The 112,696-nt window shown below is 70.7% G+C and carries 83 protein-coding genes, 1 other RNA gene and 1 pseudogene; 29 read left to right on the forward strand and 56 right to left on the reverse strand.

Annotated elements, in window-relative coordinates; translation table 11 throughout:
- The first annotated feature begins 562 nt into the window (after window positions 1-562).
- Window positions 563-1,372 carry a transposase family protein gene (locus BMZ82_RS24880; protein WP_093779470.1) on the forward strand — a complete coding sequence of 270 codons (810 nt, stop codon included), beginning with the start codon at window positions 563-565 and terminating at the stop codon, window positions 1,370-1,372.
- Window positions 1,373-2,350: 978 nt separating this feature from the next.
- On the opposite strand, the pseudogene BMZ82_RS24885 reads toward BMZ82_RS24880, so the two are convergent.
- Together BMZ82_RS24885 and BMZ82_RS24895 are read right to left on the reverse strand one after the other, a co-directional pair.
- Window positions 2,351-3,727, reverse strand: a pseudogene (locus BMZ82_RS24885) (IS1380 family transposase).
- A gap of 265 nt (window positions 3,728-3,992) precedes the next feature.
- Complete coding sequence (locus tag BMZ82_RS24895; RefSeq protein ID WP_093779474.1) at window positions 3,993-5,162, reverse strand: steroid 3-ketoacyl-CoA thiolase; 1,170 nt, start codon at window positions 5,160-5,162, stop codon at window positions 3,993-3,995.
- Between the two features lie 209 nt (window positions 5,163-5,371).
- On the opposite strand from BMZ82_RS24895, the gene BMZ82_RS24900 reads away from it, so the two are divergent.
- A complete protein-coding gene (locus BMZ82_RS24900) occupies window positions 5,372-6,616 on the forward strand; it encodes a cytochrome P450 (RefSeq protein WP_093779476.1) in 1,245 nt (414 codons plus the stop codon).
- A gap of 81 nt (window positions 6,617-6,697) precedes the next feature.
- Here BMZ82_RS24900 and BMZ82_RS24905 read toward each other — a convergent pair whose 3' ends face one another.
- From BMZ82_RS24905 to BMZ82_RS24935, 7 genes are all read right to left on the reverse strand, one after another.
- Window positions 6,698-7,420, reverse strand: coding sequence for a YoaK family protein (locus BMZ82_RS24905; RefSeq protein ID WP_093779478.1), 723 nt, complete (start codon window positions 7,418-7,420; stop codon window positions 6,698-6,700).
- Between the two features lie 154 nt (window positions 7,421-7,574).
- Window positions 7,575-7,997: an aggregation-promoting factor C-terminal-like domain-containing protein gene (locus BMZ82_RS24910; protein ID WP_093779480.1), complete on the reverse strand. Its 423-nt coding sequence runs from the start codon at window positions 7,995-7,997 to the stop codon at window positions 7,575-7,577.
- Between the two features lie 339 nt (window positions 7,998-8,336).
- Entirely contained in the window at window positions 8,337-9,182 is an 846-nt protein-coding gene (locus BMZ82_RS24915) for an ECF transporter S component (protein ID WP_093779482.1), read from the reverse strand.
- Complete coding sequence (locus BMZ82_RS24920; RefSeq protein ID WP_093779484.1) at window positions 9,179-10,849, reverse strand: ABC transporter ATP-binding protein; 1,671 nt, start codon at window positions 10,847-10,849, stop codon at window positions 9,179-9,181. Before BMZ82_RS24920 ends, BMZ82_RS24915 begins: the two co-directional genes overlap by 4 nt.
- The gene (locus tag BMZ82_RS24925) at window positions 10,846-11,928 is read right to left on the reverse strand and encodes an energy-coupling factor transporter transmembrane component T (RefSeq protein ID WP_093779486.1); all 1,083 of its coding nucleotides are present in this window, start codon (window positions 11,926-11,928) and stop codon (window positions 10,846-10,848) included. The genes BMZ82_RS24920 and BMZ82_RS24925 overlap by 4 nt, the downstream gene beginning before the upstream one ends.
- Before the next feature lie 6 nt (window positions 11,929-11,934).
- Window positions 11,935-12,597 carry an SCO2322 family protein gene (locus BMZ82_RS24930; protein ID WP_093779487.1) on the reverse strand — a complete coding sequence of 221 codons (663 nt, stop codon included), beginning with the start codon at window positions 12,595-12,597 and terminating at the stop codon, window positions 11,935-11,937.
- A gap of 255 nt (window positions 12,598-12,852) precedes the next feature.
- Entirely contained in the window at window positions 12,853-13,917 is a 1,065-nt protein-coding gene (locus BMZ82_RS24935; protein WP_093779489.1) for an MBL fold metallo-hydrolase, read from the reverse strand.
- A 133-nt stretch (window positions 13,918-14,050) separates the two neighbouring features.
- Here BMZ82_RS24935 and BMZ82_RS24940 point away from each other — a divergent pair, with 133 nt between their 5' ends.
- A complete protein-coding gene (locus tag BMZ82_RS24940; RefSeq protein WP_093779490.1) occupies window positions 14,051-15,508 on the forward strand; it encodes an aldehyde dehydrogenase in 1,458 nt (485 codons plus the stop codon).
- Between the two features lie 6 nt (window positions 15,509-15,514).
- Window positions 15,515-15,748, forward strand: coding sequence for a ferredoxin (locus tag BMZ82_RS24945; RefSeq protein WP_093779492.1), 234 nt, complete (start codon window positions 15,515-15,517; stop codon window positions 15,746-15,748).
- Between the two features lie 258 nt (window positions 15,749-16,006).
- On the opposite strand, the gene BMZ82_RS24950 is transcribed toward BMZ82_RS24945, so the two are convergent.
- Window positions 16,007-16,633, reverse strand: coding sequence for a TetR family transcriptional regulator (locus BMZ82_RS24950; protein WP_371271302.1), 627 nt, complete (start codon window positions 16,631-16,633; stop codon window positions 16,007-16,009).
- A gap of 180 nt (window positions 16,634-16,813) precedes the next feature.
- Here BMZ82_RS24950 and BMZ82_RS24955 point away from each other — a divergent pair, with 180 nt between their 5' ends.
- From BMZ82_RS24955 to BMZ82_RS24965, 3 genes are read left to right on the forward strand one after another with little or no spacing between them, the layout of a single operon-like run.
- On the forward strand, window positions 16,814-18,211 hold the full coding sequence (locus tag BMZ82_RS24955; RefSeq protein ID WP_256252083.1) for a glycosyltransferase family 4 protein: 1,398 nt from the start codon (window positions 16,814-16,816) through the stop codon (window positions 18,209-18,211).
- Window positions 18,205-18,939 carry a class I SAM-dependent methyltransferase gene (locus tag BMZ82_RS24960; protein WP_093779496.1) on the forward strand — a complete coding sequence of 245 codons (735 nt, stop codon included), beginning with the start codon at window positions 18,205-18,207 and terminating at the stop codon, window positions 18,937-18,939. Before BMZ82_RS24955 ends, BMZ82_RS24960 begins: the two co-directional genes overlap by 7 nt.
- The gene (locus BMZ82_RS24965) at window positions 18,936-20,006 is read left to right on the forward strand and encodes a prenyltransferase/squalene oxidase repeat-containing protein (RefSeq protein WP_093779498.1); all 1,071 of its coding nucleotides are present in this window, start codon (window positions 18,936-18,938) and stop codon (window positions 20,004-20,006) included. Before BMZ82_RS24960 ends, BMZ82_RS24965 begins: the two co-directional genes overlap by 4 nt.
- A 29-nt stretch (window positions 20,007-20,035) precedes the next feature.
- Here the strand turns inward: BMZ82_RS24965 and BMZ82_RS24970 are convergent, their stop codons facing one another.
- From BMZ82_RS24970 to BMZ82_RS24990, 5 genes are all read right to left on the reverse strand, one after another.
- Window positions 20,036-21,046: an LLM class F420-dependent oxidoreductase gene (locus tag BMZ82_RS24970; protein ID WP_093779500.1), complete on the reverse strand. Its 1,011-nt coding sequence runs from the start codon at window positions 21,044-21,046 to the stop codon at window positions 20,036-20,038.
- A 128-nt stretch (window positions 21,047-21,174) separates the two neighbouring features.
- Window positions 21,175-22,020 (reverse strand): DUF5336 domain-containing protein, encoded by an 846-nt coding sequence (locus BMZ82_RS24975; protein ID WP_093779502.1) that lies wholly within the window; start codon window positions 22,018-22,020, stop codon window positions 21,175-21,177.
- A 233-nt stretch (window positions 22,021-22,253) separates the two neighbouring features.
- Window positions 22,254-22,838: an SgcJ/EcaC family oxidoreductase gene (locus BMZ82_RS24980; RefSeq protein ID WP_093779504.1), complete on the reverse strand. Its 585-nt coding sequence runs from the start codon at window positions 22,836-22,838 to the stop codon at window positions 22,254-22,256.
- Window positions 22,839-23,062: 224 nt separating this feature from the next.
- On the reverse strand, window positions 23,063-24,091 hold the full coding sequence (locus BMZ82_RS24985; RefSeq protein ID WP_093779506.1) for an N-acetylmuramoyl-L-alanine amidase: 1,029 nt from the start codon (window positions 24,089-24,091) through the stop codon (window positions 23,063-23,065).
- 98 nt (window positions 24,092-24,189) lie between these two features.
- Window positions 24,190-25,626, reverse strand: a complete 1,437-nt coding sequence (locus tag BMZ82_RS24990; protein WP_093779508.1) for a DHA2 family efflux MFS transporter permease subunit — start codon at window positions 25,624-25,626, stop codon at window positions 24,190-24,192.
- Window positions 25,627-25,863: 237 nt separating this feature from the next.
- On the opposite strand from BMZ82_RS24990, the gene BMZ82_RS24995 reads away from it, so the two are divergent.
- Complete coding sequence (locus BMZ82_RS24995) at window positions 25,864-27,606, forward strand: MFS transporter (protein WP_093779510.1); 1,743 nt, start codon at window positions 25,864-25,866, stop codon at window positions 27,604-27,606.
- 119 nt (window positions 27,607-27,725) lie between these two features.
- Complete coding sequence (locus tag BMZ82_RS25000) at window positions 27,726-28,376, forward strand: class I SAM-dependent methyltransferase (RefSeq protein WP_093779512.1); 651 nt, start codon at window positions 27,726-27,728, stop codon at window positions 28,374-28,376.
- On the opposite strand, the gene BMZ82_RS25005 is transcribed toward BMZ82_RS25000, so the two are convergent.
- From BMZ82_RS25005 to BMZ82_RS25020, 3 genes are all read right to left on the reverse strand, one after another.
- On the reverse strand, window positions 28,373-29,824 hold the full coding sequence (locus BMZ82_RS25005) for a hypothetical protein (RefSeq protein WP_256252084.1): 1,452 nt from the start codon (window positions 29,822-29,824) through the stop codon (window positions 28,373-28,375). The genes BMZ82_RS25000 and BMZ82_RS25005 overlap by 4 nt on opposite strands.
- Before the next feature lie 177 nt (window positions 29,825-30,001).
- Window positions 30,002-30,634: a response regulator transcription factor gene (locus BMZ82_RS25015; protein ID WP_093779610.1), complete on the reverse strand. Its 633-nt coding sequence runs from the start codon at window positions 30,632-30,634 to the stop codon at window positions 30,002-30,004.
- 29 nt (window positions 30,635-30,663) lie between these two features.
- Complete coding sequence (locus BMZ82_RS25020) at window positions 30,664-32,070, reverse strand: sensor histidine kinase (RefSeq protein ID WP_093779612.1); 1,407 nt, start codon at window positions 32,068-32,070, stop codon at window positions 30,664-30,666.
- Window positions 32,071-32,468: 398 nt separating this feature from the next.
- Here BMZ82_RS25020 and BMZ82_RS25025 point away from each other — a divergent pair, with 398 nt between their 5' ends.
- From BMZ82_RS25025 to BMZ82_RS25035, 3 genes are read left to right on the forward strand one after another with little or no spacing between them, the layout of a single operon-like run.
- Complete coding sequence (locus tag BMZ82_RS25025) at window positions 32,469-33,362, forward strand: MaoC/PaaZ C-terminal domain-containing protein (RefSeq protein ID WP_093779516.1); 894 nt, start codon at window positions 32,469-32,471, stop codon at window positions 33,360-33,362.
- Window positions 33,363-33,401: 39 nt separating this feature from the next.
- Window positions 33,402-34,478, forward strand: coding sequence for a Zn-dependent alcohol dehydrogenase (locus BMZ82_RS25030; RefSeq protein ID WP_093779518.1), 1,077 nt, complete (start codon window positions 33,402-33,404; stop codon window positions 34,476-34,478).
- An 18-nt stretch (window positions 34,479-34,496) separates the two neighbouring features.
- Window positions 34,497-35,447 carry a 3-oxoacyl-ACP reductase gene (locus BMZ82_RS25035; protein ID WP_093779520.1) on the forward strand — a complete coding sequence of 317 codons (951 nt, stop codon included), beginning with the start codon at window positions 34,497-34,499 and terminating at the stop codon, window positions 35,445-35,447.
- A 143-nt stretch (window positions 35,448-35,590) separates the two neighbouring features.
- On the opposite strand, the gene BMZ82_RS25040 is transcribed toward BMZ82_RS25035, so the two are convergent.
- Together BMZ82_RS25040 and BMZ82_RS25045 are read right to left on the reverse strand one after the other, a co-directional pair.
- Window positions 35,591-35,770, reverse strand: coding sequence for a hypothetical protein (locus BMZ82_RS25040; RefSeq protein ID WP_093779522.1), 180 nt, complete (start codon window positions 35,768-35,770; stop codon window positions 35,591-35,593).
- A 97-nt stretch (window positions 35,771-35,867) separates the two neighbouring features.
- Window positions 35,868-37,076 (reverse strand): hypothetical protein, encoded by a 1,209-nt coding sequence (locus BMZ82_RS25045; protein ID WP_371271303.1) that lies wholly within the window; start codon window positions 37,074-37,076, stop codon window positions 35,868-35,870.
- A gap of 750 nt (window positions 37,077-37,826) precedes the next feature.
- Between BMZ82_RS25045 and BMZ82_RS25050 the strand changes: the two genes are divergently transcribed.
- The 3 genes from BMZ82_RS25050 (at window position 37,827) to BMZ82_RS25060 (ending at window position 40,967) form a co-directional block, all read left to right on the forward strand.
- Window positions 37,827-38,756 (forward strand): Nif3-like dinuclear metal center hexameric protein, encoded by a 930-nt coding sequence (locus BMZ82_RS25050; protein WP_256252085.1) that lies wholly within the window; start codon window positions 37,827-37,829, stop codon window positions 38,754-38,756.
- Entirely contained in the window at window positions 38,753-39,496 is a 744-nt protein-coding gene (locus BMZ82_RS25055) for a zinc ribbon domain-containing protein (protein WP_256252090.1), read from the forward strand. The genes BMZ82_RS25050 and BMZ82_RS25055 overlap by 4 nt, the downstream gene beginning before the upstream one ends.
- 61 nt (window positions 39,497-39,557) lie before the next feature.
- Window positions 39,558-40,967 (forward strand): bifunctional RNase H/acid phosphatase, encoded by a 1,410-nt coding sequence (locus BMZ82_RS25060; RefSeq protein WP_093779526.1) that lies wholly within the window; start codon window positions 39,558-39,560, stop codon window positions 40,965-40,967.
- Here the strand turns inward: BMZ82_RS25060 and eda are convergent.
- Window positions 40,939-41,637, reverse strand: a complete 699-nt coding sequence (eda, locus tag BMZ82_RS25065) for a bifunctional 4-hydroxy-2-oxoglutarate aldolase/2-dehydro-3-deoxy-phosphogluconate aldolase (protein ID WP_093779614.1) — start codon at window positions 41,635-41,637, stop codon at window positions 40,939-40,941. The genes BMZ82_RS25060 and eda overlap by 29 nt on opposite strands.
- Window positions 41,638-41,725: 88 nt before the next feature.
- Window positions 41,726-42,517, reverse strand: coding sequence for a peroxide stress protein YaaA (yaaA, locus tag BMZ82_RS25070; RefSeq protein WP_093779528.1), 792 nt, complete (start codon window positions 42,515-42,517; stop codon window positions 41,726-41,728).
- Window positions 42,518-42,596: 79 nt separating this feature from the next.
- Between yaaA and BMZ82_RS25075 the strand changes: the two genes are divergently transcribed.
- A complete protein-coding gene (locus BMZ82_RS25075) occupies window positions 42,597-44,087 on the forward strand; it encodes an RNB domain-containing ribonuclease (RefSeq protein WP_093779530.1) in 1,491 nt (496 codons plus the stop codon).
- Between the two features lie 16 nt (window positions 44,088-44,103).
- Here BMZ82_RS25075 and BMZ82_RS25080 read toward each other — a convergent pair whose 3' ends face one another.
- A complete protein-coding gene (locus tag BMZ82_RS25080; protein ID WP_093779618.1) occupies window positions 44,104-45,741 on the reverse strand; it encodes an FAD-dependent monooxygenase in 1,638 nt (545 codons plus the stop codon).
- 48 nt (window positions 45,742-45,789) lie between these two features.
- Between BMZ82_RS25080 and BMZ82_RS25085 the strand changes: the two genes are divergently transcribed.
- Window positions 45,790-46,422 carry a TetR/AcrR family transcriptional regulator gene (locus BMZ82_RS25085; protein WP_093779532.1) on the forward strand — a complete coding sequence of 211 codons (633 nt, stop codon included), beginning with the start codon at window positions 45,790-45,792 and terminating at the stop codon, window positions 46,420-46,422.
- A gap of 112 nt (window positions 46,423-46,534) precedes the next feature.
- Window positions 46,535-46,939: RNase P RNA component class A (gene rnpB / locus BMZ82_RS25090), an RNA gene on the forward strand.
- Between the two features lie 645 nt (window positions 46,940-47,584).
- On the opposite strand, the gene BMZ82_RS25095 is transcribed toward rnpB, so the two are convergent.
- The 11 genes from BMZ82_RS25095 to BMZ82_RS25145 form a co-directional block, all read right to left on the reverse strand.
- Window positions 47,585-48,892 carry an NAD(P)/FAD-dependent oxidoreductase gene (locus BMZ82_RS25095; protein WP_093779535.1) on the reverse strand — a complete coding sequence of 436 codons (1,308 nt, stop codon included), beginning with the start codon at window positions 48,890-48,892 and terminating at the stop codon, window positions 47,585-47,587.
- Between the two features lie 219 nt (window positions 48,893-49,111).
- Complete coding sequence (locus tag BMZ82_RS25100) at window positions 49,112-49,459, reverse strand: peptidase inhibitor family I36 protein (protein WP_093779620.1); 348 nt, start codon at window positions 49,457-49,459, stop codon at window positions 49,112-49,114.
- Between the two features lie 26 nt (window positions 49,460-49,485).
- The gene (locus BMZ82_RS25105; protein ID WP_093779537.1) at window positions 49,486-57,231 is read right to left on the reverse strand and encodes a non-ribosomal peptide synthetase; all 7,746 of its coding nucleotides are present in this window, start codon (window positions 57,229-57,231) and stop codon (window positions 49,486-49,488) included.
- Window positions 57,232-57,272: 41 nt separating this feature from the next.
- Window positions 57,273-60,014 carry an amino acid adenylation domain-containing protein gene (locus tag BMZ82_RS25110; protein WP_093779539.1) on the reverse strand — a complete coding sequence of 914 codons (2,742 nt, stop codon included), beginning with the start codon at window positions 60,012-60,014 and terminating at the stop codon, window positions 57,273-57,275.
- Window positions 60,011-60,253 (reverse strand): MbtH family protein, encoded by a 243-nt coding sequence (locus tag BMZ82_RS25115; RefSeq protein WP_093779541.1) that lies wholly within the window; start codon window positions 60,251-60,253, stop codon window positions 60,011-60,013. The genes BMZ82_RS25110 and BMZ82_RS25115 overlap by 4 nt, the downstream gene beginning before the upstream one ends.
- Window positions 60,254-60,314: 61 nt before the next feature.
- The gene (locus BMZ82_RS25120) at window positions 60,315-63,308 is read right to left on the reverse strand and encodes a condensation domain-containing protein (RefSeq protein WP_177244651.1); all 2,994 of its coding nucleotides are present in this window, start codon (window positions 63,306-63,308) and stop codon (window positions 60,315-60,317) included.
- A gap of 117 nt (window positions 63,309-63,425) precedes the next feature.
- The gene (locus tag BMZ82_RS25125; protein WP_093779545.1) at window positions 63,426-64,109 is read right to left on the reverse strand and encodes a 2OG-Fe dioxygenase family protein; all 684 of its coding nucleotides are present in this window, start codon (window positions 64,107-64,109) and stop codon (window positions 63,426-63,428) included.
- A gap of 31 nt (window positions 64,110-64,140) precedes the next feature.
- Window positions 64,141-65,190 (reverse strand): iron-containing redox enzyme family protein, encoded by a 1,050-nt coding sequence (locus tag BMZ82_RS25130; protein ID WP_093779547.1) that lies wholly within the window; start codon window positions 65,188-65,190, stop codon window positions 64,141-64,143.
- Between the two features lie 401 nt (window positions 65,191-65,591).
- Window positions 65,592-66,836: an ATP-grasp domain-containing protein gene (locus tag BMZ82_RS25135; RefSeq protein ID WP_093779549.1), complete on the reverse strand. Its 1,245-nt coding sequence runs from the start codon at window positions 66,834-66,836 to the stop codon at window positions 65,592-65,594.
- Between the two features lie 46 nt (window positions 66,837-66,882).
- Window positions 66,883-67,245, reverse strand: a complete 363-nt coding sequence (locus BMZ82_RS25140; RefSeq protein WP_093779551.1) for a VOC family protein — start codon at window positions 67,243-67,245, stop codon at window positions 66,883-66,885.
- A 62-nt stretch (window positions 67,246-67,307) separates the two neighbouring features.
- Window positions 67,308-68,378, reverse strand: a complete 1,071-nt coding sequence (locus BMZ82_RS25145; RefSeq protein ID WP_093779553.1) for a MupA/Atu3671 family FMN-dependent luciferase-like monooxygenase — start codon at window positions 68,376-68,378, stop codon at window positions 67,308-67,310.
- A 142-nt stretch (window positions 68,379-68,520) separates the two neighbouring features.
- Here BMZ82_RS25145 and BMZ82_RS25150 point away from each other — a divergent pair, with 142 nt between their 5' ends.
- Entirely contained in the window at window positions 68,521-69,339 is an 819-nt protein-coding gene (locus BMZ82_RS25150) for a hypothetical protein (RefSeq protein WP_093779554.1), read from the forward strand.
- 58 nt (window positions 69,340-69,397) lie between these two features.
- On the opposite strand, the gene BMZ82_RS25155 is transcribed toward BMZ82_RS25150, so the two are convergent.
- The 4 genes from BMZ82_RS25155 to BMZ82_RS25170 all read right to left on the reverse strand — a co-directional run bounded on the left by BMZ82_RS25155 (window position 69,398) and on the right by BMZ82_RS25170 (window position 73,690).
- Window positions 69,398-70,534: a hypothetical protein gene (locus BMZ82_RS25155; RefSeq protein ID WP_143098904.1), complete on the reverse strand. Its 1,137-nt coding sequence runs from the start codon at window positions 70,532-70,534 to the stop codon at window positions 69,398-69,400.
- A 69-nt stretch (window positions 70,535-70,603) separates the two neighbouring features.
- On the reverse strand, window positions 70,604-71,389 hold the full coding sequence (locus tag BMZ82_RS25160; protein WP_093779558.1) for a thioesterase II family protein: 786 nt from the start codon (window positions 71,387-71,389) through the stop codon (window positions 70,604-70,606).
- On the reverse strand, window positions 71,386-72,072 hold the full coding sequence (locus tag BMZ82_RS25165) for an NAD(P)H-dependent oxidoreductase (protein WP_093779560.1): 687 nt from the start codon (window positions 72,070-72,072) through the stop codon (window positions 71,386-71,388). Before BMZ82_RS25165 ends, BMZ82_RS25160 begins: the two co-directional genes overlap by 4 nt.
- 46 nt (window positions 72,073-72,118) lie before the next feature.
- The gene (locus tag BMZ82_RS25170) at window positions 72,119-73,690 is read right to left on the reverse strand and encodes an amino acid adenylation domain-containing protein (RefSeq protein WP_177244652.1); all 1,572 of its coding nucleotides are present in this window, start codon (window positions 73,688-73,690) and stop codon (window positions 72,119-72,121) included.
- Window positions 73,691-73,795: 105 nt separating this feature from the next.
- On the opposite strand from BMZ82_RS25170, the gene BMZ82_RS25175 reads away from it, so the two are divergent.
- Window positions 73,796-75,028, forward strand: coding sequence for a cytochrome P450 (locus BMZ82_RS25175; RefSeq protein WP_093779622.1), 1,233 nt, complete (start codon window positions 73,796-73,798; stop codon window positions 75,026-75,028).
- Here BMZ82_RS25175 and BMZ82_RS25180 read toward each other — a convergent pair.
- The 6 genes from BMZ82_RS25180 to BMZ82_RS25205 all read right to left on the reverse strand — a co-directional run bounded on the left by BMZ82_RS25180 (window position 74,996) and on the right by BMZ82_RS25205 (window position 83,616).
- Window positions 74,996-76,222: a cytochrome P450 gene (locus BMZ82_RS25180; RefSeq protein WP_256252086.1), complete on the reverse strand. Its 1,227-nt coding sequence runs from the start codon at window positions 76,220-76,222 to the stop codon at window positions 74,996-74,998. The genes BMZ82_RS25175 and BMZ82_RS25180 overlap by 33 nt on opposite strands.
- Window positions 76,219-78,006, reverse strand: a complete 1,788-nt coding sequence (locus tag BMZ82_RS25185) for a non-ribosomal peptide synthetase (protein WP_093779564.1) — start codon at window positions 78,004-78,006, stop codon at window positions 76,219-76,221. Before BMZ82_RS25185 ends, BMZ82_RS25180 begins: the two co-directional genes overlap by 4 nt.
- A complete protein-coding gene (locus tag BMZ82_RS25190) occupies window positions 78,003-78,794 on the reverse strand; it encodes a thioesterase II family protein (protein ID WP_093779566.1) in 792 nt (263 codons plus the stop codon). Before BMZ82_RS25190 ends, BMZ82_RS25185 begins: the two co-directional genes overlap by 4 nt.
- A 6-nt stretch (window positions 78,795-78,800) precedes the next feature.
- Window positions 78,801-80,561, reverse strand: coding sequence for a non-ribosomal peptide synthetase (locus BMZ82_RS25195; RefSeq protein WP_093779568.1), 1,761 nt, complete (start codon window positions 80,559-80,561; stop codon window positions 78,801-78,803).
- Window positions 80,558-82,183 carry a PhpK family radical SAM P-methyltransferase gene (locus tag BMZ82_RS25200; RefSeq protein ID WP_093779570.1) on the reverse strand — a complete coding sequence of 542 codons (1,626 nt, stop codon included), beginning with the start codon at window positions 82,181-82,183 and terminating at the stop codon, window positions 80,558-80,560. Before BMZ82_RS25200 ends, BMZ82_RS25195 begins: the two co-directional genes overlap by 4 nt.
- 119 nt (window positions 82,184-82,302) lie before the next feature.
- On the reverse strand, window positions 82,303-83,616 hold the full coding sequence (locus tag BMZ82_RS25205) for a condensation domain-containing protein (protein WP_143098906.1): 1,314 nt from the start codon (window positions 83,614-83,616) through the stop codon (window positions 82,303-82,305).
- Between the two features lie 214 nt (window positions 83,617-83,830).
- On the opposite strand from BMZ82_RS25205, the gene BMZ82_RS25210 reads away from it, so the two are divergent.
- Both BMZ82_RS25210 and BMZ82_RS25215 read left to right on the forward strand, forming a co-directional pair.
- Window positions 83,831-85,501 (forward strand): condensation domain-containing protein, encoded by a 1,671-nt coding sequence (locus BMZ82_RS25210; RefSeq protein WP_093779574.1) that lies wholly within the window; start codon window positions 83,831-83,833, stop codon window positions 85,499-85,501.
- 98 nt (window positions 85,502-85,599) lie between these two features.
- Window positions 85,600-87,750, forward strand: coding sequence for a penicillin acylase family protein (locus BMZ82_RS25215; RefSeq protein ID WP_093779576.1), 2,151 nt, complete (start codon window positions 85,600-85,602; stop codon window positions 87,748-87,750).
- Here the strand turns inward: BMZ82_RS25215 and BMZ82_RS25220 are convergent.
- Entirely contained in the window at window positions 87,736-88,782 is a 1,047-nt protein-coding gene (locus BMZ82_RS25220) for an alpha/beta fold hydrolase (RefSeq protein WP_093779578.1), read from the reverse strand. The two genes, BMZ82_RS25215 and BMZ82_RS25220, sit on opposite strands and share 15 nt — an antisense overlap.
- A complete protein-coding gene (locus BMZ82_RS25225) occupies window positions 88,779-89,648 on the reverse strand; it encodes an AfsR/SARP family transcriptional regulator (protein ID WP_093779580.1) in 870 nt (289 codons plus the stop codon). The genes BMZ82_RS25220 and BMZ82_RS25225 overlap by 4 nt, the downstream gene beginning before the upstream one ends.
- A 749-nt stretch (window positions 89,649-90,397) precedes the next feature.
- Between BMZ82_RS25225 and BMZ82_RS25230 the strand changes: the two genes are divergently transcribed.
- The 7 genes from BMZ82_RS25230 to BMZ82_RS25260 all read left to right on the forward strand — a co-directional run bounded on the left by BMZ82_RS25230 (window position 90,398) and on the right by BMZ82_RS25260 (window position 102,426).
- A complete protein-coding gene (locus BMZ82_RS25230) occupies window positions 90,398-93,772 on the forward strand; it encodes an AMP-binding protein (RefSeq protein ID WP_256252092.1) in 3,375 nt (1,124 codons plus the stop codon).
- Window positions 93,769-95,421, forward strand: coding sequence for a non-ribosomal peptide synthetase (locus BMZ82_RS25235; protein WP_093779584.1), 1,653 nt, complete (start codon window positions 93,769-93,771; stop codon window positions 95,419-95,421). The genes BMZ82_RS25230 and BMZ82_RS25235 overlap by 4 nt, the downstream gene beginning before the upstream one ends.
- Before the next feature lie 28 nt (window positions 95,422-95,449).
- Window positions 95,450-98,584 (forward strand): type I polyketide synthase, encoded by a 3,135-nt coding sequence (locus BMZ82_RS25240; protein ID WP_143098907.1) that lies wholly within the window; start codon window positions 95,450-95,452, stop codon window positions 98,582-98,584.
- Window positions 98,581-99,729: a MupA/Atu3671 family FMN-dependent luciferase-like monooxygenase gene (locus tag BMZ82_RS25245; protein ID WP_093779588.1), complete on the forward strand. Its 1,149-nt coding sequence runs from the start codon at window positions 98,581-98,583 to the stop codon at window positions 99,727-99,729. The genes BMZ82_RS25240 and BMZ82_RS25245 overlap by 4 nt, the downstream gene beginning before the upstream one ends.
- Window positions 99,726-100,664, forward strand: a complete 939-nt coding sequence (locus BMZ82_RS25250) for an aminotransferase class IV (RefSeq protein ID WP_093779590.1) — start codon at window positions 99,726-99,728, stop codon at window positions 100,662-100,664. Before BMZ82_RS25245 ends, BMZ82_RS25250 begins: the two co-directional genes overlap by 4 nt.
- A gap of 122 nt (window positions 100,665-100,786) precedes the next feature.
- Window positions 100,787-101,404, forward strand: coding sequence for a beta/alpha barrel domain-containing protein (locus BMZ82_RS25255; RefSeq protein WP_177244655.1), 618 nt, complete (start codon window positions 100,787-100,789; stop codon window positions 101,402-101,404).
- Between the two features lie 161 nt (window positions 101,405-101,565).
- Window positions 101,566-102,426, forward strand: a complete 861-nt coding sequence (locus tag BMZ82_RS25260) for an alpha/beta fold hydrolase (protein ID WP_256252093.1) — start codon at window positions 101,566-101,568, stop codon at window positions 102,424-102,426.
- A 77-nt stretch (window positions 102,427-102,503) separates the two neighbouring features.
- On the opposite strand, the gene BMZ82_RS25265 is transcribed toward BMZ82_RS25260, so the two are convergent.
- From BMZ82_RS25265 to BMZ82_RS25305, 10 genes are all read right to left on the reverse strand, one after another.
- The gene (locus BMZ82_RS25265) at window positions 102,504-104,102 is read right to left on the reverse strand and encodes a condensation domain-containing protein (RefSeq protein WP_177244656.1); all 1,599 of its coding nucleotides are present in this window, start codon (window positions 104,100-104,102) and stop codon (window positions 102,504-102,506) included.
- The gene (locus BMZ82_RS25270; RefSeq protein WP_093779598.1) at window positions 104,092-105,051 is read right to left on the reverse strand and encodes a phytanoyl-CoA dioxygenase family protein; all 960 of its coding nucleotides are present in this window, start codon (window positions 105,049-105,051) and stop codon (window positions 104,092-104,094) included. The genes BMZ82_RS25265 and BMZ82_RS25270 overlap by 11 nt, the downstream gene beginning before the upstream one ends.
- 73 nt (window positions 105,052-105,124) lie before the next feature.
- Window positions 105,125-105,259 (reverse strand): hypothetical protein, encoded by a 135-nt coding sequence (locus tag BMZ82_RS42000; RefSeq protein ID WP_256252087.1) that lies wholly within the window; start codon window positions 105,257-105,259, stop codon window positions 105,125-105,127.
- Window positions 105,260-105,378: 119 nt separating this feature from the next.
- On the reverse strand, window positions 105,379-106,215 hold the full coding sequence (dapF, locus tag BMZ82_RS25275) for a diaminopimelate epimerase (RefSeq protein WP_093779600.1): 837 nt from the start codon (window positions 106,213-106,215) through the stop codon (window positions 105,379-105,381).
- Complete coding sequence (locus tag BMZ82_RS25280) at window positions 106,212-107,456, reverse strand: MFS transporter (protein ID WP_093779626.1); 1,245 nt, start codon at window positions 107,454-107,456, stop codon at window positions 106,212-106,214. The genes dapF and BMZ82_RS25280 overlap by 4 nt, the downstream gene beginning before the upstream one ends.
- Window positions 107,457-107,538: 82 nt before the next feature.
- Window positions 107,539-107,850, reverse strand: coding sequence for a hypothetical protein (locus tag BMZ82_RS25285; RefSeq protein ID WP_093779602.1), 312 nt, complete (start codon window positions 107,848-107,850; stop codon window positions 107,539-107,541).
- 120 nt (window positions 107,851-107,970) lie between these two features.
- Complete coding sequence (locus BMZ82_RS25290) at window positions 107,971-108,837, reverse strand: hypothetical protein (RefSeq protein WP_093779604.1); 867 nt, start codon at window positions 108,835-108,837, stop codon at window positions 107,971-107,973.
- On the reverse strand, window positions 108,834-109,550 hold the full coding sequence (locus BMZ82_RS25295) for a ParA family protein (RefSeq protein ID WP_093779606.1): 717 nt from the start codon (window positions 109,548-109,550) through the stop codon (window positions 108,834-108,836). The genes BMZ82_RS25290 and BMZ82_RS25295 overlap by 4 nt, the downstream gene beginning before the upstream one ends.
- 167 nt (window positions 109,551-109,717) lie before the next feature.
- A complete protein-coding gene (locus BMZ82_RS25300; RefSeq protein ID WP_256252088.1) occupies window positions 109,718-110,290 on the reverse strand; it encodes a helix-turn-helix domain-containing protein in 573 nt (190 codons plus the stop codon).
- Complete coding sequence (locus BMZ82_RS25305) at window positions 110,287-111,786, reverse strand: helix-turn-helix domain-containing protein (protein WP_256252089.1); 1,500 nt, start codon at window positions 111,784-111,786, stop codon at window positions 110,287-110,289. The genes BMZ82_RS25300 and BMZ82_RS25305 overlap by 4 nt, the downstream gene beginning before the upstream one ends.
- Between the last annotated feature and the right edge of the window lie 910 nt (window positions 111,787-112,696).

Here is a 112,696-nt window from a genome sequence, read left to right on the forward strand (position 1 = left end):
TGACGTTTTCTCAACGGAATTCACGTAGCCACCGCTGTCCCGTGCCTTGCAGCAGGGACACATGATCCCTGCCCCTTCGGTCATGGGCAGGGCGGCATGAGCTGGAACCAAGGCCTGACCAGGCCTGTCCGTCCCGGGGGCAATCTGGCAAGATCCATGGTCGCGGGCGCACGAGCACACAACCAGGCTGGCCGCGGGCGGAGCAGAAGATGATCAGATGGCGGCCAACACGATGGTCGGCGCGGCACTGGGTTCTCCTGGCCGTCATCCTGGCGTGGAGCTCGGTCGTGGCGTCACTGGGCAGTCATCCATGGTGGCAAGGCGCGGCAATCATTGTCTGGGTGTACTCCATGAACCGGCTGCCAGTGCCGGACCTCTCCTCCTGGGTCCGAAAGCGGCAAGCGCCTCCGGCGCACTCCCATGGTGCCGAGGGGGAGGCATCGCGATGAACGCGGCAGTTTGCTGCAGGACGCAAGCGGGGTCCGGCCTCAGATAGGCGCGAAGCCCCTGGTAGGACAGGTCTCACCACAAGATCATGTCCGCAACCACCAGAGGCTTCGCATTGGTCACCTATGCTGCCACGCTCGACGTCCCGCGCCACGTCGTGGATCACCTGTCACGTCTGTTGGCCGCGCACCGCCGCCGCATCGGCACGCCAAGGGGCTCTCGGGCGCTTGGCCCGTTCCGCCAGGCCGTGCTGGTGCTGCGCTGGTTCCGCGAACGCGCCTGCGTGCACTGCCTGGCGCGCGACGCTGGCGTCTCCCAGGCCACCGGCTACCGGTACCTGCACGAAGGCATCGACGTTCTCGCGGACCAGGCCCCGGACCTGCACGAGGTCCTGGACTGCTGCCGGAGCAAGGCCATGACGCACGTGATCCTGGACGGCACGCTGATCGAATCCGACCGTGTCGCCGGCCTCCGGGAGAACGGCAACGACCTGTGGTTCAGCCAGAAGCACAAGGCGTTCGGAGGCAACGTGCAGTTCCTCGCCGCCCCCGACGGCACGCCATTTTGGGTCTCCGACGTCGAGCCCGGCTCCACCCCCGACATCACCGCCGCCCGCATCCACGCACTACCGGCGCTGTACAAGGCCGCAGTCGCCGGGCTGCCCACGTTGGCAGACAAGGGCTACATCGGCGCGGGCATCGGCATCCGCGTCCCGGTCCGCCGCCCCAAAGGCCAGTCTGAGCACGCCCTACACGCAGACACGCGAGCCAGGAACAGCCTGATCAGAGGCATCCGCGCACTCGGTGAACGAGCCGCTGCCGAGCTCAAACAGCGCTGGCGCACCCTGCAGCGCATCACCCTCAGCCCCGGCCGGATCGGCGACATCGCCCGCGCTGCCCTCGTGCTCAACGAACTCTGGAAATGATCACCGCTGAGAAAACGTCAGTGGTCCATCGCCACCGGAGACCGTAACGCAGCGACAGCAGTTCTTGGTTCTTATACCGCAAAGTATAAGATCTTGCGTGCCAATAATACTGGCGTGCAAGCACGAATTACGATTGAGAACGATATGACCATGTCATCCTTTTCTCGCATTGTGACGGGGTATGGAACGGGGGTCGACAGGGCTGTTCAGCGATATGATAATGACGGAATTGTTGCATTTGGAAACGCGATGACTTCTCATCATATGACAATTGCTTTCCGTGTGATGATTCCATTCTGAGTGCATGGTCTCGAGGGCGGTTTCGCCTGAGGTCGGAAAGGTGGAGGGGATTTTGGATAGGGAGCAAATGGAGGGGGGCGTCAGCCCCCCTGCTGTTCCGCGCGGCATGGCGATATGCGTGCTCGTGCTTTCCTTTCTGGTCTCTGGGTGCTATGTGTCCACGGATTATGGTGCGTATCCGGCGGGGAAATTTGTCGACACGTCATCCCTTGTGCGGAGCTGGAAAGATGGGAAGGCTTCTCTCGATCTAGAAAAGGGGGGGGCGCTTCTCCGTGAAAGGTTTGATGCTCGCATACTTTGAGTGTGCTTACAGTGGTGTCCGAGAGAAGTCGGGTAGTGGAACGTGGGGCTCTGGGGAAGGGCGTCAAGCCACTGAAATATTGCTGAGTTTCGGAGACGGGTGCTCTGCTACACTATGGGCGGGTGAATCCGATGGGCGGGTTGTTCTTTGGGTCGCGGATGTGAACGGCAGTGGCGCCCTGACGCTCGAATAGTCGATTTTGTCGGGATTATCCTCGATCTTGACATGGCGGTCTGTCAGCGGAGTCGGTGGGCCTTTTTGCTTTCGGCGAATGATGCCGGGCAGGCCGATAGCCCGAGTGTCGCGTCGGGTGGCTGCGGGGTTCCACTGCTCCGGGTGGGGTAACGCTGCTCGCGGGGGCAGGGGAAAGCTGCTGGTCAGCCGGGGCTCTGTAGGAATGCGAGCCGTGCGAGGGCTTCTGTGATCTCGCCGGTCCAGGGCCAGTGGGCCGCGAGGCGGAGGAAGGCGGCGCGGCCGGTGGTGACGAGTTGGACGGCCGCGGAGAACAGGCGGAACCGGAGACGGCGGGGTTCCCAGCGACGGGTCTTGCCGGTCAGGGCGAGCATGGGCATCCAGGCCAGCAGGTCGAGAGCGAGCTGGACGGCCTCCAGTCACACCCTATTCTGCGCGGTGTCGTGCAGGGGAAGGTTCCGCAAGCCCGTCGCGCGGGCAGCCCGGATGCGGTCTTCGGCCCGGGCTCGCAGCCGGTGGCGGAGTTCGAGTTCGGCGATGAGAGGGCCGGCGGTGTTGGTGGCGAAGCAGGTGATCCGCGTGCCATCCGCATCCGCGATCCTCAACTGGCGCCGGGATGCGGCCGTTCCTTACGGACGATCAGCCGCATGCCCTTCGGCCAGCCCTCAAGGATGCCGCCGGTGAGTTCGGCGACCCAGGCCCCGTCGCGGACCTCGCCGCAGGTCTCGAAGGTCGGCGTCCGGACAGATGCCGGGATCTTCAGCACATGCTGGTGGATGGTCTCGGTGATCACCATGCCGACCGAGTAGGACAGCCAGCGGCCGCGCTGGCCGAGCCAGGCGACGAACGCGTGGGTGCCGCCGCCGAAGTCGCAGCGGATCAAGGTCCGCGGGCCGCGCCGGAACTTCTTGGGCAGCTGTGCGAGGGCGAGTTGTGCCGTGGTGATGTGGTCGGTGGCGGTGTTCGAGCCCGCGTTGCCCAGCCTGAGCAGAGCGGCGACGGGTTCGCCGGTGCCGCCCGGCCCGTGGTCGGCGAAGCCCATCAGGGGGTAGTGGCCGTAGGTCTTCTTCTTCCAGGTCGGGGCGGCGTCCTGCTTGTCCGAGTGGGCGATGACCAGCACTCCGTTCAGGTCCACGGTCCCTTGGCCGCTGGCGTCCTGAGCCCGGTCGGCGGACCACTCCATGGCCCGGCTGCGGATTTCGGACAGGGCAGTGCGGATGGCGGTCAGCGCCTCCTCACCCGCGATGGCGAGGGTACCGATCAAGCGGGAGACCGTCGGGTCGGGGGCGACCGGACCGAACACGGCTGCTGGCCCGCAGCGTCGCGATGTCGGGGAGGCAGTCCCCGTCGAGTGCGACCGCCAGCGCGGGGTCCAGGAGGATCTTGCCCGGGTCGTGGACGGCCCGCGGCTTTCGCCACGGAGCGAGTGCTGCGGATAACGCCCGGTCGAGACCGGTCTTGCGGACCGTTTCGATCAGCAGGACGGACCCGGCCTGGGAGACGACCTGACGTCCGTCACTCTGGATATGGACACGGGGATAGGAACCTATAGGCTGCTTCATTTGGAAAGTGCCTCTGGTTTCAGCGGGAACAAGGACCTCGACAATCCTCATTCTTGCTGGTCAGGGGCACTTTCTATTGAGCTGATCACCTGCCGGACAGCCCGCTTCATGAAAGCGCGAGGTTGGTGCGTCGAGATTGCCGAAAACCCCCGAGGTCGCCGTAGCCGTCCGTGATTCCAAGAACCCGGCGGGACCGGGGCTCATGCTCCGGCCCCGCCGCGTTCATCGCCTTTGCCTTCGTCTCCTGGACTGGGGCGACAGGCGACTACAACCGCTGAATGATCGTCCCCGTAGCCAGTGCGCCGCCCGCGCACATCGTGATCAGGGCGAACTCCTTGTCCGTGCGCTCCAGTTCGTGCAGGGCCGTCGTGATGAGGCGGGCGCCCGTCGCGCCGACCGGGTGGCCCAGGGCGATGGCGCCGCCGTTGGGGTTGACCTTGGCGAGGTCCTGGTCGAAGACCTTTGCCCAGCTCAACACCACTGAGGCGAAGGCCTCGTTGATCTCGACCACGTCTATGTCCTTCAGGGTCATGCCCGCCTTGCCGAGGACGGCGCGCGTCGCGTCTATCGGGCCGTCCAGGTGGTAGTGCGGGTTCGCGCCCACCAGCGCCTGGGCGACGATCCGCGCCCTCGGTTTCAGTTTCAGGGCGCGTGCCATCCGCTTTGACGACCACATGATCGCCGCCGCGCCGTCCGATATCTGCGACGAGTTGCCCGCCGTGTGGATCGCCTTCGGCATCACCGGCTTCAGGCCCGCCAGGGCCTCCGGTGAGGTGTCCCGCAGGCCCTCGTCGCGGTCCACCAGGCGCCACATGCCCTGGCCCGCCGCCTGTTCCTCCTCAGTGGTGGGGACCTGGACGGCGAAGGTCTCGCGTTTGAAGCGTTCTTCCGACCAGGCCGTCGCCGCGCGGCTCTGCGACAGCAGGCCCAGGGCGTCGGCTTCCTCCCTCGTCAACTCCCTGTTGCGCGCGATGCGTTCCGCCGCCTCGAACTGGTTCGGGAGGTCTACGTTCCACTCCTCCGGGAACGGTTTCCCGGGGCCGTGTTTCGAGCCCGAGCCGAGAGGGACCCTCGACATGGCTTCCACGCCGCAACTGATACCGACGTCGATGACGCCCGCCGCGATCATGTTCGCCGCCATATGACTGGCCTGTTGCGACGAACCGCACTGGCAGTCGACCGTCGTCGCCGCGGTCTCGTAGGGGAGGCCCATCGTCAGCCAGGCCGTCCTCGCGGGGTTCATGGACTGTTCGCCGGCGTGGGTCACCGTGCCGCCGACGATTTGCTCCACCGCGTCGGCCGGGATGCCGGTGCGGCCGAGGAGTTCGCGGTACGTCTCGCCCAGGAGGTAGGCGGGGTGCAGGTTGGCCAGCGCGCCGCCGCGCTTGCCGATGGGGGTGCGGACTGCTTCCACGATCACGGGTTCGGCGGCCATGGGTGCGGATCCCTTCGGAACTAGTACGTGTTCTAGTTCTCTGCTGTGTGCAGTCTGCTGACGTGATGTGCGTCACCGCAAGGGTCTTGCAGCCTCAAGGGTCCTGAACTACCTTCACGGCACCTGTTTCTGATGACTCGTCAGATGCCTTGCCAGACACCTCGCCAGATACCCGTATAGCTCGCATCGTCAGATGGCTGGAGCCGCCGATGCCCTGTCCAGCGCTTCCCGACGGGTTCGACTTCACCGACCCCGACCTGCTGCAACACCATGTGCCTCTCCCGGAGTTCGCCGAGTTGCGGCGGGCCGAACCGGTCCGCTGGATCCCGCAGCCGGGCAATGTCGCCGGGTTCCAGGACGAGGGCTATTGGGCGGTGACCCGGCACGCCGACGTGCGGTACGTCTCCACCCACCCCGAGATCTTCTCCTCCTACCTCAACACCGCGATCATCCGGTTCAACGAGCACATCGAACGGGATTCGATCGACGCCCAGCGGCTGATCATGCTCAACATGGATCCGCCCGAGCACACGCGCGTGCGCCAGATCGTGCAGCGCGGGTTCACGCCCCGGGCCATCCGGGCGTTGGAGGGGCGGCTGCGGGCGCGCGCCGTCGACATCGTGGAGCGGGCCCGTGCGAGCGGCGGGCCCGACGGGTCCTTCGACTTCGTCACCGCCGTCGCCTCCGAACTGCCCCTCCAGGCCATCGCCGAGCTGATCGGCATCCCCCAGGAGGATCGCGCCAAGATCTTCGACTGGTCCAACAGGATGATCGCGTACGACGATCCCGAGTTCGCCGTCACCGCCGAGGTCGGCCGGCAGTCCGCCGCCGAGATCCTGGCGTACGCCATGAACGTCGCCGCCGAACGCAAGCGGTGTCCCGCCCACGACATCGTCAGCACGCTGGTGGCCGCCGAGAACGAGGGCAACCTCGGTTCCGACGAGTTCGGGTTCTTCGTGCTCATGCTCGCCGTCGCCGGGAACGAGACGACCCGCAACGCCACGACCCACGGCATGCACGCCTTCCTCACCCACCCCGAACAGTGGGAGCTGTACAAGGCGCGGCGGCCCGACACCGCCGCCGAGGAGATCGTGCGGTGGGTGACCCCCGTCGTCGCCTTCCAGCGGACCGCCACCCAGGACACCGAGCTCGGCGGGAAGCTGATCAGGAAGGGGGACCGGGTCGGGATCTTCTACGCCTCCGCCAACCGCGATCCCGAGGTGTTCGACCGTCCCGACTCCTTCGACGTCACCCGCGATCCGAATCCGCACCTCGGGTTCGGCGGGGGCGGCCCGCACTTCTGCCTCGGCAAGTCGCTCGCCGTCCTCGAGATCAACCTCATCTTCAACGCCATCGCCGACGCCATGCCGGGCCTGCGGCTCGTGGGCGATCCCCGGCGCCTGCGATCCGCCTGGATCAACGGGGTGAAGGAGTTGCAGGTCAGCACGGGGTGATCGGGGGCGACCGGCGGCTCCTCGCTGGTCGCGCCCCCTCCGCTCCGCCGCGTCTGCCCCCTCCGCTCCGCCGCATTTGCCTCACTCGCGCCCCGACACCGTCACCGCCAGCACCCCCGACATCACGGCCGCCAGCAGCAGGGGGGCCGCGATGTCCTGGTGGAGGACCAGCGCCGCGCCCAGGACCGCGCCCGCGAACATCGCGACGACGGCCGCCGTACGGCGCGGTGAGCCGTGGCCGGAGCCGCCGCCCGCGCGGGAGTCGGAGGCCAGGCCGGTCAGGGGCATGGTGACGACGGTGGTCGTGGTGAGGTCGGGCACGGCCAGTTTGCGGACGGTCGCGTTGCGCAGGCCCATCGCGAACGCGGTGAGGGCGATGACCGCGTAGATCCGGTGCCTGTCGTGCTCGGCGGTGGCGAAGGCGACGGCGGACGCCCCGGCGAGCAGGACCGCCTCGGCCGCCAGTGTCACCCGCGTCCACCTGCGACGGGAGCCGCCGCCGGGCCGCCGTACCAGTCGGCCGCCGCTCGCCGCGCCGGCCAGGAAGAAGGCCAGCGAGGTCGCCGTGTGCGGGATCGAGAAGCCGGGGGCGCCGGCGGCCGCGAAGCCCAGTACCACCACGTTTCCGGTCATGTTCGCGGTGAAGACGTGGCCGAGCCCGAGGTAGCTGACCGCGTCGATCAGGCCGCTCACCACGGTCAGGACGAGGAGGCTGGGGACCAGACGCACTCCGCGTGCCTCCGAATCCCGAGGCCGGCGTTCGTGCGGGGGCTCGGGCGGGGGTGGGGGCTCGGTGCCGGTCATCCGACCAGTGCAGCACGGCCCGGCCGGGAAACGCGGAAACGCCGAAGGCGGCGGCCCCGGGGATCGGGGGCCGCCGCCTTCGGCGCGTATCAGGCGCGTGTCATGCGCGGGTGGCTCGGCTCAGTACCGGCCAGTCGTCAGTACCGGCCAGTCATCAGTACCAGCCGTTGAGCTGCCAGAAGTTCCAGGCGGCGACCGGGCTGCCGTAGCGGGAGTTCATGTAGTCGAGACCCCACTTGATCTGGGTCTTGGCGTTGGTCTTCCAGTCGGAGCCGGCCGAGGCCATCTTCGAGCCGGGCAGGGCCTGGACGAGGCCGTAGGCGCCGGAGGAGGAGTTGGTGGCGTCGACGTCCCAGCCGCTCTCGTGCTTGACGATGTTGGAGAAGGCCTTGTACTGAGCCGCGTCCGGGATCATCTTGTGCGCGATCGCCTGGGCCTGGGTGGCCGAGGCCACGGACGTCGTCGCGGCCTGGGCGGGAGCCGAGGTCAGGGCCAGGCCGGCGGTTGCGGCGGCGAGGGCGACGGCGGTGACGGCCTTCTTCGGGCTGGCGATGCGGCGGATGACGGAGACGGACACGGAGAACCTTTTTCTTCGGGGACAGTGGCGGTCGCCTGCATGCGGCACACCACGTGGTGCGTGGCCACACCGCGTGGTGTGCGGTGGTGTTCTGCATGCGTCGGCGCCGAGGCCTGTGGGGCTCGTCGGCGCCGTGCGACGTCATCCAGACAAGCAGGATCGAGAGCTGTCCGCAAAGACCCCTTTTGCTAGTTGTGGTCGTATTCGGGGGAGTCGGGCGTCCGTGTGACCTGGGTCTCTATGTGCAGGTCAGGGGGTGTGGTGGCGCGGACATGGCGTCCGAAATGACCGACTAGTTCGGCTAGTAGGTGATGTGGGTCATGTGGGGTGGTTCACCGGTCAACGGTGATCCGCGGGCTGCCCGGCGGTCTCGAATGTGACCGCGGTCTCGAAGGCCGCCCGGCGCGTGGCTCTGCGGAGCGCCTTGAGCACCGCCGGGCCGAGGGCGAGGGTGAGGACGACCGTGACGACGGCCCGGCCGAGGTCCCAGCCCAGCGAGGTCGCCACGCAGTACGCGACGAAGCGGGCCAGGTTCCCCGGAACCGTCCCGTCCGGGTCGAACGCGACGCCCGAGGCGAGCGCGCCCATGAACGGCCACCCGGCCATGTTCATCGCCGTGCCGTAGGCGAAGGCGGCGAGGAAGCCGTACAGGGACAGCAGCGCCAGCTCCGTACGGCCGCGGGCGCGGGCGGCTCCCGGCAGCAGGCCCGCGCCCATCGTGAACCAGCCCATCGCCAGCATCTGGAACGGCAGCCACGGCCCCACCCCGCCCGTGAGCAGGGCGGACGCGAACATCGTGACCGCACCGAGGACGAAGCCGAACCCCGGGCCCAGCACCCGGCCGCTCAGCACCATCAGGAAGAACATCGGCTCGAGGCCGGCCGTCCCCGCGCCGATCGGACGCAGCGCCGCCCCCGTCGCCGCCAGCACCCCCAGCATCGCCACCGCCTTCGCGCCGAGCCCGGACTCCGAGATCGTCGCCGCCACGACCGCGACCAGCAGCACCAGCAGCCCCGCGAACAGCCAGGGCGCGTCCTGCGCGTGGGCGTTCAGGGCGGAGCCGGGCGGAGCCAGGAACGGCCACCCGAACGCGCTCACGCCCACCGCGCTGACCAGCGACAACGCGGCGAGCGAGCGCGGACCGACGGGTACGGGACGCGCCGGCCTCCCAGCGGCTGCCGTCATCGGAGCGCTTCCCACACCTGCGTCACCGTGAGCCACTTCTGCGGGGCCAGGATCTTCGTCACCTGCGGGGCGAAGGACGGCGAGGAGACGACGACCTCCGCCGTCGGGCCGTCGGCGATCACCTCGCCCTCCGCGAGCAGGACGACCCGGTGGGCCAGCTCGGCGGCCAGTTCCACGTCGTGCGTGGCCAGCACGATCGCGTGCCCGGCCGAGGCCAGCCCGCGCAGGACGGCGACCAGCCGCGCCTTCGCCGCGTAGTCCAGGCCGCGGGTCGGCTCGTCGAGGAGGAGCAGCGGCGGGCGGGCGGCGAGGACGACCGCCAGCGCGAGGGTGAGGCGCTGGCCCTCGGAGAGGTCGCGCGGGTGGGCGTCGTCCGCAATACCGGGGAGCAGCTCCGAGACCAGCGCCCGGCAGGTGCCGGGGGCCGCCCGTGCGTCCCGGTCGGCGGCCGTGCACTCGGCGGCGACCGTGTCGGCGTACAGCAGATCGCGCGGCTCCTGCGGGACCAGACCGACGCGGCGGACCAGCTCACGGGGCGGGGTGCGGTACGGGACCAGCCCACCGGCCCGGACCGTTCCCGCCGACGGCTCGACGAGGCCTACGAAGGCCCCCAGCAGCGTCGACTTCCCGGCACCGTTGCGTCCCATGAGCGCGACGGTCTCACCGGGTACGACGGTCAGGTCGACGTGGCGCAGCGCCTGGACGCCCGCCCGACGGACGGCGAGGGAGCGGGCTTCGCCGGGCGGCGCGGGGGCAGGGGGAATAGGGGGAGGGCGGCGGAAGCGGCGGCGGGCGGGTGGGGCGAGGGTCGTCGGTGCCGACGGCCGGTGAATATTGCTGAGTGGCTCCCGTCCCTCCAGGCGTTCCCGCAGGTCACCGGCGCGCCGGCGGGCGTCCCGCACGGTCAGGGGCAGTGGGGACCAGTCGGCCAGTCGGCCCAGGGCGACCACCGGGGGGAACACGGGGGACGCGGCCATCACGTCCGCCGGTGCGCCGAGGACCGGGGCCGCTCCCGGGGCGGGCAGCAGGGCGACCTGGTCGGCGTACTGAAGGACGCGTTCCAGGCGGTGTTCCGCCAGCAGCACCGTCGTACCGAGGTCGTGGACGAGGCGGAGGAGGACGGCGAGGACCTCCTCGGCGGCCGCCGGGTCGAGCGCGGAGGTCGGTTCGTCCAGGACGAGCACGCGGGGATGAGGGGTGAGGACCGAGCCGATCGCGACCCGCTGCTGCTGGCCGCCGGACAGGGTGGCGAGGGGCCGGTCGCGCAGGGCCGCCAGGCCGAGCAGGTCGAGGGTCTCCTCGACGCGGCGGCGCATCACCTCCGGGGGCAGGCCCAACGACTCCATCCCGTAGGCGAGTTCCTCCTCGACGGTGTCCGTCACGAAGTGCGAGAGCGGATCCTGTCCCACCGTCCCTACGACGTCGGCGAGTTCGCGCGGTTTGTGGGTACGGGTGTCGCGGCCGGCGACCGTGACCCGGCCGCGCAGGGTGCCGCCGGTGAAGTGCGGCACGAGACCGCTCACCGCGCCGAGAAGCGTCGACTTGCCCACCCCCGACGGGCCTGCCAGCAACACGAGTTCGCCTTCCGGGACGGTGAAGTCGACGTCCCTGAGGGCGGGTTCGGCTGCGCCGTCGTACGTGACGGACACGTTCTCGAAGCGGATCACGACGACTCCCGAGGACGGTGGTGCGTGAACGCGGGGAGCAGGCCGAGGAGTACGGACGCCGCCGGCCACAGTGGGAGGGCGGGGGCGGTCAGCGGGACCACGCCGGGGCGCAGGGCCGCCGGGTCGGCGGAAGCGGCGACGACGAGCAGCGCCGCGACCGTGCCGCCCGAGGCGGCGACCAGACAGGCGCGCGGGGTCCAGCGGTCCGGACGGTACCGGGTGCGCGGCGAACGACGGCCGCCCAGACGCAGTCCGGCGACGGCCGCGGCGACTCCGGCGAGCAGTACCGGGACGCCGTACGCGCCGCCCGCCGCCGTGAGCAGGCCGTACGTGCCCGCGCAGACGCCGAGCAGCCCGCCGAGCGTGAGGGCGGCGGTGGTCCGGCGGACGGGGGCGGGGACGTCGGCGGTACGGCCGTAACCCCGGGCGTCCATCGCGGCGGCGAGGGCGACGGACCGCTCCAACGCGCCCTCCAGCACCGGCAGACCCACCTGGAGCAGGCCGCGCACACCCCGGTCCGGACGGCCCCGGAGACGGCGGGCGGCGCGCAACCGGTGGACGTCCGCGATGAGGTGCGGGGCGAAGGTGAGCGCCACGACCACCGCCACACCGGTCTCGTACAGCGCGCCGGGGAGCGTCTTGAGCAGCCGGGACGGGCTGGCCAGGGCGTTCGCCGCGCCCACGCAGACCAGCAGCGTGGCCAGTTTCAGGCCGTCGTAGCACGCGAAGAGCAGGCCCTCGGCGGTGACCGCGCCGCCGAGCCGGATGCCCTGCGCCCAGTCGGGGAGCGGGAGTTCGGGCAGCGTGACGAGCACGTGGGTGCCGGGAACGGGGGAGCCCAGCACGACGACGAAGCCGAGCCGGATGAGGAGGACGGCCAGGGCGAGCTTCAGGAACGCGGAGTAGGAGCGCGACCAGGGGGTGTCGGGGCGGCACGTGGTGACCACGTACGCGGAGACGGTGAGGAGCAGGGCGAGCAGCAGCGGGTTGGTGGTGCGGGTGGCGGCGGTGCCGAGACCGAGGGCCCACAACCACCAGGCGGCGGGGTGCAGTTGGGGGCGGGAGCGGCGGTCGGCCATCGGTCCTCAGCGGTTCCTGCGCCGCCGCGCCTGCCACACGGAGGCGGCGGCCAGCACGGCCACTGCGACCGCCCCCGCGTAGAGCCCAATGGACGGCCCGCCGTCCTTGTCGGTGCCGGTGCCGGTCTTCCCGGTCCCGGTCCCGGTCGTCGGGTCCTTCTTCCCCGCCACCGGCTCGCCGCACCCCGTCTCCGGATACCCCGCGATCGCGCACAGCAGGGCGTTCGTGTCGTAGCGGAGCGGCTTGGCGACCGTGGCGAGCGCCTCGGCCGTCGTCGCGTCGGGGACGACCCGGGCGCAGGCGGTGCGCGGCGACGGCGGGCTCTCGCCGGACGGGGCGTCGGCCGCCGTACCGAAGTCGACGACCAGGGCCACCCGCTTCGTGCCGTCCCGCGCGGGCGTCTTCGCGCAGATCACCGCGAAGGAGTCCGCGCCGCGAGGCTGGGCGGCCTCTTGGGAGTCCGAGCTCACCGCGAACCGGAAGCCCTGGACGTCACCGTCGGCCGGACGGTCGGTGGAGGGGCCCTGGGTGGCGTACGTCCACTGGTCGCCGACGCGGTCCCAGAAGGACCAGTAGCGGTAACCGGCGGCGTGGGCCGGAACGGGGGCCGCGAGGAGGAACAGCAGCGGCAGGAGCAGCAGGGGGAGGAGCGGGGCCCGGCGCGTCACGGCTGCTGCTTCCTGCGACGGCCGCTGATCAGGATGACGACGGTGGCGGCGCCGGCTGTGGCCAGGGCCGTGGCGCTGTGGCGGGCGTTCATGATCGGCGGGTGCCTCTCCCTGTGGGGAGCCGGGCAGCACGGGACACGGGACATCCCGGCGGCTCGGCTCCGTGACCTCGACGGTGCCGTACGACGACGGGCCTGCTTCTCCCTGTACGGGTGTGATGACGACTTGTACGGGTGTGATGACGACGCGGTCACTCTACCGACAGGTAGGAACCGCCAGGTAGGTCACCGGATCGCTGCCCGGCACCGCTTCCGCTCGGCCCTGTTTGACGAGGTGGCGGAGGTGGGCCTCGGCTTCGGAGACGGCGATGTTGCGTGAGCCGTAGGGGATGTGTGGCCAGGGGCGGTTCCACTCCATGCGTTCGGCGAGCTGCCACGGGGTGCGGGGCTCGGCCAGGAGGGACAGCAGGCCGGTGAGGCGGTCCTCGTGGTGGGTGAGCAACTCCCGTACGCGGGACGGGGCGTTGGTGAAGGGGTGTTGGTGGGCCGGGAGGATCTCGGCGGGGGCGAGGCGGCCGACGCGTTCGAGGGAGTCGAGGTAGTCGCCGAGGGGGTCGGTGACGGTGGCGTCGTCGGGGTCCTCGTAGAGGCCGATGTGCGGGGTGATCCCGGGCAGGACGTGGTCGCCGGAGAACAGGCGGCCGTGTCCCGGGAGTTGGGACGGGTGGCTTTCCTCCAGGTGAAGGCAGACATGGCCCGGGGTGTGGCCCGGGGTCCAGATCGCGCGCAGCCGGCGGCCCGGCAGGTCGAGGAGTTCGCCGGGGACGATCTCGCGGTCGGGCAGGGCGGGGGAGAAGCCGGGCGGCGTACGGCGCGGGGCCGTGCGCAGGGGGGTGAGGTGGTCGGCGGGGGCTCCGGCGGCGGCCAGCTTGTCGGCCATGTACGTGTACCAGCGCTCGGGGCGGGTCTCCCGGGTCCGCCGCACGATCGACGCGTCCGCCGCGTGCATCGCCACCCACGCCCCGGACGCCTCCCGCGCCTTGGCCGACAGGCCGTGATGGTCGGGGTGGTGGTGCGTGATGACGACACCGTGCAGCTCGGCCACGGAGGTCCCGCAGGCGGTCAGTCCCGAGGTCAGGGCGTCCCAGGAGGCGGGGTCGTCCCAGCCGGTGTCGATCAGCACCGGCCCGCGGTCGGTGTCGACGACGTAGACGAGTGTGTGGCCGAGCGGATTGTCCGGGATGGGGACCCGCAGGGACCGCACACCCCCACCGTGATCGAACGTCCCCGCCGTCTGCTCTCCGTGCCGACCTTCCACCATCTGCCCTCCGTCTCAAGGCCATTGCCCACTGTAACTGGAACTGGTATCAGTTTCTGAAACACCGTCAGATGCATTGTGTGATGCACCGTCAGACATGTCGTCGGGTATGCCGTCAGAGACGAAGGCAGTGGCCATGGCCGAGCTCGTGGAACACGGACAGCTTTTTATCGGTGGGGAGTTGACCGATCCCCTGGGCGAGGGCGTCATCGAGGTGGTGTCGCCGCACACCGAGGAGGTCATCGGGCGGGTGCCGCACGCGTCGACCGCCGATGTCGACCGGGCCGTCGCCGTGGCGCGCCGCGCCTTCGACGAGGGGCCCTGGCCGCGTATGTCGCTGGACGAGCGGATCGCCGTCGTCACCCGAATCAAGGACGGCATCGCCGTGCGCCACGAGGAGATCGCCCGCGTGATCTCCTCCGAGAACGGCTCCCCGTACTCCTGGAGCGTCCTCGCGCAGGCCCTCGGCGCGATGATGGTGTGGGACTCGGCGATCAAGGTCGCGCGCGACTTCACCTACGAGGAGCGCCGGGACGGCGTGCTCGGGAAGATCCTCGTGCGGCGCGAACCGGTGGGCGTGGTCGCCGCCGTCGTCCCGTGGAACGTGCCGCAGTTCGTCGCCGCCGCCAAGCTCGCGCCCGCGCTGCTCACCGGGTGCGCGGTGATCCTGAAGCCGTCCCCGGAGTCGCCGCTCGACGCGTACCTCCTCGCGGAGATCACACGCGAGGCCGGGCTGCCGACGGGCGTGCTGTCGATCCTGCCCGCGGACCGCGAGGTGAGCGAGTACCTGGTCGGGCATCCGGGCGTCGACAAGGTCGCGTTCACCGGCTCGGTCGCGGCCGGGAAGCGGGTCATGGAGGTCGCGGCGCGCAACCTCACGCGCGTGACGCTGGAGCTCGGCGGCAAGTCGGCGGCGATCGTCCTGCCCGACGCGGACCTCGCCACGGCCGTCCCCCAGATCGTCTCCGCCGCCTGGATGAACAACGGGCAGGCCTGCGTGGCCCAGACCCGCATCCTGCTGCCGCGCTCGCGCTACGACGAGTTCGCGGACGCCCTCGCCACCGCCGCCGCGGCACTGGTCGTCGGCGACCCGCTGGACCCGACGACCCAGGTCGGCCCGCTGGTGGCGCGGCGGCAACAGCGCCGGAACCTCGACTACATCCGCATCGGACAGGACGAGGGCGCGAAGATCCTCACCGGCGGCGGGCGTCCGGCGGGCCTGGAACGCGGCTGGTACGTGGAACCGACCCTGTTCGGCGACGTCGACAACTCGATGCGGATCGCCCGCGAGGAGATCTTCGGTCCGGTGATCTGCCTGCTGCCCTACGGCGACGAGTCCGAGGCGCTGAAGATCGCGAACGACTCCGACTACGGGCTGAGCGGCAGCGTGTGGACGGCCGACGTGGCACACGGCATCGAGGTCGCGCGGCAGGTCCGTACCGGGACGTACTCCGTGAACACCTTCAGCCTCGACATGCTCGGGCCGTTCGGCGGCTACAAGAACTCCGGGCTGGGGCGGGAGTTCGGGCCCGAGGGCTTCGGCGAGTACCTGGAGCACAAGATGATCCATCTGCCGGCCGGTTGGGAGGGCTGAGGGGCCATGGGGGACCGGTGGCACGTCGAGGTGGACCGCGCCCTGTGCATCGGCTCCGCCCAGTGCATCCACCACGCGGCCGAGGACTTCCGGCTGGACACCGCGCGCCAGTCGCATCCGGTCGACCCGGACCCGGACGCGAACGAGCGGGTGCTCGCGGCGGCCGAGAGCTGCCCGGTCGAGGCCATCATGATCACGCTGGTGGGCAGTGGGGAGGCGGTGTTCCCACCGGAGGAGTGAAAAATACCCCTTTTGGGGTGTTCAATCCCGTCCTGGGCGTTCTACTCTGGTAGTGGCCTACGAGGCGAGATGAGGGAGTCCGACCGGAGTAGCCGACTGGAGCGAGACGCCGAGAGGTACGGGCATCCGCTGCGGCCGACGTCGACGGACGGGCTGAGGGACCTGAAGGTCGCAGTACCGGACCCGAAGGAACCCCCGATCGTCTCGTAGGTCCTTTTCGTGTGCCCGGGCGCTGTACCCCCCGTCCCGTGCCCGGTCCTATTCGTGTTCGTGCGCCTCGGGGTCCGTCACGTCGATGAGCCGGCACACCGTCTCGATGTCGATGCGGACCTGGGCGATGGAGGCGCGGCCCGACAGCCAGGTGATGAGCGCCGAGTGCCAGGTGTGCTCGATGACGCGGACCGTGGAGAGCTGTGCGGGGGTGGGGTCGGTGAGGCCCATCGCGTCGAGGATGATCGCCGTCGTCTGACGCGAGACCTGGTCGACCTCCGGGGAGACGCTGCGGTCGGCGAAGGTCAGGGCGCGCACCATCGCGTCCGCCAGATGCGGCTCACGCTGGAGGGCGCGGAAAGCGCGCATCAGGGTCTCCGCGACCCGGTCCGCCGCCCGCTCGCCCGTCGGGGGCTTCTTCAGCAACGCGCCGTGCATGTGCTCCAGTTGGTCCTGCATCGTGGCGACCAGCAGATGCACCTTGGACGGGAAGTACCGGTAGAGGGTGCCGAGCGCGACCTGCGAGGACTCCGCCACCTCCCGCATCTGCACCGCGTCGAAACCGCCCCGGCTGGCCAACTGCGCGCTCGCGTGCAGGATCCGGCGGCGGCGCGCCTCCTGCCGCTCGGTGAGGGGTGAGGACGGTGGCGGTGGTGTGGGTGTCATGGGTGGCATGGGTCCCGTTCCGGTCCGTTCCGTGACCGTCCTGGTGGCGTGGATCACCTGATCCACTGCTCACAGCGCTCCTACCTGCCGGTAGATTCAGAGCCTCCCGGACGATCAAGTCTGAAACTTGTTCTAGATTAGCGTCCCGTCGTAGTCTCGCGGGATATTGCAGGCAGAAGGGGGCCCGGAGTGACCGCGGAGGCCAGTCAGGCGGGGTCCCGGCATGATCTCGCGGCCGACGGACAGCGACCGCTCAGCATCGCGCTCCTCACGTATAAGGGGAACCCGTTCTGCGGGGGCCAGGGTGTCTACGTCCGGCATCTCTCGCGTGAGCTCGTGCGTCTCGGGCACCGCGTCGAGGTCATCGGCTCCCAGCCCTATCCGGTGCTCGACCCGGGCCACGACGACCGCCTCTCCCTCACCGAGCTGCCCAGCCTCGACCTCTACCGCCAGCCCGACCCCTTCCGCACCCCGAAGCGCGGCGAGTACCGCGACTGGATCGACGCCCTCGAAGTGGCGACGATGTGGACCGGCGGCTTCCCCGAGCCGCTGACCTTCTCCCTCCGCGCCCGCCGCCATCTCCGCGCCCGGCGCGGGGAGTTCGACGTCGTACACGACAACCAGACTTTGGGCTACGGGCTGTTGGGGGACGTCGGCGCTCCGCTGGTCACCACCATCCACCATCCCATCACCGTGGACCGGCAGTTGGAGCTGGACGCCGCCGAGGGCTTCAAACGCCGTGCGTCCGTGCGCCGTTGGTACGGCTTCACCCGGATGCAGAAGCGCGTCGCGCGCCGGCTGCCGTCCGTGCTCACCGTCTCCGGCACCTCCCGCCAGGAGATCGCCGACCACCTCGGCGTCGCCGACGACCGTATCCACGTCGTCCACATAGGCGCCGACACCGACCTGTTCGCGCCGGATCCCGCCGTGCCCCGGCTGCCGGGCCGGATCGTGACGACGTCCAGCGCGGACGTCCCCCTCAAGGGCCTGGTCTTCCTCGTCGAGGCGCTGGCGAAGGTGCGCACCGAGCACCCGCACGCCCACCTCGTCATCGTCGGCAAGCGCCCGCAGGAGGGGCCGGTCGCCCAGGCGATCGAGCGGTACGGCCTCGAAGGCGCCGTCGAGTTCGTCAAGGGCATCTCCGACCCCGAACTGGTCGACCTGGTGCGTTCGGCGGAGGTCGCCTGCGTGCCGTCGCTGTACGAGGGCTTCTCCCTGCCGGCCGCCGAGGCCATGGCCACGGGCACCCCGCTGATCGCCACGACCGGCGGGGCGATCCCCGAGGTCGCCGGGCGCGACGGGGAGACCTGCCTCGCCGTGCCGCCGGGCGACGCGGGCGCGCTCGCCGCCGGCCTGAGCCGGCTCCTGGACGACCCCGAGCTGCGGGCCCGGCTGGGCGCGGCCGGCCGGGAACGGGTGCTGGACCGTTTCACCTGGGCGCGGGCCGCCGAGGGCACCGTGGCCCGCTACCGCGAGGCGATAGCCGGCGCCGTCGACGCCGGTGACCCCATCGACGTAGCACCTGAAGCGTCTGACGTAGTTGAAGTAGCTGAAGTATCCGATCGTGAAAGCAGGGCCACGTGCTGACCGTCGACTTCTCCCGGTTCCCGCTCGCCCCGGGCGACCGGGTCCTGGACCTCGGTTGCGGGGCGGGCCGGCACGCCTTCGAGTGCTACCGGCGCGGCGCGCAGGTCGTGGCCCTCGACCAGAACGCCGGGGAGATCCGCGAGGTCGCCAAGTGGTTCGCGGCGATGAAGGAGGCCGGCGAGGCCCCCGAGGGCGCCACCGCCACCGCCATGGAGGGCGACGCCCTGGCGCTGCCCTTCCCCGACGACTCCTTCGACGTCGTCATCATCTCCGAGGTCATGGAGCACATCCCGGACGACAAGGGCGTGCTCGCGGAGATGGTGCGCGTGCTGAAGCCCGGCGGGCGGATCGCCATCACCGTCCCGCGCTACGGCCCCGAGAAGGTCTGCTGGGCCCTCTCCGACGCCTACCACGAGGTCGAGGGCGGCCACATCCGCATCTACAAGGCGGACGAACTGCTCGCGAAGATCCGCGAGGCGGGCCTCAAGCCGTACGGCACCCACCACGCGCACGGGCTGCACTCGCCGTACTGGTGGCTGAAGTGCGCGTTCGGCGTCGACAACGACCGTGCGCTGCCGGTGCGGGCGTACCACAAGCTGCTGGTCTGGGACATCATGAAGAAGCCGCTCGCGACGCGGGTCGCCGAGCAGGCGCTGAACCCGCTGATCGGCAAGAGTTTCGTCGCGTACGCGACCAAGCCGCACCTGCCCTCCGTGGACGCGCGGTGACCACTCCCCGGACAGAACACCTCGTACTGCCCGGGGTCCTCACCGCCGAGGAGGCCGCCGAGACCGTCGCGGGGATCCTCGCCGTGCAGCGTGAGGACGGCGCGATCCCCTGGTTCCGGGGCCACCACCTCGACCCGTGGGACCACACCGAGGCCGCGATGGCGCTGGACGCGGCCGGCGAGCACGCGGCCGCCGAGCGGGCCTACAACTGGCTGGCCCGGCACCAGAACGAGGACGGCTCGTGGTTCGCGGCCTACGCGGACGGCGCCCACGACGACGTCACCGACCGCAGCCGCGAGTCGAACTTCGTCGCCTACATCGCCGTCGGCGTCTGGCACCACTACCTCTCCACCGGCGACGACATGTTCCTCGACCGCCTGTGGCCGACCGTCTACGCGGCCGTCGAGTGCGTGCTGCGGCTCCAGCAGCCCGGCGGGCAGATCGGCTGGCGGCGCGCGGACGACGGCACCCCGACCGCCGACGCGCTCCTCACCGGCTCCTCCTCGATCCACCAGGCGCTGCGCTGCGCGCTGGCCATCGCCGAGCAGCGCGAAGAGGCGCAGCCGGACTGGGAGTTGGCGGCCGGCGCGCTGCGGCACGCGATACGACGGCATCCGGAGCGGTTCCTCGACAAGGACCGCTACTCGATGGACTGGTACTACCCGGTGCTGGCCGGCGCGTTGACCGGCGCGGAGGCCAAGTCCCGTATCGAGGCGGACTGGGAGCGGTTCGTCGTCCCCGGGCTGGGCGTGCGGTGCGTCGTCCCGAACCCGTGGGTGACGGGCGGCGAGTCCGCCGAACTCGCCCTCGCGCTCTGGGCGATGGGCGAGTCCGACCGGGCGCTGGAGATCCTCCAGTGGATCCAGCACCTGCGCGACCCGGAGTCGGGGCTGTACTGGACCGGGTTCGTGTTCGAGGACCAGGCCATCTGGCCCCGGGAGCTGACCACTTGGACGGCCGGTTCGCTGGTGCTCGCCGTCGCCGCGCTCGGCGGCCACGACGCCACCTGCGCCGTGTTCGGCGGCGAACAGCTCCCGCTCGGACTCGAAGTGGACTGCTGCGCCTGAGAGTTCGCGAGCCAGCGAGCCAGACAGGCTCAGGAGTTGAGCTCGGCCAGGACTCGCAGGGTGTGCGGGTCCGGTGCGACGACCAGGAGGTCCGTCACCGGGCCCTTGCGCCAGGCCTGGAGGCGTTCGGCGATCCGGGCGCGGGGGCCGACGAGGGAGATCTCGTCGGCGAAGGCGTCCGGGACGGCGAGTACGGCCTCCTCGCGCCGGCCGGCCAGGAACAGTTCCTGGATACGCCGGGCCTGCTCCTCGTACCCCATGCGTGCCATCAGGTCGGCGTGGAAGTTGCGGGTGGCGTGGCCCATGCCGCCGATGTAGAAGCCGAGCATGGCCTTCACCGGCAGCAGCCCCTCGGCGACGTCGTCGCAGACCAGCGCCCGGGTGAGCGGGGCGACGCGGAAGCCCTCGGGCAGTTCCGCCACCGCCGGGCCGTACGCGTCCGGCCGGTTCGGCGACCAGTACAGCGGCAGCCAGCCGTCGGCGATCCGGATCGTCTGGGCCACGTTCCGCGGCCCCTCCGCGCCCAGCAGCACCGGCAGGTCGGCGCGCAGCGGGTGGGTGATGGACTTGAGCGGCCGGCCCAGGCCCGTGGCGTCCGGGGCGCGGTAGGGGTGCGGGTGGAACCGGCCGTCCAGTTCCACCGGGGCCGCCCGGCGCAGGACTTGGCGTACGACGTCCACGTACTCCCGGGTCGCGGTGAGCGGCGACTTGGGGAAGGGCCGGCCGTACCAGCCCTCGACCACCTGCGGGCCCGACAGGCCGAGGCCGAGCATCATCCGGCCGCCGGAGAGGTGGTCCAGGGTGAGGGCGTGCATCGCGGTCGTGGTGGGGGAGCGGGCCGCCATCTGGGCAACCGCCGTACCAAGCTTGATCGTTGACGTCCGGGCGGCGATCCAGGTCAGGGGGGTGAAGGCGTCCGAGCCCCACGACTCCGCCGTCCAGACGGAGTCGTAGCCGAGCCGTTCCGCCTCGCGCGCCAGCTCCACATGGCCGGGGTCGGGGCCGCGGCCCCAGTAGCCGAGCGCCAGACCGAGCCGCATACCAGCCTCCTGACGTTCCGTCAGACCCCGTGGGGCGAGCTGCGACTGTACGACAACGGCCCCCCGCCCGGAAGGGCGAGGAGCCGTGGCCGTACGTGAAGTGTGCTGTGTGGTCCTGGGCGGGCCGCTCAGCCGCGCTGGATGCCGGAGGCGTCCCGCAGGACACCGCGCCGGCCGTCCTGGGTCTGCGCGACCAGGCCCTGGGAGCCCTGCTCGACCGCGAGGTACCAGGTGCCCGGCGCCAGTTCGGCGATCGGCATCGGCTGGCCGTCCTCCGCGTACAGCGGACGCGGCACCGGCACGGCGAACCAGAACGGCGAGAAGTCCGCGGCCGGCGGCTGCGCCGGACCCGGCTGGGCGGCGAACGGCGACGGACCCGGCTGGCCCGGCTGACCGGGCTGCCCCGGCTGTCCCTGGTACGGCTGACCGCCGAACGCCGACGGCTGCGGCGCGCCCGGGTAGCCGTAACCGGCGGGCGGCTGCGCGCCGTAGGGCTGGGGGGCCGGCGGCTTGGGCGCCGGGATGAGGCCGGCCTGCAGCGCGGGGACGAGAGGGGTGGCGACGGCGGCGGCGGCCAGCGCCAGCGCGGCGATGAGGGCCAGGATCAGGCCGGTGCCGGGGCTGGGGCTGTTCGTGCTGTCGCCGACGTTGTCGTAACCACCGGACGGGTCGAAGACGTTGCCGAGCGCGCTCCACGCGGCGAAGACCGCGAAGGCCACGCCGAACTGGCGCAAGTCGAGACCGGCGACCTTGGGCACCTGCGGCAGCGGCCTGCTGACGACCACGAGTGCGGCGGCGATGATCCCCGCGAGAACGACGCTGAACAGGACCGGCCCGCTGCTCCACAGACTGGGCATGTCGTAGCTGGCAGGGATCCCGTCGATCGAGTAGAGATCGAAGAACGACGCGATGAACAGCAACACCGCTGCTCCGATCACCACGCCGTCGCCTCGAGTGAGGGAGCGGATATTCACTTCAGGTCCTTCGTGAGTCGTCTCGTCATCGGTACGCATACAGGTATCAGTAGAGGCGTCGCTGTCACCATGTCGCCCTCAGGCCCCGGTGTGAAGCGCGGGGGTGGCCCCTCATCGTAGGGAGGACACTATCGTCCGCACGATTGCGCTGTCCGCCCGGATCAACCCACTGATCACTACCCGCGCAGGAAACTCACGATTCCCTCAGCTTGTCCCTCAAAAGCCCTCAATTCTCAGCTCGCTGCGGGCAGTACCGAGGAGTGGTGGTTCACGATCAGCCACTTGCCGCCGATCTTCTCGTAGACGTACGTGTAGCGGGCGGCGATCGTGCTCTTCTTGCCGGTCTTCGCGTCGGTGACGTGGAACTTGTACAGCCCGGTGTCGATCGCCGTGTCGTTGTCCAGGACGTCGACGACGGTTCTGACCTTCTCGCCGACCGGCTTGATCTTCAGGAACTTGTCGAAGTAGTCGACTATCTGCGCGTGCGTGGTGCGGATCTGGTCCGAGGCGGTGGGCAGCAGCGCCGCGCCCGGGGCGTAGCGGGCGGCGACCTTCTGCGAGTCACCGGTCTGCAGCGCCTTGTTCCAGCCGTCGAAGAGGGCCGCGATCTGCGCCTTGGTGGCCTTGGTCGCCTTGGCGGGCGTGCTGGGCTTGCTCGAACGGTCGCCGTGGCCGTTGCCGTACGACGAGTGGTCGTGTCCGGCGTGGGACGTGCGGTGCTCCGGCGCGGCCACGCTGACCCCGGCGGTGAGGGTGGCGGCGGCGAATACGGCCGCACCGGCGGCGAGGGCGGCACGGTTGCGCGTCTGACGCTTCATCACGAACTCCTGTTGTCGGTGAATGTCCCCCTCTTGGGGTGGGGACGGTTTTCACTTTCACAGAATCGGGGTAAAGCCGGGCACAACGTATGGCCAGCGGATAGACAAGGGACTGCCAAAACGCGGAGTGTCACGGGGTGGGTGCTGTAGGTAGCGCGCCGGTCTCGGCGGAAGGTGCTCTCTCGGGAGGGGCGGTTCAGGAAGAACGGTTCAGGACGAGCGGTTCAGGAAGATCGGTTCAGGAAGTCCGTGATGCCGTCCGCGAGTCCCTGTGCCGCCTTCTGGTGCCAGGCGTCACTGGTCAGCAGCGCGGCGTCCTTGCCGTCGCGCATGTTGCCGCACTCGATGAACACCTTGGGAACGGTCGACAGGTTGAGGCCGCCGAGGTCCGTACGCGTGACGAGACCTGAGCCGTCGCCGATGTAGTTGGACGGCGAACTGCCCGTCGTACGCGCGAAGTCGGCCGCGAGCAGCTTGCCGAGCTCCTTCGACGGGGCGACGACGGCACGGGTGTCGGCGGCGCCCTCGTGCACCTCGCCCGGCATGATCACGTGGAAGCCGCGGTTGCCGGCCGCGGAGCCGTCGGCGTGGATCGAGACGACCGCGTCGGCGTGCGCCGCGTTCCCGATCCGGGCGCGCTCGTCGACACACGGGCCGTACGGCCGGTCGCCGTCCTGCGTCAACTTCACCGTGGCGCCCTGCTGTTGCAGCAGCGTACGCAGCCGGTGGGCCACGTCCAGCGTGAACTCCGCCTCGCTGTAACCGAAGTTGGTGGACGTCCCGGTGGTGTCGCACTCCTTCCAGTTGGTGCCGATGTCCACCTTGCGGTTGATGGCGGCGGTGTGCTCGTAGTTGGTCGTGTTGTGGCCGGGGTCGATGACGACGACCTTGCCCTTGAGGGAGACGGGCCCGGCGGAGGCGCTGCCGCCGACACCCTGCTTCCCGTCAGCACCTTGTTCCCCGTCAGCACCCTGTTCCCCGTCGCCGGTCGTGCCGTCGGCGGGGCTGCGCAGCGTGGACGACGAGGCCGCCGGTCCGGCCCCCTGATCCGGCCCGCCGTCCCCGCCGGTTCCGGTTCCGGTGCCGGCCAGCGCCTCGAACGCCAGCCAGCCCAGCAGCGCCCCGGACGCGAGCGCGGCGAGCGCCACGGTCAGCGGGCGGCGCAGCGGGGAGCGGCGCGGCTGCGGGGGGCCGAAGGGGGCAGCGGGGTCGGAGGGATCGAAGGGGCCGGGGTTCGAGCCTGCGTACGACACGCCTGCCACCCTAACGGGAACCCCGGCGCACCCCGGTGAGGGCTCAGGGGGCGGGCGGCCCAGCCGCCCGGCCCGTCGCCTCGGTTCCCCCGGTTGCCTCAGTCGCCGGAGATTTTTCGGGGCAGCCAGAGCAGCGTCAGGGCCGTCCCCACCAGCAGTACCGCCGTGCCCGTGCGGAAGGCCAGGGCGTAGCCCTCGGTCAGGGCCTCGGGTGTGTGGCGGCCCGCCGTGCGGGCGGCGGCCAGGGTGGACAGTACGGCCAGGCCCAGTGAACCGCCCATCGTGCGGGAGGTGTTGACCAGGCCGGACACCAGGCCCGCCTCGCCCGGCGCCGCGCCCGACGTGGCCAGCGCGGCGAGCGGGGTCGAGGCCAGGCCCCCGCCCAGCATCATCAGGATGCCCGGCAGCATGATCCCGGTGACGTAGTCGCCGTCCGCGCGCATCGTCGACTGCCAGCCGAACCCGGCCGCCGCGACCAGCGTGCCCAGCGTGGCCGCGGCGCGGGCTCCGGCCACGCGCATGACGCGAGGCGCGATCTTGGAGCCGAAGACGATGGCCAGCGAGCTCGGCACCAGCGCCAGTCCCGCTTCCAGCGGGGTGTAGCCCAGCGCGTTCTGCGCGTACAGGGTCATGAAGAACCACATGGAGAACATGGCCGAGCCGTTCACGAACATCGCCGCGTTCGCCGCCGACACCGCGCGCCGCCGGAACAGGCCGAGCGGCATCAGCGGGGCCGCCGTCCGCGCCTCCACGGCGAGGAACAGGCCGACCAGCGCGAGCCCGGCGGCCAGCGGGACGAGGGTGGCGGACGCCGTCCAGCCCTCGGCCTCCGTCTGCGAGATGCCGTACGCGAGGGTGGCGAGGCCGGCCGTGACCAGCAGGGCGCCGGGCAGGTCGAGGCGGCGGCCGTCGCCGGCGCGGCTCTCGGCCAGGCTCCGGAGCGAGACGGCCAGTACCAGCACGCCGACCGGCACGTTGATCAGCAGCACCCAGCGCCAGGACATGAGGTCGACGAGCACCCCGCCGACGAGCCCGCCCGCGGCCCCGCCGCCCGCGCCGACCGCCGTCCACGTCGCGATGGCCCGCGCCCGCGCGGCGCCCTCCGGCACGGCGGACGTGACGATCGTCAGCGTCGCGGGCGCCAGGACCGCGGCCCCCAGCCCCTGCACCGCCCGGGCGAGCAGTAACTGCCAGTCCTCCTGGGCCAGTCCGCCGGCCAGTGAGGCCAGGGTGAAGAGGGTGAGGCCGGTGAGGAACATCCGCTTGCGGCCGAACAGGTCGCCCGCCCGGCCGCCGAGCAGCATGAACCCGGCGAAGGCGATCGCGTACGCGTTCACCACCCACTGGAGGCCGGACGCGCTCATGCCGAGATCCGCGCGCATCGACGGCAGCGCCACGTTCACGACCGACACGTCGAGCACGACGAGGAACTGCCCGGCGCAGGCGAGCGCGACGAGCAGCCAGGCGGGGGGAGGGGTGCGGAGGCGGGATGTCCGGGCGCGGGTGGTGTCGACGGTTTCCAGCATGGGCGTCATGGTCTCAACCGGGTTGCACCCCTTGCATCGGGATTTCGGCCTAGGTCGGACCTAGGCCGAGGCTGGGGGCGAGTCCGGTCGGGGCTTAGGTCTGGGCTTAGGCCGGGCCTGGTCGGGGGGAAGCGTCAAGAGAAGCTAAAGAAATTGTTAGTACGCCGAAGCATCGGAATAGTTGCCCATGCATACAGGTTCGTTCTCCATGTATCCCTGACGCACCGCCCCCGGAGGCTCCACCCCATGACGCACACGACGACCGACCGGCCACCCCGCCAGACGAGCGGAGCCGTCGTCCCGGTCCTCGCCTTCGCGGGCATCGTGGTCGCGGTGATGCAGACCCTGCTCGTCCCGGTCATCAAGGACCTGCCGCAACTGCTGGGCACCGCGCCCAGCAACGCCACCTGGGTGCTGACCTCGACGCTGCTGTCCGGCGCGGTGGCCACCCCGATCATGGGCCGCCTCGGCGACCTGTACGGCAAGCGGCGCATGCTGATCCTCAGCCTCGCCGTGATGGTCGTCGGCGCCCTGGTCAGCGCGCTCACCAGCGACCTGCTCATGATGATCGTGGGCCGTACGCTCCAGGGCTTCGCCATGGGCGCGATACCCCTCGGCATCGGCCTGATGCGGGACATGCTGCCCCGCGAGAAGCTCGGCTCCGCGATGGCGCTGATGAGCTCCTCGATCGGCGTCGGCGGCGGTCTCGCGCTGCCCGCCGCGGCCCTGGTCGCCCAGCACGCCGACTGGCACGCCCTCTTCTACGGCGCCGCCGGCCTCGGCGTCCTCGCGATCGGCCTCACCCTCGTCGTCGTCCCCGAGTCCCCGGCCCGCGCCGAGGGCACCTTCGACGTCCTGGGCGCGATCGGCCTCTCCGCCGGCCTCGTGCTCTTCCTGCTGCCGATCACCAAGGGCAGCGACTGGGGCTGGACCTCCGGCACCACCCTCGGACTCTTCGCCGCCGCGGCCGTCGTCCTGCTCCTGTGGGGCCTGATGGAGCTGCGGGTGAAGGCCCCGCTGGTGGACCTGCGCACCACGGCCCGCCCCGCCGTCCTCTTCACCAACCTCGCCTCGATCATGGTCGGCGTCTCGTTCTACGTCGTCTCCCTGGTCCTGCCGCAGCTCCTCCAGCTCCCGAAGGCCACCGGGTACGGCCTCGGCCAGTCGATGGTCGTCGCCGGTCTGCTCGTCGCGCCGCTCGGCCTGACGATGATGATCACCGCGCCCGTCTACGCCCGCCTGTCCGCGAAGTACGGCCCCAAGTTCACCCTGATCCTCGGCATGCTGATCATCGCGATCGGGTACGGCGCCGGCCTCGGCCTGATGAGCGCCGCCTGGCAGAGCCTCGTCATCGCGGTCCTGCTGGGCGCCGGCATCGGCCTCGCCTACTCCTCCCTCCCCGCGCTGATCGTCGGCGCGGTCCCGGCCTCGGAGACCGGCGCGGCCAACGGCCTCAACACCCTGATGCGGTCCATCGGTACGTCGGTGTCGAGCGCCGTCATCGGCATGGTGCTGGCCAACACCGCGAACGACGTGGGCGGCGTCGCGGTCCCCACCATGCACGGCTTCCGCGTCTCCTTCCTGATCGCCACGGCCGCCGTCGCCGTCGGCCTGCTCCTCGCCCTCTTCCTGCCGAAGCAGCAGCGCCCCTCGACGGCCGCGCAACTGCGCGCCAGCAGCGAGGAGGACGCCAACCTGGAGCGCGCGCAGGAAGCGCTGCGGGGCTTTCGCGGACGGGTCCTGGACGCCGACGGCGCGCCGGTCGCCCGCGCCAAGGTCACCCTGATCGACCGCCGCGGCCGGCAGGCCGGCACCACCCTGTCCGACGAGGACGGCGGCTACGCCCTCGCCGTCCCGGCCCGGGGCGCGTACGTCCTCGCCGCCAAGGCCACCGGCCACGGACCGCTGGCCAGCTCCGCGACCCACACGGGCGACGAACGCCCGGTGGACATGGACCTGGCCCTGCCGAGCATGACGGTCACCGTCTGACGCACACCGTCTGACGGTGACCGGCGGGCCGCCGCTGTCGCCAAGACGCGTGGGGGTGCGGCAGCATGGGCGCTCATACGCACGTATGCCCGCACGCACGTACGACTGGAAGGACCCGCATGTCCGCGGCACCCAAGCCCGAGATCCTGGCCGCGTTCGAGGCGGCGAAGGGGTTCATGCCGGTCGACGAGGGGCTCGCGCTGTACGCCGCCGCCGTCGAGGCGGGTGCGCTCGGGCTGCCGTTGCTCGAGGTCGGCACCTACTGCGGGCGTTCCACGATCCTGCTCGCGGACGCGGCCCGCCAGACCGGCGTCAGCGCCCTCACGCTCGACCACCACCGGGGCAGCGAGGAGCAGCAGCCGGGCTGGGACTACCACGACCCGGAGACCGTCGACCCCGAGATCGGCCTGATGGACACGCTGCCCACCTTCCGCCGGACCCTGCACCGGGCCGGTCTGGAGGAGCACGTGGTCGCGCTGGTCGGCCGGTCGCCGCAGGTCGCCGCGTTCTGGAACGCGCCCCTCGGCCTCGTCTTCGTCGACGGCGGCCACACCGACGAGCACGCCACCGCCGACTACGAGGGCTGGGCCCCGCATGTCGCCGAGGGCGGACTGCTCGTCATCCACGACGTGTTCCCCGACCCGGCCGACGAGTTCACCGGCCAGGCCCCCTACCGCGTCTACCTGCGCGCCCTGGCCTCCGGCGCTTTCACGGAGATCTCGGACACCGGCTCGCTACGGGTGCTGCGGCGCACGGGGGACGGCGTCTAGGACGTCGTACTCCCGGGACTCCCGGGACTCCCGGGACTCCCGGGACTCCCGCGATGGCGACGGCGGACGCGGATGTAGAGGAGCGCCACCGCCACCAGAGCGGCCGTCGGGATCAGTACGGCGGGGCGCAGGACGGAGCGGTACGGCGGGGCGGGGGACGCTTCCAGGGGGATGGCGGCGACGTCGTTGCCGGGGGTGCGGTCGAAGGGGTTGTAGGTGCGGATGGTGCCCTGCGCGCCGGGGACCCGCCGGTCGATGCGGATGTGGAAGTCGATGGCGGTCGTGCCGTCCTCGTGCCGGGCCTCCAGGAACCTGTCGTGGCCGATCTCGCAGACGAAGGCTCCGCCCGGCCGACCGGGCCGCTCGCACGCCCACTTCCCGCCGTCGTCCTCGAAGGTGTACGGGATGGAGGTGACCGTGGTGCCCTCCGGCGGGACCACCTCGAAGCGGCCCAACTCCTCGTCGCCGTCGCCGGACAGCCGGCCGGGGCCGAGGGCGTCCACTCCGAGCCGTACCTTCACCGTGTCGCCGACCCGGCCCCGTACGGGCGCGGTGACCGGACGGTAGTCGGCCTGCACGGTGGTGGTCACGGCGACCCTGCCGTGGCTGTCGCCGAACTCCTTGCGCGCGGCGGTGCGGACCAGGGTGAGCGGGGCGCCGGTGCCGCGGACGGTGTGGTCGGCGGGCTGCTGCGAATCCGACGACCAGGTGTAGGTGACCTCGCCGGTCAGCTTGTCGGGCGCGGTGACCGTGTAGAGCAGCGGGGCGCTGGTGCGGTAGGCGGCGCCCGGCGCGGGCTTCGTGGGGAACGTGCACCACGCGGAGGTGGGCGTGGGCCCGGAGTAGAAGCAGTTGCCGTGCCGGGCGGTCAGCGTCAGGCCGTCCGACACGTTGACCTGGAGGGCGACGGGCTGCCGCGCGGGGAAGCGGGTGTTGTTGGCCAACCGTGGGGTCACGGTCGCGGGCTTCCCGGGTGCCAGTCCGTTCACGGCCTCCTCCTGCCCGGGTGCGGACAGTGTCGGACCGCCGACGGTCATGCGGGTGGTGCCGGTGACGGTGGGCGCGTTGTCGGCGCTCGCGGTGTACGTCACCGTCCCGCTGTCGCCCGGTTCGACGCCGTCCACGCCGAGGAGGGTGAGGGGCTGGTAGCTCTCGCCGTCGCCGTTCTGTAGATCGCCGTAGACGCAGGTGTAGATGGGGCCCTCGGCCTCGCACGCGCGGTTCTCACCGAGCCGGGCGACGCCCGCCAGCCCCGACGCGTCCACGACGACCTTGACGTTACGGGCGTCCTCGCGACCCTTGCTCGCCTCGACGAAGACCGGGACGACGAAGTCGTCGTTCGAGGCCTTGGCCCCCTCGTCGGCGTTGTACATCACGAAGGTCTGCACGGTCTCGAACCGCATCACGACCCGGCCGGACCCGGCGGACCTGTCGGACCCGGCGGCCATGGCGGACGTTTGCGCCGATGCCGATGCCGATGCCGATGCCGATGCCGATGCCGATGCCGATGCCGACGCGAACACGGCGGCGAGGGCGGCCATGAGGGCGGCCGGTCGCCGGGGGATCGATATCCGTACGGGTATGGGTAAACGCATCCCGGCACTATGCCAGCAGTGGTCCAGTCCTTACAGCCAGCCCTGTTGCCGGGCTTCGCGCATCGCCTCCATCCGGTTGCGGGTGGCCGTCTTGCCGATCGCGGAGGACAGGTAGTTGCGGACCGTGGACTCGGACAGGTGCAGTCGGGCGGCGATGTCGGCGACCGTCGCCCCGTCCACGGACGCCTTCAGTACGTCGCACTCGCGGGCGGTGAGCGGGTTCGGGCCCGCGCTGAGCGCGGCCGTGGCGAGCGCCGGGTCGACCACCGTCTCGCCGGTCAGCACCCGGCGGATCGCCGCCGCCAGCTCCTCCACCGGACCGTCCTTCACCAGGAAACCGGCGGCCCCGGCCTCCATGGCCCGGCGCAGGTAGCCGGGCCGGCCGAACGTGGTCAGGATCAGCACCCGGCAGTCCGGCGCCTGCTCGCGCAGCTCGGCGGCGGCGTCCAGACCGCTGATGCCGGGGAGTTCGATGTCGAGGAGCGCGACGTCCGGGCGGTGGAGGAGGGCCGCGTCCACGATCGTGTCCCCGGTGCCGACCTGCGCGACCACCTCGATATCGGCCTCCAGCCCCAGCAGCAGGGCCAGCGCCCCGCGCATCATGCCCTGGTCCTCCGCGAGCAGCACCCTGATGGACTTGGTGGGGCGGTGGTCACGGGGCATCTCGTTCACAGGCCAACCCGGCGTCTCGGTCACGGGCCAAGGGTAGGTCCGCCGGCCACGGACGGCGCTTTGTCGGCGGGGACGGGCGCCGGGGCGGGGGCGGGGGTTGGGGCCGGGGGGTACCCGTCCGCGTGTGAGCCCGTCGGGAGGTGCACCGGGAGTTCTGCCAGTGGTTCCGTGGGTAGTTCCGCCGTGACCGTGAAGCCGCCGTGTGGTTGCGGGCCCGCTGTCAGGGAGCCGCCCGCTGTGGTGAGGCGTTCGCGTAGGCCGGTCAGACCGGTGCCGGATGGGCGGCAGCCGTCGGCGGGCTGCGCGCCGGTGCCGGTGCCGGTGCCGTTGTCCGTCACCGTCAGGCGGGTTCGTTCCGGGGTGCCGGACACGGTGATCCGGCAGCGGGTCGCGCCGCTGTGCCGGACGACGTTGGTGACCGCCTCCCGCACCACCCAGCCCAGCAGGGCGGCGGTCTGCGGCTCGGGCGGCGGCCCGGACCGGTCCACCGACGGTTCGACGCCCGCCGCCGTCAGCGCCGAGCGGGCCCGGTCCAGCTCGGTGACCAGGCTGCCCTCGCGGTAGCCGGTGACCGCCTCCCGGATCTCGGTCAGCGCCTGCCGGCCCACCGCCTCGATGTCCGCGACCTGCGCGAGAGCCGCGTCCATGTCACGAGGCGCCACCCGCCTGGCCGCCTCCGACTTCACCACGATCACCGAGAGCGTGTGGCCGAGCAGGTCGTGCAGATCGCGGGAGAACCGCAGCCGTTCCTCCTCCACCGCCCGGCGGGCCAGCTCCTCGCGGGCGGCGCGCAGGTCCCGTACGGCCCCGGAGAGGGAGAGGATCGCGGCCGTCACCATCGTCGAGATCCAGGTGGCGTAGCCGATGGCCAGGCCGTTCCAGCCCTCGTGGACGCAGGCGATCACACCGGCCAGGACCGCCACGGCCGTCCCCAGGCTGCGCAGGTGGCGGCCGCGCAGGACGGCGCCCGTCGCGAGGCCGAACAGCGGCAGGAAGAGCAGCCAGTTGCCGCCGTAGCCGAGGGCGAGGGCGCAGGCCACCGCGCCGAGCGCGCCATGGGCCAGTCGGGTCGACAGGGCGTCGCGGGAGTACTTGGCGAACGAGCGGAAGGCGACGTAGATGTACAGCGAGTTGAACGTCAGCACGCCCAGGCCGCCGATCCAGGGGTTCGGGGTCTGGCCCTGGAACAGGTTGGAGAACGCGCCCATCCCCATCACCAGCCACGGCAGCAACGAGAAGGCGTTGGCCGGCGGGCCGGTTTCCTCGGTGACCTGCCCGGCCTTGCGGGCGGCCTTGCACTCGGCCTTGAGGCGGTGCTTGTTGTCCTGCCAGTACCGCTGCTGCTTCCGCCCCTCGCGGTAGGCCGCCCGCAAGGCGTCTTGCCGGCGGGTCCAAGCGCTCCGCCGTCCTTCCAGTGACTTCGCCATGTCCATGTCCCCGTTCCCCCAGTCCTGTCGTTCCCGTCGTTCCACCGTTGTGTGGCTCTGTGCGTGGCTGTGTGTGGCTGTCTTCGACGCTACGGCCGCGAGCCCGCCCGTGGCAGTGCGAGATGTACGCACTCGGCCGGGACAAATGTCATGGGCGGCCGTATCCGAGCCCTGCATCTGACATGCCGTCAGGTGTCTTCACAAGTGTCGGGGCCTGGGCTATACAGGGGTCGCCGCACGGGAACGCGTTCTGGAGCGGGCGGGTTCCGCGGCCCCGTCACGACCTCGGTGCGGCCGATCGGTGCGGACGGCCGTGCCGAGGTCTCTGAGTGATCCGAGCGATCCGAGCGATCCGAGCGATCTGATTGATCCGATCGATCCGAGTTGTCAGGAGCTCCATGCCCATCGACGCAGCCAAGGCGCTCGCCGCCGAACCCCGGACCGGCGAGATCACCTGGGGCCACCGGGACGTCCTGCTGTACCACCTCGGCATCGGCGCGGGCGCCGACCCCGACAAGCCGAGCCCCGCCACCGACCCCGACGAACTGCGCTACACGCTGGAGTCACGGCTGCACGTCCTGCCCAGCTTCGCCACCGTCGCGGGGGCCGGCTCGCCCGGCGTGATCAGCGGACTGTCCATGCCCGGCATCGACGTCGACCTCGCCCGCGTCCTGCACGGCGGCCAGCGCCTGGAGATCCACCGTCCGCTCCCGGTGGCGGGCCGGGCGACCGCCACCGGGCGCATCGCCGGGGTGTACGACAAGGGCAAGGCCGCCCTCCTCGTCATGCGCACCGAGGTCGCCGACGCGGACGGCCCGCTGTGGACCAACGACGCCCAGATCTTCGTCCGGGGCGAGGGCGGCTGGGGCGGCGACCGGGGCCCGTCCGCCCGCCTCGAACCACCCACCGGTGAGCCGGGCCGGACGGTCGAGCGCGCCGTCCGCGAGGACCAGGCACTGCTCTACCGGCTCTCCGGCGACTACAACCCGCTGCACGCGGACCCCGAGTTCGCGAAGCTCGCCGGGTTCGAGCGGCCCATCCTGCACGGCCTGTGCACCTACGGCATCACGCTCAAGGCGGTCGTCGACACGCTGCTCGACGGCGAGGTGAGCCGGGTGCGCTCGTACACCACCCGCTTCGCCGGGGTGGTCTTCCCCGGCGAGACCCTGCGCATCCGGCTGTGGCACGGGGCGGATGGGGCGGGCGGGGCGGGCGCGGTGCGGGTGGCCGTGAGCGCGGTCGAGCGCGGCGACGCGCCCGTCCTCACCGACACGATCATCGAACACACCTGAACCACCCGCCAGTTGAGGGGACTCGAGGGGAGCCGCACCATGCGCGCAGCCGTACTGCACGAGATCGGTCAGGACAAGCTGGAGGTCCTCGACGACGTCGAGGCGGTGGGCTTCGGCCCCGGACGGGTCAGGATCCGGGTACGGGCCACCGGGCTGTGCCACTCGGACCTGTCCGCGATGGGCGGGGTGCTGCCGCAGCCCGCGCCGTTCGTGCCCGGTCACGAGGGCGCGGGAGAGATCCTCGAAGTCGGCGACGGCGTAACCCACTTGAAGCCCGGTGACCGGGTCGTCGTCTGCTGGCTGCCGGCCTGCGGGGCGTGTCCCGCCTGCAAGCGCGGCCAGACCCAACTGTGTCTGGCCGGCTTCATGAACGCGGGCACGCCCAACTTCAGGCGGCCCGGCGCGGACGTCTTCGGCTTCGCCGGCACCGGCACCTTCGCCGAGGAGGTCGTCGTCGACGCGGGCTGCGCCGTGCCGATCCCCGACGACGTGCCCTTCGACGTCGCCGCCCTCATCGGCTGCGGCGTGACCACCGGACTCGGCGCCGCGCTCAACACCGCCGACGTACAGGCCGGTTCGACGGTCGCCGTCATCGGCTGCGGCGGCGTCGGCATCTCCGCGATCCAGGGCGCCCGGCTCAAGGGCGCCGCCGAGATCGTCGCCGTCGACCCGGTCGCCTCGCGCCGCGAGTCCGCGCTCAAGTTCGGTGCCACGAAGGCGGTTTCACCGGACGAGCTGCAGGACGCCAAGCAACAGGTCACCGGCGGCGAGGGGTTCGACTACGTCTTCGAGGTCGTCGGCCGCTCCGCCACCGCCCGCACCGCGTACGAGAACACCCGGCGCGGCGGCACCCTCGTCGTCGTCGGCGCGGGCGCCCTGGACGACTACCTCCAATTCAGCATGTTCGAGCTGTTCTTCGACGAGAAGCGCATCCTGCCCTCGATGTACGGCGGCGGGGACGTCCTGCGCTCCTACGAGCGGACGATCGCCCTGTGGCGGGCCGGCCGCATCGACCTGTCCGGCCTGATCACCCACCGCGTGCCGCTCTCCGACGTCAACGAGGCCCTGGACCAGATGCGTTCCGGGACCGCGCTCCGCACCTGCATAGAGATCTGAGGGACGGGGGTGCGAGAGATGGCACTGCCACTGCCCCTGGACGGGCTGGCGGCGATCGTCACCGGGGCCGGACGCGGGCTCGGCCGGGCCGAGGCGCTGGAGCTGGCCCGGCTCGGCGCGGCCGTCGTCGTCAACGACTACGGGCAGCCGGGGCGGGACGGCTCGGGCGAGGCGTCGGTGGGCCCCGCCGAGGAGGTCGCGGCACAGATCCGGGCGGCCGGCGGCACCGCGCTCGTCCACACCGGGGACGTGTCCGACTTCCAACAGGCGCGCGAACTGGTCGAGTTGGCCGTCGACACGTTCGGCAAGCTGGACGTCGTCGTCAACAACGCGGGCATCCTGCGCGACCGGATGGTCTTCTCGATGGCCGAGGAGGAGTGGGACGCGGTCCTGCGGGTCCACCTCAAAGGCCACTTCAACACGACCCGGTTCGCCGCCGCGCACTGGCGTGAGCGCTCCAAGGCGGCGGGCGGGCCGGTGTACGGGCGGATCGTGAACACCTCGTCCGAGGCCTTCCTCGCGGGCTCGGCCGGACAGCCCAACTACGCCGCCGCGAAAGGGGGGATCGTCGGCCTGACGACGTCCTGTGCGCTCGCGCTCGCCAAGTACGGCGTCACGGCCAACGCCATCTGCCCGCGCGCCCGCACCCGGATGACGGAGGACGTCTTCGCCGGGTTCGAGCAGCCCGCCGACGGCCTCGATCCCCTCGCCCCCGAGCATGTCGCCCCGCTCGTCGGCTACTTGGCCTCACCGGCCGCCGCCCGCATCAACGGGCAACTGCTCGTCGTACACGGCGGGATGGTCGCCGTCGTCGAACGGCCGCGCGTCCAGGCGAAGTTCGACAGCAAACAGGACGCTTTCAGTTACGACGAGCTCGACGCCGTCCTCACCCCGCACTACGCGGACCGCCCGCCGGGGGAGACGTTCGCGGCGGCGGAGGTACTGGGGCTGCGGCGCGCGGAGAGATAGAGATAGAGATAGGGCAAGTAGAGCGAGCAGGGCAGGCGAAGGGGCTCCGGTCGTCCGTCGTCGGACGTCCGGAGCCCCTTCGGTCTACCGCGTACTGCTCGTGCCGCTCGTACTGCTTGTGTCGCTCGTACCGCTTGTACTGCTCAGACAGTCGCTTCGGTCTTGTCCTCGGTCCTGCTCTCGGCCGGCTTGCGGTGCCGGCCGTGCGGGGCCGAGTCGCCGTCGTGGGACGAGACCGGGCCCCGGTGCCGACCGTGACCGGCCGTCTCCTGGGAGTCCTGGGAGTCGGCGGACAGCGGCTGCTTCGTGCTTGCGTCGCTCATCGGAAAAGTTCACCCCGTCAACATGATCTTTCTGCACAGCCGGGCGATTTTATCCAGCACACCGAGGGGTGAATCCAGGCGGCCGCGCCAACCGCAGCTACTTCGTTACAAGGCTGCCGAGAGGGGCTTGTTGGAGGGGGATCGGACGGAGGGTGAGGGGTGGTGGGGCGGAGGCCGACGGGGGCGGGTCCGTGATCGGCGCCGACAGTGGGGCCGGTGGCGGGGCCGGCAGCGGTGCCGGCAGCGGTGCCACCCCGCAGGGTTCCGCCTGAGTGGCGTACGGCAGACGGAGGACGCCCCCCGGTGTCCACAATCCGCTGCCCGCCAACCAGCCCTCAGGGGCGGCGAGTTGGTGCAGTTGACGATCCGCGGGGCGCCACACGCCGACCCAGGTGCCGTAGGTGCCGTAGGTGCCGTAGGGGTCGCCGAAGTGGCCGTCGATGCGCAGCGCCACCGCGCAGCCCTCCGGCAGGAGCACCTGGCCCGGCTGGATCGCGAACGGGGTGAGGGTGTGGCCGGGCAGATGCAGCGACTCCGGGAAGCGGACCGGCAGTGTGCTGCCGAGGACCCCCCAGCCGAGACGCGCCTCGCCCGGTGACGGGGCGTCGGAGCCGATGAGCAGCAGGCCGCTGTCGGGGTCGGCGAGCAGCAGCCGGTCGTCGCTGTCGGCGGAGATCTGCAGCAGCGGCGACACCTCGCCGCCGCGCTCCAGGTCCACCACGATCGCCTTGGTCCGGCCGCCTGCCTCACGGTCCAGCGCGAGCATCCGGCCCGTACGGTCCAGCCAGACGCCGCCCGAGCAGCGGCCGGGGATCTCGGCGATGTGCTCGGGGCCGAAGGAGCCGCCCGCGACCAGCCACAGGGTCGTCGTCCAGCGGCCGACGGCGAGGGCGTACGCGCGGCTGCCGCAGGGGGCCGGGGGGAGCAGGTGCAGCCGGGTGTCCTCGTCCGGGCACTCGACGGCGCCGAGCGGCAGTTCGCCCGTGCCGGGGCCGGTCGGGTACAGCAGGGAGAAGGCGTGCCGTCCGTCGGTCGGCCGCCGGATCAGGACCCGTCCGTCGGCCATCGGCTGCACCTGCGTACCGGGCTCCTCGGGCTGGTTGCCGGGCAGCGGCACGGCGTACGGCTCGGGGCCGTCCAGGGTCCAACGCTCCGGAAACCAGGAGTCACCACTACGGGCAAGGCGCGCGGCGTAGGCACCGTCGGCGGTGATCACGCAGTCTGCGGCTGTGTGGGCCGAGGACGCGGAGTGTGCGGTCGCGTACGCCGTGGTCGCGGAGTCTGCGGCTGTGTAGGCCGAGGTCATGCGGTCTGCGGCCGTGTGGTCCGGGGTCGCGGAGTGTGCGGTCGTGTGGTTCGTGGTCGCGGAGTCTGCGGTCGCGTAGTCCGCAGTCATGCAGTCCGCGATCGCATAGTCGGTCGTCACGCGGCCCGTGGTCGCGTAGTGCGTGGTCATGCGGTCCGCTGCCGCATAGCCCGCGGTCGCGTAGTCCGCATGCGGCGGCGCGCCCTCGGCCCCGCCGACCTCGGGGACCGCAGGGGGCACAGGGACCACAGCAACCACAGGGGTCACAGCGACCACAGCGGCGGCAGGGATCACAGCGACGGCAGGAACCGCAGGAACCGGAGGAACCGCAGGAACCGTAGCGGCCACATAGGTCACATGGGCCGCAGGGGCTACTGAGGCTGCTGAAGGGGTCAGGGGCACATGGGCGGCATCGAGGGGGACCTCGACGGCGGCCTCGGGCGCGACCTCGGGGGTCTCGGGGATCTCGGGGGACTCAAGGACCTCGGGGACACCAGAGTTCTCCCCGTAGGGGACCTCGGGGTTTCCCCCGTCGTTCGCCCCGTCCGCCGCGGTGGGCTCGATCGCACAGGCCGGCATCGTCATCGTTTCCGTCACCTCCGGCCACGAAGCTAGTTTTCGTACGCGCGGACGTGGGACCGACGGGCGGTCCGCTCCCTCGTAAGAGTGGTGCAGAAGCGATTCGCCTGAGGGCCGTGGAAGCGGTGTGCATCGGTACGGGTTCGTAGAACGGCCAGGTAGCCTTTCCCCGTGCCCCGTCTGTCTGAAGTCATCACCGCGCTGGAGAACCTGTGGCCCGCCGAACGGGCCGAGTCCTGGGACGCGGTCGGTACCGTCGTGGGCGACCCCGAGCAGGAGGTCTCCCGGGTTCTGTTCGCCGTCGATCCCGTCCAGGAGATCGTCGACGAGGCCGTGAAGCTCGGCGCCGATCTGCTCGTCACCCACCATCCGCTGTATCTGCGCGGGACGACGACCGTCGCGGCCGGCACCTTCAAGGGCCGCGTGGTGCACACCCTCATCAAGCACGACATCGCCCTGCATGTCGCCCACACCAACGCCGACACCGCCGACCCGGGGGTGAGCGACGCCCTCGCCGGCGCCCTTGACCTGCGGGTCGTCCGGCCGCTGGTGCCGGACCCGAGCGACCCCGAGGGGCGGCGCGGTCTCGGCCGCGTCTGCGAGCTGGACCACCCGCTCACCGTCCGCGAACTCGCCGCCCGGGCCGCCGAACGGCTGCCCGCGACCGCGCAGGGCATCCGCGTGGCCGGGGACCGGGAGGCGACGGTACGGACCGTGGCCGTCAGCGGCGGGTCCGGCGACAGCCTCTTCGACCACGTCCGCGCGGCCGGCGTCGACGCCTTCCTCACCGCGGACCTGCGCCACCACCCGGCGTCGGAGTTCATCGCGGACCGCGCCCACAGCGCCCACGGCACCCACTCACCTCTCGCGCTGCTCGACGCCGCGCACTGGGCCACCGAGTGGCCCTGGTGCGAGCTGGCCGCCGCCCAGCTCGACGAGATCTCCGACCGGCGGGAATGGGGCCTGCGGGTCCACGTCTCCCGCACGGTCACCGACCCCTGGACCGCCCACGAGGCGTCCGCACCCGTCACACCCGCCGCACCCGTAACGCCTGCCACATCCGTCACACCCGTCACCGAAACACCGGGAGCCCCCAACTGAACGCCGAGCCCGCCGACCAGATCCGACTCCTCGACGTCCAGGCTTTCGACGCCCGGCTCCAGCAGCTCGCGCACAAGCGGAGGTCCCTGCCCGAGCACGCCGAGATCGAGTCGCTGACCAAGGACCTCACGCAACTGCGTGACCTGCTGGTGGCCGCGCAGACCGAGGACAGCGACACCGCCCGCGAGCAGACCAAGGCCGAGCAGGACGTGGACCAGGTGCGTCAGCGCGCCGCGCGTGACCAGCAGCGGTTGGACTCCGGGGCGGTCACCTCCCCGAAGGACCTGGAGAACCTCCAGAAGGAGATCGTCTCCCTCGCCAAGCGGCAGGGCGACCTCGAGGACATCGTCCTGGAGGTCATGGAGCGCCGCGAGTCCGCGCAGGAGCGGGTCGCCGAACTGACCGAGCGGGTCGGCTCCGTGCAGGGGAAGATCGACGACGCCACCGCGCGCCGCGACGCCGCCTTCGGGGAGTTCGACGCCGAGGCCGCCACGGTGACGAAGGAGCGCGCGCTCGTCGCCGCGTCCATCCCCGCCGACCTGCTGAAGCTGTACGACAAGCTGCGCGAGCAGCAGGGCGGCGTCGGCGCGGCCAGGCTCCTCCAGCGCACCTGCCAGGGCTGCCGTCAGGAGCTGGCGATCACCGACATCAACGAGATCCGCAAGGCCCCGCGCGACACGGTCGTACGCTGCGAGAACTGCCACCGCATCCTGGTCCGCACGTCCGAGTCCGGCCTGTAGTCGGCGAGTCGGTCAGTCGGGTCGGTCTGTTCTGTAGTCGGTTCGGTAAGGGGCTTACGTCGTGCGGGAGTTCATCGTCGAGGCCGATGGCGGGTCGCGGGGCAACCCGGGACCCGCGGGCTACGGCAGCGTGGTGATCGACGCGGCGACGGGGGAAACGCTCGTCGAGCGGGCCGAGTTCATCGGCGTCGCCACCAACAACGTCGCCGAGTACCGGGGGTTGGTGGCCGGTCTGAGCGCCGCCCGCGAACTCGACCCGTCGGCCCGGGTGCACGTCCGCATGGACTCCAAACTGGTCGTCGAGCAGATGTCGGGCCGCTGGAAGATCAAGCACCCCGACATGAAGCCGCTCGCCGCGGAGGCGGCCCGGATCCTCCCGCCCGGCCAGGTCACCTACGAGTGGATCCCGCGCGCGCAGAACAAGCACGCCGACCGCCTGGCGAACGAGGCGATGGACGCGGGCAAGCGCGGCGAACAGTGGGACGCCGGCGCGTCCCGCGCCACCCTCGACGCCCGCACGACCGCCGCGACCCCGCCCGCCGCGGAGCCCTCCGCCCCACCCGGCGACGCCGCGGCGGGCGCGGCGAAGGCCCGCGAGGCACTGGCCCGGGGACGGTCGAGCGCGCCGCAGGACTCAGACGGCCCGGCCAAGGAGACCGGTGGGGAAACCGGCGACGCGACCAGTAACGAGCCCGGTGGGGAAACCGGTCGGGGGAGCGGGACGAAGGCCGACGCCGACTTCCGCGCCGCCCACACGGTAGCCACCCCGGCCCCCGCCTCTTCCTCCCCCTCCACCCCCGCCTCTTCCACCCCCTCCGTCGGCTGGGGGGCGGCCCCCGATCTCGGGGCGCCGGCCACGTTTGTGCTGCTGCGGCACGGGGAGACGCTGCTGACGCCGCAGAAGCGGTTTTCCGGTAGTGGTGGCACCGATCCCTCTCTCTCGGACGTCGGGCGGGAACAGGCCGAGCGGGTCGCTGCCGCGCTCGCCCGGCGGGGGACGATCCAGCACATCCTGGCCTCCCCGCTGGCCCGCACCCGCGAGACCGCCGGTGCCGTCGCCGACCGCCTCGGGCTGGAGGTCACCGTCGAGGACGGGCTGATCGAGACCGACTTCGGGGCCTGGGAAGGGCTGACCTTCGGTGAGGTCCGTGAGCGTCACCCCGACGACCTGAACGCCTGGCTGGCCGACCCGGAGGCCGAGCCGACCGGCGGCGGCGAGAGTTTCGCGGCGACCGCCACCCGGATCGCCGCCACCCGCGACCGGCTGGTCGCCGCGTACGCGGGCCGTACGGTCCTGCTGGTCACCCATGTGACCCCGATCAAGACGTTCGTACGGCTCGCCCTGGGCGCCCCGCCCGAGTCGCTGTTCCGCATGGAACTGTCGGCCGCCTCGCTGTCGGCGGTGGCCTACTACGCGGACGGCAACGCCAGCGTCCGCCTCCTCAACGACACGTCCCACCTTCGGCCCTGAGACGCGAGGCGGTGCGGGCCAGATCCTCGATCCGCGCCCAGTCCCGCGCCGCGACCGCCTCCGCCGGAATCATCCAACTCCCGCCCACGCAACCGACGTTGGGCAGGGACAGATACTCCGGCGCGGTGTCCGGGCCGATGCCTCCCGTCGGGCAGAAACGGGCCTGGGGGAGTGGTCCGGCCAGTGACCTGAGGTAGGCCGTACCGCCCGCCGCCTGCGCCGGGAAGAACTTCATCTCCCGCACCCCCCGTTCCAACAGCGCCACGACCTCCGACGTGGTCGACACCCCGGGCAGGAACGGCAGCCCGGACGCCCGCATCGCTGTCAGCAGGGCGTCCGTCCACCCGGGACTCACCAGGAACCGCGCCCCGGCCGCCCCGCACGCCGTCACCTGCGCCGGTGTGAGTACCGTCCCGGCCCCGACGACCGCATCCGGGACCGCCCCGGAGATCTCCCGGATCGCGTCGATCGCCGCCGGCGTCCGCAGCGTCACCTCGATCGCCGGCAGCCCACCCGCCACCAGCGCCCGCGCCAGCGGTACGGCGTCGGAAACGTCTTCGACGACCACTACGGGTACGACAGCAGCCGCCACGGCCAGATCCAGCACCGAGACAGCCGAAGCGGCCGAGACGGCCGAGGCAGCCGAAGCGGAGGGCAGGGGTGAGGTCATGCGCCTCATCCTGCCCCCGCCGTGCAGCATGCGCAAAGGTCGTTGCGCATGCTGCAACACCGCTGTTCGGCCGGTTCCCGGCGGGCTCTCAGTGCACCTCGTCCACCAGCACATCCAGCGTCCACGCGGTCACCCCGGCCTTGGCCGGCGCCGGTGCCTGCTCCTCCACCACGTACCCGAGGTCCCGCAGCGCCGCCACCAGCTCCGCCGGACCCTTGGGGGCGATCCCCGACGTCAGCAGGCTCCGTACGATCCGCCCCTTGGTGGCCTTGTTGAAGTGGCTGACGACCTTCCGGGTCGGCGCGTGCAACACCCGTACGCTCGCCGTCCGCCCCGCGACCTCGCCCTTCGGCTTCCACGCCGCCGCGTACGCCGCCGACCGCAGGTCCAGCACCAGCCCGTCCCCGGCCGCCTCGGGCAGCACGGCCGCCATCGGCGTGCGCCAGTGCGCGCCCAGCGCCCCCAGCCCCGGCAGCCGCACACCCATCGAGCAGCGGTACGACGGGATGCGGTCCGTCACCCGGACGGCGCCCCACAACCCCGAGAAGACGAGCAGCGAGCGCGCCGCCCGCCGCTTCGCCGCCGCGTCGAGCGAGGCCAGGCCGAGGGCGTCGTACAGGACGCCCGTGTAGATCTCCCCGGCCGGCCGGGCGCCCGCCGTACGCAGCTCCACGTTCTTCGCGATCTCGCCGCGCAGCCCCTCGCTCAGCCCGAGCACCTCGCGCGCCTTGTCCTCGTCGGCCGCGCACAGCTCGACCAGCTCGTCGAGGACGGCCTCGCGGGCGGCGCCGAGCCCCGGCAGGGAGAGGGTCTCCGGTTTGAGCGGGGCGCCACGTCCAGAGGACGCCTTGCCTTCGGAGGGCGGCAGCAGGACGAGCACGGTGAATCTCCTTCGGGTAGAGCTCTGCCGCGCCAGCGTACGGCGTGCCGCCTCGCGCCCCCGGCCCTACGCTCGTTGCATGCCCCGCCGCCACATCCGCGTGACCGGCGCCCTCGAAGCCCCCCTACGGGCCGCCCTCACCGCACTGCGCACGAGACTCGACGTCCCGGCCGCCTTCCCGCTCGCGGTCCTCGCCGAGGCGGAGCACGCCGCGAAGGCCCCGGCCCTCCCCTCGTACGACGCCACCGACCTACCCTTCCTCACCCTCGACCCGCCCGCCTCCACCGACCTCGACCAGGCCCTGCACCTCTCCCGGCAGGGCGCCGGCTACCGCGTCCGGTACGCCATCGCCGACGTCGCCGCGTTCGTCGTCCCCGGCGGAGCACTGGACGCCGAGGCGCACCGCCGGGTGAACACCCTCTACTTCCCCGACGGCAAGGTCCCGCTGCACCCGGCCGTGCTCAGCGAGGGCGCGGCCAGTCTGCTGCCCGGGAAGGTCCGCCCGGCCGCGCTGTGGACCGTCGACCTCGACGCGGACGGCCGTACCGTCGCCGTCGACGTCCGCCGCGCCCTCGTCCGCAGCCGCGCCAAACTCGACTACGCGGGCGTGCAACGGCAGTTGGACGCGGGCACCGCCGAGGAACCGCTCCAACTCCTCGCCGTCATAGGCAAGTTGCGGGAGCGCCTGGAGGCCGAGCGGGGCGGGATCTCCCTGGGCGTACCGGAGCAGGAGATAGTCGAGCACGGGCACGCCGATGACCACGAGGCCGCCCACACCTACGAGTTGAGCTACCGCGCCCAGTCGCCCGCCGAGGGCTGGAACGCGCAGCTCTCCCTCCTCACCGGGATGGCCGCAGCCGACCTGATGCTGGCCTCGGCCTCGGGCGCGGGCATCCTGCGCACGCTCCCCGCCGCGCCCGACGGCGCTGTCGGCCGCCTGCGCCGCACCGCCCACGCCCTGCACATCGACTGGCCGCACCACGTCTCGTACGCACAGCTCATCCGCTCCCTCGACCCGCACGACCCCCGGCACGCGGCCTTCCTCCAGGAGTGCACGACCCTGCTGCGCGGTGCCGGTTACACGGTCTTCCGCGACGGGAAACTCCCCGACATCACCACCCACGCCGCCGTCGCCGCCCCCTACACCCACTGCACGGCCCCGCTGCGCCGCCTTGCCGACCGGCACGCCACCGAGCTCTGCCTCGCCGCCGTCGCCGGTCACGCCCCGCCCGACTGGGTGCTCGCCGTGCTCGACGCGCTGCCCCGGGAGATGGCGGAGGGCGGGCGGCGCGCGAACGCCGTCGAGCGCGGCTGCGTCGACCTGGTCGAGGCGGTGCTGCTCAAGGACCGGGTCGGCGAGGTGTTCGACGGGTACGTGGTGGACGTGGACGAGCACCGCCCGACCGCCGGCACCGTCCAACTGGCATCCCCGGCCGTCATCGGCCGCATCGACGGCACCCCTGACACCACCCTCCCTCTAGGCGAACGCCTCCAAGTCCGCCTCACCCAGGCAGATCCGACGGCCGAGACCTCCCCGACGATCCGCTTCGTACCCGCCGTGCCCGCCTGACGGCACCTCGCCGGGCTCAGTGGGCAGGAGCCCCGAACCAGCGCTCCAGCGCCGCCTCCAGTGTGTCCTCGGGGACGCTTTCCGTGGATTCGGTGTCCGCCGCCCACGCGACGTATCCGTCCGGCCGCACGAGCAGTCCCGTCAGTGCCGTCAGTGTCGTCAGTGTGGTGAGCTGTGGGCGGTCGCTGGCGGCGACGGTGCGGACGTCCACGCGGTCGCCGTAACCCTCCGCGCGGGCGCGCAGCTTCGGGTCGTCGGCCAGGTCGAGCAGCAGGGGGCGGCCGGTGTGCAGGTGGTCGGCGAGCCGGGTGCCGTCGGCGAGTTCCAGGTCGGGGGCGCTGCGGCCGACCAGCGGGTGGTCGCCGGGCAGGTCGTAGCGCTGCCAGACGCCGGAGACCCTCTTGGCCAGGTAGGTGGTGCCGTCGACCGTCTCGGCCATGCCGATGACGACTTTGCGCAGGGCGCGCGCATGCGACTCGGGGCGCATCAGCGCGACTTGGGCCCGCGTCCAGTCCAGCACCCACGCGCCGATCGGATGCCGTTCCCGTGTGTACGAGTCGAGCAGTCCCTCGGGGGCGTGCCCGCGCACCACCGCCGCGAGTTTCCAGCCGAGGTTCATGGCGTCCCCGATGCCCAGGTTGAGCCCCTGCCCGCCGAACGGCGAGTGCACATGCGCCGCGTCGCCCGCGAGCAGCACCCGGCCCGCGCGATAACTGCTCGCCTGACGGCAGTTGTCGGTGAACCGGGTGATCGAGCGCACGTTGCCCACCGTCACGTCCACACCGGTCACGCGGCGCACGCTGGCCTGCAACTCCTCGACGGTGACGGGCGTTTCGCGGTCGGCGGGCGGCCCGTCGAACTCAACGGACAGGATGCGGCCGGGCATCGGACCGTGCGCGTACGTCCCGACGTCCGTCGTCTGCCAGCCGATGCCCAGCCCCTCGGTGCCGGTCAGGTCGGCGATCGCCTGGTACCCGGTGATCTCCGGGGCCGTACCCGGGAAGTCGAACCCGGCGAGCTTACGGACGGTACTGCGCCCACCGTCGCACCCGACGAGCCAGCCGGCCCGCACGTCCGGCCCGGACGAGAGACGTACGGTGACGCCGGCGCCGTAAGAACCACAGGAGCCGTCGGAGCCGTCGATGTCGGTGTCAGTGTCAGTGTCGAAGCCGGTCACTTCGACTTGGCGGCGGACCTCCACGCCCAGTTCCCGGGCGCGTTCGCCGAGCAGCCGCTCCAGCGCCGCCTGGGGGACCAGCCGGATGCCGTCGACGGGTCCGAGGTCCGCGAAGTCCGGGTCCGAGCCGTCCAGCAGACGGCCGTCGAGCATGATCCCGCCGAAGTGCCCGACGAACCTCGGCACCGCCCCCGCACCGCCCTCCTCGCCTCGCGGCCTCTGCGCCTCCCGGAACTCCAGGAACCGGCTCATCGCCGCCTCCTGGACCGCCGCGAGCGCGGGCAGCAGTCCGCGCCGGTAGAGGGCGACGGCGGTCGGGGAGTTGATCCCGCCCGCCTTGACCGTCTCATCGACCTCGGCCAGCCGCTCGACGACCAGCGTCCGCACCCCGCCGAGCGCCAGCTCGCACGCCAGCATCAGCCCGACCGGCCCGGCACCGACCACGACAACGTCATACTCCACACCCGTGTCCGTCATGAGTTTCACTGTAGTGACTAAAAGTTTGTGGCCGCTATAGTTTTCCTCATGGTGGAGGAAAAGAAAGCGGAACCGTCCCTTCGGGAGCGTAAGAAGCGGGCCACGCGGCAGCGGATCTCGAATGTGGCGACCGCCCTGTTCGTCGAGCGCGGCTTCGACGAGGTGACCGTCGCGGAGGTCGCCAGAGCGGCGGACGTGTCCGCGATGACCGTCTTCAACTACTTCCCGCGCAAGGAGGACCTCTTCCTTGACCGCATCCCCGAGGCCGTGGAGACGTTCACGGAAGCGGTGCGGCACCGCGGGCCTGCCGAGAGCCCGTTCACCGCCCTCCGCACCCTCGCGCTCCAACTCCTGGACGAACAGCACCCGTTGGGCGGTCTCCACGACGACTTCACGCACTTCTGGCAGATCGTCATCGACTCACCCGCGCTGAGCGCCCGCGCCCGCGAGGCCGTCGAGGAGGTGGAAGAGGCCCTCGCGCGGACCTTCGCGGAGACCGCCCCCGAACTCCCCGACCCGCACCTCGCGGCCGCCCTGACGGTCGCGGCCTACCGCTCGGTCTACGTCACCACGGCGCGCCGCCTCCTCGCGGGGGAGCGGGCGACAGCCGTCGCGGACGAGTACCGGGCACGGATGGAAGCGGCCTTCGACGCCCTGGAGGGAGTCTTCGGCACCGCCTGACGGGCCCCCGCCGCAGCCGTCCCCTGATCCGGAGAGATGCCCGCGCCGTCGGCCCTGGCCGCCTCGGGACCGTGAGGGGGCGGCGGCCCGGTAACATGGTCGGCACGGCAGACGAGCCGGGCGGACGGCCGCGTGGAGTCCCTTAGGGGGCTTCCCGAGGAACGTCCGGGCTCCACAGGGCAGGGTGATGGCTAACGGCCACCCGGGGTGACCCGCGGGACAGTGCCACAGAAAACAAACCGCCCGGCGCTTCGGCACCGGGTAAGGGTGAAACGGTGGTGTAAGAGACCACCAGTGCCCAGGGCGACCTGGGCAGCTAGGTAAACCCCACCCGGAGCAAGGTCAAAAGGAGCGCCGTGAAAAGCGCTCTGCGCGGACGTTCGAGGGCTGCCCGCCCGAGTCCGCGGGTAGACCGCACGAGACCGGCGGCAACGCCGGTCCTAGATGGATGGCCGTCTCCCCGGACCGCCGCAAGGCACCCGGGCGACAGAACCCGGCGTACAGCCCGACTCGTCTGCCGCTCTTTGTTTCCGCAGGTCAGAGGCCATGTTTACTGACTAAACAAACTCTCGGGGTCGAATCCGGGGCGAATCCGGGTTGCAGGTATCGTCGTTTCTGTCCACTGCCCATGCGGCATATCCGGGCATTCCGGGTGTCAAATGTGGTCCAGTGTCGTTCTGTAGCAGACATCTCGGATTCTGATGCACTCGGAAGTACATGTACGAGGTGTCCCCTTGTCGGCCTGCTCTGGCTGACCTTGAGCACCGATGGTGCGTCCTCCAGCGAGCCGTGCCCGGGGCCGGGATGGGTGACATTGCTCGCGCGGCATGTCGAGACAGCTGCCAATGGCGCCCTCTCGGGTGTCGCTGGACGCGCCGGACTGAACCCCCGTGCGGCGGTGAAGGCTGCCGTGAACGGGCATGGGCGCTTGTGCGCGGCACAGACTTGATGCGGCGGTGGTGGTCAGGCTCTCCCTATTTGACCGTCGGGACCTGCCGGTCTCTGCGCTGTCTTCGTCGCGACCGACCACCTCGATGTCCGGGGCGCGCGCACGCTTCTGTACGTGGGTCACCCTTGGCTATGGTGCCGCCTCACCGTTTGGGTGCGACTTAAGGGTCATGCCTGTGCTCGGCGAGGAAGTGCGAGGCGCAGCGGCACCGGTTCACCCCATCACTGTGAAACTGCTGTCGCGGTTCACACGACGCTTGCGGCTGTAGTGTGAAAGGTCCACCTCATGCCCCGTGTACGGCAGCGTCAGCCGGACCGGGTCGATGTCATGATCACGGCCGTTCTCGCACGCCGCGACGATGGCGGCGACGTACCGGCCGACCAGCGGGGCATTCTTGAACTGGTTGCCGCTTGTCCCGATGGCCACGTAGAAGCCGTCGAGCTCCGTCCTGTCGTAGATAGGGACCCAGTCGTCGCTCACGTCGTACACACCGACGATGCCACACGGCCTGGCAGGGACCTTCAGCTCGGAGACGCGGCGTGCGGCGCGGTACAGCTGCGCCTCGTAGATCTCCCGGGATGGGAGAGGGGCGTACGCATCGGGATCGTCCAGCCACTGCAGAGGGTCGCAGTCCGGTTCGGTTCCACCGATGAGGAGTCCGCCGCTGGGCGTGCCGCGGAAGTAGACGCCAAGATCCGGGTCGGCAACCAGCGGGCCGACGCCATAGCTGTGGTAGCGCTGCGGGGCACGTACTTCGTGCACCTCTTGGCGCAACGGCCGGGTCCGTACGGCGAAGTCGTCTCCCACGCCAGCCAGGGCGTTGACGACGGCGGAGTGCGGGCCGGCCACGTTGACCACGAGTGGCGCGTCGATACGGCGCCCGTCAGACAGATTCACTCCTCGCACGCGGTCGGACCTGCGTCGGACATGTGTCACGGCGGTGCGGAAGTCGAACAAGGCCCGGTGTCGGCGGGCTGCTGTCATCAGGTTCCGGGCGGCGAGTGCGGGGTCGTCGACAAAACCGGACTCGGAAGACCAGTGACCGGTCAGCTCCCCGTCTGGGTCAGCCCAGAACGCCTCATCGCTGATCGCCTTCGGCGGGTAGTACCGCCCGGGATCGAGCAACGGCATCCGGCGCCGAATCGTCTTCGAGTCCCATTCCTCATAAGGCACATCTGCCCTGTCGAAGAGGGCTCGCACCCGCCCGCCGTCCTGCCCGGGGGAGTCCAGCGTGAGTCCGCCGGTACGTACGAACCGGGCCAGGCCGGCTTTGTCCGACCCGCCGAGGTGCTCCTCCCACCGCTCCCAGACGTGGCGGCTCTCCCAGGCGGAGGCCACTCCCGCCCACGTCGAGTAGTTGAAACGGACGACCGCGGAGGAGGCGCTGGTGGAGCCGTGGCCGGCGGTGGGACCGCGGTCGACAACGTGCACTCGCAGACCGTCAGCCGCCAGCGCGTATGCGACGGAGCAGCCGATCACGCCGGCCCCGATGACGATGGCGTCGCAGGTGGTTGCAGTCATAGTGGTGTCTTGGCTCCTGGTGTTCGACCACGGCGAACAACGTGGGTGAGGTGGGTATGCCCGAAGCACGCCGATACCGGACCACCGGAGACCATCAGCAGACGACGACTCTCAACGTCTTCGCTTCGGCCCTGGCGAAGCACTACTAGGCGCAGTGCCAGAGTGGACGCGCCCCCTGCGCGGAGGTCACAGGGGGCGCCTGCCGGTCGGCCGCGCAAGCTACTCGGCAGTTACGACGCTCGCGATGAGGGAGGCGCGCTTCCCGCCGGCTTCCACCTGGTCGAGGTACTGGGTGCACTCGGTGTCCACGTAAAGACCCACGGGATAGGCGCTGTTGTTGATCACTGAGCGTGCCGGGATCGTGGACCGGCACCCCGGCGTGGCGACGAAGTCCATGATCTCCACCGTTCCTTGGTAGTTGGCCTGGGGATATAAGCAGACCACGCTCTGCGGACAGGCGTCCGCCGGCGTCGCGGCGTCGGCCGTCCCTGCGGCGGAGCCCAGCAGGCCGAGGATCAGGGCTGTGGTCGCGGCGAGGACGGAGGTGCGAGTACCGGTACGCGGCATGTGCCACTCCTTAGGGTCAGAGGTCATCACACGGACTGCGAGATGGGCTTGGTCTCCGGCCGCGGTACGGACCGGAGGGGATCCGTAGCAAACATCCGCAGCACGGCTTCGAGCCGACGGCACATCGACTCGACGGTAGAGTGGTCGAACAGGTCGACGGCGTACGCGATGCTGCCCGCCAGGCCGCCGTCCGCCTTGAGCGTCGTAACGATGGTCAGGTCGAACTTCGCCACGGCTTGTTCCTGGGGGAGCGCCGTCACCCGCACGCCGGGAAGATCCAATGTGGCTGAATCCTCCTCTCGTTCGAAGGTCAGAGCCACCTGGAACAGCGGGTTGCGCCCCTCCACCCGCTCCGGCCGCAGGGTGTCGACGAGGACGTCGAAGGGGACGTCCTGGTGCGCGAACGCGCCGAGGACGACGTCGCGGACCCTGCGCAGGAAGTCGGCGAGGCTCGGCTCGTCCGACAGATCGGTCCGCAGCACCAGGTTGTTCACGAAGAAGCCGACGACGTCGTCGAGCTTCGGGTCCGACCGCCCCGCCGCCACGGTTCCTAACACCACGTCGTCGCCAGCCCCGCTCCAGGAGAGCATGACCGCTACCGCCGCGTGCAGGACCATGAACAGCGTGGCCCCGGACGACTGGGCCACCTCGAGGAGCCGCTCGCCCTGGTCGGTGTCGACGGTGAACCGGGCCTCCGCGGCGCGGCGAGTCGGCAGGGACGGGCGGGCCCGGTCGTAGGGCAGGGGCAGCTGCGCCGGCAGGCCGTCGAGCCTGCGCCGCCAGTAGGCCAGTTGGCGTGCGATGAGGCTCTCGGGATCCTCTACGTCACCCAGCACCCTGCGCTGCCATATCGCGAAGTCGGCGTACCCGACGGCGGGTTCCTCCCACCGCGGTGCGTGACCGGCGTGCCGGGCGGCGTACGCCGCCGACAGGTCACGCAGCAGGGGACCGGCCGAGTGGCCGTCGAAGGCGATGTGATGCATCACGGCTACGCATACATGGTCCCGGGCGCCCAGCCTCAGGAGCCGGACCCGGTACGGCGCTTCTCGATCGAGGTCGAACTCGTGGGCAACCGACTGCGCGATACAGGCGCCCAACTCGCCCTCGGGCACGTCCTCAATGGTGAACCGTCCCCCGAGGGATTCCATGGGGAGCGGCACTTGCAGGAGCTCTCCCTCTTCCTCCGATAGAACCACTCGCAGAGCCTTATGACGCCTCACCACGTCACCGAAGGCCGACGCCAGCGCGTCCCGGTCGAGGGGACCGGACAGCCGGAAGACCAACGGGACGTTGTACAGCGCGTTGGGCCCCTCGAACTGGTCGAGCAGCCACAACCGGCGCTGGGCGTACGACACGAGGCGCCGCTCGCCGCCGCGGACCCGGGTCAGGCGCTCGCGTACCCCCGGCCGCTCGGCTCCGGTCGCTCCCGCCGACTCCAGGCGCGCGGCCAGTGCCTCCACGGTCGGCGCCTCGAACAGGTCGCGGACCTCCATGGGCACGCCCAGGGAAGACCGCACCAGGGCGGTGAGGCGCGCCGCCAGCAGCGAGTGGCCGCCCTGGTCGAAGAAGCTCAGGTCGACCGCGACCCGGTCCACCCCCAGCACCTGGCCGAACAGACCGCACAGCACCTCCTGCCAGGCTGTCCGGGGAGCACGACCGGAGGTCACGGCGCCCTCGTCGGGGACGGCAAGGAGCTGGCGGTCCAGCTTTCCGCTGGGGGTCGTCGGCAGCGCTCGGACCGGCACCACGACCGTGGGCACCATGTAACCGGGCAGAACGTCGGCGACGAAACGGCGCAGCCGTGGGGTGTCCACATAAGGGGTGTCCACCTCGCCGTCCCGGCCGCCGTCCGCGGGCCACTCGGCGGCCCGGGTGGCTGCGGTCGCGCCGTCCGCCGGCACCACGTGGGCCACGAGCCGCGGGTTGCCCAACCGGTCGGGTTGGACAGACGCCAGCGCCCGGGCCACCGAGGGATCCGACGTCAGCGCGGCCTCGACCTCGGCCAGCTCGATCCGGTAGCCGCGGACCTTGACCTGCTCGTCCGCACGCCCGACGAACTCCAGCCGCCCCTGCCGCGTCCAGCGCACCAGGTCGCCCGTGCGATACATCCGAGAGCCCGGCGGCCCGAACGGGCAGGCGACGAACCGCTGTGCGGTCATCGCTGGCGCCCCGAGGTACCCACGGGCCAGGCCGGAGCCCGCCAGATGGAGCTCTCCCACGACTCCGGGCGGTACCAACGCGAGTCGCGAGTCCAGCACGAAGGCCCGTGTGTTGAGCAGGGGACGACCGAGCACCGGTGACGCCGTGTCCGACACCTCGGCCCTGACCGCGTCCACCGTGCATTCCGTGGGCCCGTAGGCGTTGTACGCCGTCACTCCAGGCACCGAGCACAGCCGCTCCCACAGACGCGGGCCGGGTGCCTCCCCGCCGACCACGATCCGCCGGGGTCGTCGGTGCGCGTCGTCGAGGAGCCCCTCCTGGAGCAGGACCTCCATGTGCGACGGAGTGGTGTTGACGAAATCGATCCCCCTGCGGACGATCTCCTTCGCGAGCAGCGCCGGATCCGCCATGGTTCCTTCGTCCATGACGTGCAGGGCGTGGCCGTAGAACAGGCACATCAGCTGGTCCCACGAGGCGTCGAAACACAGCGAACTGGTCAAGGCCACCCGTAGCTGCCGCCCGCCGGAGCTCCGGACGAGATCCTCGTTCGCCGCGAAGAGCTCGACCACCGCCTGATGCGTGACCGTGACGCCCTTGGGACGACCCGTGGAGCCGGACGTGTAGATGACATAGGCCGCGTGCGCCGGGTCGAGCACCGGTGGCGCGCACGCGTGGGGGGCGTCGTCACGGCAGTCCTCCGCGGCGCACGCGAGGGGCGTCTCGTCGATCATCAGTGGGTCCCTGACGGCCGCGGACGCCGGATGCGAGGCGGGAAGCCCACCGTGCGGGACCGCGGAGGCGATGGAGGTGAGCCGTTCGCACGACGTCCGTCCGGTCACGACGCACACGGGCCGGGCGTCAGCGAGTATGTCCGTCAGCCGCCGGGCCGGATACTCCGGGTCCAGAGGCACGGACACACCGCCGGCCTTGAGGACACCCAGCAGCGCCACCACCAGGTCGGCGGAGCGCGGCAGGAAGACGCCCACCCGTGATTCGAGGGTCACTCCCCGGTGGGCCAGTTGGTGGGCCAGGGCGTCCGCGCGGGCGTTCAGCTCCGCGTAGGACAGCACCTTGTCGCCGAAGACCACGGCCGCGGCCCGTGGCGTCCTGCGCGCCTGCGCCTCGAACAAGCGGGGTACGGTCGCCGCGGGCACCCGACGGTGCGCGCCGCTCCAGTCGCCCAGCAGCCGGTCCCGCTCGCCGGGGAGCAGGACGTCGCACGCGCCCAGGGGACGCTCCGGGGCCTCGACCACCGACCGGAGCACTTGGAGGAACCGTTCCGTCAGCGCCTGCACCGTGGGCCGGTCGAACAGGTCGGCCGCGTACTGCCACCGGGCGGTCAGCCCGGCGGGCCTGCCCTCGGGGTCCTGCTCCTCCCTGAGTTCGAGGGCCAGATCGAATTTGCACTCGCCCGGCTCCACCTGCCGGGGCGTGACGTCCAGCCCTTCGAGACATAGCGCGGCCGGGGGATTGCTGTCGAGCGCGAGCATGACCTGGAACAGCGGGTGGCGCGACGCGGAGCGGGCCGGGTTGATCAGCTCGACCAGACGGTCGAACGGCACGTCCTGCCGCGAGAAGGCCGCCAGGTCGGTGTCGCGTACCCGCTCCAGGAACTGGGCGAAGCCCGGGTCGCCTGAGGCGTCGACCCGCAGGACGAGACTGTTGACGAAGAATCCGACGAGTTCATCGAGCGATTCGTCGTCGCGGCCCGCGACCGCTGTGCCGATGGGGATGTCGGTTCCGGCACCCAGGCGGCCGAGCAGCGCGGCGAGGCCCGCGTGCAGCACCATGAACAAGGTGGCCTGGTGGTCCCGTGCCAGCCTGCCAAGGTCCTCGTGGAGCCGCGCACCGATCCGGAACTCCAGCGTCTCCCCGCGCAGGCCCGCGACGGCGGACCGCGGCCGGTCCCACGGCAGCGCCAGTTCCTCCGGCAGACCGTCCAGGACGGACCGCCACTCCTCGATCCGGTCGGCCGCCTCCTCGTCGAGCGGCTCACCCCGGCGCAGGGCGTAGTCCGCGTACTGGACGGGGAGCTCCCGCCAGGCGGGAGGCGAGCCGGCGCGGCGTGCGGCGTACGCGGCCGACAGATCACGCGTCAGCAGCCCCACCGACCATCCGTCCGTGGCGATGTGATGCATCACCAGCACCAGGACGTGCTCGTCGGGTCCCAGCCGCAGCACAGTGACCCTGAGTGGTGCGTCGCGCGACAGGTCGAAGGTGCGCCCGACGGCCTCCTCGACAGCCGCCGCGCGGTCGGCCTCGCCGACCGCGCGCACCGGCACGGCCGGTGCGGCCGCGTCGACCGACAGGATGCACTGGTACGGCCTGCCGTCGATCGAGGGAAGGACCGTGCGCAGGGTCTCATGCCGTGCCACCAGGTCACGGAACGCGGCCCGCAGGGCGACGAGGTCCAACGGGCCGGTCAGGCGGGCGACGTAGGGGACGTTGTACGCGCGGTTCGGCCCGCGCAGCTGGTCGGTGAACCACAGGCGCTGCTGGGCGAAGGAAAGGGGGATGCGCTCGGGCCGCCGCTCCGCGCGAACGAGCGGTGCACGGCCCCGGCGCGACGTGTCCAGCCGGGTCGCCAGCAGGGCGGGGGTCGGGTGGTCGAACAGAGTGCTCAGATCCAGCTCCGCCCCCAGGGCCGTCCGGACACGCCCGATCAGCTTCATAGCCAGCAGCGAATGGCCCCCGAGGTCGAAGAAACCGTCGTCCGGCCCCACGCCGTCGAGACCGAGAACCTGCGCGAACAGCCCGCACAGGATCTCCTCCCACGGCGTTTGCGGGCCGCGTCCCGGCACGGCGGCGCCCACCGGGCCGGCATCCGGGGCGGGCAGGGCCCGGCGGTCGACCTTGCCGTGGGGCGACAGGGGCAGCTCGTCCAGGACGACGACGGCGTTGGGCACCATGAACGTGGGCAGCGTACGGGCGGCATGGCGCCTCAGACTGAGCGCCAAGGTCCCTGCCCCGGCCGCGCGGGCGGGCACGTTCGCATAGGCGGTGACCGCGGTGTCCGTCGCCTCCGCCGGCTCGGTCTCCACCAGCGGCGGCCGGGGGAGCGGGCCGCCGCGGCGCCGCGTGAACCGGACGTCGAGGCAACCGTCCGCGGCGCTCCGCGACCAGCTCACGGTGGCGTCGTAGTCGCTCTCGCGCCCGAGGTCGTACAGCGCCCGGGGGTCCACCGTCCGCCCGTCCGCTGTCTCCCGGGCGGCGCTGTCGCGTGCGGCGTCGAGCGGTCGGCCGGCCAGGATCGCCTGCTGTGCGGCGAGGTCACCGGCGACACGGCCGTTCGGCACCCCGACCACGTGCGCGCGGGACGCTGACCTGGACCGCAGCCGCCGCGCCAACTCCTCCAGGGTCCGCACGTCTTGGCCCCAGGTCAGGACCTGGGCGCCGTCCGGTCCGGCGTCGCGCGCGCTGCCCGTCCCTTCGCCGGCGCGGCTGCCGGTCGCGGCCCTGCGCAGCACCACGTCGTAGCGGTAGCCGGTGAGCTCGTTGCGATGAGCATCGTCCTTCACCCGCGAGCAGACGAGATCCACCGGGGCCCGGCGGCGGTAGTCCGCGAAGTAGGCGGGGTCGACCAGCAGTTCACGCTCCCCGTCCATGGCACCGCGCAGCAGGTCCGGGAGTTCTCGCTCGCGGCCCGCCTCGACACCCCGCGCCAGAAGGACCCCCGCGTGGAAGGCACCCAGCAGCCGGAGGTTGCGTACATCGCCGAGGAACAGATGGCCACCGGGGACCAGGGAGCGCAGCGCCAGGTCCAGCACCCGCTCGAGGTAGGCGAGGTCCGGGAAGTACTGGACGACGGAGTTGATCACCACCGTGTCGAAGTACTCCTCGGGGATTCCCTCGTCGTCGTCCGCCCCCTGGGCCCTCAGCAGCACCCTGGCCGCCAGCTCCGGGTCGGCCGTCACCTGCGCGCCCAGCCTCTCCACGGCGACGGCGGACAGGTCGGTGCCCCAGTACTCCTCGCACGAGGGCGCCAGCGGGGCGAGGAGCAGTCCGTTCCCTACTCCGACCTCCAGCACCCGCCGCGGGCCGAGATCCCTGATGCGCTCCACGGTCGCGTCACGCCAGGCCGACATCTCCCGCACCGGGAGCGGTCGGCCGTCGTAGCTCCTGTTCCAGCCGCGGAAGTCGGTGCCCAGCGGCAGGGAGCCGTTCGCGCCATAGTGTTCGTCGTAGAGGTCCGACCAGTCCGCCACCTGTTCGCCGTGCCGCGGTACGACGTACGCGACCAGGCGTTTGTCACCGGGCTGGTCCTCGCGTGCCACCACCACGGCCCGCTCCACCCCGCCGTGCCGCGCCAACACCGTCTCGACCTCACCGGGTTCCACCCGGAACCCGCGGATCTTCACCTGGTCGTCGACTCGACCGACGAACTCCAGCCCGCCTTCGGCGTTCCAGCGGGCGACGTCCCCGGTGCGGTACATCCGGGCGCCCGCGGGGCCGAAGGGGCACGCGACGAACCGCTCCGCCGTCAGGGCGGGGCGCCGGCCGTACCCGCGGGCCAGACCGGCGCCGGAGATGTACACCTCCCCGGCCGTTCCCCGCGGCACGGGGCGCAGCCACGCGTCGAGGACGTGAACATCCGTGCCCGAGATCGGCCGGCCGATCGGTGGTGTGCCCGGGCTGGCGCCCGACAGCGGTTCGCTGATGGTGGCGCAGACCGTCGACTCGGACGGGCCGTAGGCGTTGAACAGAGGGCCGCGGGCGGCGTAGCGCCGCACGACCTCGCTCGGGCAGGCCTCGCCGGCCACCACCAGACACAGACCGTGCGGCAGCGGGGTCCCGGGGAGCTCGGCGACGAGGGCCGGCGGCAGGATGGCGTGGGTGACGTTCTCGTCGGCCAGCAGTCGCACGAGCCGGTCCCCGTCGAGCGGCGCCGCCGTGCCGGGCAGCACCAGAGCCGCGCCGGTCAGCAGGGCGGTGCAGAACTCGGACACGAACGCGTCGAAGCTCGGTGAGGCGAACTGCAGCACCCTGCATCCCACGCCGACGCGCAGGGTACGTCTGTGTTGGTGGACGAGGTGGGCGAGTCCCCGGTGGACGGTGTGGACGGGCTTGGGCCGTCCCGTCGAGCCCGAGGTGTAGACGACGTAGGCGAGGTCGAGCACGTCGAGGGTGCCGTTGCGGTCCTCGTCGCGCAGGTCGGTCGCGGGACATGCGTCGACCCGCGCGCGAACCGTGGGATCGTCCACGACGAGGCGGGGCGCCGCCATGCCGGGTAGGCCGCTCACGCCCACCGTGTCCGTGATGACCAGGGACGGAGCCGAGTCCTCCAGCATGTGGGTGATGCGTTCATCCGGATAGCCCAGATCCACGGACAGATAGCCGGCACCGGCCTTGAGCACGGCCAGCACCGAGACGACGAACTCCGCAGTGCGGGACATGGCCACCGCCACGACATCGCCCACCGCGATGCCCTGGCCGACGAGCCGGTGGGCCAACCGGTTGGCTCGTGCGTTCAGTTCCGTGTACGACAGGGTCTCGTTCCCGCAGACGACCGCCTCCGCGTCCGGCGTGCGCCGCACTTGGGACTCGAAGAGGTCGGGCAGCGGGGCACAGGTCACCTGGCGCCCCGATGTGGGGGTGGGCAGCGACTGTCGCATGGGTTCACGTCCGTGGAGGGGAGGGGCGGGATCGGGTGGCGTCAGCCCTGCACTGCGAGCAGCTCGTCCAGCCGCCGTGCGAGACCGGCCGCGGTCGGACTGTCCACGACCATGCGGAACTTGAACGGGACGCCGAACCGCTTGCAGATGGCCGCCGTCAACTTGACGGCGGTCAGAGAGGTGCCGCCGATCCCGAAGATGTTGTCGTCAACCTGCACGCGGGAGACGCCGACGATTTCCGCGATCAGCGCGCACAGCACGCGCTCCCGCTCGGTCGTCGCCGTTCGGGCGGACTCCGGCCGCGTCGCGGGCGACGCAGTCATGAGGCGGGCACGGTCGAGCTTGCCGTTGGCGGTGAGGGGCAGCCGGGAGACCGCGGTCATCTGCGAGGGAAGCATCGACAGGGGGAGCACCTGCGCCGCCTTGTCACGGATCTCCGTCAGCAGTTCGTCGAGAAACGCCGACCGGGGGCGGGCCGCGGGCCGGGGCTGTGCCCCGGCGGACGCCCCGCCGGGGCGCACCGCGTAGAAGGTGACGAGGTCTCCCAGGTTGTCGTCCGCCGGGCGTCTCGCACGGACCTCGAACCCCTGGGCGGTCAGCAGAGCACGGACCCGGTCGGGGCGGCCGTCGCTGTCGTGCACCTCCAGGCACACCTGGTCGATCAGAGCCCAGTGCCGGTCCTCGATGCCGGCGAGCACGTCGAGTTCGCTGCGCTCGGCATCGATCTTCAGGAGCGAGACCCGGTCGATGTCCTCCTCGTCGATGATCTGGGAGGCCGTCCTGACGGGGACCGTGAGACGGCGTGCCCGCAGCCGGTCCTCCACCAGGTCGCCTACGGCGTCGCCAACCCCCGTGTCGGCCTCCCCGCCGGTGGCGAGTTCGCCCCGGAGATAGTCGCTCAGCACCGCGCCGTCGGCCGCCGTACTCGCGTACCGGCCGGAGATGATCGAGACGCCCGGGTAGTACGTGAAGTCAGCGGACTCCCTCGGCTCGTCGGCGAGCGCGTAGGGCAGGAGCACGGCGTCGACCCCGTGGAGATTCACGTTGCGGCGCAGGACGTCGAACACCTCGGGCACCGGTTCGCAGGCATAGACGCGCACGTCCGGCGCCTGCAGGCCGACGAAGAGGGTGAACAGGCCGATGTTGGCACCCACGTCGAGGACGCAGCCGCCGTCCGGCACGGTCACCCCCTGCTGCACATACACCTCGTCCTCGAAGATCTCGCGGAACATGAAACGCGCCTCGGACTCCTGGTGGACGCACACGGGCAGGCGCGGCGCGAGCGTGACGACCCGAGGACGCGACTCCTCCGGCAATTCGAGCAGCCGCACTAGTCGGTCGGCGCCGGGAGCGACCCGGCTGTCCAGAGTGAGCTGGGCCGTCAGCCGACGAGCGTCCGGCGGGCCGTCCACCACCACCGCGGCCCGCCGGACCGCAGGGTGGCGCATTAGCGCGGCCTCCACCTCCGCCACCTCGACACGTACGCCGTTGATCTTCACCTGGTCGTCGGAGCGCCCCAGGTACTCCAGGTCTCCGTCCCGGTTCCACCAGGCGAGGTCACCGGTCCGGTACATCCGCTGTCCGGGGTCGCCGAAGGGGCAGGCAACGAAGCGCTCGGCGGTGAGCCCCGGGCTGTTCACATAGCCCGTGGCGAGTTGGACGCCGGTGACGCAGAGCTCTCCGGTCACGCCCGGTCCGACGGGACGCAGCGCCTCGTCCAGGACGTGTATCCCTGTGTTGTCGACCGGCCTGCCGATGGGGACGACCTCGCCCTCCAGGGGTCGGGGGCACTCCCAGGACGTCACGTCGATCGCGGCCTCCGTTGGGCCGTACAGGTTGTGCAGGGGCGCGTCGCAGGCCTCCTGGAAGGCCCGGCACAACCCGGCCGAGAGGGTTTCCCCGCTCGTGATGACCCGGCGCAGACTCGTGCAGTCCGACAGCGACGTCTCGCCGAGGAGGACGTCCAGCATGGACGGCACGAAATGGACCGTGGTGATCCGTTCCTCGGCCATCAGCCGGGCCAGCGCGGCAGGATCCTTGTGGAGGCCCGGTTCCGCCACCACGAGGACCGCGCCGGTGGTCAACGGCCAGAACAGCTCCCACACGGACACGTCGAACCCGAGCTGTGTCTTGTGCAGCACCCGATCGTCGGCCCGGAGCCCGAAGTGGCGCTGCATCCACGCCAGGTGGTTGACGATGCCGGTGTGCGAGACGGCCACGCCCTTCGGCCGCCCGGTGGAACCCGAGGTGTAGATGACGTAGGCGGTGTCGGCGGGACGGGGACCGTGGCCGTTGGACGTCGGTTCGGTCCCCCGCGCCCCCGCGGTCTCCAGATCGTGCAGCCGGTGCAACGGGGTGTGCGCACCTGCCGCCTCGTCGACCTCCGGCTGCGCGCCAGCCACGACCACGCACCGGGGCCGGGCGTCGGTCAGCAGGTAACGCACGCGCTCGGCTGGCTGGTCGGCGTCCAGCGGAAGGTAGGCGGCGCCGACGTCCAGGACCGCGAGGAGTACGGCGATCAGCTCGACGCTGCGGGGAACGGCTACCGAGACGACGTCCCCGGGGCGGACCCCGAGGCGGCACAGGCCATCGGCGAGCCGGTCCACCCGCAGGGCGAGATCCGCGTAGGTCACCTCGGACGTGCCGCAGACGACGGCGGGTGCCCCGGGCGTGGCACGCACCTGGCGGAGGAACAGCTCCGGCAGTGTGGCGTCGACGAGGCGCTGACCGGTGCCCGCGCGGATCGTGGGACCGGTGGCCGGACGGGGCCCGGCGAGCGTCATCGCCGTGCCCCGTCCACCGCCGCGTCGCCGCGACCGCCGGTGGCCTCAACCAGGCTGCGCGGTCGCATGTCCACCCAGTTCTCCTCGACGTACGTCAGGCACGCACGGCGCGACTGCGGTCCGAAGACCGTCTCCCAGCCGTCGGGCACGGCGATGTCCCGCGGCCAGAGTGAGTGTTGGAGCTCGGCATTGCGCAGCACCAGGAACGTGGCGTCCTCGTCGTCGAACGGATTCGTCATGCTGAACCACCTTTGCAGGGAGGAGAGGGCGCGGGCCGCCCGCTGGATCGAAGGGGAGAGGTCAGTGGCCCGCAGACGCACCGGGGTCCGCCGCGAACGTGCCGAGCAGACCGAGCAGCTCGTCGACGAGGCGCCTGACCGTGTCCCGGTCGAACAGGTCGGTCGCGTACTCGACGACACCCCACAGCTCGCGCGAGTCCCGCGAGCACAGCTCGGTGAACTCGAAGGCGAGGTCGTACGGCACCAGACCGGTACCGGCCTCGGCGAGTTCGGCGCGCAGGCCGGGCATCCGAAGCTCGGACGGCCCCACGGGCGAGGTGCACATGCTGGAGAACACCTGGAACAACGGATGCGTGCCGGCGTCGTCCGGCGGCCCGAGCTCCTCGACGACGCGGGCGAAGGGGACGTCCTGATGGACGAAGGCGTCCAGACAGGTGCGTCGGACCCTGTCCAGGAGTTCCTCGAAGGACGGAGCGCCGGAGGTGTCGACGCGCAGCACCAGCGTGTTCGCGAAGGAGCCGACGAGGTCGTCGAGCGCGCGTGCGTCGCGCCCGGCGACCGAGCACCCGAGCGGGATGTCGGTACCGGCCTTGTGGCGCGTGAGCAGGGCCGCGAGCCCGGCCTGCAGCACCATGAAGAGGTTCGCGCGGTGCTTGGAGGCGAGGGCCGACAGCCCGCGGTATACGTCGGGCGGGACGTCGAAGATCACCGCGGCGCCGCGCAGACTGGGCCGTGCCCGACGCGGCCGGTCGACGGGCAGCGGGAGGTGCTCCGGCAGGTCGGCGAGCGTCCTCTTCCAGTAGTCCAGATGCGTCGCGTGCGGGTCGTCCGTACCGTCCTGGGCGCCGGTCAGTTCCGGGTGCCGCTCGACGAAGTCCGAGTACCGCAGGGGGAGGGGCTCCCACGAGGGTTCCCGTCCGTCCACCCTCGCGGCGTAGGCCCGTGTCAGATCGTGCAGGAGAGGCCGGGTGGACCACGCGTCCGTGGCGACCGCGTGGAGCACGAGCAGCAGCAGCCACTCGTCCCGCACCCGGAAGAGGTGCGCCCGCCAGGGCACCTCTCGCTCCAGGTCGAACCTCTTCGCCGCCGCCTCCTGGATCACCCCGGCGAGCTCGGCGGGTTCCACTACGTTCACTTCGCACGCGGGCCCGGCCCGCTCCACGCCGAGCAAGACCGGCCGGACGACGCCGTCCTGCTCCGGCAGGAGTGTGCGCAACGGTTGGTGCCGTGCGGCGAGGTCGCCCAGCGTCGCCCTCAGTGCCTCGACGTTCACCTCGCCGACCAGCCGAAGGGCAGTGGGCACGTTGTGGACGCCTGCCCAGTCGCCCGCCTGGCGGTTGAGAGCCCACAGCCGTTCGGCCGAGGAGGTGAGCCGTGCCGGCCGGGGCCGTGCGGAATCGGGGTGGCGCTCCTCCGGTCCGTCGGGCACGCCGCACACCGCGAGCAGATCGCCCAGGGTCTCGGCGTCGAACAGGTCGATGAGGGTGACGGCGAGGCCGAGTTCGTCCCGCAGCCGCTGGACGGCGCGGGCCCCGACGAGGGAACTCCCTCCCAGGGCGAAGAAGTCGTCCGTCACACCGACTCGGGGGACACCCAGCTCCTCGGCCAGTACAGCCAGCACCTGGGCCGTGACCACCCCCGCCGGGGCCGTCCGCGTGACGGATTCCCACGTGGTTTCCTCGCGCCGGTCCGGCAGGGCCGACGGGACCCGGGGCGCGCGGAGGTCCGACAGGCGCGGAGCAACGGAGGGGTCGGCGGCGATCTCCTCCAGCAGCCGCCCGTACTGCGCGGCCAGATCGTCCATCGTCTCGGGCGCGAAGAGCTCGGCGGCGTAGCGGAGGGTGAGCCTCGGCCGTTCGATGGCGACGACGACCTCCATGACGAGGTCGAACTCCGTCGTGACGTCGGCCGCCCGGAGGAACTCCTGGGACCGGTCGGTGACGGTCAGCGGGCCCAGGGTGCCGGACTCGTCCTCGTCGTCCACGGTGATGGAGTGGAATGCGGTTTGGAACAGTGGATGGCTGCTGCGGTCGCGCGGGGGATGGACGCGCTCTACGACCCGGTGGAAGGGGACGTGCTCGGCGGCGAGATCCTCGGTGAGGTGGCTCTTGACGCGGTCGAGGAGCGCGGTGAACGGCTCCCGCGGTTCGCAGCGCGTGCGCAGGACCACGCTGTTGACGAAGAAGCCGATCAGGTTCTCAAGCTCAGGCTCGGGACGCCCGGCGACCGGTGTGCCCACGACGACCTCGGACGATCCGGTCCACCGTGCCAGTAGCAGGTCGTAAGCGGCGAGCAACACGGTGAAGAGGCTGGTGTCGCGTTCCTGGGCCAGGCGCGTGAGGCCTGGCACCGCCCGGGGGTCGATGTCGAGGTCGGCCCAGGCGGCGGTGAAGCTGCGCACGAGGGGGCGTGGCTGCTGCGTCGGCAGCGGCAGGGTCGGCAGGTCCTCCAGGCGCTCGGCCCAGTACGCCAGGCCGGTCTCCAGTTCGGGCTCGACGACATCCCGCTGCCAGGCGGAGAAATCGGCGTACTGGACCGGCAGTTCGGGCAGGGCCGGCTCCGCGCCCGCCGCGAACGCCTCATAGCATGCGAACAGTTCACGCTGCAGGATGTTGAGCGACATCTCGTCACCCACGATGTGATGCGTCGCCAGCACCAGCACATGACGCCGGGGCGCGAGCCTGACCACTTCGCCGCGCAGCAGCGGAGGGGACGCCAGGTCGAAGGGCTCGGTGTACCAACGGCTCACCACAGCCATGAGCGCCGCCTCGGCCGCCGTCCCGGGCGGAACGGTGGACAGGTCGACGAAGCCCAGGACATCCCCCGTCAGCTCGTGGAGCGTCAGACGGGGGACGCCCTCGACGCGGCCGAAGGCGGACCGCAGGAGTTCGTGCCGTTCCACGACCTCACGGGTGCTGCGTTCGAGGAGAGCCCGGTCGAGTTCGCCGCCCAGCTCGAACACCACGACCATCTGGTACTGCGAGAGACCGGGCACAATCTCCTCGGTGAGCCATAGCGACTCCTGGCTGAAGGACAAGGGCGCATGGACCGTCACAGGGACTCCTTCCACCGTGAGAACAGGGAGAACACGCCGTGTCGCACACGGCCGACGGTAGGCGGGCGGGGTTCGATGACGGTTACGCGGAGAGTGGGTCGGGGGCGCCCCGGCTCCTCACCCCTCGGCCAGGGCCCGTGCCTCGAAGTCGTCCCCGTGCCACTTGTCCTCCCAGGGCACCCAGGTGGCGATGAGGGTGTCCCGGTGGCCGTAGTCGCCCGTGGGTTCGATGTCCGTGACGTGGTGGAACATCTCCCTGTCGGCCAGGAGGGCGCCCTGCCCCTCCTTCACCGTGCCGCGGTAGAAGGGCTCGCCCCCGCCGTGCGGCATGAGAGTCATCTCGGCGCCGGTGATCTGGTGGCGGGAGAAGACACCGATCAGCACATAGTCGCGACCGTCCGAGTGCGGGCCCTCCGGCACGATCACCCCGGACGTCACACGCCGCTGGGCAATGATGCGGAACTGGTGGACGTTGACCTGCCACGCGCGGCCGGTCTCCAGCGGGACTGCCTCGGCGCCTGCCCTGATGTGCGGGGTGAAGTCCGCCGTGATCGGATCGTAGTGCCGCCGGATGCCCCCTGCGACGGGGTTGTACTTGGAGAACGTCACGTACGGCCGGTGTTCGAGGCGGTCGAACTCCCACCGGTTCTCGGCGGAGCGGTACATGCGGAACTGGGCGAAGCGCCGGTAGCGGTTGTCTCCCATGTACTCGTCGAATTTCAGGTCGTTGAAGCTCTCCCGCACCTCGGGAGTGACGGCGGGCAGGTCGATGATGCGGTAGCCGCGTTCGTTGAGGCCCATGGGGCGTGTCCCTCCGCTCGGGAAATGACGGTCAGGAAATGGCCAGGGCGAGGTTGTCCTGGACGTGCTTGAGCAGGGAGTCGAGGTAGCGCTCGGAGGAGTTGAGCCGGATCAGCGCACCCAGGGCGATCTCCCGGCCGATCCGAGGGTCGGCGTCGACGGCCGGCGCGATCACGTTCTTGAACCAGCCGGAGGCGTGCCCGGCATCGATTTTGATGTGCGCGTCGTGGTAGACGATCCCCGCGCGCGGCAATCCGAGTTCCAGCCAGCGGTCGACGACGAGTTTGAACCGCCGCGGCACCAGGTATTCGGTGACTCCGAAGAAGCCGATGGACCTGTAGTAGTGCCGGCGGGACAGCGCCAGGCAGCAGGCCAGGTTGCCGGATATCTTGGCTTCCGGCAGCAGGTTGGCCCGTACGTAGTCGACGTGCACGTCGAGGGATTCGAGTGCCCGGGAGAACATGGTCGTGTGGACCTCTTCGGGCTTCCCGTTGCCCATCTCGTCCCAGTGGTTCTCGGCGATCTCCATCTTCTCCACGGGGGATGCGCCGACCTGCATGAGCGAGAGGATGTCGTCGAACCGGGGGTCCAGGTTGGTCTCCTGGGCCAGGTAGAAGCGGAAGGTCTCCTTGGTAACGCGGGAGGGCATGAACTCCTGGTAGAAGGGGTGCCGCGCTGCCGGATGGCCGCCGACGAGGAGCTTAAGCCAGTGCACGAACTCCTTGCCGGCGTACGGGTACCCGCTGATCTGAGCCTCGTCGACGTCGGCCAGTTCGGCCGAGAGCGCGGCGCACTCCAGGACGGAGGCGATGTCCCGCAGCACCGGCTGTGTGTCGCGGTCCAGGCGGTCGACCGGGGTGACCCGGAAATCCTGTTCGTAGACGAGCTCCAGCGTGTCGTGCAGTTCGGCGAGCGCGGTCTCGTCTCGGTCCGTGAAGGCCCGGTGGGCCAGGCCGCGGCAGGCGTCGCCGATCCTCTTGCGCGCTACGTAGTCGGCGTTGAGCCGTTCCCAGCGGTTCGAGTCCGCGTCGAGCAACTGCTGCAGGGTGGTGCGATCGATGGTGAAGTCCTCCGCAATCACAGGGCAGTCCTCCGGACGGTCGGGCGTTCTTCGGCCGCGTTCGGCACCACCGGCTCGGCCCGCACCGGGCCGCTCACGACGGTGTGCGTCGGCCGGCCGCGGTGGAGATGCCCGGACGGCCCGTCACATCCACCCCGCCCATGGCTCCCAGGGTCTGGCACTTTGCGATCTTGCGTCCGCCGATCCACGACCAACCTCAACCTTTTCTCTCGCCGGCAGCGTCGCCACCGAGGCGACGGTCACTTTCTGTGCCTCGTGGTCCCGGGTACGGACCGACGCTAGACAGCGCGAGTTCCGAGGCGGTTATGTACGTGCGCCGCAGGACCGGGTGCGGTCGCGTCCCGCGGACGCACCCGGCGACGGTGCAGGTCGGTGCGGTCCGGCCGTGACGGCGCGTGGCGTCACGCCCGGTCGGCGGGCACGGTGGTCAGCGAGAGGAGTTTCGCCAGCCGTGCGGCGTTGTCACTGGCATGCTTGGGGGAGTCACCCACGGCGACCAGGCCCGCCGGCATGTGCGACGTGTTGAGGATCTCCGGTACCCGGTCGCCGGGCCGGACCCCCACGTGCAGGCCCAGACAGGCCGGATCGGCGGTGACCGCCTCTGCTGTCAGGCCGGGCTGGACGACACCAGGGGCTGCGAACACACACCGCAGCGTGGCCCCACCCGCCCGCGGTGGCCGGCTCAGATCCGGTTCCCGGCCGAGGAGTTGCTCGAAGACGACCCGGTGCACGTTGACCCCGGTCACCGATTCCAGCATCGGGATCCACATGCCATTGCCACCGGGTGCGCCCGCGGGACGCGCGTGCACCTCGCCCAGGACGATGTCCTTACCGTCCAGCCAGAACTCCACGTGGAAAGCGCCGAAGGTCAACCCAACGGCACGCAAGGCACTCTCCACCGCGGCGCGGGCCCGGCCGGCCACGTCCTGGGGGAGGGGCGCCGGCATGGTGAGTTCCTCCTCGACGACGGTGCCCTGGAGGAGCGACTTGGTGGTGAGCACGAGGACGTGCGGGTCGGTGCCGATGAACACGCCCTCCGCGCTGTACTCCGTGCCCCGCTGGTACTCCTCGACCAGGAAGGACGCCCGGTGTGCGGCGGGCAGGGCGTCCACGGCCGCCGCGAAACCAGCGCTCTCGCGCACCACGGTGACCCCGAGGCTGCCGTGCGCGTTGTTTGGCTTGACCACCCAGGGGCCGGGGAAACGCGAGGCGAAGTCCCGCGCGTCCTCGGCCGAGGAGCACCGCACGACGCGCGGCTGGCTGAAGCCGTGGGACCGCAGCCGCTCGCGGCAGGCGTACTTGTCCCGGACGAGTCGTGCCGCGGCCGGAGGGTTCCCGGGAACTCCCAATGCGTCGGCCACCGCGGCGGTCGTCGGTACGGCGTACTCACGGAAGCCGTAGACGGCGGTGATGTTCTCGCGCTCGGCCTGCCGACGCGCCCAGGCGATGTGCCCCTCGGCGTCCTGACGGTCCAGCGGCACCGCCAGATCGGCCTGGGCGACCACGCCGGATGCCGCGGCCAACTGCTTCTCGGTCTCGGTGACGACGACGCGGAAGCCGTATTCCTTGGCCAGCCGGACGCACTCCGTGCCAGCCCCCTCGATGGCCCCCCCGACGAGGAGGAGCGTCGGTTGCGACGTGCTCAAGGACGGGCACCCCCGTAGGCCGCGCCTGAGCCTTCGCGTCGTGCCGTCACGTCAGCACGCCGTCGCCGGTTCCGACGCAGAACTCGTTGCCCTCCGGGTCGGCGAGGACATACCACTGGTTCTCCTCGCTGCTCGCCGTCACCACGCTCGCGCCGAGCGCGAGGATCTCGTCGACGTCGCCGAGCAGATCGAAGTGCAGCCTGTTCTTGCCCGTCTTGCCTTCCGGTACCTGCTGGAACCAGATCAACGGTCCCTTGCCCTCGGGGTCCTCGATGGAGCCGAGCCACTTGCCCTTCATCTCGTGGGCCGTGCCGAGCTTCAGCCGGTAGCCGAGCACGGAGCACCACCACTCGGCGAGCTTGCGGTCGTCCGTGGCATCCAGGCAGATGCCCCTGATCGCCGCGGTCATGACGGACTCCCTCCGACGTTCTGATCTGACGCATGGTGACGCTAGTGCCACCGGGTTGTCCTTCAGTTACGCGGCGACGGCGGATTCACCGCGGCGCAGCGGCGGCTGAGTTCACCGAGGTGGCGAAGGGACCGCAGGACCTCGTCCTGCGCCACCCCGAAATCGATGAGGCAGGCGATCTCGTCGACTCCCGCGGCGGCGAGTCGCCGCACGGTCTCGACTCCGTCCTCCACGGCGCCGAAGAGGCCGCCGGTGGTGAAGTAACGCTCGAAGGCGTTCGCGACCAGGAAGTCCTTGTCCTTTTCCGGCAGGCGGTTCACGTCGAAGCCTTGCGGCAGCAGCCCCTTCGAGGTCTTGACGACCAGGTCGATCGAGCTGCGCAGGTAGTCGCTCAGGGGCTTGCGGACCTGCCGCCGGACTTCCTGCCGGTCCGTGCCGATGAGGGTGTGCAGCATCAGGGTGACCTGGCCGTGGGCCTGCTCGCCGTGCGTGGCGGCTAACTCCGCGCGGTAGGCAGCCGTGTTCCGCTGCAGCGTCGCGTGGTCCTGACCGAGGAGGTGCGTCAGGACGTTCGCGCCCAGTCGCCCGGCGGTGGCGAACGTGTCGGGTGAGCCGGCCGAGGTGATCCAGACGGGCAGCTCCGCCTGGACCGGCGCCGGGTAGATCCGCACAGCGCGCTTCTCGCCGACGCCGTCGACGAACTCGATCTCCTCGCCGCGCCACAGCCGCCGGACCGCCTCCACGGTCGTCACCATGTTCGCGCGGCTGTCCTGGTAGTTCTCGGGCCGGAGCACGAAGTCCACGGGGTGCCAGCCCGAGGCGAAGGACACCCCGGCCCGGCCCCCGGAGAGGTTGTCTACAACCGCCCACTCCTCCGCGATGCGCAGCGGGTGGTGCAGGGGGGCGACGACACTGCCGGCTCTGATCGCCACCTTCTCGGTGATGGTGGCCAACGCGGCACCGGTGACCGCCGGGTTGGGGTACTGGCCGCCGAACGGGTGGAAGTGGCGCTCCGGGGTCCACACCGCGGTGAATCCGTTGGCGTCGGCGAACCGCGCGCTGTCCAGCAACAGGTCGTAACGGCCGTTCGCCGCGGCATCGCTGTCGGCGAAGAAGAAAAGACTGAAATGCACCGGGCCTCCTCGTCAATTGTTTCGTCGTGAGTAATTCCGGGTCTTGCGCGGAAACAGGTGCACGGATAAGGTCGCCGTGATTCCCGTGAAAAGCAATAGAGGTCCCCGGGCCGCCGAGAAGGGAAGTGGAGGGAAAGTGGCAATGGAAAACGAATGGAGGTCGAGTGAAGTCGGCGACGAGACACACCGCGACGAGAGGGACGGCGAAGAGCGGATCGTACTGCTGGAATTCAGCGCCTCGGACCCGTCGCAGAGCCTGTCCGGCGCCCTGACGGGTGTGGTGTCCTCGCCCCTTCTTGCGCTGGACCTCATCGATGTCGGCTACGGCAGGGAGGCGGATCTCGGGCGCAGGGCGTCGGCGCTCGCCGACGACATCGCGGCCTCGGGCGCGACCCGGGTGAAACTCGTGGCCTCGTGCGCCGCGAGCCCGATGCTCGCGCCGGTGGCCCACCAGGTCGGCGGACGGGGCATCCAAGTGGAGTTGATGGCGGCGGTGGATCCGGGGCCGGTGACCGACGGTCACATACGGCATACGCTCGGACGGATCCGGGCGAGCCTGGGCTGTCCCGCGGAGGGCGGCGAGATCTCCGACCTCGATCTGACGGGCCCGACCGACGTCGTGCTCGGCCGGATCGAGGAGATCCTGCGGGCCTGGGTGGAGCGGTTCCTGCGGGCTTCGGAGACGGACCCCGTCGACCACGACCTGATCAGGAGGGACCTGTTGGACCGGTATCTGCGCTGGAACGCGTTCCTGCTAGCCGCGTTCCGGGCCCCGGCCCAGGACCCCGGGGGCCGTGTCGACGTGTTCCTCACGGAACCCTCCTTCCCGCTCGCCTCGATGTTCGGTTCCGCGGCACCCGTCCGCCGTCACCGCTACCCGCATCGGGACAGCTCCGCACTCGAACGCGACGACGTGCTCGACGACCTGCGGACGCTGCTGGCCGACACAGGGGCCGGGTAGGAGGGCCCCCGGTGCGCCGGTCCGCCGCCGCGGCCCGGCGCACCACGGTCGGCCACGCTCAGTCGGTGGCCTCGCCCGCCCAGTCCGAGATCAGGGTGACGAGTCCGAGGACCCGACGTGCGGCCTCGTCCGGGGAACTGTCGCGGTTGTACGAGGAGGTCCCGAGGTCCTCGCGTACGACACGGCCGAGGACGGCCGGACCCAGCCAGCTGTACTTGGCGGCGCCGCACAGCTTGATGGCGGTGCGGACACCGTCCTTCGAGCCGGTCCAGCCGCCGTCGCGCAGCCCGTCGAGGTAGGCGTCCGTGACGCCCTCCGTGACGTCCGGCAGCAGCGAGGGGTCCATGAGCCCGTCGGTGAAGCTGTCGATGACGAGGTTGGACACGTCTTCGCCGACCGCACCCGCTCCGGTGAACGACCAGTCCAGCAGCACCGACCGCCCCTGGCCGTCGATGAGGTTCGCCGGCCACACGTCCAGGTGGCACAGGGTACGCTCGGTGGCCTCCGCGGCGGCGAGCATACGGTCCCGCTCGACCCACAGCCGCCGCAGCCCCTGCCGTACGTGGGCGGGCCAGGCGGCGACCCGCGGGTGATCCCAGAAGGTGTCCTCGATGTCCACGGACAGGGGCGGCCCCTCGGTCAGGTACTGGGCCAGCCAGCGGCGGGAGAGCCAGGGGTGGTCCGGCACCCGGCCGGCCCACCGGGCCTGACCCACGCCGAGTTCGTGGGCGAAGCGGACCAGGCGGGAAACCTCCCAGTCGAATCCCTCGGGGCCCTCGACGTCCTCCAGCCACAGCTCGACGAGGCCATCGGGCCGGTCGACCGCCGCCAGGAGGCCGGGTGCCACGATGCCCGCCTCGGCGTAGGCGGTGGCGGCGAGGTCGGTGGTGTAGGCCAGGGACTCCCGCCGCCAGTAGTTCCAGTGGGTCGGTTCGTCGCTGGTGGGCCAGAAACCGGCCGGGGCACCGGGCGGCGGCGGAGTGGAGATCTTGAGCACGGCCGAGCCGCGGGTGCCGTTGACCCGCCAGATGCCCAGGGTCGCGTCGTTCTTCTTGTTGTGCCTCAGCTGGTCGATGCTCGTGATGGAGTCGCCCAGTCCGGCCGGTAACCGGGAGCATGTGACGGTCTTGCCGTCACCCGTGTCGATGAGTACGCCTTCCGAATTCCCATCGGCTGCCCTGTCGGATTCGTGCACGCTGACGCTTTCCACCAAGCCTCATCTTTCATAAGGGACCACGGACGTTATCGGATCCTGATTCGATGCTCACCTTCCCGCACCGCCGACATGCTTGTCCAGCGTGTCCGCGATATCACGAAGGACGTCGTCCTCCGATTCGTTGTTCACGAAGAAGTGCCGTCCGGGAAACATCCGAACGCGGGTGGACCGGCTGCTCCAGCGCGACCACTCCGCCAGTTCTCGCCGGTCGATTTCGTCGTCCTCGCCGCCGAACACGGACAGCGGGCACGCCAGTGGACGATCCGGCACGGGCAGACGCGCGCAGATCCGCAAGTCAGCGGTGAAGGACCGCAGGATGATCCGGCGGGCCTCCTCGTTGTCGAGCAGCGTCGGGTCGGTACCGCCCATGGCGGCGAGAGCGGCGACCAGTTCGTCGGACGTGGCGTCCGGTGCGAGGGGTGCCCGGAAGAGATGCGGAGGGCGGGTGCCGCTGACGAAGATGTGCTCGGGCGCGCGCAGGCCGACGGCGAGCCTCGACGCGGCGACGGCGAACGCGAGATGGGCCCCCATGCTGTGGCCGAACAGCGCGTACGGGCGGTCGAAGCAGTCCGCGAGCGAGTCGGCCAGAGCGGTCACCGCGTCGCCGAAGTCGACGAGAGGGGCCTCCGCCAGTCTGCTCTCGCGTCCCGGCATGCGCACGAGTACGACGTCCACGCTGTCGGGGAGCCGCGCGGGCCACTTCCGGTACATCGCGGCCCCGCTGGCCGCCGCATGGAAACAGACCAGGGTGAGCCGGGCGTCCGGACGGGGCAGCGGCCTGACCGTCCAGGCCGACGGGGCGGGGGCCGTCGTGAGGGTTCTCGACCGCGTCATGAGCCGTACACCCCGTAGGCGGGACGTTCCGTCGGGCGACCATGACGTTCACCGCGTGCGGCGGGCGGCCGGGCGCCGAGGTCGGGCCGGCGGGCCGGGCCCGGGTGGCGCGGCGCGGATCCGGTGGCGAACAGCCCGCTCGCCCGTTCCAGCGTGTCCGTCGAGGCGAGGACGCCGTCGGAGCCGTCGTTGTGCCCCACCACGTCGCCGCCCCACGGCATGTGCAGATAGCCGGCGGTCAGCCGGAGCGACTCGAGCAGTGGCCGGGCCTTCGCCGTGTCCTCGCCGCCGGTCGTGGTGACCGCCCACATCGTCTTGCCGCGCATCCGGCTGCGGAAGCCGACGTGGGGGAGACGCAACCAGCGGCCCCAGTGGTCGAGATACAGCTTCGTCCTGGCGGACACGCTGTACCAGTACAGGGGTGAGACGATGACCACGTCGCTTGCCTCGAGCGTGGCGTCGAGCAGGACGCGCTCGTTGCCGGTCGGTGACGTGCCGGTCTCCGATGCGCCCGGGTCGCGGAAGTCGGGCAGGGGGAAGTCGGCCAACCGCTTCCAGTCCTGGTCGACTTCCGGAGGAAGGGTTGCGGCCGCGTGCCGAGCCAGTGCCTCGCTGGTGCCTCGGGCGCGAGCGCTTCCCAGGACGAACAGGACCCGGCGTTTCGTGGTGGTGTCGTCTGACAATGGTGGTCTCCTCCGGTTCGTGCCGATCGACCCTGCCCCGGTCTGGTCAGTCGGGCTCCCGCGAGGCCGGACCGGCGCGGGCGATGTCGGCCAGTGCCCGCCGGTCGGTCTTGCCGTTGGAGTTCTGCGGCAACCGGTCGAGAACGGCGACTTTGTTCGGGAGCATGTACGCGGGCACCAGACGGGACAGGGCGGTGCGCAGCGTCTCGACCTCCGGCCTCGTCGTCGGCGTTCCGTCCGCAGGCACCACGCAGGCCGTGATCACGGCTTCTCCCCGCGGCCGGCGCTCGACCACGGCGGCTGCGTCCCGTACCCACGGGAGGCTGCGTAACGCGGAGTCGATCTCCCCGAGTTCGATACGCAGGCCTCGTACCTTGATCTGGTCGTCGGCCCGGCCCGCGCAGTGCAGTGCGCCGTCCTCGGTGACGAAGCCGAGGTCGCCGGTGCGGTACCACCGCCCGGGCAGGGCGTCGACTGTCGAGAAGCGCTCCGCGGTCAGGGCCGCGTTGCCGAGGTATCCCGGCGAGACCTGCAGGCCGCCGATGAAGATCTCCCCGGCCTCGCCGACGGGCATCAGTCGCCGGTCCGCGTCGAGTACCACCGCGGGACTGCGCGAGTAGGCATGCCCGACAGGCGTGGCCGCGGGGGCCCGTTCGACTTCGCCGGGCGTCACCGTGTGGATCGTGTTGTAGACGGTCGTCTCCGTGATCCCGTACACGTTGACCCACTGTGGCGCGGGGTCGGGCATCCCGTCCGCCCAGGTCCGGATGGCGTGGTAGTCGATCGCCTCGCCGCAGAAGACGACGCCGCGCGGATGGATGCTCAGCGAGTCCGCGACCATCGCGTCGACCAGGTGGCGAAAGACGCTCGGCACGATGTGCAGCCGCGTGGGGCGGAGCTTCACCAAGGTGTCCGCGAGCAACGGAGGGCTGGTGGCGACCGTTCCGTCCAGGGCGGCGAGGCGGGCGCCCACGGCGATGCCGGCCCACATCTCCCACACGCTGACGTCGAATCCGAACCCGTGGATCAACGGCCACGACTCGTCGTCGCCGTACGCGAACAGGGGAAGCGCGTCCTCCAGCAGGGCCATGACGTTGCCGTGCGTGACGGCGACGCCCTTGGGCACCCCTGAGGATCCCGAGGTGAACATGACGTAGGCGGTCATGTCGGCGGTCACGGGCGGCAGCGGTGCCTCGACGGGGGGGAGCTCGGCAGCGGAGCGTACGTCGTCCGGCTCGACCAGCACGGCGGACACGGACAGCGGACGCAGCGCCGTCTGACCGGCCTCGTCGCAGACCACCGTCCGCAGCCCGGCACCGTCCACGATGTGCTGGAGCCGCGACACCGGATGTTGCACATCGAGCGGTACGTAGGCGCAGCCGGCCCGCATGAGAGCCGCCGACAGGACCAGCGGCAGGGCGCCGCGCCGCACGCCCAGTCCCACCCGGTCGCCCGGCCTCAGGCCGACGGCGGCGAAGTCCGCCGCCAGCCGGCTCACGCAGGCTTCCAGCTGACCGTAGGTCAGCCGGAGTCCGGAGCCTGTGAGAGCCACCCGCTCGGGATGCCGCGAGGTGACGGCGCGCAGCAGCGCGGGCAGCGATCGTGGACCTGGTCTCACCGTGTCCCTCCTTCCGCCGACGACACCGCTCCACCAGACCACGGGCCGGTAACGTACAGGTTGTGCGTAACCGCAGGTGAACCGGTGCGAGCGACCCTCGGGCGTATGAAGGCTGAACTCGAGGCGACACCGAAGACCCTGGACTCGCTGGATCTCACGCGTCCGCACCTGCACGCCCACTACGACCTCTCCGCGGTGTGGCGGCTCCTGCGGGAGCAGCGACCCGTGCACTGGCATCCGCCCGGCGACGGGAAACCCGGCTTCTGGGTGGTGACCCGGCACGAGGACATCAACGCCGCCTACCGCAACCCCACGACCTTCGGCTCGTCCGGCGGCAACGTGCTGGACGTCATGCTCGAGGGCGGGGACTCGGCCAGCGGACGAATGGTCTCCGTGTCGGACGGCCAGTACCACAGCGAGGTCCGCAGTCTACTGATGAAGGCCTTCACACCGCAGGCGCTCACCCGGACCGCCGCCAGGGTGGAGCACGCCGTCCGCCGACTGGTGGCCGACGCGATCGAGCGGGAGCAGTGCGACTTCGCCAAGGAGATCGCCGCGGCCATACCGTTGCAGGCCATCTGCGACCTGCTGGGCGTCTCGGAGCAGGACCGCCGCTTCATCCTGGAGCAGACATCCAACACGGTGGGATCCGAGAGCCCGACGGCGACCTCGGCGGACGCCTGGAAGGCCAAGAACGAGATCCTCTTCTACTTCGCGGAACTGGCCGACCGACGCCGCGCCGAACCCGCGGCCGACGTCATCACCATGCTCGTGGACGCCAGGATCCGTGGGCGGCTGCTGACCGACGACGAGATCATCTTCAACTGCTACAGCCTCGTGCTGGGCGGTGACGAGACGACCCGTCTGGCGATCGTCGGGGGCGCCTGCGCCCTCGCCGACCACCCGGACGAATGGAACCGGTTCCGCTCCGGCCGCACGGACCTCGACCAGGCGGTCGAGGAGGTCCTGCGGTGGGCGACGCCCTCCATGCACCAGGCACGCCTCGCCCGGGAGGACGTCGAATGGCACGGTGCCCGCATCGCGGAGGGCGACATCGTCACCCTGTGGAACGTGTCGGGAAACCGCGACGAACGTGTCTTCGACCGCCCGGATGAGTTCCGTTTGGCGCGCACCCCGAACCGTCATCTGACCTTCGCGGCCGGCACCCACTTTTGCCTGGGCGCCCACCTGGCGCGCCTCGAGGTGGCGGCCGTGTTGCGCGCCCTGCGGGACATGGTGCGCCGGATCGAGCCGACGGGAGAGCCACAGCCGGTCTTCTCGAACTTCCTCGGCGGGTACAGCAGCCTACCGGTGCGACTCCACCCGAACCGGAAGTGACGTGGGCCCCAGCATGAAGTTGGAGCGCAGCCGCCGCACCGGGCCCGCCACGGTCAGCCGCATGCGGCGTGCGAGCAGTTCCTCGAGCAGTATTTTGATCTCCAGCCATGCGGCGTTCTGACCGATACACCGGTGGGGACCGCTGCCGAACGCCAGGTGCCGGTTGGGCTCACGGGCGACGTCGAAGAGGTCCGGGCGCTCGAACACGGCCTCGTCGAAGTTCGCCGACACGTTCCACAACGTGACGGACTCGCCCGCCGCGATGCGCTGCCCCCCGATCTCCAGGTCCGTCCTCGCCGTGCGCTGGACGTAGGCGTTCGTCGAGGTCCAGCGGAAGATCTCGTTCAGCGCGCTGTCGAGGAGGTCGGACCGCTCCAGCAACCGGTCGTACTGGTCAGGGTGTTCAGCGAAGGCCTCGACCGCGGCCGCAGCCGTGAACGGCGTCGTCTCGTCCCCGCCCACCGCGATGTTGAGGCAGTTGTAGAGGATCTCGCTCTCGGTCATGGGACGGCCGTTGAGTCGGGCTTCGAGCAGGATGCTGACGACGTCCTGCCCTGGCTTCCTGCGCCGCTGCGTGACCAGCGCGTTCATGAGGTCGAAGATCTCCATCTGGGCGGCCACCAGGGCCATCTCCCCGGCACCGTCACCGATGCAGGACGGGTCCTGGTGCCCGATCATTCTGCGGGTCAGGGTGAGCAGGCGCAGGGCCTCGTCCCGGTCGAGTCCGAACATGACCGCGAGCAGGCCCCGGGGCAACTCCAGTGCTACGTCCGCGAAGTCTGCACGGCCGTCCGCCAGGACCCGGTCGAGCGCCTCGGAGACGTAGCCGCGCACCACGACACCCGCTCGCTCCATGACGTCCGTGCGGAAAGCAGGGTGGGCTCGCTGGCGCAGCAGCCGGTGCTCCGGCGCGTCGGACGCGATGAGCATCCGCCCGCCGGCCGAGTCCGACCTGCGGCGGTACGAACCGCCCATGACCGTGCCGTGGCGCGAGGACAGCCGTGCCGGATCGTTGTAGGCGGTGAACACGTCCTGATGGCGGGTCAACGCCCAGAAGCCGCCGCTGCCGTCGGGGTCGGCGTTCCAGTAGACGGGCTCGTGCCTGCGCAGCAGGGCGAACGTGTCGTGGACGTCACCGCGGACGAAGAGGTCCAGGTCGTTCAGATCGATGTCCAGACCAGGAGCCGAGGTCACCGTCCCACCACCTCCCTGTAGTCGTCCAGCATCTTCGCCTGGTCGGCGAGGACGCTGTTCTCGAACAGCGATTCCGGGGGCACCGAGATGCCCAGATCGCGTCGGATGATCACGCGGAGCCGCACCGCCAGCATGGAGTGGCCGCCCAGAGTGAAGAAGTCGTCCGCGGCACCCACACGCTCCTGCGCCAGGAGGTCCTCCCAGTAGCGCACGAGTCGCCGCTCCGTTTCGGTGCGCGGAGTGACGTACGCGCGCCGGGCCGCGGCACGTTCCTCCTGCAGCTCCCGCAGCCGTCCCCAGTCCCGCTTCCCATGGGCGTCCATCGGCATCTCCTCGATGACCACGAACTCGGCGGGAACCATGTACGACGGGACGTCCGCCGCCAGCGAGGCCCGCAGGTCGCGCAGGAGCAGCCCGGCCTCGGCCGGTACCACGAAGGCGACCAGACGCCGGTCGCCGGCCGGCCCCGGGGCTAGGACCGCGGCGGACCGGACGCCGGGGCGGGCACAGAGCAGCCGCTCCACCTCGGCCGGTTCGATCCGGTGTCCGCTGATCTTCACCTGGCTGTCGGCCCGCCCGAGGAACTCCAGCGCACCGTCGTCACGCGCCCGAACCAGGTCGCCCGTCGCGTACATGCGGGTTCCGTCTGCCGCGAAGGGGTCGGCGACGAACCGGGCGGCGGTCTGCGCCGGCCGGCCGAAGTAGCCGCGGCCGACTCCCGCACCCGCGAGGTACAGCTCTCCCGCGCCGCCAGGCGGCACCTGCCCGAGCCGCTCGTCGAGGACGTACAGCCGCGCCTGTCGCAACGGGAAACCGATGGGCACCGTGTCCGCGAACTCCCCGCGCTCGCCGAGCGGATGAGCGGTGCAGGCGACGGTACCCTCCGTCGGCCCGTACAGATTGAACAGGTGACCGCGGAAGCCACCGTCGCGCAGATCCCGGGTGGTCGCGGGCAGGAGTACGTCGCCACCCGAGCACAGCACCCGCAGCGGGGAGAACGCCTCGCGGTCGTAGCGAACGATGTGGTTCAGCGCGGTCGCCGGAGCGAGCATGGCCGTGATGCGGCGTCGGCGCAGTTGACGCTGCAGGTCCATCCCGATGAGGTCGGCGATGGCGGGAAGGACCACGATCTCGGCGCCGCCCGCCACCGATCGCCACACCTCGAAGGTGAAGGTGTCGAAGGAGATGCTGGCCGTCTGAGCGGTGCGGTCACCGGGTTCGAGCGCCGGGATGGCCGGATCCAGCGCGAACGAGGCCATGTGACGGTGTTCCAGCACCATGCCCTTGGGGGTCCCCGTCGACCCGGAGGTGAACAGGACGCAGGCGGCGTCCGCGGGCTCGATCGCAACCGGCCCCGCGTCCGCGCCCCCCTCGGGCACGCTGCCGTCCCACTCCCACACGGGCATGCCGAGCTCGCCGATCCCTCGCGCCCACTCCGGAGCTGTCAGCACGAGGGCCACGCGGGCGTCGCGCAGCAACTGCGCCCGGCGCGCGGCCGGATACTGGACGTCGACCGGCACGTAGGCGGCCGCCGCGAGCAGGACCCCCGCCACCGCGACGATCGTGTCGGCGGAGCGCGGCAGGAGGACCCCGACGCGCTCTCCGCGCCCGATGCCGCGGGCGGCGAGTTCCTGGGCCAGATGTCCGGCCCTCCGAGTCAACTCCGTGTAGTCCAGGGCCCGTTCGCCATCGCTGACGGCGGGTGCGGACGGGTGCCGTCGGGCAGCGCGGAGAAGGAGCGCGGCGAGGGTCCGCGGGACGTCCCCGCCCGAGCTTGTCGTCATGTCGCTTCCCCAGAATCATCGAGGACCGCGAGGCAGTCCTCGGCCAAGGTGGTCATCAGCGTTCGCGGGGCACGTATGAACGCGAGCTTGTCGCCCTCAAGCGTGTGGTGCCTGACGCTCCCGTACGCGCTCCACAGCGCCATGTCCTCCGGGGCGATGTCCGGGTCCCGTGTCCAGCCGATCGTGGTCAGGGGGCACGACACCGGCTCGGGCGCCATGGGCGCGTACTTGTAGCACATGTCCAGGTCGCCGCGGAGAACCCGGACGGCCAGCGGCAGCAGCTCCGGCGCGATGTCCGTCTGCCCCTGCGCGCGAGCGACCCGCCGCATCTCGTCGGCGAGTTCGTCGTCGGACATGGAGGGGTGGTAGATGCCTTCGGCCGCCGCGCCCGCCGGGCGGTACCTCCGGTCCGGCGGGAAGTGTGGCGGGAGCGACGAGGAGACGACGAGCCGACTCGGTGGGCGCAAAGGCAACTCCCGCAGGCGGACCGCCAGCCGGTGGGCCAGGAGCGCCCCCATGCAGTGGCCGAACAGTGCGTACGGCCGGTCCAGGTACGGGGCGAGCCCGGCCGCGGTCTCCTCCGCGAAGGCGCCGAAGTCGCCGAAGGGAGCTTCCCGGATCCGGCTCTCGCGGCCCGGGAGCTGCACGCGGCACAGCTCCACTCCGTCGACCTGGGCCGGCCACTGGCGCAGCAGTCCGGCACCCGTCCCCGCGAAGGGAAGGCAGAAGACCCGCATGGACGACGTCGTCCGAGGAGGCTGGGCAAGCCAGCGATCGCGTCGTTGCATGCCCGCTCAGTCCTTTCCGCGGCCCTGGTCGAGGTAGGTGCTGAGGCCGCGCAGCGTCGGGTTCTCGAACACCGCCACCATGGGCACGGCGCGGCCCAGGACCCGGCGCAGCCGGGAGGCCAGTTGGATCGCGAGCGCGGACTGGCCGCCGATGGTGAAGAAGTCGTCGTCCGGGCCGACGTATTCGACGCCGAGCAGGTGCGACCACACGGCGGCGACCATCTGCTCCGTCTCCGACAGCGGTCCGTCCTGCGGCGACGCGACCGGTTCCGGTGCGGCGCGCAGCACCGACAGGCCCGCCCGGTCGACCTTGCCGTGGTCGGTGAGCGGCAGCCGGCCGACGAGCACGAACACCGAGGGCACCATGTACGCGGGCAGCTGCCGCCCGGCCGCGGCCCGCAGGTCCGCGGCCGAAAGGCTGGCGGAGCTCTGGCAGTAGGCGACCAGCGCGGGTTCTCCCGACGGGTCGTGCTCAAGTTGTACGACGGCCCGCCCGACGCCGGGACAGCGCTCCAGTACCGCCTCCACCTCGCCCGTCTCGATCCGGTATCCGCGCAGCTTGACCTGGAAGTCGGAACGGCCGAGGTACTCCAGCCTGCCGCCGCGGCGCCGGACGAGATCCCCCGTCCGGTACATCCGCCGGCCCCCGCCGTCCACGGTGCTGGCGACGAACCGCTCGGCGGTGAGCCCCGGGCGACCGCGGTAACCACGGGCCAAACTCTCTCCCGAGACATAGATCTCGCCCTCGTCCGCGGGCCTGAGCAGGTCGTCGAGCACCTGCACGCGGGCATGGCCGAGCGGGGCCCCGAGGTGGGGCGGCTCGGCACCGTCGATCAGTGCCGCGGTCACGTCGACCGTGCACTCCGTCGGGCCGTAGAGGTTGACCGACGAGACGCGTCCGCTCTCCGCCAGCACACCGAGCCGCTTCCACAGGGCCTCGCCGATCTGTTCGCCACCGATGAGCAGACGCAGCGGGCGGGCGAGGTCAGCCGCTTCCAGTGGGTCCAGGAGCAGCAGCAGATGCGCCGGGCTGATGTCCAGTTCGGACATCCGCTGATCGACGATCAGACGGGCCAGGGCCTCGGGTTCCGTCCTCGTCCGCTCGTCGATCAGGACCACCGTGTCGCCGCGGAACAAGCGCAGCCACTGTTGCACCGAGGCGTCGAACGACGGGCTCGCGTTCCAGCCGACGCACGCCGCGGGACCCGTGTCGTACACGGTCCGTTCGAGCGCCGTCAGCAGGGCATCCAGGGAGCCGTGCGTGACCTCCACGCCCTTGGGTCGACCGGTCGATCCGGACGTGTAAATGACGTACGCCAGTTGGTGCGGATGCGGGGCCGGCGCGTCGAGCGTGGTGAACGGGGTTTCGGGCAGGTCTTCCGTCCCGCACACGGTGACGTCCGGCGGGGCGGGCACACGCGCCGGGTCCCCGTCGGTCAGCACCAGTCGCGCGGCGGAGTTCTCGATCACGAAGGCAAGCAGGGAGTCCGGGTGGGAGGGAGTGAGCGGCACGTACGCCGCCCCGGCCCGCAGCACGCCCAGGAGCGCGATCACCAGATCGGCGCTCCGGGTGAAGTGCAGTCCGACCAGCGACTCCGCTTCCACGCCTCCGACCCGCAGGCCCGCGGCCACCCGCCGGGAGGCCTCCTCCAGTTCCCCGAAGGTCAGCGTCCGTCCCCCGGCCACCAGGGCGGTCCTTCCCGGATGCCGTCGCACCGCCCGCTCGAACCTGGTGCTCAGCCGCGGCGCCGTGGCGCTGCCGTTCACAGCGTGAACCGGGGGGGCTCGACGGACACGTTCGCCACGGCTGCGGCGAACTGCTGCTCCAAGGTGCGCAGCGCCGGTGACCCGTTCGCCCGGTCGCGCTCCAGCATGATCTTCTCGCTGATGCGCAGCAGCGTCCGCAGGGACACCGTGTCGAGGCCCTTGCCGTGCAGATAGGGCAGCGACCAGAAGTCGAAGTCGTACAGCGGCAGCCACTGCGACTCGGTCACGGCGGCGAACATGGCGTCGGTGTGGGCGGCTGCCTCGGCGGAGGTCATCGTGTGGTGCGACCAGTTGTAGCCTTCGCCCTTGATGGCGAAGTCGTCCTTCTGCCGGTAGACGGGAGATCGGGGATTGGCCCACCACGCCTGTGCGCGCCAGAAGTCCGGTGCCGTCTCGTTGAGGAAGTCGACGGTGTTTTGCACGGTCTGCTCGGTCTCGCCCGGAAACCCGACCAGAATCGAGGCGAACGTGATGATGCCGCGTTCCTTGAGGCGTTGGATTCCGACCCGGTACTGATCGTCCTGCGCCAGTTTGCGCATGGTCTTCAAAACCGTGGGATCACCAGACTCGATTCCGAGGAAAACGCCCGCGCAGCCGCTTTCGGCGGCCAGGTCGAAGGACTCGTCGTCGCGGGCGTTGGAGGCGCGGAAGTAGGAGTACCAGTTCAGCCCCAGATCCTCTTCGATGATCATCCGGCAGATCTCTTTGAAGCGTTTCGGGGGCACGTTGAAGGTGTCGTCGACGAAGACGACGTTGCGCACACCCATCCCCGCCAACTCGCGCAGTTCCCTGCGCACGGTGTCGACCGAGGCCGTCGTCAGGGCGCCCGCGCGGGACGGATAGTCGCAGAAACTGCACTTGAAGGCGCAGCTGCGCGCGGTGCGCGTCTGTGCCGTGACGCCGATCAGACGTGGGTCGAAACCGCCCCAGTCGATCGAGCAGGCGTCCAGGTCGTTGTTCTCGATCCTGCGCCGGGTGAGGCTCCACTTCCCGTCGCGGCAGAGCACGAGATTGTCCACCTCGTCCAGGTCGGCCCCGGACCGCACCGCACGGCAGAGACTCACCAGGGCGTTCTCCCCCTGCGACTCCTGGATGTAGCTGTCCGCGCCCATGGCGAACAGGAGGTCCTGCGCCCGCTCGTCGACGCCGTCACGGCACAGGTTGTCGATCAGTGGGCCCCCGACCACGACATGACTGCTCGGCGAGTGTTCGCGGATGAACTCCACGATCGGGATGACGGGGAGGATGTTGACGTAGAACGTCGAGGTCACGGCGACGACTGCGGGGCGCTGCGCCAGCAGGTCCGCGAGCCTGTCCTGTTCCGCGTCGAACAGCGACACCGAGTCGGTGCGCAGGCCACTGCGCCGTAAATGGCTGGAGAGGTAGAGAGCGGCCAGGTTGTACACCTCGCCGACGTGGTAGCGGTCGTTGCGGCCTGTCGCTCTGGCTCGCAGGACACTGAACGCGTCCATCCAGCTCATGGCGGTGCCGTCGACCACCATGTGCTCTTTGCGGTAGATCTGCATCTCCGGCGAATCGGCTCCAGCGCGTTCACACATCGCGCGGTAATCGTCGAACTCGCCGCTGTTGTAGCCGATGACCACGCACTCGAGGGCCGTCATGTGCGCTGCCTTCCTTAGTCGGGCATGGACCGCAGGCGCGTATCTCTGCATCACATGACTCTAGAAGCGCTGGGTTATTCGCGGGTTATTCAGTCCGTGCGGGCATTCCGGCCCGCCCTTCACGGGGTGGTTTTCGCGGCGTCCCACCCGAATGACCGGACGAGCCCGGCCAGATGGGCGGCGAGTTCCCGGACCGCGCCGGCGTCCCAACGGGGGGCGGGGTAGATCAGTTCCGGGACGCCGGCGGGGTCCAGGGGCACGCTGAGGGTCAGGTCGTGCCGGGCCTGGAACTCGCCGCGCGGACGGGCGGTGACGGTTAGGTCACCGACCTGCCATGTGCCCCGGGGAGAGTTGTACTCCTCGCACGCCAAGTTGGTCAGGGGATCGGCCAGTGAGGTGCCGAAGGGCGTCTGCACGGCCCGTATGACCTCCCGGTACGGCACCGCGAGGAGCCGGAGCGCCGACACCACACCGCTGCGCCCGCCGGCCGCAGCCGCCCGCAGTCCCGGATCGCCGGGAACCACCCTGATCGGAACGGTGTTGATCATGCAGCCGAGGGTCCGCGAGCCGTCCCTCGTCAGCCGGTCGGCGACGGGCGCGGCGAGGACGATCTCCGGAGCGTCGGCGACCTCGCGGATCATGTGCGCGAACAGGCCCGTCATCGTCATGTAGCGGGACATCCGCGCGCTGGCGCAGGCGGTGTTGAAACGGGTCATGTCGTCCGCTTCCAGGGGGAGCTCCAGGACGCTCCCCCGGGTCCCCCGGCCCTTGGTGAGTCCGGGCAGCTCGACGCGACGCGGTGCGGCCCGCAGCTCCTCGGCGGCGGCCCGCGCCCGGTCAGCGGTGATCGGTGTGCCTTCCGCGGCGACGCGCCGGACGGCCCAGTCCCGGAAGGACGGCGTGGGCGGCACGCGAGGGGGCGGACCCGAGAGGCGCGCCCGGTAACAGGAGAGAAGCGAGCGCAGGAAGACCCCGTGCGACCATCCGTCCGTCATGAGGTGGTGCAGGACCATCAGCACCTGGTGCTCCTCGCGCCCCAGACGCAGCAGCCGCACCCGCCACAGAGGGCCCTTCGCCAGGTCGAACGGCTCGGTGCAGTCCAGGGCGAAACGACGTCGGTGGTCGGCTTCCTGTTCCCGACGGGTCAGCCCGGACAGGTCGTCGTCGTGCCACGCGGGCGGCGGCGCGTCGAAGGACTGGGTCAGGGTGCTGCTGGTGGCCCGCACACGCAGCCGCAGCGCGTCGTGACGCCGCTGGCAGTCGTCGAGGGCCAGCCGCAGCGCGTCGATGTCCAGGGGGCCCTCGAAGTACAGGGTGACGGCGTCGTGGTAGCCCGATCGCCCCGGATCCAGCCGCTCGGCGAACCACATGCCCTCCTGGGTCGCGGTCAGCGCCACCGGTGATCCGTCGTCGGATGTGTGCGTCGGGGACACGTCCTCAGCCCTTCTCTTCCGCCCTGCTCCCGTGGACCCCTGCTCTGCTCCCGTAGATCCCTGCGCCCTGCTCCCGTGGGCCTCTGCGGGCCGAGGCTAGGCGGCCCTGGTTCCCCGGCGGTTACGAACCCCGGCGCTGTTCCCCGTCCGCGCGCTCGCCGGCACGTAACCCTCGCCGAACCGGGTGTTCCTACGCTCGCAGCGTGATGCTGCGATGACGGAATCCCAGAAACTCATGCCAGGCCCGGAGCACGCCGCTGCCCAGGAGCGTGACGGCATCGCGTCCGGGCAACGGACGGACGACCTCATGGCCGGCCTCGCGGAGGCCTGGCGCACCGTGCTCGAGGTCGACGAGATCGAGGAGGAGTCACACTTCTTCGAACTGGGCGGCCACTCCATGCTGGCGGCGCTGCTCATCTCGCACTGCGAACGGGCGATCGGGACCGTCATCCCGCTGAAGCTCGTTTTCGACCACCCGGTGTTCAAGGACTTCGTCGCAGCGGTCGAGCAGGCCGACGGCCTCGCCGGCTCTCTGCTGCCCCCGCTGGAGCCCATGGGGCTGGACCGTGCCCCGCTGTCCGTGCAACAAGGGGAGTACCTGGCCCTGGAACGCATGCTGGGCGTGCCTTCGGTCAACAACATGCTGGCCGTCGTCGAGGTCGGTGCCCGCATGGACGCGGACGCCCTGCGCAGTGCCCTGGACGCCGTGGTACGGCGCCACCCCGCGCTGCGCACGGCCCTGCGCACGCAGGACGGCGAGGACATGCAAGTGATCGTCCCGCTCGACGACGTTCCCCCGGTGCCGTGCACGGAGACCGACCTGGGCACACTGCCCCCCGAGCGGCGGCGTGCGGCGCTGCGCAACCGCATCATGCGCGAACACCTCAAACCCTTCGACATGGCCACGGGGGTGATGCTCCGCTGCCAGCTCTTCCGCAACGCGGACGCCCCCGACGTGCTGGCGCTGCACCTGCACCACGCCGTGTGCGACGGCAACTGCGTGGGAGTCGTCCTGGACGACTTGGCCGCGGCCTGTGTGGGCCGGGAACTCCCCACCGCCGACCCGGAGGAGCCGGGCCACCTCGACTACTGCCAGTGGCAGCGGGAGAACGAGCGGGAGATGGTCGAGACGTCCGGCAGCCACTGGAGGAGCGTGGTCCGGGAACTCGCCGCGGTCGCGAGCACGTCGGTCGGGCCCGCGGCCCGGCTGCGTACCTCGTTCGACCGCTCCACCGCCTGGCTGCCCGCCTCGGCGAGCCGGAGGCTGCGGACCTGGGCGGCGGCCGAGGGGCTGACCGAGTTCAGCACGTTGGGAGCGGCGACGGCCCTCGCCGTCGGACGAGTCCTCAAACGCACCACGGCCGGTCTGGGGATGCTGCTGGACAACCGCAGCCACCCCGGGCTGGAGCGGACCGTCGGCTCTTTCGCCCTCAGCAGCCTCATGCCCGTGAGGCTCGACGGCGCGCTCACGTCGCGGGAGTTCATCTCCCAGGTCCAGGAGAGCCACCTCGAGGCCCGGCGGTGGACCCAGTTGCCCCTCGACGTGCTCCTCGTCGACCCCGCGGACGAGGTCGGTGTGACGCCGTCCGACCTGATCGACGTGGTGGTGGACTTCGAGTACGTGTACCGGATGAACCGGCCGGGCCGACTTCCGCTGCACGTCGGCGTGGACCTGCGCGAGATGCTGCGGGCACCGGTGTTGGGCCCCCGCCGCACGGTCACCGCCACGATCCAGGAGGACGACCGGTTCGCGCTGACGGTGGAGCACGTCGACGACCCGGGCGAACGCGAGACGGCCCACGCGCTGCTGGCGGCGGCGATCGAGTCGCTGGCCTTCTTCGCGGACGCTCCGGACGAGACCGTCGGACGGATGGCGGACGCGTGACGGACGCGTGACGGACGCGTGATGGACGCGCTGTGAAAAGACGGACGCCGCCGGCAGTGGCGGTGGCGGTCGGAGCCTGCGGAGGGAGACAGCGTCTTATGAGCGGGGTCGGTGTCGGCGAGGCCGATGAGATCGGGGCGTCCGGCTACCGGGCGCGTCTGTACGAGGACGCGCGGTCGGGGGCGGTCGTCAGCGCCGACGACTGGATGGGCGCCGTGTTCGGGCTCGGCTTTCGTGCCGCCACCGATCGCGCCGGCCAGATGGACGTTCTGCGGCGCAGGGCACGCGGCACGCTCGCGCAGGTGGTCGGCAAGGAGGCGCTCGCGGACGACATCCGGCAGCGGCGACTGGGCCTGGACGAGGTGGCACGGCGGTGTCTCGACTTGCTTCCGTCCGAACAGGCCGCGTTTCTGGAGGCCTTCGCCTGCGGTGCGAACACGGCCCTGCGCCGCAACGGTTCGGCGATGACGTGGGCGGCGCTGGACTCCGTCGCGGTGGCGCAGGTCCTCTTCCAGTCGCTGGGCTCGGACGGCGCGGAACTGCGCATGACCGAAGTGATGCGCAGGTCACTGCCCGCACCGGTGGTCGACTTCCTGCTCGACGGCGCGGACGACTGGGCGACGGACCTCGATGGCTCGCCGGGCACCGTGGCGCACGCGCCCCTGCCGCTGGAGGAGTTGCGGGACCTGGTGGGGAAGCGACCCGCCGAGGAGGGTGGGGGAGGACCGGTCGTCGCCGACACCCGGCCGCTCGGGAGCAACGCCTGGGCCGTCGCGGGAGCCGGGGGGACCGTGCTCGCCAACGACATGCACCTGCACCTCACGGACCCCGCTCTGCTGTACCCCGTACGGCTGGTCGCGGGCGGCCGTTCCGCGTGCGGGGTGACCGTGCCCGGGCTGCCGGTGCTGATAGCAGGCACCAATGGGGACGTCGCCTGGGGACTCACCCGACTGTACGGGGACAACGTGGACCTTACACCGGTCACGCCGAGCGAGCTCGCGGCAGCCGAGACCGTGCGCGAGGTCATCGAGGTCCGGGGGGAGCAGCCCGTCGAGGTCGACGTTCTCCGGACTCCCTGGGGGCCCGTGGCGGACAGCGTGGCGGGCGAGCCGGTGGCGTTCACCTCCACCCTGCTCGACCCCGGGGCCCTGGACTTCGCGCTGACGGAGCTGTACGAGGCACGCGACGTCGAGACGGCACTCGCTGTCTTCAACGACAGCGGACTGCCGCCGGTCAACGCCATTGTGGCCGATGCCGCCAGACGGGTCGGCTGGACCGTGGGTGGCCGCTTTCCGCGCCGATCGGGCGCACCCGGCCCGCGGGGCCTGTCGTCACCGGGGGCCCGCCCTCCGGCGGAGTGGCTCGCCCCGGGGGAACTGCCCCGAGTCCGGTCGACGGCCTCGGGAACCGTCGTGAACTGCAACAATGCGAGCCACATCGTCCGGGACGCGGGCCTGGCGTGGAATCTGCCGTGCGGTACCCGCTCCCGTCGGGTGGCCCGGGAACTCGCCGCGGGGCGCACGAGCGCCGCCGACGCGCGTGCCCTGCAACTCGACGTCGAGGCGTCCTTCTACGAGTTCTACCGTGCCCTGGCCTTACGCCATCTGCCGGCTGCGCCCAAGGGGGCGCTGCTGCGCGAGGTCCGCGAGGACATCGAGGCGTGGACCGGGACGGCGGCCCCCACCGAACGCGGACTCGCCCTGCTGACGGCCCTGCACGACCTGCTGCGGGAGGCGCTCTTCGCGGCCGTCACATGGCCGGCCCGGACGGTGGACGAGCGGTTCACCTACTGCTACGCGGGCAACGAGGTGCCGTTGCGCCGATTGATCGGTGCGCTGTCGCAGGGGCTGGTGCCTGCGCCCTGGCGCAGCGAGACGGAGTTCGTCGTCGGACAACTGCTCGTCGGGCGGAAGCTCCTGATGCGCACCACCGGGCTGGACAGGCTGCCTCGGTGGGGCGAGGCCAATCGGTTACGGCTCTCACCGGCCGCTGCCCACCCCGCGGCTGCCGTGGACGTCGCGCTGGCGGGGTGCGCCGACACGGTGTGTGTGGCGTGGCCAGACTTCGGCGCGGCGATGAGGCTGGTGGTCGACCTCGGTGATCCCGCTGGCAGCAGCCTTTCGTTGCCGGGAGGGCCACGGGAGGGTGTGGCCATGGCCGATCATGTGCGGAGCTGGGCGGCGGGCCGGTCACAGCGGTTGTGGCCGGCCGGCCTGCCCGATGCCACGAGGACGTCAGACGGTGAGTGAGTTGAGGATCTGGGCGATCTCGGCCATGGGTCCCCGCCGGACGATGCTGCGGTGCGTGCAGGCGAGGGAGTGCGTGCGCACCTCGCCCGTGATGTAGGGCGTCCACCGCGAAGGGTCCAACCACACGTCGTCGGCGTCGTCCACGGCGGCGAACAGGTGCAGATCGCCGCGGAAGACGCCGGGCTCGTAGCCGTACATGGCGCGTTGGTTGTTCGTGTAGACGTCTATCACCGCGTGGATGTGGGAAGGCTCCAGGTAGGCCATGGCGCTGCCTTCCCGGCGCAGCAGCGCGGCGACGCGGTCGGGGCGCAGCGGGACCTTCGCCAACTCGCGCTGGTCGTAGCCGAACTCGTGCAGGAGACCGAGGAGCAGTTCGCGCGCCGTGGGAACCCGGTCTTCCCGGTGCGTCGGCGACGTGGTCGGCTCGGCGTCCATGGCGGCGAGGAGTGCTACCTCCTCGCCCTCCTTCTGCAGTCGGCAGGCGAGTGCGTGCGCCAACGTACCGCCGAAGGACCAGCCGAGCAGATGATAGGGGCCTTCCGGCTGGACGCCGCTGATCAGGCCGAGACAGTCGTCGACCATCTCCTCGATTCCGCCGGTCACCGGCACGTCACCGGGCTTGAGGCCGCGGGACTGCAGGCCGTACAGCGGGGTGCCGGGGTCGAGGCTGCCCAACAGGGCCGTGTAGCACCAGCTCATGCCTCCGCCGGGGTGGACGCAGAACAGCGGTGGTCGCGTGCCCCGGGCGCGCAGTACCAGCAGGGTATCGAGGGCGTCGCCGCCGTCGGTGTCCATGTCGAGGTGTGCGGCGACTCCGAGGACCGTCGGGTTGCGGAAGACCACATCGGGCGCGAGTGCCACTCCGAAGGCCGACCGGATGCGGCTGACCAGCCGCATCACGTCGACCGAGTTGCCGCCTGCCCGGAAGAAGTCGTCCGCCACGCCGAACCGGTCGGTGCCGAGTGCCTCGGCGAAGAGCCGGCTCAGCACTTCCAGGTGGGGCGAACGGGGGCCGACGGGACGGCCGCTCACTGGGCGGCGCTTCCCACGGCGTAGTGTCCGGTCGCGGACACGGACGAGACGGGGTGGAGCGTGGGCCCGTCGGCGACTCGTGTCAGTTCACCGCTCACGGCACGGCTGTACATCGCCCGGGTCGCTTCGGCCGGGCCCACCCCCACCGCTTCGCGCAGGTGCGAGGCACACAGCTTGTACCACCGGTCGGCCTGGCTGAACTGGCCGAGCCGACCGTGCAGCGCGATGAGGGTCCGATAGGTCTTCTCGTGCAGTGGTTCGATTTTGAGGACCTTGCGACAGAAGTGCAGGACCTGAAAGTCGTCGCACGTCCGCTCCGCCGCCTCCACGAGTCGGTCGAGGGCGGACAGCGCGAGACTGCGCAGCCACTCGCGCTGGGGCTCGACCCAGGGCATCGTCATCCCGGGCAGAAAATCACCCTGATACAGCTCCACCGCGTCCTGCAACTGTGCGATGGGCCCGGGCGCGTCCAAGGTGCCGGTCTGCGCACCGAGTATCAGGGAGTCGAATTCCTGAAAGTCGACCCATACGTTCTTGGCCTCGATGGAGTACCCGTATTCGTGCGTCAGGATACGCAGCCCCGAGGGGTTTCTCCCGGTCGCGGCGGCACCCTCGCTTGCGAGTATGTTGCGGAGCGTGTGCACGGCGACCTTGAGGGAGCTGCGCGGGGCACTGAGATCGGGCCACAATGCCTCGAACAGGATATCTCGTGAAATCACACAGTCCGGATGCAGTAGTAGGTACTGGAGGAGGTGGCGGGCCCGCCCGGCCCGCCAACGGGTGACGGGACGGCCACCGACGACGACGTCAAACCTTCCGAGCGTGCGTATCTCGACTGCGTATTCCGGGTGTGCGGTGCCACTCAAGGAATCTCCTCGTTTGTCGCTTTACCAAAATGTCGCCATTGCGTATATGACTGGGTCGCGCAAGAGGAATTTGAAGGTAGCCGCGCTGCGGCCACCTGTGGGTGACCTGCGGAGATCCTGGCCCGTCGGGCCTACGAAGCCGCGTGTCGAAACAAGCGGTCGTATCGAGCGTGAAGATCAATCGTTTCTCTGTTTACTGCGCCGCCGTATGCGGTGCGGTAGTAAAGTGACAGCTTGACCTGCGAATTACTTTCCCTTTACTTGCGGTTCACGGCAAGCAGTGTGTGGGCTCAGTGAATAAGTGATGTGGGGGATTTGGTGTCTCCTCGCCGAAGCGTGGCCGAATTCTCTTCGTTGCGTGTGCCACGTTGTCAACCATGTAACTACCTAGGGCGGCCCGTGGCCATGCCATCCCGGCCGCAGGTTGACCAAAATCATCTCTTGAGCGGGCTGTCCGAACCGATGTCACGGCCGGATCCTTCCCGGCTTCACGCGGGGTTCTGTCCCAGGCAGTGAACGATGTCTTCCGGTTGGGTCGACACCTCCGGGCCCATTGGTCTGCCGACGGCCGGATGGCGTGTTCCTTTCCCTCGCGGCGCACCCTGACCGGTCCGAAACAGGGGGAACGCCTCGTGCATAACTGCAGCGCAACCCCCACCTCCTAGCGTCTCGGGTGTTGCGGTTCCGGCATGCCCGGATGAAACACGGCCAAGGCGGTGGAGCAGTTGAGGACGACGCGAGTCGGGATCGTGGGCGCGGTCCGTCGGTGGGCCGCTGAAGACGGCGATCGCGTCGCCGTGAGATGGCTGCCGGGCCTGGACGAACCGGGTACGGCCACGACGTTCGCCGAACTGGACGACGCCGCCGGCGCGATCGCCGCGGCCATCCGGACGGGCACGCGTGAAGGAGACCGTGTTCTCCTGGTCGAGCCACCCGGCCCACGTTTCGTGGCTGCCTTCCTGGGCTGCCTCTACGCCCGTCGGACACCGGTGCCAGTGTACCCGGTGCTCGACAGCCGTGAGGGCCGGGCCACCATCACGCGCATCGCCGACGACTGCCGGCCGACGCTGGCCTGGGTCGGGCACGCGGAAGCCGCCGAGACGGCCGCCCGCCTGCTGGGCATCCCCGCCGCATGGCAGCCCATGGTGACCCAGCGACACCTCCCCGACGACGAGCCGGACCCGGCGACGACGGCGTTTCTGCAGTACACATCGGGCTCCACGAGCAACCCCAAAGGAGTGGTCGTCACCCACGGGAACCTGCGGGCCAACGTGGCGTCGATCGCCAAGGCCTTCGGGCACACCCGCGACGAGGTCATCCTCAGCTGGCTGCCGGCGTACCACGACATGGGCCTGATCGGGAACATCCTCCACCCGCTCCACCTGGGCTCCGGGACCATCCTCTGCGCGCCCACCTCCTTCATCCGGCGCCCACTCGACTGGCTGACGGCCGTTGACCGACTGGGCGTCACCACCACAGGGGCGCCGAACTTCGCCTACGACCTGGTCGTCGCCGCCGTCGAACGCTCCGGAGCACCGGACGTCGACCTGAGCCGATGGCGTATCGCCTACAGCGGCGCCGAACCCGTGATTCCGCAGACCATGCGTCGGTTCGGTGAGTTGCTCGCGCCTCGCGGGTTCGACCAGCGGGCCTTCGTGCCCTGCTACGGCCTGGCCGAGTCCACCCTCCTGGTCTCCTGCGCCGAGCCGGGTAAGGGGGCGCGCAGCAGGGCAACCGCGGACGGCGGCAACGTGACCTCCTGCGGGCCCGCCCGGGGCTGCTCCGTCGTGATCACCGATGGCGCCGACCGTGAACTGGGGCCGGGGCAGGTCGGGGAGATCCGGGTGAACGGGCCGAGCGTCGCGGCCGGTTACTGGGGCCGTCCGGGAGACGAGACGTTCGCCGGACCCGTGAGCGGCAGGGAGGGAACCTGGCTCCGCACCGGCGACCTCGGCTTCGTCGAGGACGGCGAGCTCCATGTGTCCGGGCGACTGAAGGACGTGATCAATGTCCGGGGGCGCAACCACCACCCCCATGACGTCGAGCGGCTGGCCACACAACTCGTCCCGGCGTTCCGGCCCGGACAGGTGATCGCCTTCCCCTCGTCCGACGGTGAGGGAGTCGTGATCGTCGGCGAACGCAGAGCCGGCACCGTGCTCGCACCCGCCGACACCGCGCGCCTCATAAGGGAGGTCGCCGAGAACTTCGGGCTGGCCGTCCGTGACGTGGTCGTGGTCCCGCGGCGGGGCATCCCCCGGACCACGAGCGGGAAACCACGCCGCTCCGCCGCCCGCGAACGCTACGAGGCCGGCGAGTACGTCACCGCCCGTAGGCCGCGAGGCACGAGCGTCGAGGAGGTGGTTGCGCTGGTCGAGGAGTCCCTGGGCCGTCGTCCGGCCGACGGCGAGACCCTGACCGACGCGGGACTGGACTCCCTCGGCGCGGTCTGGCTGTCGGGAGCGCTCGCCGGCCGGGCCGGCATCGACGTGTCCGTGCGCGAGCTGCTCTCCGGCATGTCACTGGACCAGCTCATGGACCGACGGGCCGTGCGCCGTACGGAGGAAGAGGCGCCGGACGACCCGCAGCAGCTGTCGGTCGCTCAGGAGTCGCTCGTCTTTCTGAACCGGCTCGACCCGCACGAGGACACGTACACGATCTCCGTGGCCTGGCAGACGGACGCCTCGTGCCATGACGAGACGTTCCAGCGGGCACTGGGCTCGGCACTGAGTGCCCAGCCACAACTGGCCCGCCGTATCAAGGCGGTCGGCACGTCGCTGCGGTCCGAACCGCTGCCCGACGAGGTCCTGCGTGAGGCGCTCACACCGGTCGTGGCGTCCGTGCCCGAGGACCGCCTCGACCGCCACCTCGAAGACGCCGCGGCGACCGTGTTCCGGCTCGACGAGGGCCCACTGGTGCGCATCCACGTCTGGCACACCCCCGCGCGGTGCGTGTACCAACTGGTCGTCCACCACGTGCTGACGGATCTCTGGTCGCTCGGTCTCCTCTTCCAGGACGTCGCGGCCCGCTACGAGGCGCTCGTACGCGGCACCGAAACACCGCCCGCCGCTGCCGACCGCTACCCGTCGTACGTCGCCGAACAGCGCCGCTACCTCCGCTCACAGCAGGCGCTGGAGCGCGACGCCCAACTGCGGACCCTGTTCCCGCCGGGACTGCCACCCCTGGGGATCCGGACGGACCACCCGCGCACCCCCCGGCGCGACCTGAGGGCCGGTCGGGCGACCCTCACCCTGTCCGAAGAGGTCGGCACCGCGCTCGCCGACCGGGACCAGGTCGCTCTGCTGACCGCCCTGTGGGGTGTCTGCCTGCACCGCTACGGATCGCCGGGACCCGTGACCGTCGGCGCACCCGTGGCCGGTCGCCCCGCGGGCCGACACGCGGCGGTCGCGGGCCTGTGCACCAACACGGTGCCGATCGCCGTCCCCGTCGACCCCGACCAGCCGTTGGACACGCTCGTGACGGCCGTCCGCGAGCAGCTGCTGGCCGGGGTGGGCGACGGTCTGTACCCGCTGGCCCGGGCCGTCGAGAAACTGCGCCCTTCCCGCGCTCCCGGCCGCATGCCGCTGGTGGAGACCCTGGTCACCGTGCAGGAGAGCCCCCTGCACCACCTGCCGAACCTGATGGCCGCCCTCGCCGACGGCCACTGGGTCGATCTGGGCCCGTTGCGCGTGCGGCCCGTCGCCGTTCGGCGCCGGACCTGCCGCTACGACCTCGACCTCGTCATCACCCCACGTGACACGGGAGGTCACCTGCTGACGCTCGACTACGCCGCGCAGATCTTCGAACCGGCCACCGCCGAGGGCATCCTGCGCACCTACGCGGCCATGGTCGCGGCCGCAGTCGGCCCCGACGCCGACACGGTGACCGACGTGTTCGTCCTGTCCGAGCGGGACCGCGCGTTGTACGACCTGGCTGGTCGCTCGTCGTCCGGCGCCCCGGTGCGGCCGGCCGCCGCGCTGCACGCCGTCGCCGCCGAGCGGCCGGCCGCCGAGGCGGTGGTCGAGGCGGACGGAGCCGTGACCTTCGAGGAATTCGCCGCACGCGCGGGCCGGCTCGCGGCCACGCTCGTCGGCGTGGCCGCGGAAGCGGAGAGAGGAAAGTCATGACCGGTCCGACACCGCTGTCCGAGGCGAACCGACAGGTGGGAATCCTCGTCGAGCCCGGTACCGACTTCGCCGTGGCCATGTTCGCGGCTTGGACCGCCGGGCTGGGGATCCTTCCGCTGCCGGTGGAGTTCCCCGACGCGCGACTCACCACCATGATCACGGACTGCCGGCCGCTGGCGCTGCTGGCCTCCCCGCACCAGACGGAACGCGCGCGACGCCTGGTCGACGGGGCAACGGACATCCGCGTCCTCGGCCTGCCGGCGGAGGAGAGCGGGCCGGCCGACGGCCCTCCCGTGACCACGCCACCGGACCACCCGGCCTTCACGGTCTACACATCCGGCTCGACGGGACGGCCGAAAGGGGTCCTGATCCGCGAGAGCCAGGTGTCCGCACTGCTGGCCTGGGAGACCCGGACCTGGAAGCTGGGCCCCTGGGTGCGCATGGCCCAGACACTCTCGCTCGGGTTCGACTTCGGCCTGCAGGAACTGTTCACCGCGCTGCCGGCGGGAGGCACCCTGATTGTGCCGAAGGCCGCCGACCGGCGCAACGCCAAGACCTATGCGGAGTTCCTGCGCCGCGAACGAGTGTCGGTCCTGTTCACCACGCCGTCCTTCACCGACGAGTTGGCGGCGGCACTCGTGCCACTGCCGGACCTTCGGCTCGTCCTGATCGGCGGAGAGGTCCTGCACTGGTCGACGGTCGAAGCGCTGGAACGCGTCGTCACCCCGGAGTGCCGGCTGGTGAACGGCTACGGCCCGACCGAGGCCACCGTGAACTGCCTGGCCTACGACATCCCCCGCGACCCGCAGGGCCGCGACGAGCCCACCGGAATCGTCCCGGTCGGCCGTGCGTCGGCGTCCGCCACGATTCATCTGTTGGACCAGCACGGCCTCCCGGTCCCGGTCGGGGCGGTCGGCTCCGTCTCGATCGGCGGCCCCGGCGTGGCGGACGGCTACCTGCACCGCCCCGACCTCAGCGCTCAGCGCTTCGTCAAAGGACCCGGACAGGGCCTGCGCAGGGTGTACCGCAGCGGTGATCTGGCGTACTTGCGACGAGACGGCCACTTCGTGGTGACTGGCCGGGACGACCGACAGGTCAAACTCCGGGGCTACCGAGTGGAGCCGGCCGAAGTCGAGTGGGTGCTGCGACAGGTGCCCGAGGTCACCGCCGCCGCCGTCCACGTCGTGACCGGCCCGCAGCGCATGGTGGCGGTGGTGGGCGGTGGAGTGGAGGTGAAGGCCGTCCTCGGCGACCTCACCGCATGGCTGCCCGCGCCCATGATCCCGGACCACCTCGTCGTGCTCGACGAGCTGCCCCGCACACCCAACGGAAAGCTCGATCACGACGAGATCCGTCGGCTGGCGGAGGACACCGGGCGCCACGCCCCCGCCCCCGACGCCTCGACCGCGCAGATCGAGGAGACGATCTGCCTCGTCTGGCGCGACGTGCTCCACTCCGAGGTGGTCGACCCGGACCGCAACGTGTTCGACCACGGAGCACACTCCCTCGCCGCCACCCAGGCACACGGGCAGCTCCAGGCGTTGCTCGGTGTGCCGTTTCCCGTGAGTGACCTCTTTGAATACCCACGCCCCAGGGACCTGGCAGGACGTCTGGGCACGTACCGGCGAAAACTGTTCGGCCGTGGATGACGATCCGTCACGACAACGAGGAGCGAGAGTGCCGACAAAGCCGTTGCAGGAACACGAGAGTTCCATTGCCGTGATCGGCATGGCGGCGCGGTTCCCCGGCGCCCGGAACATCACCGAGTACTGGCGCAACCTGTGCGAGGGCGCGGAGTGCATCGAGCGGCACACCCGCGAGGAGGCGCTCTCCCGGGGCATGTCACCGGAACAGGTGGACAGCCCGGCCTACGTCAACGCGTCGGCTCCCCTGGACGATGTCGAGTGCTTCGACGCGGCCTTCTTCGGCTACTCGTCGAAGGAGTCCGCCGTCATGGATCCGCAGCACCGGATCTTCCTCGAATGCGCGTACCACGCACTGGAGGACGCAGGCTACGACAGCCGCCGGTACCAGGGACTCGTGGGCGTCTACGCGGGCTGCACGATGAACACCTATCTGACGCATCACCTGCGGGGACAGGGCGGCGACGTCTTCGCCGCCGTCGGCGACATGCAGACCATGCTCGGCAACGACAAGGACTTCCTCGCCACACGCGTTTCCTACAAGCTCGACCTGCGCGGGCCGAGCGTGGCGGTGCAGAGTTCGTGCAGCTCGTCGCTCGTCGCGACGCACCTGGCGGCCCGGGCCCTGCTGGACGACGAGTGCGACATGGCCCTCGCGGGCGGTGCGTCGGTACGCCTGCCGCATGGCGCAGGCTACCTCTCGACACCCGGGGGGACCTCGTCGCCGGACGGTCACTGCCGCGCCTTCGACGCGGACGCCGCGGGCCCGGTCGTGGGCAACGGCGTCGGTGCCGTCGTACTAAAGCGGCTGGATGACGCCCTGCGGGACGGCGACCGGATCCATGCCGTTATCCGCGGTTCCGCGATCAACAACGACGGACAGGCCAAGTCGAGCTACACCGCGCCGAGCGTGGCGGGGCAGGCGGCGGCGATCGGTCGTGCGCTGTCCCGAGCCGGCGTGGCCGCCGCGGACGTCGACGTCGTGGAGGCTCACGGCACCGCCACCCCCTTGGGCGACCCGATCGAAGTGGCCGCCCTGTCGCGCGCGTTCGCCGATACAACCGACGAGACCGGCTCCTGCTGGCTCGGTTCGGTGAAGCCCAACATCGGGCACCTGGACGCCGCGGCGGGCGTGGCGGGCCTGATCAAGGCGGTGCTCATGGTCAAGCACCGCAAGGTCCCACCCGTCGTCCACTTCCGTCGGCCCAACCCGAAGCTCGACATCGAGCACACCCCCTTCCGCGTTCCCAGCGAGCTCGTCCCGCTCACCGCCGAGCGGCCGGCGCGGGCCGCGGTCAACTCCGTCGCCATGGGGGGCACCAACGCGCACGTCATCGTCGAGGAAGCGCCCAGGACGCCGGAGCCGGAGTGCTCACGGCGCCGACGCCATCCGGTGCTCCTCTCCGCCCGTACCCGCGAGGCCCTCGACGAGCTGAGCAGGTCGGTGGGACAGCACGTGCGTGAGCAGCCGGGAGCCGACGTCGCGGATCTCGCGTACACCCTGGCGACCGGCCGTACCCAGTGGGAGTACCGGCGCGCACTGCTGGCCTCCTCGGCTTCGGACGCCGCCGAGGCCCTCTCGGCCCGTGGCAGCCGGAGGCTGCTCGACGGTTATGTGGAGGGCACACCGCAGCCCGCGTTCCTGCTGGCCGGACAGGGCTCCCAGAGCGTGGGCATGGGATGGCGGCTCGCCGACACGGATCCGCTGTTCAAGAAGCACTGGGACACCGTCCTCGACCTCTTCGCGCAGGACGGGGTCGATCTGGCGAGCGTCCTGGATCCGTCCCTCGGGGCGCTCGAGGAACAGCGCGCGCGACTGGCGGAGACCGATGTGACGCAGCCGGCGCTGTTCGCCGTGGAGTGGGCCCTCGGGCGCAGTCTGCTCGACTGCGGTGTTCGCCCGTACGGGCTGCTCGGCCACAGCATCGGCGAACTTGCCGCAGCGGCCATCGCGGGTGTCTTCACACTGGAGTCCGCGGTGCGGATCGTGGCCGAGCGCGGTCGTCTGATGGCGGCCACCGCACCGGCCGCGATGGCCTACGCGGAACTCACCGAGGAGGAGGCGCTCCGGGCCGTCGAGGGAACGGACCTGGTGCTCGCGGCCGTCAACGGCGAGCGTCTGGTCAGCGTCGCGGGCACCGCCGAGGACATCGACCGCTTCCTGCGGGACGTGCCCGGCGGCAGGCTCCAGGTCAACCGGGCCTTTCACTCCCCCCTGGTCGCCCCGGCGGCCGCGGACCTCGTCGACGTGGTGTCCCTGCACAAGCTGAGCCCTCCCGAGATCCGCGTCGTCTCCAACGTGACGGGCGACTACCTGACCGACGAGCAGGCGACGTCCGCCGAGTACTGGGGGGAGCACCTGCGCCGGCCGGTCCGGTTCGCGGACGGCATGAAGCGGCTGTTGAGCGACGGGGTGAACTGCTTCTTCGAGCTGAGTCCCGACCGGTCGCAGGGCACCCTGGCCCGTGCCACGGCGCCGAACACGCCGAGCATCCCGACGCTCCTCACACCCAAGGGCGAAGACGTCACCTGCCTCCTCGACACTCTCACCGCCTACTGGCTGCTGGGCGGCGAGGTCTCGTGGGCGGCGCTGTACGCCGACGATCGGCGCGAGCGCCTGAGTCTGCCGCTGTATCCCTTCGCCCGTACACCCCACTGGATCCAGCCCCAGCCTGTTCGGCGGGCGACGCCCGGCGTGGTCGGCGAACAGGTGGCCGTGCCCGGCCCGCGGCGTGACACGGAGGAAAAGGCAAAGACCCCGGCCACAGCCGGTCGCACAGCGATGCAGAACTACCTCACCGAGCTGTGGCTCAACCTGCTGGGCGGTACGGAGATCGGCCTGCACGACGACTTCTTCGACGTGGGCGGGCAGTCGCTGCTGGCCATGCAGATGGTGACGGTGCTTCAGCAGGACGGTGCCGAGGACCTGGCGATGACCACGGTGTTCGAGTACCCGACGATCGCCGGCCTGGCCGAGCACCTCGAAGGGCTGGGCATGCGGCTGCCGGCGCATCACGCCGCACCGGCCCCGGCGCTCGACGACGCGCCTGGCCCCGCACCGACCGTCTCACCACAGGACCCGGTCCTGGGGCTCGTCGCCGAGCTCGAGGCGATGTCGGACGACGAGGTCGAGGCCCGTCTGGCCCGGATGGAGGAGACGGACCGATGACCGACACGGACGTAGGTGACGCGATTCGCAACCTGTCGCCCGGCAGACGCCAGCTGTTGGAACGCCTGATGGGACTGCAAGTGCCCGCGGGCCGACGCCCCCTGGCCATCAGCCTCTTCTTCTTCTCCTCGGACCCGGACGACCGGCCCAGCGAGAAGTACGACCTCGTACTGGAGTGCGCCGAGGTCGCCGACCGAGCCGGTCTGCACGCGATCTGGGTCCCTGAACGTCACTTCGACGTGTTCGGCGCCCCTTACCCGAGCCCCTCCGTGCTGCTCGCCGCGGTGGCGGCACGCACACGCCGCATCCAGCTCAGGGCGGGCAGCGTCGTCCTGCCCCTGCGCGATCCCCTGTTGGTCGCGGAGGAGTGGGGGATGCTGGACGCCATCAGCGGCCAGCGCATGGGGATGTCGCTGGCTTCGGGCTGGCACGCCGACGACTTCGTGCTCGACCCCGAGGCGTACGAAGACCGCAAGGACGTGCTGCTGGAACGGCTCGCCACCGTGCGGGCCCTGTGGCGGGGCGAGCGTGTCACCCGGAAGGGTCCCGGTGGCCGCGACGTGGACATCAGCGCCTATCCGAGGCCCGATCGCCTCCCCGATGTGTGGCTGACCAGCTCGGTGAACTCGGCCACCTGGGAAACGGCCGGGGAGCTGGGTCTGCATGTCCTTACCGCGCTGCTGGAACAGACCGTCGACGAACTCGGCCACAAGGTCGAGCGCTACCGGCGGGCGTTGTCCCGGGCCGGACACGACACGCACGACAAACAGATCACCTGCATGCTGCACACCCACCTCGCCGAGGACGCCGACGCCGTCCGCGACCGGATTCGCCAACCGCTCATCCAGTACCTGTCCACTCACATGCGGTTGTTCGAGAAGTTCGCCCGGCACAACGACATCGGCGTACGGCCCGAGTCGGTGTCCGATGCGGACCGCGCCGTCCTGCTGGAGCACGGGCTGCGCCGCTACACGACGTCCGCCGGCCTGTTCGGCAACGCCGAGACGTGCCGGCCGATGATCGACCGGCTCACGGCCGCAGGCGTCACCGAGGTCGGTTGCCTGGTGGACTTCGGTCTGCCCGCGGACCAGGTCCTGGAGTGCGTCACCGAACTCGGACGGCTCCAGGCGACGGTCGCCGCATGATCACCTCGAAGCAGTCCGCGTACACCCACCACCCCGAAAGCCGGGAGCGCTCCGTCCCCTTCGGCGGCAACAGCATGCAGCACGGCACCGCGGTCTTCGAGGGGATCCGGTGCTACGCCGGACCGGAGGGCCCCCGCCTGTTCCGGCTCGACGACCACCTGGTGCGGCTGCTGGGTTCCGCCGAGCTGATCGGCATCTCGAACCTGCCGGACCTCAACTGGCTCCGGCAGCAGGTCCGCGCCGCCGCCGCGCGCGCCGGAGCGCCGGGCTGCTATGTGCGTCCCGTGCTCTACGCGCCGGACCCGGTCCTGGGCCTGGACCTGCGCATGCTGCGCTATCGGTTCGGGGCCGAGGTCTGGCCCGCGGGACTCGTCGCCCAGCAGGACGGCGCCGCTCTCACCGTGTCGCCGTGGCGGCGACCGCCAGCCGAGTGCTTCCCCGTCGGCGCGAAGGCGACCGGCGCCTACGTCATGTCGGCAGTCGCCCGGACCCATGCCGCCCGCGCTGGCTTCGACGACGCGATCCAGCTCGACACGCACACGGGGCGGGTCGTGGAGGCCACCGTCTCCAACGTCTTCCTCGTCAAGGACGGCCGGCTGCTGACGCCGTGGCTTCAGGACGGCCCCCTCGCCGGCATCACCCGCGACACGGTGCTGACGCTCGCCGGGGACCTCGGCATCAAAGCGGTCGAAGGCCCCGTGGAGGTCGCCGACCTCAGGGAGGCCGACGAGATGTTCTTGACGGGGACCGCCATGGAGCTGACTCCCGTGCGCTCCCTCGACGACCGCCCCTGTGATCCGGCCGGCCCGGTCTTCCGCGCCCTGCACCAGAGATTCCGTGACGTGGTGACCGGCCGGGCGCAGGCCCGGCCCGGTTGGCTGACAGCTCCGCAGGCCGGAGCGGGTTCCACATCCGATTGGTTGGAGGAGTTTTGATCGACCTGTTCCATTGCTTCGGTGCCAAGCCGCAACACCGTGTGTCGGCCGATGTCGCCGTCCGGATGCTCGAGGCGAGCAAGTGCCGCCATCTAGCCGTCAACACGCACACGATCGACTCGGTGACTCGCGGGGAGGACCTGCCGGTGGGATACGCCGACGCCACCCTGGGATCGGTCGCCGAGGGACTGGGGCCGTTCGCCGACATCACGCCCGTCCTCAACATCAACCATCCGGTCACGGCGCAGGAGGCCGTGACCAGGGCCCGGCGCGCGGTCGAACTGACCGGCGTCCGCATCATCAAGCTGGAGGTGCTGGACGGTTCCCTCACGACGTCCGCGAACGCGGCCGTCGTCGAGGCGGCTCGTGAGCTCGTCAAGGACGGCCTGGAGGTCTGGCCGTTGATCTCGGCCGACGCGGACGCGTACCGGGCGTGCGTGGAACTCGGCGTGACGATGGTCCGGGTGATGGGCTCTCCGATCGGGGCCAGGCGCGGCATCGACGACCGGGTCCGGCCCGCCGTCCGGGCCATCCTCGACAGCCACGACGTCCCTCTCATGCTGGACGGCGGCATCGGCTCGGTGGGGGACCTGCTGGAGGCTGCGGACCTCGGGTTCGACTCGGCGCTGGTGAACTCCTGCCTCTTCGCCGATGGCCCGGACCCCGTCGCGGCCCTCGCGGAGATGCGTGCGGCGGTGGACGCCCACGCGAGTTCCGCGAGCACCCTCCCGGTGCGATGACTGCCTTCTGACAGCGCCCAGCACGTGACCCGTCCTCCGGCAGCGGAGGACGGGGCCGGCGCATGGCCGCGCTCCGGAATGCGCCCCGCCCCTTGGGGAGGGGCGGCGCTCCACACAGTGACAGCACTGCTCAGTGACAGAAGGAGGACCAGGTGGCGACCATGACGCTCGCGGACGGCCGCGAGTACGCCTTCGAGGAGTGGGGCGACCCGACCGGAGAGGTGCTGTTCTGGCTGTACGGAGCGCCGGGCGGTCGGCTCGCGCGCCACTCGGACCCGGACCTGTGGTCCCGCCTGGGGCTGCGGGTGGTTACGTTCGACCGCCCGGGCTACGGGCTCTCCACGCCGCTGCCCGGCCGCTCCGTGTCCCACATGGCCGCTGATGTCGAGGCCGTGGCCGACCGACTCGGAGTGGACCGGTTCGTCGTGCAGGGTGTCTCCGCGGGCGGACCCCACGCACTGGCCGTGGCGGCCCTCCTGAGTGACCGGGTCCGAGCCTGCGGCCTGGTCTGCTCCGTGGCGCCTGTCACGGAGGCCGAGGAGGCCGCCATGGCCCAGATCAACCAGGAGTCCTTCCGCGTCATACGCGAGGAAGGACGTGACGGCATCGCTCGCAGGCTCGTCAACCTGCGGGAGGATATCCTCGCCGACCCCCTGGCGGGTCAGCGCGCGCACGCGGCCGACGCGCCGGAGGTGGATCGGGCATGGCTCTCGCGACCCGAGGTGCAGCGGATCGCGGCCGAGAACCTTGTCGACGCCCTCCGGGCCGGGGTGGACGGCTGGGTCGACGACGCGGTGTCCCTGACCCCCGGCCGGCCGTGGGGCTTCGACCCAGCGGCGATCACTTGCCCGACTCGCTTTTGGCACAGTGACGACGACACCAACGTGCCGCTCTCCGCCGTACAACGGCTCGTCAGCTCGATCCCCGGCGCGGATCTGAAGATCTGGCACGACGAGGGGCACACGGCCGCGAGCCGCAACGCGGAGCAGGTGCTCGCCGATCTGCTGGCCGTAGGGCGCTGAGGGCCACCGCGGGGTCCGTGAAACCGCCGCAGCCCATGTCCAAGGCCCTTGCGGGCGTGGACATGGGCTGCGGTCCGTCAGACGGAGAAGCGGGCGAAGGCGGCGAGCAGCTCTTCCTCGGCCTGCGCGAACGAGTCGTCGGGCCACATGTCGAGCAGCCGGTACGTCGTTCCCGCCAAACCCTGCTGCGTCAGACCGAGTTCGACCACCAGGGGAAAGCTCGTCGGATCCGAGTTCTCCCTGCCCTGCTGCACGGCTTCCGCCGTCATGACGCACCCCGGCAGGTCGATACGATCCTCCGCGACGGGTTGCAGGGTGAAGCCCAACTGCGGCATGTTCCCGATCGCCACGAGATCCCTGCCGCGGCTGCTGAGCAGGTCCAGCGCGTAGTCGAGCGGCAGTTCCTCGTGCCGGAGCGCTCGGGACATGGCCGTCCGTGCCCGAGCGAGGGCTTCGGCGGGCGGAGCCAGTGGGTCGACACCGACCTCCACGCACAGCATGTTGGAGAAACAGCCGACCATGTCCTCGCTGCCGGGCCAGTTCCGGTTCGCGGTCTGAACGGTGATCAACTGCCGCTCCGCCTTTGTCCGGCGGTACGCGAAGTCGGTCAACGCCGCGAGAAGGACGATGAAGATCGTGGAATCGCAGTCCGCGGCGAGCTGCCGCATCCCCCTGGCCGTACGGTCCGGGACGAGGAGGTCGTCGATGCGCGACGCGAAGTTGCCGTCGGCCTCCCGGGGGGCGATGGCCGGCGCGGGGTCACGCAGAATCTCGCACAGTCCCTCGAGATGGCTCTCCAGGCGATCGCCGCGCAGGACGTCGCGCTGCCACTCGGCGAAGTCGAGATAGTCGGCCCGCAACGGGGGACGAGGTGACGCCTCCCCGACACGGCAGCGGTAGGCGTGGGCGAGTTCGTCCAGCAGGATCGGCTGGGACATTCCGTCGAAGGCGATGTGATGGACGGTCACGATCAGAGCCCAGCCGTCGTCCGTCATACGCGCCACGGTGAACCGCGCGGGAGGCTCCGTGGACAGGTCGAAGCCGCGCAGGTACTCCATCTTGGCCAGGCGCGCGAGCGCCTTCTCGCCCCGCCCGCGCAGGTCCAGACGGGTGATCACCGGCGGTCGGTCCACCAGCCGCTGTCCCGCACGGCCGGCCTCCTCGCCGAACTGGACGCGCAGTGCCGTCTGCCGTTGTACGACATCTCCGATCGCGTCGGACAGGGCGGCGGCGTCGACATCGCCGGTCAACCGCATCAGCAGCACGCTGTTGAAGATACCGACGCCCCGCGTGACCTTCTCGATCGCGTAGAACCCCTCCTGCGCCAGGGACAGGGGGAGCGGCTTGCCGCGGCGACGGCGGGCGGTGCTGGCAACGGACCGGCGCCAGGTGTCGGCGCGCGAGCGCAACTCGATCAGCCGGTCCGCGAGCGCCAGCGGCGTACTGTGGCTGTACAGGTCCGCCACCTGGATGCCGACGCCGAACTCTTCGTGCAGACGGGTGAGGACGCGCAGACCGGCCATGGAGTCTCCGCCCAGACGGAAGAAGGGGTCGTCGAGACCGCATTCCGTCTGTTCGAGCACCTCGTCGAAGACAGCCGCTATGGTCCGTGCGATCCGCTGCCGTTCACTGGAGCCGTGGGAGGGGGCGGGCGGGGCGGCTGTCTCACCGATCACCTGATGTGCCCTCGCTCTGGAGTATGAGCACCCGAGCCGCCAAAGCCTTTGGCGTGCGGTAGTGCTGGGCGAAGTCATCGAGCGAGATGCTCACCCCGTGGTCGTTGCGCACGCGCGCCAGGATGCGCTCCACGACGGTGTCCCCCTCGTGTCCGGAGAGCGCGTAGAAGTCGTCGTCGTGTCCCACGCTCGCGAAGGAGCCCTCTTCACGGAAGATCCGGGCCATCAGACTGGCGATGTTCTCCTGCTCCGTCTTGACGACCGTGTTCCTGCCGCGGATGCCTAGCGTCATCGCGGGGCGGTCGCGGTCACCACGGTTGGGCCCGCTCCAGTGGATCGTGTAGCCGGTGAACAGGGCGGCCGAACCAGCTGGGCACGTCACCTCCACGCGCATGTTCTCGATGCGCTGCAGGACCGCCGGATCGACCATCGGCGCGACCCCGGGGGGTTCGATGTGCGGGGCAAGTCCGAGCTTGTGCGTCCCGTGGTAGAAGTGGATGCTGCCGTTCTCAGGGGTCACGTCCTCCAGGGGCACCCAGAGATGCAGGAACTGCGGGGGATCCACCGGCACGGTGTACAGCTCCTGGTGAGCCTCGATGGCACTGCCGCCGGCCGGCTTGGGAAAGCCGTCCAGGTAGTACAGGACCGGCTCCCAGTCCACGGCGCGGCGGATCAGATCCATGAAGGTCGGCTGTTGGATCATCTTGTTGAGCCGCGGCTCGTGACGCTCGACATCGCGGTACATGACCAGTCGTCCGCTGGTGTCGGAGTCGTAGCTGGAGCGGCGCGCCTTCGGCAGGATCGAGTTCTCGTAGTTCGCCAGCACTTCGCGGAACTCGGCGACTTGCGCCGCATCGAGGAGCCCGCTGATGTACGCGACGCCGTCGCGGCGAAGCGCGTCACCGATCCCTGGGTCGTCCGGCTGGAGGAATTCCGCTTTCAGGTGCACGTTCCTACCTCCCCATGGGGCATGGGATGAGCGCTGTCGATGTCCGTCTGATACTGCGAGACGATGAGCGGGGTCAGTTCCCGCTCTCGGCGGTCATGTTCCCCTCCTCTTTCTCCTCCGCCTCGAGTTCCGCCAGCGCGGCCATGAATTCGCCACGCAGATCGTCGAGGTCCTCTTCACTGACGAACCGTGAGAAAGAGCTCGGCATGGTACTCACCCGCTTTCTTGTCGCTCGGCCTCCGATGGGATGCCTGCCGCCGTAGCCGCATGAAGCCCAACGTAGGGAACGACGGTTCGGCCTCGGTTACGCGAGCCTGGTGCGTGCGCCTACGAGGAACCGGCCTCCGCGGCCGCGGTCTTCATCCGGGCTCGGAAGCCTTCTGCGAACGTGCCCCGGACGACCTCTCGTACGGTTCCCCGGAGCGCGACCACGTTGCCGGGCCGGACGGAGACCCGCACCTCTCCGCCCGGCATGAGCACGGTGACGTCCTCCTCCACCAGACCGAGGGCTCGGGCGGCTGTCGCGGCGGCACACGCTCCGGCGCCGGAGGCCAGGGTGTAGCCCGCCCCCCGTTCCCACACCTCGACACGGATCGCCGAACGATCGACGGGGGAGACGAACTCGACGTTCGTCTTCTGCGGAAACAACGGGTGCGTACCCATGGCGCGGCCCTGTCGCTCCACCTCCTCGCGTCCCGCCACGGGCGCCAGGACGACGCAGTGCGGCGTCCCCACGGAGACACAGGTGATCTCGACGTTCCTTCCGTCCACAGCCAAGGTGTCCCGGGTCGTTGTCGCCCTTCCCAGCGTCACTTCGACCAGCGCCTCGTCGAGGTCCACGATGCGCACGTCGACCGGGCCGGAGGCCGCCCGCAGGGTGAATCGGTCACGCTGTACGTGGCCCTGTCGCCGTACGTGGTGCGCAAAGATGCTGAGACCGTTGCCACTTCCGGGGCATTCACTGCCGTCCGGATTGAAAACGCGCAGTGCGACATCGCCACCCTGCTCGTAAGGACCGAAAATCACACCGTCGGCCCCGACACCGAAATTCCTGTCACTCACCAAGCGGGCCACTGACCCGTCGGCCGGCAGATCGGCGACCGTGACATCCACGACCACGTAACTGTTGCCGAGAACTTCGTACTTGACGAATTCCGCGGTCATCCGGAAACCTGGCTCTCTCGGGCAGGACGCCCCGACGGAACCGGGCGCGTTCGCTCCGCCCAACGGGACGTCACGGGGACCGCGGCACCCGCCGCGAGGAAAAGGACCCCGAACAGCGCCCAGCCTGGCCAGCCCCACTGGACCAGGGCGACCGTTGCCACGGCGGGCGTGACGACATTGGCCAGCTGACCGCCCATGGAGTAGAGCCCCTGGTACTGGCCCTGAGCATGATCCGGCGCGAGTTCGAACGACAGGCCCCACTGGCCGGCCGCCTGCAGCAGTTCGCCACCGACGTGCACCAGCGCGCCGCACGCAAGGAACATCACCGCCCACCAGACGCCTTGCCCGTCCGCCAAGGCGTACAGCACACACGCCACAGCGAGGAGAACGCCGGAACGCCGCTGGGCGCGCGCCGCCCCCACGACGGTCTCGGTGCCCCGGCTCACCCGAACCTGCAGCAGGATCACCGTGATCGTGTTGATCAGACTGAGGACCGCGTAGACGGAGGGAGGCGCGCTCGTCTGCTGGGCGATGAACAGCGGCAACGCCACGGTGAAGATGGAGTAGTTGAGACAGAGCACCGCGTTGAGCAGAGTCAGGGCCAGGTAGGGTCGGTCACCCACGACAACCCAAGTCGACCCCTTCTCCGGGCGGGGCTGTGGGGGGATGTCCGGCAGCGAGCGCAGAGGCAACGCCGAGAACAGGTAAAGGGCGGCCGCCACGAATATCAGCGTGAGGTACGCCTCCCGGGTGTCGATCGCGAGCGCGAACCCCGCGAACATCGCCCCGATGGAGGCACCCACGTTGATCACCGCGCGCAGGTAGGCGCGGGTCCGTACACGGTGCTCCGGCGGCACCACTGCGGCGATGAGGGCGCCCTTGGTTGCTTGCCCGGCGGACTCGAAGACTGTGACGAGCGTGGCGACGACGACGAACTCCACAAAGCTCCGGGCGATCGCGTATCCGCAGAGCAGTCCGCCCTCGATGAACTTGCACAGGATCGTGATACGTCTCGGCCCCAGGACATCGGCAACGTGACCGGCGGGAACCCCGGCCAGCAACCCGACCAACGCGGCGATGGTCAGGCCCAGGCCGACCTGGGCTTCTGAGAGCCCCGCCGAGCGGACGAAGTAGATGGCACTCATGGTGACGAACAGCCCCATGCCGATGGTGTTCGCCAGAGTGCTCCAGGCAAGCGTCCGAACAGGACCGGGTTCAGGAAGCAGGTTTCTCACACGCATTTCAGCAACCTTGACAGTGGTCGGGATGTCGAAAAAAGACCGGATCAAGCCATGTCCGCGCCGACGGCCGCTCGCCCGTCGATCACGGTGCTCCTGCCGCGGGCCGGGTCAGTTCGGGCGGGTAGCCCTTTGCGCGGAGCCAGGTGTCGAGGGCGAGAGCGACGATGTCTCCATGCGGTACGCCAGTGTCGGCGTTGTAGCGGCGGATCCGGCGCTGGAGCTGGAGGACTTCGGGGACGGCGTGGTTGAGCTGTCCGCGTTTGGTGTGCCGGTTTCTGATGACGTCCAGAGTGTCCGGATGCGGCGTAAGAACGTCATCGGTCGACTGGGGCTCGGCGTCGAGGGCATCGGCGATTTCACGTAGTCGGCGGGCGTAAGGGGACTGATCAGGCACGCGAGCTGCTCCCGTCGGTCTGGCTATGCGGATAGCTATCCGCCTATTGGGTTATTGGAATAGTCGGCATGGGGCGGTCTCCCTTGCATGGAGGTGGCCGCCCCATGCCTCGCGGTCGTGTCAGAAGCCGCGGGTGGTGAGCCACTCGTCCAGGGCGACGGAGACGATGTCGCCAATGGGCAGGTGATCGAGTTCGTTGTCCAGCGCGAAGCGCTTGATCCGCTTCTTCAGCTTCAGCGCGGCAGGAACCGACGAGTCCAGGCTCTCCCGCGCGATGATCCGCTGGTTGAGAACGACCGCGACCTCGGGAATGTCCTTGGGACGGCCGGGACCGTGAGCGTACGGCGTCCCCTCGCTGGGGGCCTCCTGCGATCGAGTGTCCTGTTCCTGGTGCGTCCCCGGTCCCTCGGTTCTCACCGGGAACGCGGTACCGCCTGCGACCGGAGGGACGGCAGGGCGAACTGCCACCTCGGCGGCCGGAGCCGCGCCAGCAGCCGCGGACGTGACGGGAGACGGATCATGCTGCGCAACGGGTTCGGCCGGTTGCGTGGCCTGGACCGCAGGTGCTCCAGGTACGGCAGCCGGGACCACAGGCGTCACCTGCTGCACCACCGGCTCCCCACCGGGCCCCGCCACGGGGGCGACGACCTCCGCGCCAACCCGCGCACTGGTGGCTGGCTCCGGCACGAAGCCGCTCGGCGCCTGGGCAGTCGGCTGCGCGAAGATCTGTGTGATTTCGGGCACCGCCTCGGTTCGAACCTGCGCCGACGCGTCGGTGGGAACGACGGGAGGTGTGGGCTGAGCCTGCGGCTCGCTGGCAGAGGGATGGCCTTCGTCCTGGGTGGCGGCCTGTTCGGCGGCGTACTGCTCGGGGGTGAGCTCGGCGGCCGGGGGAGGGGGCGGAGGGGTCGTCTTCCTGGCTCCGCCCAGGGCGCGACCGCCCGTGCGGCGGGCCGGCGGCTTCGGCCTCTCGTTCTTCTCGCTCATGCCTCGGTCAGCTCCTTCATCAGGTTGGCGTACTCGCTCAGTTCGGTGGGGATCTCGCCGAAGGCCTCCATGTAGTGGACCCAGGAGTGGATGGTGGTGTCGGCGAGCGGGAACGGCTCGTCACGGTCCGGGCCGATGCCCTCGCCCTCGGCGGGCTCCAGCAGCTGCTGCTTCGCCCGGCCCGGCAGGCTGGTGCGGTCGTCGGCCTTGACCATGACGACGTGGGCGGTGACGCCGTGTTCGTTGCGGGCGGCGGCGCGCTCGGCCTCGTCGAAGGTGGCCACGAGCTTGCGACGCTCGATCTTGGTGGGGGCGACCGGGACGAGCAGCAGGTTCGCCTCGGTGACAGCCTCGTGGAAGATGCGGGCGCTGCCGCCGCCGGCGTCGACCACGATCGCGCCGAACTCGGCGCGCTTGGTACGGATGTACTCGGCGATGTCGTCGAACGGGTACCGCTCGACAACCAGGTTGGCCGGGATCTCGAAGCCGGCGGCCTGGGCGACCTTGAACCAGTCGTAGGCGGACTGGCTGGTGGCGTCGGCGTCCAGCAGCAGCGTGGGCAGGCCGAGGACGATGGCGTAGTAGAGGGCGATGAACCAGGCGGAGGTGGTCTTGCCGGTGCCGCCCTTGAGCATGCCGACGACGATGACGAAGGCGTCCCAGACGTGTTCTGTGGCTGCGGCCAGGGTCTTGTGACGGGTGTTCTCGTTCACGTGTGCTTGATCTCCTGAAATGGGGAAGGGGTGTTGTTTGATGCGCGCGTTGGCGAGCGGGCCGACGAGGGGGGGTGCCCGTGCTGCCTTGTGGTGGCCGGAATGGCGCACGGCCGCGTTCTTGATCTGCCAGGCAGGTCGGGGAACCCCAACGAGGACGTGGGGGCTCATGGTCGCTTCCTTGTGATGTGGGCGGGGCCGTGGTGGTGCTGGGGCCGCATGCGGGTGCCGACTTGGTGCAGGAGCCGGTAGACGGTGGCGACGGAGTAGCTGTGCTCCCTGGCGAGTTCCGGCACCGTGGCACCGGCCTCGTACCGCGCCCGCAGGGACACCGCGAGCTTCTGCCGCTCGACGGCCCGCGTTGCGGCGCGCATCCGCAGCGTCTGCTGGGTGGTGCGAACGGTGCCGCCGGCCTCGATCAGCAGGCGCCGGGCACCGCGCCTCGTCTCTCCCGCCGCTGTGGCGAGTTCGGTGAGCGTTGCGCCGTGCTGCTCATACAGGGTGCGCAGATGAGCGGCGAGGCGCTGGCGGGCCTGTGGGTTCTGCCGCATCCGGCGGGTCTGCCAGGACGTGCGCATGACGGTCCCGGCGTCGTGCAGCCGGTTGAGAACGGTGCCATACGACAGGCCGCTGGCGGTGACCAGTTCTTCGACCGTGGCACCGGCCTCGTACTGCTGGCGCAGGGCCTGGGGCGTCACCGCCTCGCTCGCGCCAGGCGTGGCCGGGGGATTTGGGTTCATGCGACGGACTCCCATTCGCTGAGGGCTTCGGCATGGGCAGCGGCCAGCTCGTCGTAACTGCGTTGGTCAGATGGAGTGATGAGGATCAGGCGGCCGTCGGTGGCGACCCGCCAGTCGGCGGCCGGACGACCGGTGACCGGGTCGAGGACGCGCCCGTCCGGGGCGTGCCACGTGGGCGGGATCTCGTCGGGGCGTGGCACGGGTACCAGGACCTGGCGGCCGTCGCGGACGATCACCACGGCCTTGCTGCGGTGCTCCGAAAGCCGGTCCAGTGCCTGCTGGTAGGCCGCCCGTTCCGCCTTGTGTAGGTCCTTGCGCCGGGCCGCGATGCCCCAGGTGCCGTGTTGCTCGGCGATGTTGGCCCAGCCCTGTGCCGGCGTACGGCCGTTGCCAGCGTCCGGAAGGTGGATACCGAAGCCCTCCAACGCACGTGGCGCGAGGGTCCAGGTCTCCCCGGTGTGGTGAACGAGGCCGTGGTCGGCGAGGCGATTCAGGATCCGGTAGGTGGTGGCGCGGGAGACCGAGGACGTACCGACGAGCTCGGCAACGGTCTGGACGGGGTGCTGGTGCAGGGCGCTAATGATCAGGAGAGCGGCGCTGCCTAGGGCGTGGTGGGCGAAGGCGTCGTGGCCCATCAGATGGCCGAGGACGGTGGAGTCGATGTCGGCCGTCGTGGCCGTCTCAGGGGTGGTCCACTCCCCAAGTGCCGGGTCGGGGGGGAACTGAGTGGACCGGAAACGAGACAGCAGAGCGGCGCCACCGTGACCGGGGATGTTGCCGTCTCCCAGGTACCAGGTGGAGCCCTCCCGGCCATGGCCCACCCGCAGACGCCGCAACCAGCCCCGAGGCCGGAGGACCGTCTCGTAGACGACCCGCAGGGTCGTGCGGGAGACACCGGCTTCCTCCGCCGTCTGCCGCTCACTGGCGTGGTGCAAGGGTCCACCCGCGATCTCGGCGAAGTTCAGGTGCGCCCGCAGCACCCGCAGCGCGGTCCGTCCTCGTTCTCCCCGCCAGGGCGTGGTCTCGATCCGGTCGCGGAGGGCGGCGAGGACCTCGTACGCCTCGTGCCGGGAGCCCAGCGCCGTGGTGCTGCTGATCGCGTCCGAGGCGCTGGCCAACACCCGGCGGATGTAGTCCAGGGCGCGCGACTGCCCGGAACGCAGCGCGATGTTGCGGGTGTGCCGTCCGCCTTCGTGCTCGGGGTGCAGCAGGAGCTGCGTGAGCTGGTCGATGCTGCCGCCGGCGCGGGCCACGTGGCAGGCGATGGCCGCGGTGATCCGGTGCCCGTGCTCGGCCGCGCCCTGGCGGTCCGCGCGCAGGACCACACTCCGGCCGTCCGAGCCGAGCCTGCTGTAACTGCCCGTCGCGTAGCGGCCCGTGAGGTCGCCGAGCAGGATCAGATCGGCTGCGGCCGACGGCAGTTGGAAAAGGCCCTGGGGGCCGTGGAGGCGATTGAAGTGTCGTTGGGGGAGTGGCTGGTGGGTGCTGTCTGTCACGGTGGGGTCGTCTCGCAAGGACGTGGACGCCGCCCAGGCCCGCTGAAACCACGGGCGGCATCCGGAACCGACCTCCCATCGGTGCCAGGCGAAGCCTCCAGGATTGCCGTCCTGGAGGCCTCGTGTGCCTGGCTCCGTACTGGAGGCAGGCGTCCCCATCGCAGCTCGACCACGGTCGATCGGAGGGCCTCTGGCTGCCTGTGAGCGGCCCGAGCCGAATTCCGGCTCGAATGCCCTGGCAGGTCACAGCCGATCGGGGTTCAATCAGAGGTAGGGCCTCTGAGTTCACACCCGAGCGACTGAGGCCCGACCGGTTCGGAAGGGGCCGGCACAGAGCGCGATTGCCTCTGGCCGACTTTCCGCCCGAATCGGTCGGCTGGCAGAGTGACTGCGTCTGATTGCCTCTGATCGGACCCGGCTGCTCAGAGAGCCAGGATCAGAGGGGTTGCCTCTGACTGGCTCTGAGCGCCCCGGGTCGAATCGGGGTCGAATCAGAGCGGTTTCCTCTGACTGCCTCCGATCGCCTCTGCAACCCGTCCTTGCAGGTCACAGCCGGTCCGATCCCGGAAACCCGCAGGTCAGAAAGGTGCTCCAGGAATACCCGGCGTACAGCCCGACTCGTCTGCCGCTCTTTGTTTCCGCAGGTCAGAGGCCATGTTTTCTCGCTGAACAAACTGGCCGGGTCGAATTCGGGTCGAATTCGGGCCGTAAGGCTGGGTGACAGTGCGGCGATATACGGCTCGTATCGTCCATCCTGTACCGCAGATAAGGGGCGTGGTGGGCATATAGGGCACCTGTCGGGTGCAGGGTGCGGCCCCTAAGAGCTGTCCCGTAACTGCTGGTCACGGATGAGATGATCTTGCCGTGTCTGGTGTGATCACGGCGTCGGAGCCGTCCTGGATAGCCCCGT

It is taken from the genome of Streptomyces sp. yr375, assembly GCF_900110755.1.
Classification (GTDB): Bacteria; Actinomycetota; Actinomycetes; order Streptomycetales; family Streptomycetaceae; genus Streptomyces.

Excerpts from the sequence above, each read along its gene's own strand:
- BMZ82_RS25250 (WP_093779590.1), top strand. The coding sequence starts at position 99,726 with ATGATCACCTCGAAGCAGTCCGCGTACACCCACCACCCCGAAAGCCGG.
- BMZ82_RS25160 (WP_093779558.1), bottom strand. The coding sequence starts at position 71,389 with ATGACGCGGTCGAGAACCCTCACGACGGCCCCCGCCCCGTCGGCCTGG.
- BMZ82_RS25015 (WP_093779610.1), bottom strand. The coding sequence starts at position 30,634 with ATGCCCCGTGACCACCGCCCCACCAAGTCCATCAGGGTGCTGCTCGCG.
- BMZ82_RS25045 (WP_371271303.1), bottom strand. The coding sequence starts at position 37,076 with ATGACCTCGGCCTACACAGCCGCAGACTCCGCGACCACGGCGTACGCG.
- BMZ82_RS25215 (WP_093779576.1), top strand. The coding sequence starts at position 85,600 with ATGAGCGGGGTCGGTGTCGGCGAGGCCGATGAGATCGGGGCGTCCGGC.
- BMZ82_RS25200 (WP_093779570.1), bottom strand. The coding sequence starts at position 82,183 with ATGACGGCCCTCGAGTGCGTGGTCATCGGCTACAACAGCGGCGAGTTC.
- eda (WP_093779614.1), bottom strand. The coding sequence starts at position 41,637 with ATGACCTCACCCCTGCCCTCCGCTTCGGCTGCCTCGGCCGTCTCGGCC.
- BMZ82_RS25025 (WP_093779516.1), top strand. The coding sequence starts at position 32,469 with ATGCCCATCGACGCAGCCAAGGCGCTCGCCGCCGAACCCCGGACCGGC.
- BMZ82_RS25245 (WP_093779588.1), top strand. The coding sequence starts at position 98,581 with ATGACCGACACGGACGTAGGTGACGCGATTCGCAACCTGTCGCCCGGC.
- BMZ82_RS25210 (WP_093779574.1), top strand. The coding sequence starts at position 83,831 with ATGACGGAATCCCAGAAACTCATGCCAGGCCCGGAGCACGCCGCTGCC.
- BMZ82_RS25175 (WP_093779622.1), top strand. The coding sequence starts at position 73,796 with ATGAAGGCTGAACTCGAGGCGACACCGAAGACCCTGGACTCGCTGGAT.
- BMZ82_RS25095 (WP_093779535.1), bottom strand. The coding sequence starts at position 48,892 with ATGACTGCAACCACCTGCGACGCCATCGTCATCGGGGCCGGCGTGATC.
- BMZ82_RS24915 (WP_093779482.1), bottom strand. The coding sequence starts at position 9,182 with ATGACGGCAGCCGCTGGGAGGCCGGCGCGTCCCGTACCCGTCGGTCCG.
- BMZ82_RS25300 (WP_256252088.1), bottom strand. The coding sequence starts at position 110,290 with ATGAACCCAAATCCCCCGGCCACGCCTGGCGCGAGCGAGGCGGTGACG.
- BMZ82_RS24970 (WP_093779500.1), bottom strand. The coding sequence starts at position 21,046 with ATGCGGCTCGGTCTGGCGCTCGGCTACTGGGGCCGCGGCCCCGACCCC.
- BMZ82_RS24935 (WP_093779489.1), bottom strand. The coding sequence starts at position 13,917 with ATGGTGGAAGGTCGGCACGGAGAGCAGACGGCGGGGACGTTCGATCAC.
- dapF (WP_093779600.1), bottom strand. The coding sequence starts at position 106,215 with ATGACCGCGGAATTCGTCAAGTACGAAGTTCTCGGCAACAGTTACGTG.
- BMZ82_RS25075 (WP_093779530.1), top strand. The coding sequence starts at position 42,597 with ATGCCCCGCCGCCACATCCGCGTGACCGGCGCCCTCGAAGCCCCCCTA.
- BMZ82_RS42000 (WP_256252087.1), bottom strand. The coding sequence starts at position 105,259 with ATGCCGAGCTCTTTCTCACGGTTCGTCAGTGAAGAGGACCTCGACGAT.
- BMZ82_RS24925 (WP_093779486.1), bottom strand. The coding sequence starts at position 11,928 with ATGGCCGACCGCCGCTCCCGCCCCCAACTGCACCCCGCCGCCTGGTGG.
- BMZ82_RS25105 (WP_093779537.1), bottom strand. The coding sequence starts at position 57,231 with ATGCGACAGTCGCTGCCCACCCCCACATCGGGGCGCCAGGTGACCTGT.
- BMZ82_RS25150 (WP_093779554.1), top strand. The coding sequence starts at position 68,521 with ATGGAAAACGAATGGAGGTCGAGTGAAGTCGGCGACGAGACACACCGC.
- BMZ82_RS25235 (WP_093779584.1), top strand. The coding sequence starts at position 93,769 with ATGACCGGTCCGACACCGCTGTCCGAGGCGAACCGACAGGTGGGAATC.
- BMZ82_RS24895 (WP_093779474.1), bottom strand. The coding sequence starts at position 5,162 with ATGGCCGCCGAACCCGTGATCGTGGAAGCAGTCCGCACCCCCATCGGC.
- BMZ82_RS24940 (WP_093779490.1), top strand. The coding sequence starts at position 14,051 with ATGGCCGAGCTCGTGGAACACGGACAGCTTTTTATCGGTGGGGAGTTG.
- BMZ82_RS24905 (WP_093779478.1), bottom strand. The coding sequence starts at position 7,420 with ATGACCGGCACCGAGCCCCCACCCCCGCCCGAGCCCCCGCACGAACGC.
- BMZ82_RS25085 (WP_093779532.1), top strand. The coding sequence starts at position 45,790 with ATGGTGGAGGAAAAGAAAGCGGAACCGTCCCTTCGGGAGCGTAAGAAG.
- BMZ82_RS25040 (WP_093779522.1), bottom strand. The coding sequence starts at position 35,770 with ATGAGCGACGCAAGCACGAAGCAGCCGCTGTCCGCCGACTCCCAGGAC.
- BMZ82_RS25005 (WP_256252084.1), bottom strand. The coding sequence starts at position 29,824 with ATGGCCGCCGGGTCCGACAGGTCCGCCGGGTCCGGCCGGGTCGTGATG.
- BMZ82_RS24950 (WP_371271302.1), bottom strand. The coding sequence starts at position 16,633 with ATGCCACCCATGACACCCACACCACCGCCACCGTCCTCACCCCTCACC.
- BMZ82_RS25280 (WP_093779626.1), bottom strand. The coding sequence starts at position 107,456 with ATGCGTGTGAGAAACCTGCTTCCTGAACCCGGTCCTGTTCGGACGCTT.
- BMZ82_RS25140 (WP_093779551.1), bottom strand. The coding sequence starts at position 67,245 with ATGACCGCGGCGATCAGGGGCATCTGCCTGGATGCCACGGACGACCGC.
- BMZ82_RS25020 (WP_093779612.1), bottom strand. The coding sequence starts at position 32,070 with ATGGCGAAGTCACTGGAAGGACGGCGGAGCGCTTGGACCCGCCGGCAA.
- BMZ82_RS24945 (WP_093779492.1), top strand. The coding sequence starts at position 15,515 with ATGGGGGACCGGTGGCACGTCGAGGTGGACCGCGCCCTGTGCATCGGC.
- BMZ82_RS25290 (WP_093779604.1), bottom strand. The coding sequence starts at position 108,837 with ATGAGCGAGAAGAACGAGAGGCCGAAGCCGCCGGCCCGCCGCACGGGC.
- BMZ82_RS25125 (WP_093779545.1), bottom strand. The coding sequence starts at position 64,109 with ATGGGCCTCAACGAACGCGGCTACCGCATCATCGACCTGCCCGCCGTC.
- BMZ82_RS25000 (WP_093779512.1), top strand. The coding sequence starts at position 27,726 with ATGTCCGCGGCACCCAAGCCCGAGATCCTGGCCGCGTTCGAGGCGGCG.
- BMZ82_RS25190 (WP_093779566.1), bottom strand. The coding sequence starts at position 78,794 with ATGCAACGACGCGATCGCTGGCTTGCCCAGCCTCCTCGGACGACGTCG.
- BMZ82_RS25100 (WP_093779620.1), bottom strand. The coding sequence starts at position 49,459 with ATGCCGCGTACCGGTACTCGCACCTCCGTCCTCGCCGCGACCACAGCC.
- BMZ82_RS25030 (WP_093779518.1), top strand. The coding sequence starts at position 33,402 with ATGCGCGCAGCCGTACTGCACGAGATCGGTCAGGACAAGCTGGAGGTC.
- BMZ82_RS25185 (WP_093779564.1), bottom strand. The coding sequence starts at position 78,006 with ATGACGACAAGCTCGGGCGGGGACGTCCCGCGGACCCTCGCCGCGCTC.
- BMZ82_RS25035 (WP_093779520.1), top strand. The coding sequence starts at position 34,497 with ATGGCACTGCCACTGCCCCTGGACGGGCTGGCGGCGATCGTCACCGGG.
- BMZ82_RS24995 (WP_093779510.1), top strand. The coding sequence starts at position 25,864 with ATGACGCACACGACGACCGACCGGCCACCCCGCCAGACGAGCGGAGCC.
- BMZ82_RS25115 (WP_093779541.1), bottom strand. The coding sequence starts at position 60,253 with ATGACGAATCCGTTCGACGACGAGGACGCCACGTTCCTGGTGCTGCGC.
- BMZ82_RS25260 (WP_256252093.1), top strand. The coding sequence starts at position 101,566 with ATGACGCTCGCGGACGGCCGCGAGTACGCCTTCGAGGAGTGGGGCGAC.
- BMZ82_RS24900 (WP_093779476.1), top strand. The coding sequence starts at position 5,372 with ATGCCCTGTCCAGCGCTTCCCGACGGGTTCGACTTCACCGACCCCGAC.
- BMZ82_RS24990 (WP_093779508.1), bottom strand. The coding sequence starts at position 25,626 with ATGACGCCCATGCTGGAAACCGTCGACACCACCCGCGCCCGGACATCC.
- BMZ82_RS24980 (WP_093779504.1), bottom strand. The coding sequence starts at position 22,838 with ATGAAGCGTCAGACGCGCAACCGTGCCGCCCTCGCCGCCGGTGCGGCC.
- BMZ82_RS25080 (WP_093779618.1), bottom strand. The coding sequence starts at position 45,741 with ATGACGGACACGGGTGTGGAGTATGACGTTGTCGTGGTCGGTGCCGGG.
- BMZ82_RS25110 (WP_093779539.1), bottom strand. The coding sequence starts at position 60,014 with ATGACGCTCGCCGGGCCCCGTCCGGCCACCGGTCCCACGATCCGCGCG.